This window comes from Bacillus sp. iso_77 (assembly GCF_056173625.1).
Genome location: NZ_CM149683.1, coordinates 346029 through 461371, shown reverse-complemented (window position 1 = coordinate 461371; position 115343 = coordinate 346029). Strand labels below are relative to the sequence as shown.

The window sequence follows — 115343 nt, the reverse complement described above, 5'->3', positions numbered from 1 at the left end:
CACGCTCCATTATCATGCAGCGACACAGAGACATCATTTTAAGCACATATGGTGAATCTGTTGCGCCTTATGTGTGGGATCTTGTGATTGTCCTCAACGGTTTAATGAGAGAATTCATCTTGATGTTGGCGATCGAGCACAAGAACATCCAATTAGAAAATGCCGCCGAAATGATCATCGGTGTGATGGATCGTGTATCAATAAAGCCTTGCTCCATTGAGCCTGTGCTAACAGATCAGCTGATGGACTCTTATTTGCTTTCCACACAGGAAGAATATGATGAAGAAAAGCTTGTCATCTCGTACTTAACAAAAATAAAACAAGAGCTTCACACACTATCAAACGGAGAAGAAAAGGACGATCTCCTCTCTGCGTTTGAGCTGCTGAGTCAAGAACTGTCAAAGGACCAACCGAGAACCTTTTTAATCAGCTCATTGCTTGATTATTTAGGCAAACACAGCGTTTTATCTCAAAACGTGTCACAGCTGAAAAGCATTATTTTATAGATAAAGAAGGGATAATATGAACCAATCAACAACATCGTATAACCGGTCTGTGATTGTTGGGATTTTCCTCGTTGGGGCGTTCGTTGCGATCTTAAACCAAACGCTTCTCATTCCAGCGATCCCGCATATCATGGAAGAGTTCAATATTGATGTCAGTAAAGGCCAATGGCTGACCACAGCCTTTATGCTGACAAACGGGATTCTCATCCCAATTACGGCCTTTTTAATTGAGAAATTTTCAAGCCGTTCCTTAGTCTTAACGGCTCTTAGCATTTTTACAGCAGGTACCATTCTTGCTTCGTTCGCCACGAATTTCCCGGTGCTACTTGCAGCACGTATCGTCCAGGCAGCTGGCGCAGGGATTTTGATGCCGCTCATGCAAACGATCTTTTTAACCATTTTCCCAAAAGAAAAACGCGGGCAAGCCATGGGTATGGTCGGACTAGTGATTTCATTCGCACCGGCGCTTGGACCAACACTTGGCGGCTGGATTGTCGATTCCTTTAGCTGGAAGTTCTTATTCTATATTGTTCTTCCAATCGGTATTATTGATCTCATTCTTGCTTTCTTCTTAATGAAAAATGTCACACAGCAAAGAGACACTCGTATCGATGTCTTATCGGTGATCCTGTCTTCCTTCGGATTTGGCGGACTGCTGTACGGATTTTCAAGTGTCGGAACGTATGGTTGGACGAGTGCGACCGTTCTGATTTCACTCATTGTCGGTGCTGTGAGCTTGTTCTTCTTTATCCTGCGTCAGTCGAATTTGAAAAGACCGATGCTTGAGTTTGGCGTCTTTAAGTTTGCGATCTTTAGCTTAACGACCTTCCTCGGTATGCTCGTCTTTGCCTTACTGATTGGAACAGAGACGATTCTGCCGCTCTATACGCAGAATGTCAGAGGGTTATCTGCCCTTGATACAGGGCTGATCTTATTGCCAGGGGCTCTCTTTATGGGATTCCTATCACCGATTATCGGACGAATTTTTGACAAAGTAGGCGGTAAAGGGCTGGCTCTAGGCGGGTTTACGATATTAGCTGTCACTTCCCTGCCATTTATGATGCTGAACCTTGATTCATCGATTGCCCTCATTACAGTGGCCTACACACTTCGCTTAATCGGGGTTGGGATGATCATGATGCCGCTGACAACAGCCGGTATTAACTCGTTACCACCGCATTTGATTCCGCACGGGACAGCAATGAATAATACGATGAGACAAATGGGCGGCTCTATCGGGACGGCTGTGCTTGTCTCCATTATGAGCAGCACTGCTGCCAATGCAGCATTATCCGATCCAATGAAGTCAGCCGTTCATGGCATGAATACGTCATTTATCGTGTCTGGTGCTATTGCGGTCATTGGACTCGTTCTCTCGTTCTTCTTAAAAGAAAAACGTGAAAACAAAGTGATGAAGCAGGAGCTATCTTCTTCGTCCTCTTCTTCATAAAGACAAAGAGCTCGGCATATCGCCGGCTCTTTTTTCATCTATTCACACATAACGTCCTCCCCAAAAATACATTTGTTCATATAGAGAAGAAAAACCTTGATAATTTGAAGAAAAGAGTTGATAATAGAAACTATTCAATTTGTGAGAAAATTTTTACTATAGGAGATGTATGCATTGAAGGTCGTTAAATTTGGTGGCAGTTCTCTTGCTTCTGGCAAGCAGCTGCAAAAGGTATTTGACATTGTCACAGCAGATCCAGCTCGAAAAGCAGTCGTTGTTTCCGCACCAGGAAAACGGCATTCAACGGATACGAAGGTCACCGATCTATTAATTAGTTGCGGTGAACAATATTTACGTTTAGGTGAAGCACACGATTTACAAGAAGCTGTCATCGAGCGATATGCCTCGATTGCGGATGAGCTGGGGTTAGGTCAAGACATTATTGACACCATCCGGCAAGATGTAAACACGTTATTACAGGCTGATTCTTCTCATCCTGAGCGTTATCTTGATGCGATTAAAGCAAGCGGTGAAGATAATAACGCAAAGCTGATTGCAGCCTACTTTCAGCATCAAGGCGTCGAAGCGCACTATGTGAATCCAAAAGAAGCCGGTCTATTTGTCAGCGACGAGCCTGGTCAAGCGCAAGTCCTTCCAGAATCGTATGATCATTTGTACAAATTAAGAGAACGCTCTGGCATTATTGTGTTCCCTGGCTTTTTCGGTTTTAGTCTAGCGGGTGATATCGTCACTTTTTCCCGTAGTGGATCAGACATTACCGGTTCCATTTTGGCAAATGGACTGAAGGCAGATGTGTATGAAAACTTTACGGATGTGGATGCAGTCTACGCCGTCAATCCAACGATCGTTCATGAACCAAAGGAAATCACAGAGCTGACTTATCGTGAAATGCGTGAATTGTCCTATGCGGGTTTTTCTGTATTTCATGATGAGGCACTTATTCCAGCCTTTCGGGCAGGCATTCCTGTTCAGATTAAGAACACCAATAATCCAACGGCCAAAGGCACAAAAATTGTAAATCAACGGGATCATACGAATGGCCCTGTTGTGGGAATCGCGTCAGACAATGGATTTTGCAGTATTTATATCTCTAAGTATTTGATGAACCGAGAAGTGGGCTTTGGACGTAAGGTGTTGCAAACGTTAGAGGAATATGGACTTACGTATGAACACGTGCCTTCTGGCATTGATGATATGACCATTATTTTAAGGCAGGATCAGCTGGAGGAGCAGCAGATTGAACAAGAGCTTTTAGACCGATTAAAGCTTGTGCTTGATGCAGATGAAGTGGTTTTAGAGCGGAACCTCTCGCTTATTATGGTCGTAGGAGAAGCGATGCGTCATAATGTTGGTACAACAGCAAGAGCGGCAAAAGCACTGTCAAAAGCCAAAGTGAATATTGAAATGATCAACCAAGGCTCTTCAGAGGTGAGCATGATGTTTGGCGTCAAAGCAGCTCAAGAAAAAGAAGCCGTTCAAGCCTTATATGAGGAATTTTTCTCTATGTCCACGTTGCCTGTCACCATTTAATCAGCAGACTGTCAGATCTCCGGATCGGCAGTCTTTTTGATCTCACACGATTTGCGCATTAAAGTATATCTATTTCTCGTTTGATTTTGTATGATAGAGACAAATCAACTATTGTTCCGGCCATTGATCGGAGCTACAAGGAGTCCTAATCCATGCCTCGTCAACAACTATTAAAACAGTTTCGCAATTTTCATGATGCTTCTACAAGTATTTTAAACATGATGAGTCAATTCATTCATATGAATACACTGTTTATTGCTAAAAATGATCAAAACACCAATCAGATTGTGAAGGTGCTAAATCATGACGAGCAGCTTCTTGAAGAAGGGGAAGAAAATCCTTACGAGAAGACATTTTGCAAGCTGGCGGTCGATCATCGCGATACGCTGTTGATCCCTGATATCCGCTTGGACGAGCGTTCAAAAAACTTAGACGTCACGAAACAGCTGCAAGGCGGCTCATTTATTGGGGTTCCCATCGATTTTACTGATGGTACGAACTATGGAACAATTTGTGGACTTGATCTAAGGCCGCAGCAATTTACAGAAGAGCATGTTCATATGTTTGAAACGATGGCATCTTTGTTGAGTTACGTCTTAGAACTCGACCAGGCCAATCGGCAGATTCAGCAATTATCTGTACCGATCGTACCTGTTGTTGACGGTGTCGCCGTGCTCCCTCTTCTTGGTGATATCGAAGAGACACGTGCGCAGCATATTTTAGAAACCATTTTACAGGAAAGCTACAGGCTGTCGCTCTCTCATTTGGTCATTGATGTTTCAGGGACAAAACGACTCAATGAACAAAGCATTCAATACTTGGTCAGCTATGCGCAAACGTTAAGACTGTTAGGCATTTCAGCTGTTTTAACAGGAATTAAGCAAGACCTTGCGCTGAGTGCGATTCAATCGAATATTTCATTTAAAGACATCACCATTCGTAAGGATTTACCGCAGGCACTTGCTCATATCGGCCTAACGTTCTCCAAAACAGAATAAGTGATGATACACCAAAAAGGGCTAAACCGAGTTTAGCCCTTTTTCTCCTTTTCAGCGTGATAGAAAACCTTTGCAGTCTAGGAAAGACGAGTACCGGCGCGGAGCGAATTTCACATTCGTGAGCACCGGCACGCAGGACTGACACCGAATGCGAGGGTTTGTCTACACGCTGAGGCTAAACGGAGTTTAGCCCTTTTCTTGTGGTAGCGGCAATCGAATGATAAATGTTGTTCCCTTATGTTTTTCGCTTTTTAAATCGATATGTCCGTCGTGCAAGTCTACAAGCTGCTTGACAATCGACAGGCCAAGTCCGTATTCTCCATATGGTGTATTCGTTCTCGAAATATCCGCTTTATAAAAACGTTCCCAAATGTGTTTGACTTCTTCGGGTGCAATGCCGATTCCCGTGTCTTCTACTTCAATGATCGTTTCCCCATTCTCTTCTTTCCCTCTCAAAGAAATACGGCCGCCTTCTGTAAATTGGATGGCGTTCTTTGTGATGTTGACGAGGATTTGAATGAGCCGGTCATAATCTGCGTATACCTTTTGTTCAGGGTGAACCTCTACCATGAGCTGATTGTTTTTCTCTTCAGCCATTCGGCTCAGCTGCTCCTTAATCACTTCAAACGTATCAATGAGTGGATAGTGAAATTTTTGAAGGGTGATTTGATTCGACCTGATTTTCTCATAATCCATATTTTCATTGACGAGACGCAGCATTCGTTTTGTTTCATCAGTGATGAGCGCATAGCATTTCTCTTTCTCTTCTGCCGGCACATCCGCAGTATTCAGCCATTCGACCAATCCTCGAATGGTCGTCAGCGGTGTTTTCAATTCGTGAGACACATCCGCAATGAATTGGCGTCTTCGTTTTTCGAGCCGGTCAATTTCCTCTCTTGACCGTTGAAGACGATTGGCCATCATATTAAAATCCTCACCTAGTGTGCCAATTTCATCAAGGTGTTTGTTTTCAAGATGAATGTTGTAGTCACCATGCGCAATTTTCTCAGTTGCCTCTCTCAATTTTTTGATACGATTCACATGGAACTTCGACAGAAACAGACTGAGAATAAAGGTAATCGTCAATGCCACAAACACGATGATATATAAATACCGGTTCATTTGAGCAATCAGCTCTTCTGCTCCTTGAATAGGAGCTATGAGCACCACCCCGCCCTTCAGCTTTCCGTCTTCCATGACAGGAAGTGCCACAAGTGATGCTTCTTGATCAAGCCGGCGCGAATCACTTCGCTTGACAATGATTTCTTCTCCTTTTGCAAGCTTGGTCCACAAATCTTTTGTGAGTAACGCTTCATGCGGTGGCATCTCTTGCTGCTGAGACAACACAGTCCCTTTTTCATCAAAGACGAAAAAACGGATTTGTCTTGTCGAAAGAATGTCTTCAAATGGACGCAAACGGAAGTTCATCTCGGCTTTAGACAGTTGTTTAAAATTCTCCAAAATTTCATTCCCATACGAACTCATTTCGTCTACCCTATTTTGATAGGCAATATCTTTTACAAAATGAGACATGAGGGTGCTGATAATAATGATGGCAATGAGCAATAACCCAAGGTGACTAATCAGCAACTGGTAAAAATATTTAATCTTCATCGAACTTATACCCTACGCCCCATACCGTATACAGAAAGGGCTTAGGTCCGTCTCCGATTTTTTGGCGCAATCGTTTAATATGAACATCAACTGTTCGTTCATCACCATAAAATTGGTATCCCCAAATTTGCTCAAGCAATTGTTCTCGTGAAAATACTTGCCGAGGATGCTGAATAAAAAAGCACAGCAGATCGTATTCCTTTGGCGTTAAATTTTCGATCCGTTTCCCCTCTAGAAACACTTCTCTCGTTTTTTTATCTAACTGAAAATGTTCGGTCTCTAGCCGTTCACCCTCTTTCGCTCCTTCTTGAGTAGATGTTGTTTGAGCAAAACGTCGTTTCACTGCTTTGATTCTTGCCATTAAGGTGAGCGGACTAAAGGGTTTTGTCACATAATCATCTGCCCCAAGATCGAAGCCCAGCACCTGATCAGATTCCGTTTCCTTTGCTGTCAGCATAATAATCGGAACATCACTGATCTGCCGTACTTTTTGACAAATGGTCAGACCATCCATTGAAGGAAGCATGACATCTAAGATGAGCAATCCCAGTCCTCCTCTTGCTTAAATCGATTCAATCCTTCTAATCCATCATGGACGAATTCCGCTTGAAATCCTTCTCGTTGAAAAAACATATCCGTCATTGTACAAACACTCTGGTTATCTTCAATCATTAATATTTTCATCATCAGCCTCCGCTGTTGCCTTTGTTTTTCTTTATGTAGCTTTATTTTACATGTTCCTTCTCAAATCTCAATTGGATTGATACGATTTCATGAACTTATCATGCTTTGGTCATCTTTTATTCATACTTTTTGATGGAGTTGACATTTTGGGGAATCACATTGTTCTTTTTTAATATCGTAGAATGGAAAAATGAAGGAATTGTAGAGGATAGTCTAAGATGAGGACAGTGTCATTTACGTTCTTTGAGAAGAAGAAGTCTCCCATGAAGTAAAAGAATGAAATGACACGCTTCCTGATCGTTATAAATGGTCTATATAAAACAGTTTGGAACTGGACATGCATATCGAGGGCGGGTGTGCCCTAAGAAGCTAATTGTGATTTTCTATAAGGCACCCCATTTCGATGCGAATTTCCTTTTTCTTTATATCTTCATTTGAATAAGAATTGACATTTAATCCAATCAGTTGAAAGCCATTTTTCAAATAAAACTGGATAGCTGGAAAATTGGATGATTGGGTTTCTAATACAATCATTCTAACTCCCAATTCACGAGCGCGTTTTTTTGCCATTTTAATGAAAGTGCTGCCAATACCTTTTCTTTTAAATTGTTTATCCACATATAAATCATGAATGAGTAATGTATTATTCCATTTCATGTGTTGAATGACTATAATTCCAGTTTCTTCACCATTCATCTCTGACACGTAAACCTCTGAACCCTCTTTATATGGATCGAAAATCTCCTCTTTTAGATTTTTTTTAACTGGCGCTTCAAATACTTCTTCTGTAAGGGAGATGTTCCAACCATTGTGACTGGTTTCCATATGAATTTCATAGTATTTTTCAGATGTATATTGATAATATACTTGTTTTCCTTTAGGATAATTTTTTTGATAGATACGACGAATCGTTAACATTTCATACTCCCTTCATATCAATGATTTAAATCTTTAAACGTACTACTAAATTCGTCGATTTGCGATTTGTTCCCTTAAAAAATACACCTAAAAGATAAAACTCGTTTTGCCTCTGTCATAGAATAGGGTCGTTTTTAAATGTGATTGTTGTAGATCAAGATCAATTGTTACCTGACGAAGAGAATATCTTCTTTGACGTCATAGAGTGTATTCACACTTATAAGAATAAAGACATTTAAAAAAGCTCATCTCCAAAGATGAGCTTTTTTCATATCACACGAGCAACTTCAGATAGGCAGCGTCATTTCCCTCTTCAACCGCTTGTAAAAGCTGCTTTGCCTGTGATGTGCTGGTGACGCTGCTTAACTTTTGTATGATGTCTTCTGTCGATAACGCACAGCCTGGTGCTCCCCGAGGGATATCAACACGTTTGCTGATGGTTGACCCGTCAGATAAGGTGAGCTTTACAATCGTAAAACGTCCTTTTGGCACTGCGTCTGGATGGGGTTCTATCGTTTGATCATATACTCTATTTACCCGCTTCATCCATGTCCGCAGCTCTGGTGAAATGGCTTTTTTCGTAAAAGCATCCAGTGATAAAGGTTGTCCAAACACCGCTAGTGCGATGACATACTCGACACTAAATCGTCCCTCTTCTCCCGTCAAAGGTGTCCGCTCCGTGAGTGCGGCATCTCCGCCAGGCGGAAACATGACGTCGACCTGTTCGATCTTCTCCTGTAAGGAAGAGTGTTCTTGTACTAATGATTCGATCGCATCGGCTGCATGATGCGCCGCTGAACAGAACGGATACACTTTAAACCATAGACCCGGCGACACGATACGCCACGCAGTGCCATAGTCCTCTAGCAGACGTCTTTCCGCTAGTTTCTGATCCCCATAGAGAGAAAAGAAGCCCAGCTCTCCATCCAGAAGCGATTCACTCCCGCCAAAACCTGAACAAGCTAAATCCATGGACCATACGGCGGTTTTAGCGGCGAGGCCAGCTTGTAATGGTTTCATATCAGCCCCAAACTGCTTTCGCATTCCAGCTGATTGCGCACCTGCAAAGCCGATCGCTTTCGCCAGCTCTTTCTGTGAAACTTGTTTCAAATAACCAATCGCACAGACTGCTGCAATGGCTCCGAGAGTTCCGGTATTATGCCAGCCCCGCTCATAATGCGCCTTGCCAATGGATTCCCCAAGCCTTGCCATCACTTCAACACCTGTGATGTAGGCACTTAAAAATCGATCACCATATGCCTCCCCGTCTGTTAGCTGGGAAAGCAAGGCCGGAATGATCACCGCACTTGGGTGTCCTCTCACATCAGAATGCACATCATCATAATCAAGGGCGTGAATCAGGTAGCCATTTAGCATGGCTGCGGATTGACGGCTGACCTTCTTCCCTTGTCCAATGACAGGAATTTGAGCCGCGCCGCCTTCTTGTTCCACCAGCGCCATGAGCTTCTGAATCCCTTCATCCTCTTTTGCAGCAAGCGCTGCTGCCGCAGCGTCTAACAAACCGTTTCGAGCCATTTGAACGGCCTGTTGATCTTGCAGCGGATCAGCAGATAGCACTGCCTCTGCGAGCTGTTTCGTTAGTTCCATGATCTTGACTCCAACGCCCGAACCGCAAGCTCGGCAAAGAAGGCAGCGGCAACAGGGAGTGCGTCTTCATTTAACGTAAAGGCAGGGTGATGCCATTCCTCGGTACCGCTTGTCCCCATCCAGACGAAAAATCCTGGAATGCGTTCTTGGTAAAGGGCAAAGTCTTCTCCGCCTGGTGACTGCTCTGCCTCTACTACTGCGAGATCAAGCGCTCCTGCCGTTTCTTCCACAACCTTTGTCAAACGCTCGTCATTCATCACAGAAGGCAAATACGGATGCCATTTCACTTCTGCCTTTGCGCCAAATCCTTCTGCGATACCGCTCACGATTTGTTTCATGAGATCTGGAATCATCGCTCTCACTTCAGGCTCAAACGTCCGAACGGTTCCTTCCATCTCGACGCGATCAGGTATCACATTCCATGATGTGCCGCCTTGAATACGTGTGATGCTGACAACCGCATGATGTAAAGAACTAATGCGGCGGCTGACAATTTGCTGTAGGGCGCTTGTGATCTGACCGCTGATGGCAATCGGATCAATTGTGTGATTTGGAATTCCAGCATGACCACCCGTTCCTTTAATGTCGATTTCAAACCGATCGACACTCGCCATTAACGCTTTTTCTCTTATCCCGATGGTGCCAACTGGCAGGTTAGGTTTATTGTGCATACCAAATATCGCATCGACTCCATTTAAGACGCCTGCCTCTATGACGTGTTTCGCTCCTTGCGCCACTTCCTCAGCCGGCTGGAACAAAATGCGGACTGTTCCCTTAAGCTCATGTTTCCGTTCGTTTAATAGGACAGCCGCACCAAAAATCGAAGCGGTATGGAAATCATGACCGCATGCATGCATTTTCCCCTGTATCTTTGAAGAAAATGGTTCGCCAGATGCTTCTTCGATCGGAAGTGCGTCAATATCGGCTCTCAGAGCAATCGTTGGTCCCTCTTGTTCTCCTTTGATTTCACAAACGACTCCTGTTTGAAGATCTGGGAAATCGAGCACTGTGATCCCTTCCTCTTGTAACCAGCCTCGTAGTTTTTTTGTCGTTTCATATTCTTCAAATGCTAGCTCTGGATGCTCATGAAGCGCTCGGCGCATGTTAATTAAACGTTTGTTTAAAGCTTCATTTCCTAATGATTTCACTGATACTCACCCCTCTAAAGAGTAAAAAGCAGCTTATGCTTCTTCAGCCGCTGCTTCTTTTTGGATAAATCGTTTTGTTCGTTCATTCTTCGTTTCGTCAAATAGTTCGGTTGGCGTTCCCTGCTCAATGATATGACCATCTGCCATAAAAATGACATGATCTGCTACTTCTCTTGCAAACGCCATTTCATGTGTCACGATGATCATCGTTGTTTCTTGAATGGCAATGGATTTAATGACTTGAAGCACACCTGAAACAAGTTCTGGGTCAAGTGCTGATGTTGGTTCATCTAGCAGAATCGCATGTGGATCAACCGCTAAGGCTCGGGCAATCCCGATTCGCTGCTGCTGGCCGCCGGATAGTGTGACCGGGTAGCTGTCAGCTTTTTGTTCTAGCCCTACTTGTTTCAATAGCTTCATACCGATTTCATTTGCCTGCTGTTTTGTCATTTTTTTCGTCACAAGCAGTGACTCTGTAATGTTTTGCAGGGCTGTTTTGTTTTTGAATAAATTATAGTTTTGAAACACCATGGCCGTTTGCTGACGCAGGTGATGGGCTTCTTTACGTGTATATTTAGACGCATTCAGCTTCGCATCGCCAATTTCAATCGTACCTTCATCTGGCGTTTCTAATAGATTTAGACAGCGCAGCAATGTTGATTTACCGGAGCCAGAAGGTCCGATAATGGCCACAACCTGCCCTTTTTGCACGTCAAGATTAATTCCGTCTAAGACGACAAGGTCGCCGAATGATTTTTTCAAATTGGTGAGCTTGATCATGTCCACACCTCCTTAATTCCGGTAAGGTTTGCTGATTTTTCGTTCAAATAGGTCTTGTAGGAAACTATAAATGATGGTGAGCACCCAATACACAATGCCAACCGCTAAATACGTTTCAAAGTACTTATAGTTGGCCGATGCAATCATTTTCCCTTGCGCAAACATTTCTGCCACCCCAATGGTAAAGGCAAGCGATGTTTCTTTTAAAAGTCCAATAAAGGTATTCCCCGTCGCTGGAATGGCATTTCTGACGGCCTGCGGGAAAATAATTCTGACGTAAGACTGCCATCTTGTCATGCCGACAGATAAACAGGCCTCAAGCTGCCCTTCATCCACTGAATTAAGAGCCGCTCTAAAAATTTCTGCTAAGTACGCTGAGTTTTTAATACTTAAACCGATAATGACCGCTGTTAAGGCATCCATTGAGGTCATCGCAGGGAATAGCTGCGGAAGACCAAAATAAATGAGAAAGAGCTGAACCAAAGTTGGAACCGCTCTGAAAAAAGAAATATACAGCTTGGCAAATTGGTATAAGACAGGTATCCGGTTTTTCGTTATAAGCGCGAATACCACACCAATGATAATGGCAAATACCATGGAGACAATCGCCATGAAGATCGTTATCGGCAAGTATTGAATCAAGGTTGGAAAAACCGTCACCATATACTGCCAATCAATGTGATTCATGTCTGCTTTTCACCGCCGCTGTTGTTATTTTTTAATTGGAACTGTGACATCATCTTTGAAATATTTCTCAGACAATTTCTTCAGTGTTCCGTCTTCTCTTAATTCTTTGATCGCTTTATTGAATTCTTCTCTTAGCTTGTCGTGCTTTTCATCTTTGGCAAATGGGTAGCCGACTTCTTCATATACGATTGGGTTGCCGACGATTTTGAGTGGAAGTCCTGTTTTTTCAATTTGAGCTAACAAGACACTGCGTCCGTTGACGTAAGCATCTACACGGCCATTTGCGACTTCATTTAAGACACCGTCTTGTGTTTCATATGTTTTGATGTTGATTTTCTTGTCTGGGTCTTTGCTCTCTAGGTTTTTGGCATGGTTTGAGCCAAGAACAGCCGCCACCGTTTTTCCTTTTAAGTCATCAAGTCCTTTAATGTCCTTGTTGTCCTTCTTGACAATGATTTGTGTTCCTGCGTATGCATACGTATCTGTAAAGTTGAACGTTTGTTTACGCTCATCTGTAATCGCAACTTGGTTTGATACAGTATCCAGCTTACCAGATGTCAGCTGGCCCATCAGTCCGCTGAATTCACTCAGCTGCCAGTCTAGTTTGTAGCCTAGCTTTTTCGCAATGGCTTCTGTGACCTCGACATCAAATCCTACTAGTTTGCCGTTTTCTTTATAAGCAAATGGATAGCTTTGGCCTGTAGCGCCCACTTTAAGCACTTTCTCGTCTTTGCCTTCACTCTGATTACCCCCGCCGCATGCTGCTAACACCGCAAGCATTGCCGCAAATAAAACAACTAGCCACTTTTTGTTTTTCATGTTCGTACACCCTTCTTTCCTCTTATGGTTGTGTAATATCTGATCGTAATTGTTTTTTAAAATAAATGGTGATATGGCCTTTGCCTAGATCCTTTTCACCTGCTCTGACATAGCCTTTACGCTCATACATGTCCATGAGCCACGGATGCTTATCAGCTGTCCCAAGAGAGACAAACGGTACCTTTAGTGTGTCCCTTAGCACTTCCGTTTCAACCCACTCAAGCAAGGCTGAGCCTGTGCCTTTTTTTGCCGCTGGTTCTGAAGCAAACCACCAAATATGCGGAACGCCGAATGGTCCTGGCTGTTCTCCCCACGGCATACGGAGTGATAAGGTGGAGAGAAGCTCTCCGTTTTCTTCCATTACATAGCAAAGGTTCTTTTGTACATTTTTCTGAACGAGGGCGATATCTGCATGTGCTGCTTGGAACTGGATGCCGAGCTCACGAATCGGTTCATAGGCTCTTGTTGTCAGTTCAAGCAGCGCTTCTATATCATCCTCAGTTGCCAGACGAAACGTATATCCCAACGTTAGTCACCTCACCTTTATGTCGTGTAGCGATTTTTTGGCTGTTTTAAGCCGAGATTTTCTCGTAAAGTTTGTCCTGTGTATTCTGTTTTGAACAGGCCTCTTTCCTGAAGGATCGGAACGACGCGGTCTACGAAGGCATCAAGTCCTTCTGGCAATAATGGCGGCATCACGTTAAAACCGTCGGCTGCTTCCTCAACGAGCCATGTCTCCATCACATCTGCTAGCTGCTCTGGTGTTCCAATGAAGATATGGTGCCCACGGGACCCTGCAACAGATTGGTAGAGCTGGCGAATGGTCAGGTTGTCCTTTCTCGCCATATTCATCACAAGGTCAAAGCGGCTTTTCACGGCATTTGACGCGCTTGGATCAATCTCTGGAAGTGGTCCGTCTAGTGGATACTGGGAAAGATCAATACCCCCTAAGTAGTTTTGTAAAATGCTAAGGCCGATTTCTGGAACAATCAGCTCTTGTAATTCTTCATACTTCGCTTTTGCTTCTTCGACAGTATCGGCAATGATTGGGAAGATGCCCGGCATGATGCTGACATCCTCTCTAGCTCGCCCAACAGCCTCTACTTTTCCCTTCAAGCTTTGGTAAAATTCCTTCGCTTTGTCGAGATCGTTTTGTGCCGTAAAAATAAGCTCAGCCGTTTTAGCCGCAAGCTTTTGACCATCTTCAGAAGATCCTGCTTGAATGATCACTGGCTGTCCTTGCGGGGTGCGTGATACGTTAAGCGGTCCCCGTACAGAGAAGAATTCACCTTTGTGCTGCAGCTCATGAAGCTTACTAGACTCAAAGAATTCTCCTGTTTCTTGGTTTCTGATAAGTGCGTCCTCTTCCCAAGAATCCCACAGACCTTTGACGACATCGACGAATTCTTCAGCTCGTTCGTATCGTTTGTGGTGCGCTAAATGCTCTTCTCCGCTAAAATTTTTCGCTGTTTCTTCAATAGAAGATGTGACCACATTCCATGCTGCTCGTCCGCCTGATAAATGATCGAGTGAGGCAAACTGTCTCGCAATATGGAATGGCTCACTATATGTAGTTGATGCTGTTGCTGCTAAACCAATTGTTGAGGTAGACTCTGCAATCGAAGAAAGCAGGGTGAGCGGTTCAAATCTTGTTAATACATTTGGATGAGATGTATGATTAATTGATAAGCTGTCGGCTAAAAAGAGCAAATCCAGCTTCCCTTCCTCGGCCTTTTTCGCTAATTGTTTAAAGTAATCAAGATTCATGGCTGCGTCTGGTACTGCTTTCGGATGTCTCCAAGAGGCGACATGATGTCCAGTTCCCGCGATGAATACGCCTAGCTTGAGCTTCCGTTTCGGCTGTGACACTTGTTCTTCATCCTTTCTATATCTTCCTTGTATCAAGTGATTATTTTACAAGATACATTTTTCTGATTGAATTAATCGGTTTTATCCATAAAAAAGGGCAAATGTTGTGAAAAATGAAAAATAATTATTACTATATGCCCTTTTTACATGATTGTCAACCGCCTTCTGAACCTCCAAAAAAAGGGATTTACAGGCGGTTACGGTGGATCAATTTCAATATTTCCGATGAGCCGGTCCGTGGAGTGCGTCATCAATTGACTGCGCTCTAGTACGTTATGGGCAATCACCGAATGAGTGGAAGATGTGGTGCGGACGGCAATCGCTTTTTGAGGAGAGAGATTAATGATGTTATTCCGCAGCACACGTGCTGAGACAACCTCATCAAGAAAAACGGCTGTCGGCTGTCCGATTGAACGATTTAAATAAAAGCGGTTATCACCAATTTGGGGTGAGCCATTTTTAATATACATCACCACATATAAGGACGTTTCTTCAAAGGAATTGTCTTTAATCTCTAAAGGAGCGGTCGTATTGCTATAGACTGCATAGTTTTGATAGTGCTTAAAACGATTCTGCCATATGAAAGCCTTTGCATTTCCTGTCACGCTGATTGTATACGAAGATGCGAGCTGTGAATGTCCTTCTTGAATAAAGTGATTGCCGTTGATCCCCGCTTCTCCCTCCTGCACCCATATCCCTCGGCTGAATTCCTTGAATTGATTATGCTGAATTAAGATATTCGTTCCTCTGACCATCGCCGCATCGATGACAGAGTAGACGGTATTGTTTGAAAAGACAATGCTGTCTGATTGATAAATACGCAGCGATGTACTTCTAAGCCGTGTGTTTGTCCCTGACTCAATATGGTTTCCTTCTATTAAAATACGATTGGCCATATAGACAGACACAGCCGCATCTTCAAAAAGACTGATTTTATTACCTGTGATGTGCACGCTGTCTCCCCTCACATCAATACCCTTTTCAAACCCTTCAATCATATTGCCAATAATGATCACATTGTTTTCCGATTGATCAAGCGGCACACCTAAGCTCGTAATCCCTGCTTTTGTCACGCCCCCTCTCACTGCACGAATCAAATTATTCGCAATGATCATTTCAGTGGCGAAGCCATAGGAGATACTGCTGTCCGTTTGATTGCCTTCAATGATCACACCATAGCCGTTGAAATTATAGATAGAGCTGGCTGCGCCGCCTCTGACTATGTTGTTTCGAATTTGAATATTCAGCGGTTCCTCCAAGTTGGTCGCATTTTCTCCGTATCCTTCAATATCAATGCCCATTTTTGGCTCGACCCCGTTTACCCCTGCCCTTTCAAGCAAACAGTCTTCCACAATGACACCATCACAGCCTGTAATAGAAATATTGTTTCGCCTTGAGTCAGTGATGGTGCAGCCAGAAATATGAATTGACGAAGCAGGCGAGTACGATTCGATATGGGTCAATAAACCGTGCGGACTGACAATGATGCCGTCTCCCGTACAATTGTTGATTTGAACACGATCGATATTCACATGGGAAGCACCTTCAATACACACCCCGAAGCCCCATTCATGTGTTTTTCTTTCTGGCGGGAGCGCCTTGTACACATGCTCATCACGGTCGCCTTCAATCCGCCCGCCCCGAATGGTCACATGCTCTACCTCTCCTATATAAAAGGCTGCATATCCCCACGAATCATTTGGTTTCACTTTGATGACGGCATCTGATGCCATCTCAATACAAATATGACTTGGCACTCGTATGCCGGCATGACGAAAAGGAAAAAATTGATCCCCCCTGTACACCGCATCTATTAGATACGTTCCACTCGGCAACCAGACGTGGGAGTAGCCCTGTGCTTTTGTCCATTCCAGGCATTCGTTCAGTTTCGCTGTACAGTCCGTTTTCCCGTCAGCAATCACGCCAAAGTCTAATACATTGACAATGGGTTTCTTCAGATCAGATTCATTTACATCCCCCAATGAAAACCCCTCCTTTTTACACATGTCCTCTTGTCATCCTATGCATGTGGGAAAGGTTTGCTTGTACGATATTTCAAATTTTATATAAATTCTTCTGGAATAACTTTCCGATGATTTTCACTTGAGCGAATTTTTCATCTTTTTGAGTCTTTACGCCTATTGAACTAACATTTTCCTGTTTTAGAATAGTTTTATATTGACACAAGAACTATACAAGAATATCATTTTTCTCATATCTCTTTTTTTTAAGAAAGGATCTATGCCATGTCTACAATTGACCACGATAAAATTGTTAAAAGTGTTCCTCAAAAAGGGTTTTTTGGACATCCTAAAGGACTTTACACACTGTTTTTCACTGAATTTTGGGAGCGTTTTTCTTATTATGGCATGCGTGCACTGCTTATTTATTATATGTACACAGAGGTGACAAAAGGCGGTCTTGGCTTCGACCAGACAACCGCTAATTCGATCATGTCTGTCTATGGTGCGCTTGTCTACATGTCAGGCATTATTGGCGGATGGCTTGCCGACCGGGTATTTGGTTCGTCCAGTACGGTCTTTTATGGCGGGGTATTCATTATGCTTGGTCATGTCATTTTGGCACTGCCTAGCGGAGCAACAGCGCTCTTTATTAGTATGGGGCTGATTATTATTGGAACAGGTCTCCTAAAGCCGAACGTATCAAACATAGTCGGTGACCTGTATACAAAAACAGACCCCCGCAGGGATTCTGGATTCAGTATTTTCTATATGGGGATCAACATGGGTGGTTTTATCGCCCCATTAATTGTCGGAACACTCGGTCAAAAAGTGAATTTCCACCTTGGTTTCTCACTCGCTGCCGTTGGTATGCTTGTTGGACTGATTACGTTTGTCATCACGAAAAAGCCGAATCTTGGACTTGCCGGCACTTATGTCACAAATCCACTATCAGCTGCTGAACGCAAGAACTTCAAAATTTTCGGTACATTGATCGTGATTGTACTTGCTGTTTTTGCTGTCATCGGTATTCAAACAGGAGCGCTCACGATTAATCTATTCACTTGGTTTGTCAGTGTCCTTGGTGTGCTGATTCCAATTGTTTATTTTATTGTGATGTATTTTAGTAAAAAAACGAGTGCAGTGGAGCAGTCGAGGGTACTCGCTTATATTCCATTGTTCCTAGCTGCGGTGATGTTCTGGGCCATTCAAGAACAAGGCTCAAATATTTTAGCCACATATGCAGATCAGCGAACAAACTTGAATTTCCTTGGCATGACATTAGCCTCTTCTTGGTTCCAATCATTGAACCCAATCTTTATTGTGCTCCTGTCACCAGTATTTGCTTGGTTATGGGTCAGACTCGGTAAGAAACAGCCGTCTACCCCGATTAAATTCTCACTTGGCCTTCTGTTCGCAGGATTATCCTTTATCATCATGATCATTCCTGCCTACATGTCTGGACCACATACACTTGTAAGCCCACTATGGCTCGTTCTAAGCTTCTTCCTTGTCGTCATCGGAGAGCTTTGCTTATCACCAGTTGGGCTGTCAGCCACAACAAAACTGGCACCTGCTGCCTTCTCAGCGCAAACGATGAGCCTTTGGTTCCTTTCAAATGCAATGGCACAGGCCATCAATGCGCAAGTGGTCAAGCTATTTGATAAAGTGCCAGAAACCGTCTATTTCGGGATCATCGGCATGCTCGCCATCATTTTATGTGGCGCTATGCTCCTGCTTACACCGGTGATTAAGAAAGCGATGAAAGGTGTGCATTAAATTGAAAAAGAAGCCTCCCAAATGGGAAGGCTTCTTTTTTTGAATTAAAACCGAATTTCATCATCTCCGTGGATTTGCAACTGGAGCGGTTCACTTTTCACCTGATGTTTTTTCACATAGCGGTGATAGACAACATATCCAATGATCATGAGCGGTACGCCGACATACAGCCCAATCCGCTGCTCCGCATCAAAGGCAAGACTGATTAGCACAATCGAGTTCAGCGTGATCGCAATAATCGGCAGTGCCGGATAAAGAGGGGTTTTAAATTTTAGGTTTTCCAGCTTTCCGCCTGCTTTCAAATATCTTCTGCGGAAAAGCAGCTGTGATAATGTAATCGTAATCCAGCCGGTTTGGGCACTCATGCCCGCAATAGACACGATCCAAGCAAAAACGGTTTTCTCTGCAAAGAATCCTGATAATAACGAAATACCTGTAAACAGGAAAGTGAGCAGTAAGGCATTCATCGGGATGCCCCGCTGATTGACTCGTCTAAACGCCTTCCCTGCCATTCCTTCCTTCGACAAAGAGTACAGCATTCTCGTAGAGGCATATAGGCCAGAGTTCGCCACAGATAATAAAGCAATGATAATGACAAAGTTCATGATATCTGCCGCATAAGGAATGCCCGTTCTCTCAAACACAGTGACAAATGGGCTTTGCAGCACACTCGCTTCTTTCCAAGGCACCATACCCGCTAAGACAAAAATAGATAAAACGAAAAAGACAAGGGTGCGCCAAACCGTCTGATGAATAGAGCGAGGTACGGTTTTCTCCGGATTTTCACTTTCTCCTGCCGCAATCCCGATCAGCTCCGTCCCTTGAAACGAAAAATTCACCGTGATCATCGTGACGACAACGGCCAGCAAGCCATTCGGAAACAGACCGTCACTCACAAAATGACTAAAGTAAGGAGCTGGTTCCCCGCTCGTCGTTTGAATAAAACCAAACATCGCCGCTCCGCCTACGCCAATAAATAGTAAGATGGCAACAATCTTAATGGTTGAAAAGAAAAACTCCGACTCCCCGAACGCTTTCGCTGACCTGGCATTTAATAAGAACAAACACAGCCCAAATATGAGACACCAAATCCACACATCCACTTGTGGAAGCCAGCGTCTCATCAGCTGCCCTGCTGATAAAAATTCCAGCGCCACGGTGGCTGCCCAGCCAAGCCAATAAATCCAGCCAACAGCAAAACCTGCTGCAGGACTCACAAATTTCGTCGCATACGTATGAAACGACCCCGACACAGGAAGCGCGACTGACAGCTCTCCCAAACACAGCATGGTTAAATACATAATCAATCCGCCCACTATATAGGAAAGAACAGCTCCAACTGGCCCTGCTTGTCCAATCGTATAGCCTGTTCCAAGGAAAAAGCCTGTCCCAATGACACCGCCAAGAGAAATCATAAATAAATGGCGGGAGGTCATCGCCCTTTTCAATTGTTCGGGCTGATTTTGTCCAACATCCACAATGATGCCCTCCTTCTTCTAAGATGTTCTGTTATCAAAACATGTCTCCATGTGATTATTCCATTTTCAAAACAACCTACTAATTATACATCTTTTATAATAAATATGCTTCCTTCTATCGTCACTGACACAAAGTCTTTATTTTAGTAATGTTCGCACAACTATACGGTGATTCTGATCATTTGATAGGATGCCTTCTATCCAAAAGAATTGCACGAAAAAACCAGCATGCAAACTTACATGACACACTGGTTTCATTTCCCTCTATTCGAGTCTCATTTCAAACAGTCATGAGTCATTTTTCTTTTGTAGACACTCTTTGATAAAACCATCTATATCTTGAAAGCAGCGATTTTTAGATTCAGCGTGAAAAGTCGTAGAATCTGGATTGGCGAACCCATGCTGCCCCTTTACTATTTTCACGCAAAGCTTTTCCTTTTTCTCCAAAACATTCGCAACCTCCCGAGGGTTAAAAGATGCTTCAACTTCCGGGAAAAATAACAGCGTATTGCAGGCAGGCGTCATATCGAGAAAATCTCTTATCCGTGAACCATAAAATCCAATCACTCCGGTAAACAACTGATCATATTGGCTGCATTGCCAAGCAATTGTTGCCCCCACACTAAAACCTATCAGACATATGTCTCTCTCTGCATTTTTCGTTTTTAACTCTTTTGCCACATTCAATACGATCTTTACCGATTCATCAAAACCAACTTTATTCATAAAGTAGTCATATGCCTCATTCTCACTGGCATAAGGGAAGTGTTTAGCCTGTCCTAATAAATGAGGACAATAAACCTCAAAACCAGCTTTGTCAAAATGATCGATCATACTCTTCATATGATCATTTATTCCGTATATTTCGTGTACTAAAATCATGACAGGTTTTTGTTTCAATGTATGCAAATGATCACACTTCCCTTTTATTCCGTTTGTTCACTGGAGGATCTTGTACTTTAGAAAGTCATTTAAGTCAACTGATCAACACCCACATAAACTTCTTTCGATGTGAAAATCATAGCATATTTTACCATTAAGTAGTCTATCTCACATTCTCATCAATCGAACTCTCTTCATCATCGTTTGAGAATGCGTTTGGTTTTATCCACCTTTTGTTTTGGGTATAGTTCTATCGTTTATCCGTTCAACCAGTTCAAGGCATAAAGTTGGTGAGATTCGCTCAAGCTAGTTTCAAATGCTTTACTTTTAGGTTGCTTCTCTGTAAGATCATATGTTGTAAATACCAACAAGAAAAGTGGGGAATAAAATGAAAAAAATGTTCTTTGCCATTATTTTAGGCGCTTGTGTTGCATTGATCACAGCATGTGGATCAGCTGCAAACGACAGCGCAAATAAACAATCTGGGTCTAAGGAATCAGGTGACCTTTGGAAGTCCATTCAGGATAAAGGCGTATTAACCATCGGTACAGAAGGTACATATGCTCCTTTCACCTTCCATGACAAAAAGACAGATAAATTAACTGGCTATGATGTCGAGGTCATCACAGAAGTCGCAAAACGTCTTGACTTAAAACCAGAATTCAAAGAAACACAATGGGACAGCATGTTTGCTGGTCTGAATTCAAAACGTTTTGATGTGGTAGCGAACCAAGTTGGTAAAACTGGACGTGAAAATCAATATGATTTCTCTGATAAATACACAACATCTCAAGCCATTGTTGTGACAAAATCAGATAACAATGACATCAAGAAACTTTCTGATGTGAAAGGCAAAAAAGCAGCACAATCATTAACAAGTAACTATAACAAATTAGCTACAGATGCTGGCGCTAAAATTGAAGGGGTTGAAGGTCTTGCACAATCCATTCAATTGATTCAGCAAGGGCGTGCTGATTTGACGTTCAATGACAAATTGGCTGTCTTGAATTACTTGAAAACAAGCGGTAACAAAAACCTAAAAGTTGCATTTGAAACAGGAGATCCACAAGAAACGTATTTTGCCTTCAGAAAAGGCAGCGGCGAAGTCGTTGACAAAGTGAATGGCGCACTAAAAGAAATGAAGAAAGATGGTACACTCGCTAAGATTTCTAAGAAATGGTTTGGTGAAGATGTTACAAAATAATATCCTCGGAGTCGTCATTCCGTGGGATCTTCTTCAGCAATCTTTTTGGCCAATGGTGATGCAGGGAATTTATTATACAATTCCCCTCGCCATCATTGCCTTTATCATTGGTCTTTTTATTGCGCTTGTGACAGCTCTTGCTAGAATGTCTAAAATCAAAGCGCTCAGATGGATTTTTTCTATCTATGTGTCGGCTGTTCGCGGAACGCCGCTTTTTGTGCAATTGTTTATTATTTTCTATTTCTTTCCGACATTTAATATCACACTTGATCCATATCCAAGTGCTATCATCGCTTTTTCTTTAAACGTAGGTGCGTATGCTTCGGAAATTATTCGTGCATCCGTCCTATCTGTTCCAAAAGGACAATGGGAAGCGGGGTATTCGATTGGGATGACCCATCGCAAAACGCTCGTCCGCGTGATTTTACCGCAGGCAGTGCGTGTATCGATTCCGCCGCTGTCTAATTCATTCATTAGTTTGGTGAAAGATACATCGCTTGCCTCCCAAATCCTCGTGGCAGAGATGTTCCGTAAATCACAAGAAATTGCTGCGGCGAACTTGGATCAAATTTTATTTATTTATATGGAAGCAGCCCTGATTTATTGGGTATTCTGCTTCATTCTATCGCTCGTTCAACACCAAATTGAAAAACGACTTGATCGATATGTCGCAAGGTAAGGAGGGAACGACATGCTAACAGTCAAAGGCTTAAACAAATCCTTTGGTGAAAATGAGATTTTAAAGTCGATTGATTTTACGATCAACAAAGGGCAGGTTGTGGCGATTCTTGGTCCATCAGGTTCAGGAAAAACAACGATGCTTCGCTGTTTAAATGCACTTGAAATTCCAAATGCCGGCTCCTTTACCTTCGATGATTTCTCGATTGATTTTTCTAAAAAAAATAAACAAGCTGATTTGCTCAAGCTTCGCCGGAAGTCAGGCATGGTGTTTCAAGATTATCATCTGTTCCCACATCGCACTGTTCTTGAGAATGTGATGGAAGGTCCAGTCCAAGTCCAGCGCCGTCCGAAAGAAGCGGTGCGAAAAGAAGCGATTCAGCTCCTGCAAAAGGTAGGACTTGAGGATAAAAAAGATTTGTATCCCTTCCAGCTGTCAGGCGGTCAAAAGCAGCGTGTCGGCATTGCCCGTGCACTTGCCATTCAGCCAGAGCTTATGCTTTTTGATGAACCAACCTCTGCGCTTGATCCTGAGCTTGTCGGAGAAGTCTTAAAGGTCATGAAAGATCTAGCGAAAGAAGGCTGGACGATGGCGGTTGTCACACATGAAATCAAGTTTGCCCAAGAAGTGGCGGACGAAGTGATTTTTATTGATGGCGGCGTCATCGTCGAACAAGGTCCTCCTGAAGAAATCTTCAAACGACCAAAGGAAGAACGAACAAAACAATTCTTAAATCGGATTTTGAATCCAGTATGATCAAAAAGGCTGTTCTCATCATGTGAGAACAGCCTTTTTTTATATCTCTTTTTGCAGCCGCAGCGCTAGTAAATCTTGCAGGAGCAGTCTCGCTCCCTCTGGGCTGACAACTACACCGCCTGACAGCGCCTTATTGGAACAGGTGACTTGCCCTGTAACGATACAAGGTTTATCCTGCCAATAAGGCTTTATCACAATGTGACTTTCTTCTTGATAGATTTCAATAAAATCTTGTGGATGAATTTTCAACCGCTTTCTTATATCTGTCGGCAGGACAATTCTCCCAACGTTATCTATATACTTTACATCTTCTTTATTTAACAAATTGACCCCCCCTGCATCTCTAGATATGATATAGAAGATTCCCTGTTTATCAAGGGATTAAGCGCTCTAATCGGTTAATGAAAGAATGAGCTGCAGGCTGATCCAGTGGCTAAACACGCTTCCCATATATAATATATCTGTTTGGCGCAGGACCAATGAAAGAAAAAGGATAACATGTGGTGAGGACAAGTTCTTCCTTTTCCTGTTGTAGTGTAATAATACTTTGATCATCTTTTTTCACAATCTTTGTTTTCTCAATTTCATAGGTAAACCGACCGTATGAAAGCTCTATGACAAGTTGATCCCCTTTCACAAGTTCTCCTGTTCGTCTAAACACAGTATCACGATGCCCAGATAAAACGATTTGTCCCTGTTCGTTAGGAAAATAGCTCTCGTGATAATGACCAACTCCCTTTGCCAAATCCTCCGCCGCTGTTCCTTCTACAATTGGTAACTCAGCGTTTAACTTTGGAATGTGCAAGAGCCCAATGGTTTCACCAGCCTCCGGCACAAAAGAGGAATCCATTTTCCCCTTTTGCTGGATGGCTGCTTGCGCTGACTGGAATGATTGATCTACTTGTCTTTGTCCATCAACGATTTTCATATATCCTACAATCACAAGACAAATACCTGCTGTAATCAATAGAGCTGAGATGATTTTTTGAAACATGGACGATTATCCGTTTCTTTTTCTTCTTTTCCATACAATAAGGGATGCACCTATTAGTACAAGTGCAAATCCTGCTAGTAAAAGGTTGTACATCTCTGTTGCAGTGTTCGGAAGATGATGACCAGGTGTATCCGGTTCTGAATGAGAAGGCTGCTCTGGATTTGCTGGCACCTCTGGCACATGCGGCGGTACTACCGTTGTTGAGTTTTCAGGTTTGTCTGGTTCGTCAACATTCTCGCCCTTCACAACTGCGATATTTTGAATGGTTTTACCTTCAGTTCCTTTCGCGACCTTCGCTTCAAAAGTCACCGTATGCCAGTCCGTGTCTTTGATATCACCAAATTCTCCGGTCACTGTGCCTTTTGTGTAGTCTCCGTTGTCGTCATCTTTTGCATCTGTAACGGCTTGTCCATCTACTTTTAATGACCCTTCGACATATTCAAGACCTTTTGGTAGTTGATCTGCGATGACTAAATCTTTGATGACACTGTCTTCTACACTATTTTTTGTTTTGATGGTGTAAAGGAGAGTGTCGCCTACTTGTACTTCTTTTTCATTTGTATTGCCTTCTGCTTTTTGAGCAATCTCAGATGTTTTTTCTGATTCAAGCTTTGGATCTCTTGGATCAATATTTGTTTCGGTTGTCGGCTCATCTGGCGGCGTGTTTTCGCCTGTTACTTTTGCTGTGTTTTGAATGGTTTTATCCGCTTGGCCTTTTGCGACCTTTGCTTCAAACGTCACTGTATGCCAGTCCGTATCTTTGATATCGCCAAATTGACCGGTCACTGTGCCTTTTGTGTAGTCTCCGTTGTCGTCATCTTTTGCATCTGTAACGGCTTGTCCATCTACTTTTAATGACCCTTCGACATATTCAAGACCTTTTGGTAGTTGATCTGCGATGACTAAATCTTTGATGACACTGTCTTCTACACTATTTTTTGTTTTGATGGTGTAAAGAAGGGTGTCGCCTACCTGAACTTGTTTTTCATTTGTATTGCCTTCTGCTTTTTGAGCAATCTCAGATGTTTTTTCTGATTCAAGCTTTGGATCTCTTGGATCAATGTTTGTTTCGGTTGTCGGCTCATCTGGCGGCGTGTTTTCGCCTGTTACTTTTGCTGTATTTTGAATGGTCTTACCTGCTTGTCCTTTGGCTACTTTCGCCTCAAACGTCACAGTATGCCAGTCCGTGTCTTTGATATCACCAAATTGTCCGGTGACTGTGCCTTTTGTGTAATCTCCGTTATCGTCATCTTTTGCATCTGTGACGGCTTGGTCATCTACTTTTAATGACCCTTCGACGTATTCAAGACCTTCTGGCAGTTGATCTGAAATCACGAGATTTTCGACGATGCTGTCCTCTTCAAGATTCTTTGTTTTGATCGTATAAAGAAGGGTATCGCCTACCTGTGGTGTTTTTTCATCTGTGTTCCCTTCTGCTTTTTTCTGAATGCTCGCTGTCTTTTCTGATGCTAGTTTTGGTTCACGAGGATAAATTTCTGTTTTCGTTGTTGGATCATCTGGCGGTGTGTTTTCACCTGTTACTTCGGCAGTGTTTTGAATGTCTTGACCAGCCTGTCCCTTTTCAACTGTCACTTCAAACGTCACGGTATGCCAGTCCGTGTCCTTCACATCACCAAAATAACCTGTGACCTTTCCATCTGTGTAGTCTCCGCTATCGTCGTCTTTCACATCTGTGACAGATTCTCCATCAATTTCAAGAGACCCAGCGACATACGTCAGCCCTTTTGGTAATTGATCTGAGATCACTAGATTTTCCACAAGGCTGTCTTCTATCGTGTTCTTTGTTTTAATTGTATAAAGCAGGGTATCTCCTACTTCTGGATGCTTCTCATCTTTGTTACCTTCAGCTTTTTTCTGCAAGACCGCTGATTTTTCTGATTCCAGCTTTGGATCACGAGGATAGATTTCTGTTTTTGTTGTCGGATCGTCTGGTGGTGTGTTTTCACCTGTGACACTCGCTGTATTTTGAATGTCTTTGCCAGATTGTCCTTTTTCAACCGTCACTTCAAATGTCACGGTATGCCAATCTGTATCTTGAATGTCACCAAATTGTCCTGAAATGGTACCATCTGTGAAGTCTCCGTTATCGTCATCCTTTGCGTCAGTGACTGCCTCTCCATCCACTTGAAGTGAATCCGGCACATACGCTAATCCTTCCGGCAGTTCGTCTGAGATCACTAAATTTTCAACGAGACTGTCTTCTATCGTATTCTTTGTTTTAATCGTATAAAGAAGTGTATCACCGACCTCTGGATGCTTCTCATCTGTATTGCCATCTGCTTTTTTCTGCAAGACCGCTGATTTTTCAGAAGTCAGCTTTGGGTCACGAGGATAGATCTCTACATTCGTTGTCGGCTCGTCTGGCGGTGTGTTGCCGGTTGTGACACTCGCTGTATTTTGAATATCTTTGCCTGCCTGGCCTTTTTCAACTGTGACTTCAAACGTCACGGTATGCCATTTCGTATCATTCACTTCACCGAACGTTCCAGTGACAGTTCCGTCTGTCATATCACCGTTGTCGTCATCTTTTACATCTGTGACTGGATTTCCATCTACCTGAAGTGAATTTGGTACATAAGATAATCCTTGAGGTAACTTGTCAGAAATCACAAGGTCTTCTATTACACTATCTTCAACAGCGTTACGGGCTTGAATGGTATACAGCAATGTGTCCCCTACTTCTGGGTGCTTCTCATCTGTATTCCCATCTGCTTTTTTCTGTAAGACCGCTGATTTTTCTGATTCAAGCTTCGGATCACGAGGATAAATTTCTATGTTTGTTGTTGGATTGTCTGGCGGTGTGTTTTCCCCTTTGACATTCGCTGTATTTTGAATATCCTTGCCAGCTTGCCCTTTTGCTACTTTCGCTTCAAATGTCACAGTGTGCCAATCGGTGTCTTTCACATCACCTATTTGACCTGTCACAGTACCGTTTGTAAAATCACCTTTGTCTTGATCCTTTGCATCTGTTACGCTTGTGCCATCTACCTTAAGAGATCCAGAAACATAGGTTAAGCTGCTCGGAAGATTATCTGATATGATCAGATTTTTAAGAATGCCGAATTGCACCGTATTTTTTGCTCTAATTGTATAAAGCAAAGTGTCGCCTACTTCTGGATGCTTTTCATCTGTGTTGCCTTCTGCTTTTTTCTGTAAAGCAACAGATTTTTCTGATTCAAGGTTAGGAGGATATGGATCGAATTCAGGCTTCACCCTTGAAGCTAAGTCGTAAGATAATGAATCACCTACAGTGCCCATATATGTTGTACTTAATGTTTTCGCATCAAGTGTAAAAAGAGTAGAATGACCAATAGAATCATCTTTTCCTGATTGTAATAGCATTTGTCCATTTGGCAAAAAGCTAATTCCTCGTACTCCTCCCTCAATCGGTTTACCATCTGCATTTGTGATTGGAATCACTCGAATGACTTCAGCTGTTTCAGGATTCATTTGCGCAATGGACCCACTGGTATTAGATGCGAACCAAAGATAGCCATCCTTATCGACAACAAGGTCTCCGCCAATGTCTCCGCCAATGCCAGGGCCAACGTCATAACCGACAATTTTCTTGGCCGTTTTTTGACCAGTTGCTAAGTCGTACGTTGCAAGGTAGGGTTCTCCATCAACCGCATACGAATGAATATATTTACCGTTATAAACAACGGCATTAGGCGCTCTTCCGCCTAAAACACCTACACGCTCTGCTTGTCCAGTGGTCGCATTTATTTTATAAAGAACTGGCTCTCCACTTGCTGTCGTAGTTGCATACACAGTGTTTTCTTGATCATTCACAGCAACACCGTTCACTACAGTCGAATTAATTCCCTTCACCTGTACACTAGCCTTTACGTTTGTTGGATTTTGCCCATCAAGCTGATAAAGAACTAACTTCCCATTTCCAATCATGTAGGAATCTGCGTTATTGACAACCACTGTCCCAGCGGCTTTCGTAACAGGTGGCGAAACTGTTAATAAATTCCCAGCAATCAGCACCAATATTAGAAATAATTGACTCGTTCTTTTTAATATGTTCATTTTTTGACATCCCCTTTTCCCTGCTCTAAATCATAATGGTATGTACCAGTTCACCTCCCACACTTTGGTAAAGAATATCAGTAACATTTCAGAACCCTCAACATGACTAAAAGACTATTTTCGACAAAAATAGCCCTTTTGTCATATACAGCTTTCGACATCTGCTCCATCTATGTTTTTTCCAATAAAACAAGTTTTTTTATTGTGTATCAAATATTTTATCTATCAATAAAAACAGGCCTAACGGCGCAATTTACATACAATCTATTCTATTTTATCTTGATTATTCTTTAATTGGATAAAGGTTGGTTTTTTGTCATTTTATATTGAATTTTTTTCTTGTTTTCATAAAAATTGTTAATTATTGGTTCGCTTTGTTAAAAAAAACAATTCAAAAGTCTTGCTCCAACATTTGATGTTTTCTGCTCTTTTTATGGAAAAAATTCTTTTTATCGAGTAAGCGATTACAATTGAGCAAAGCCATTTAAAGGGGCGTGCGAGTATGTTACGATTGAAATCGAGTGTTTAAGAAAGAAGGGAAAGCTTTTGAAGCGGGAACATCTTTTACGTTGGTTTTTTTATTTTGTTGGATTGATTGTACTTGCTTTTGGACTATCGCTGACAGTGAAAGGAAAGATCCTTGGCATTGGTCCGTGGGACGCTTTTCATTATGGACTGTTTCAGCATTTTGGTTTAACCATTGGACAATGGTCGATCATTATTGGTGCACTCATTGTGACACTGACATCTGTTTTCACGAAATCTTTTCCAAAGATCGGTGCCCTGCTCAATATGGTGCTGATCGGCGTGTTTATTGATTTCTTTAATGCAGTATTACCTGCACCACATGGGTATTTACCTGCTTTATATGTATTTATTACGGGCGTGATTGTGTCTGGGTATGGCGTTGGCATTTATGTCTCAGCTAATCTTGGCGCTGGGCCAAGAGATTCATTAATGCTGCTCATCTCAGCAAAAACAGGGCTGAACGTACAGTGGGTTCGAAATGGTATTGAGTTAACCGTGCTTCTATTTGCATGGATGCTCGGCGGCCCGATTGGCATTGGAACGATTCTGACGGCCATCTTTACTGGACTCGTCCTTCGCTTTTCATTGCCACAATCGACACGGCTCTTGCAGCTGCTCATTACAAAAACAGCGGAGAAACCTGTTCAAACCCTTACCCGATAAGAACAAGCCATTCTACTAAAAGAATGGCTTGTTTTGTGCTAAACTAAATAGACGCAATATTCTTAAAACAGGAGATGATCCTCTGATGCAGCTTTTCCATTATCATTATTGGACACCATTTGTTGAGGAGACGGAGCAGGCGTACACCTCATTAGGCTTTGAAGTAAAGGGACGTTTCGCAAAGGAAGGTTCCTTTCCCCCTCCGCTGACATGGGAGGATTTTAGAGAGAAGAAGCCCTCTTTCCGAATCATTGAGATGAGAAAGGGACAGATCAATATCACATTTGGTTATAGTAAAAAAGTCCTTTTTGATCACATCGGCTTTCTAGTGACTGATGATGAATATGATCAGTTGCTGGTACAAGCGCAAAAGAGAAACTGGGCAATCCAGACCGGGGAGCGAAGAACGTTTCTTTCTACACCGATGCGCTTAAGACTTGAATTGCAGCGGCGGACAGATGTGATTGAAACTGGTGAAGAAGCAATTGCCGAGATGACGATCGCAGTACCTGATTTGACTCATACACCTGCGGTCGATCAGTTGCTGGACGGTTTGACACAACCTATTCATTGGAAAAAGGGAGAACGTCTCTCTTTACTTGAAGTGAAGATGATGGATTCTCATGGGATGAATACGACCGATCCAAACGGTGTTCATGTCCTCAAACAAGGATAAAAAGCAGCGAGATACGCTGCCTTTTTTATGATTGTTTACGGATTGGAATCCAAATCAATGTCACATGATCTGGAGAATGTATCTCTCCATCTAAAGGATACGTTTCCATCTCCATTCCCCCAGCATGCTCATATCCTGAGGCAGGAAACCATTCTGTGAAAATACGTGTCCATGTTGAATGCACAGCGGTTTCGACAGGCCCCTTTGCCTGAAATACAGCCCACGTACTGGCCGGAATCTGCTCGACTGTCATGGTCGAATCTGGTTCTTCCTCACCTTGCTCAATCCCAATGATATAGTCAAATGTTTCAAGCGTTTCATCAAAATGCGCACATACACCGATATATCCGAGTTCTCCAGCTGCATGAGCCAGTGAATCCGTCCATCCTTCTTGATTGACACGCTTCCAAAAGGCGGGAATATCCTGTTTGTTTTGGCTATTCTTTGTTGTTGTCTTTAGTCTTCTGCCCATGATTGAAAATGAATCCTTTTCCACAATTCGATAATGCATCGGTTCGACTCCTTTTATTTGAAGTTCGAAGGAGAGACGGGGATAGGCTTTCACTGTATACTTGCCTGTTTTCACTGCTGCCGGTGTATATCCGTGATGCCGCTTGAAGGCTTTCGCAAACGACTCTGGGGTTTCATAGCCATACTTCACCGCCGCATCAATGACTTTCACTTGCTTGGTCATGAATTCTTCTGCCGCAAGGGTTAATCGTCTTTTGCGAATATATTCTGCTACTGCAATTCCCGTCAGCATATGGAATAGCCGCTGATAATGAAATTTAGACATACAGGCGGCCTCTGCCACTTCTTCGATCTGCAAAGGCTGATCCAGCCTCTCTTCCATATAATTGATACTATCCATGATCAAGTGAATCATTTTTCCCTCTCCTTCCTTTTCCACTATATCGAGAACTGCCCGCACCTTCCTGTCATTTTGTGCTTTCATTGAACAGGATGTCTGTTTCTCTTTTGCAGAGGTTCATCCAATGGTACAATAAATGTAAAAAATTGAGGTCCTTTATGAAGATTTTCGCTATTCAATTACAACCTTTAGATGATAGAAATGCACGAAAACAAATAGAACAGCTGAAGCCTTTTGTATCACTTGAAAAACGCGCCGCCGCTGAGCGCTTTCGTTTTTTGATCGATGCAAGAAGAACGCTTTTAGGTGAGGTACTGATTCGTCACATCATTCATGAGATGTACACACTGCCTATGGAACAGATCATTTTTGAAACAGAAGGGAATGGAAAGCCTGTTGTCCGGCAAATTCCTTCTTTTCATTTTAATCTTTCTCACTCTGGTGATTGGGTCGTGGGCGCAGTAGATGATGCGCCTGTTGGCATTGATATTGAAGAGATTAAACCGATTGATTTAGCCATTGCCAAACGATTTTTTTCAGCTGACGAATATCAAGATTTACTCTCACAGCCGGCAGAACGGCAGGAAGCCTATTTCTTTCATTTATGGTCCATGAAGGAGGCTTTTATCAAGCTGACAGGGAAGGGAATATCCTATGGTCTTTCATCCTTTACCGCTCGCTTGTCAGAGGATGGACAGGCTACTTTGAGATTACCTGATCACGAAGCCCCTTGCGTTGTCCAAACATATTCGCTTGATCCTGCCTACCAAATGGCGGTTTGTACAAGAAAACCTGCTGCGGCTGAGCACGTCGATATACTCACTTGTGAGAACATGCTATCTCGTCTTAATAACGTGTGATTTGTTGAAGTGATGACTTTAGCAAATCGACGCCTCGTGCGATTTCCTCTTCTTTTACATGCCAAATGTTCAGCTGAAGTATAGGCTCCTTTTGATAAGTTGAAATGAAATGGCGGTCGATCGGCTGAACCATCACAGAAGCCTTTTTTAGCTGCTGAATGAGCTGATTCATTGGAATGGACCGGTCGACACGAACGTGGGTGTGGGTAGCTGGCTCCTCTTCTCCCAGCGCATAAGCACCTTGATCATTTTTCAAACAGGCCACAAGTTGTTTGGATCGAGCTCTATAGGTCGCCTGCATCCTTTCTCTATGACGCTCAAACATCCCGCTTTTCAAATAAATTTCTAAAGCAGCCTGCGAGAGCATCGAGCTGTCGATATCAATAAGCCGTTTATGTTCACTAAAGGGGCCAATCAGCTCGTTTGGTAAGACGACAGCACCTGTTCTAAGCCCCGGAAAAATGATTTTTGAGAAGCTTTTTAAATAAATGACCTTCCCCGCCTGATCATATGAATAGATCGGGTCTCTTTTTGTATCGAATTCTAAATCAGCCAAATAATCGTCTTCAACGATGTAGACATCATATGCTTCGGCAAGGGCTGCAATCGCTATTTTTTCTTGTTTCGACAGACTCGTTCCAAGCGGGTTTTGAAACCTTGGCATCGTATAGAAAAAGCGAATATCCTCCTCTCGGAAGATACGCTCCAATTCCTGAAGATCGAGTCCGTTTTCCGTCCGCTGGATCCCCCGGACAGGCAGCTGGTTTTTCTCTAAGTATTGGAGGAATAGGTGATAGCCTGGCTGTTCGACCAATATGGTCTGTTTTCCATTTGGAAACGGGATGGTGCTTAAAATCGATAAAGCCAGCTGAATACCAGAAGTCATGACGATCTGTTCTGGAGAGGCAAACACTTGATAATCCGTTAAACGCTTTGAAATGATTGGCAGTAAAGATGGTAATCCATTGGTGGTGCCATAGATAAATAAATCATTTTGATACAGATCAATCGCTTGATTGATGCAGTGCTGAAAATCGACATATGGAAATACAATGGGATCAGGCGCAGAGGAAGCAAAATCAATCCATGTGCTGCCCTTCTTAACGGCTGACTGATTGGTTTTCACGACAAAATAGCCACTTCTTTCTACAGAGTACAGCAAGTGTTCACGCTCTAATGTGTCTAGTGCTTTTATGACAGTGCTTTTGCTCACAGCATATTGAGCCGCTAAGTGACGAATGGATGGAATTTTCATTCCAGCATTGTATTCACCGCTCTCGATTTTGTTTTTTATATTCAACACAAGCTGATCATATTTCCTCACAGTACTACCCTCCTTGTACCGGTACAGATATCAATAACTCTTATTGTACACTTTACTTGATCCGTTTACGATAAAAAGACAGAACCGGTCAATTCAACTGAAGCATGCATGCTCTTGTAAGGAGAATTCTGATGGATATGTCAAAACAAAAAGCGTATGCTGCTTCGATCGCATACGCCTGCATTATTGGTTTTTCATTCTTGTTTGTCAAAGTAGCCTTAGCATCAGCGAATCCGATTGATGTATTGGCACACCGATTTACTGTTTCTTTCGCAGCGGCTCTTTTGCTATTTCCATTTTTACGAAAAAAGTACCGTTTTTCCATTCAATGGCGTGATCTCATTTACATTGTCCCATTTTCCTTGCTTTATCCTGTGTTGTTTTTTGCATTTCAAGTGTGGGGGCTGATGTTCACCTCTTCATCAGAGGCCGGCATTATTCAGGCGACCATCCCTATTTTGACAATGGTGCTTGCAGCATGGTGTTTAAAGGAACGCCCTACCTCGATTCAAGTGCTGTTTACCATTCTTTCTGTGTCCGGGGTGATGCTCCTCTTTGTGGTGAAGGGAATTGATGTGAAACATTCTCATCTCATTGGTTATGTGCTGATCTTACTTTCAGCCTTATCATCCAGTGCCTATAGCGTATTTGCCAGGGTGATGACACGGCGATTCCATGTCATTGAACTGACTTTCGTGATGACATTCTTTGGATTTGTCTTCTTTAATGCTGCTGCTCTCATTCGGCACTCGGTAAATGCTACACTACCGCAGTTTTTTAGTCCGTTTACGCAGCCATCCTTTGTATGGTCTATGCTCTTTTTAGGCATTCTCTCATCACTGCTCACAGCGTATTTATCAAACTATGCTCTTTCCCATCTTGAAGCAGCAAAGGTGAGTATCTTTAACAATCTTTCTGCTTTCATTACCATTGCCGCTGGCGTCCTTATTTTACATGAAACGATTGATATGGTTCACCTCATCGGAGCTGTGCTCGTCATTGGCGGAGTGATTGGCGGGAATGTGGTGAGGAAGGGGAATTCAACACAGAAGAACTAGACAAAACTAACAACAAAACCATTTATTGTATTGTATTTTTTTGTATAATAAGGAGAGAGAACCTTTCCTTATTATACAAACTAAAATGGACGTGTTATGAGTGCATATATTTATAGTATTTACAAAGATATTGATCCTCAACGAGTTAAGAGGCTATCAACGTAACAGACCTTATTTATATGTGTTATTTGCGATGAACTACATACTAGCACCACTCTTCCTAGGTGGACTGCTTGCGTTTTTTATCAAAAACGTATCAATCATCTACATCTCATTTTTCATTTTTTTAACAACGATTCACCTTGATAAAAGTCTTATGCGAATCTTATTTTCTTCAGATAAAAAACAAATGGCCATCCTGAAATTGAATATGGATCAATATATTTTTGGGAAAGATATGAGTAAATTTTTCGGTGTCATGATTGGTTTTATATGCTTTTTTTTAGGTTCTTTCTGCATGATTTTAAACACACATGCTTTGTATCATTCTTTTATTCTTGGAGCCTTAGGCATTAGCTCGTTATTATTCGGATATTTACTTAGATTGAACTTATTATTACTTCTTACTAGACCTAGATTCTTTTCAATCACACCCATGATTCAATACATCACCACTGGGATCATTGCTTCTTGGATGTTTTTTGTTTTTAAATTCGAATTATTTTCTATTCCTTTTTCTAACCAATTGGTGCTTACGCTTGCTGCTTTGATCTTTCTTACTTGTCTTATTTTGTTAATCAATTGGAAAAAGAACCTTAGATATACGCCTATCTTCCATTCAGATGAGAAGGATAGAAATCATCAAAACACAACATCAAGATCTTTCGATCATATTTTATTTTTTGAAATCACCCTTCTTTTGAGAAACCCTCCAATACAATGGTCGGTTTTACTATTTATATTAACAATATCTGGTGGTCTATTTACTCTCATTCTGTATGGTGTTCATACAAACCAAATCGAAACACTGAATATAGAAAATGATTTTTTGTTTATCTTTAGTGTGATATTCCCTATGATTTTTATTTCTAACGCCCTTCAATCTTATGTCTCTTTTGATGTTGATGGTCCCATTATTCCTTTAAAACATAGGTTACCTCACTTTATAAAGAACAAAATAAACTCTAAGTTGATATTATCCGTTTTATTACATATGTTTTTTTGTATTGTATATGCTATCTTTTCTACTTTTACAATAAATGTAGATCACCCCTTTTATGTGATATTTACTTTGTTAGTTAGTAGCGTTTTAATAGGCGTATGCACAGTTGGTTCTACTGTTCTATTTCCTTATTTTAAATGGGAGTATGTGTATCAAGTTCCTAGCACACTGAGCAAATTAACATTAAACCTTTGCTTCAGTTTCATTTTAGGCTTATCCGTTATGTCCTCATATAACCTAGCCTCTTTTATTGCGGCAAATACGATCATGATTGTTTGTACAGTGATCATCATCGTCATCATGTTTTTATTTTGGGATAAAACGATTAACAAAAACTGCAAATCAGTTAAAACATTATTCGAGTGAGGGATTGTATGCTTTCAATTCATGATCTAATCAAGGAATATACAGAGTCCAACTTCAAAATATCAATTCATGAATTACATTTTCATAAAGGCTCAATTGTTGGATTATTAGGCAAAAATGGTGCTGGAAAAACAACCATTCTTGAAATAATCGCGGGGTTGATCACACCAGATAAAGGTGAATTGATCATACAAAAGGATATAGCAAATGGTTTTTCAACTGTCGGTTACATGGAAGATGATCCAACACTTTTTGAAAACTTAACATGCTTCGAATTGATTAAATATCAATCCATGTTAGTTGAACAACCGTTAAATAAAAAACAGATTCAACATTTATTAGAAAAATATGGGCTTGAAAAACAAGCCCATATTCGCTCTTCTTCTCTATCCCGAGGGATGAGGCAGAGAATTTCTTTTATATTAACCACCTTACACAATCCATCTATTATCTTATTAGATGAACCATTTACCGGTCTAGACCCAGCAAATATGACACTTATGAAAAGACATCTAAGAGAATTTAAGGCTCAAAATAAAACGATCATTCTTTCTACACACATCCTGCAATTTGCCGCTAACTTATGTGACGAGATCCTTTTTATAAATGAAGGACAAATCGTTCATTCAGAAAAAAAAACTTCCGAAGAAATATTTGATGAAGGTCAGCTTGAAAAAAGATTCTTTGAAACGTTATCCTAAATAGCAGTTTCTCTGCGTTTAAAATGATATTCAGCTATAGAAAACAACGGCCCTCGTTTGACGGGGCCGTTGTTTTCTTTTATTGGCTGATGAATTGCCTTTTTGTTGTCTGCTCAATGACATGCCTCATATGTTCTGCGAACTGCTCGAGGTGTGTGTTGATATACATGTGGCCTCCTTCGAAATCAGTGCGTTCGATGGCGTTTGCCCATGTTAGCCAGCCGTCTGCGTCTTCAATACATTTCTTATCTTGCTTTCCGTTCAATAAATAAACGGGTGATTCAATGATTGTTTTGTCTGTGTGCTGGAAGGATTCTAATGCTTGATAGTCGGCACGTAAGGATGGTGTAAAGTAATCCATCATTGGCTTGTTCTCTAACAATTCTTTTGGAATCCCGCCCATTTCAGCAATATGCTGAACAAATGCTTCATTCGATAAATGGGTCAATATTTGTCTTTTTGTTTGCGGCGGCTGAATGGCAGAAATGACAACTGCTGCCGGATCGATGCCTTCCCTTTCTAGCAACTGAGTCAGCCTGTACACCACAAGTCCGCCCATGGAATGTCCGAACAAAATAAATGGACGGTTTAATTTGCCTGTCAGTCCTTCTTTATACAATTCAGCCAGCCGGTCAATGCTTGTTTCAAGCGGCATGAGGTTCGTTCCATGACCCGGAGGTTCTGCTGCTGTCACTTCGGCCGTGTCCTTCAGCTGTTCAAAGAGCGGACGGTAAGAGGCGGAATATCCGCCTGCAAAAGGAAAACAAATAAGCTGAATGAGATCTGATTTTTTTTCAAAGGTTTTAAATAATTGGTTCAATACGTCCTTACCCCTTTACGATCGTTTCAAGAATCTGCGCAAGTTGATCTGCCTGCGGTCTTTTCATCATGGTCACATGGTCGCCTTTTATTTGATAATACGAGCACGTTTCTCTCGTGTAAGCTTCCCAATCGGCAAATTTCTTCTGGAAATCTGTGGCGTGATCGCTGCTTTGTATAATATAAAACGGCACAGAGAATGGGTCTTTTTCTAATTCAATGGCTTGTGACATGATGGTATTATGAGTCTGCATTTGCAAGTATTTATCTAAATAGTGATCATTCATAAATTGATGAACGACTTCATCCTTTTCTGCTTCTTTGAGGATTTTCTGCTTCACTTCTTGGAAGCTGAGCCCTTGTAATGCTTCTGGTTTGATGCCGACGAGGTTCCCCATACCTAGGACGAGGGCCAGCATTTTCACTTCTTCTTCGTTCATATCGGCATGAAGCGCTTGATCTGCCTCATCTCTTAATACCGGAACCGTATCTAAAATGATCAATCCTTTTGGCGCTTTTCCTGCATGACAGAGTCTCTGATTCATTCCGTAAGCAAGATGTCCGCCCATGGAATGCCCTGCCAAATAATCAATGCCTGGTCGATAGAATGTCTCAATGGCTTCAATAAAAATGGTGACAAGCTCTGTATAATGAAGGAATTGTGGTTCTTCATCCTCATACAAGCCTGGAGACTGCAAGGCGTAAACAGCTCCTTCATGTGTCATGAGCTTGGCCACATCGATATAACCCATCACCGTTCCACCAGCAGGCGGTGCAAAGAAAATTCTCGGTTCAGCCGGATCCCCTTTTTTCAACTCGATCACATAGTCTTTCGGCGCTCTTTCGACAGACTCGCCTGTTTCTGGCACTGTGTCCAAATATGCCGCTAACTGCGCTGGCGCTGGGTGCATGAAAATCCATTTCGGATCAACACGGACACCTTTTTCTTTTAATTTGGCAACGGCTTGAATACTCATAATGGAATCTCCACCTAAATCAAAGAATGAATCATGAATTCCTACTCGTTTGACACCAAGCACTTCACTGAAAGCTGTCACAATCAGCTGCTGTGTTTCTGTTGCCGGTTGATCGTCTTCATGTGAGGAAGAGACTGCGTCTGTCGGCTCCGGCAATGCTTTTTGATCGACCTTCCCATTTGTTGTGACAGGAATTGCGTCAAGTACGATAAAGTAACTTGGAATCATATAGCCTGGCAGGCTTTCCTGTAAAAATGCTTTCCATCCAGGAACAGGCTCTCCCCCATCTGTGACAAGGTAGGCTGCCAGCCGTTTTGAGCTGCCGTACGTTTTAGCAATGACGGTACATTCTTTTACTTGTGGGTGTTTGAGCAGGGCTGTCTCAATTTCTCCACATTCAATTCGGTAGCCTCTAATTTTCACCAAGTTGTCTTTTCGGCCAAGGTATTCAATACTGCCATCAGACCGCCATTTCCCTAGGTCACCGGAACGATACAGTTTGTCCCCTTTTAATGCCGGGAATGGATTGTCAATAAACCGCTCCTGCGTACGCTCTGGGTCATGCAGATATCCTTTTGCCAGCCCTGTTCCGCCGATATAGATTTCTCCTTTGACGCCTGTAGGTACTGGATTGAGATGATCATCTAGTATGACAACCGTTGAGTTGGCGACTGGCACACCGATTGGCACTGATCTTGCATCCTCGGGTACGTGTGTGACTTGATAAGTGGTCGCTAATGTTGTGTTTTCTGTTGGACCGTAAGCATTGATCAGCACACCCTTCATATGTGGCAATGCCTTTCGTGCATGCTCACTAGACATGGCTTCTCCGCCAACGAGTAATGTACGGTATCCAGCCACACTTTTTGGATCATGCTCAATCAGCCGGTTGAATAATGCAGTTGGCAAACAGTTGGCTGTGACTTGATGCATTTTGATTAAACGAGTTAATTCGTCCATATTCAGAGCAGCATATTTCGGGATCAGAACCAGCTGACCGCCATTGAGCAGCATTCCCCATAATTCAAAGGTAAAGGCATCAAATGCATAATTAGACAGCTGAAGCATTTTATCTTCTGAACCAAGCTCAATATAGTTTGTTTCTTTCACTAAGCGGACCACTCCTGCATGAGGAAGCATCACGCCTTTTGGTGTGCCTGTTGAGCCTGAAGTGTAGTTAACATAGGCAAGCTGGTCTTCTCCTACAATCGATTTTTCCCTTTGATACACTGCGCCTGTTTCTGGTAACGGCTTGTCCATTTCAATCTTTGTGCCGCTCAGATCGTCTAAACGATTGATCAGATGCGACTGGGTTAAGATGATATCGCTTTGTGTATCGCGAACGATCAGACCGATACGGGCATCTGGATACTCAGGTGACATCGGTACATAAGCAGCACCCGACTTGACGATCCCTAGAACTGAGACCATCATGTCAAACGAACGATCAAACAGCATCGGGACAAGTGAACCGGGTCCAACGCCTTTTGACTGTAAATAGGCAGCCAGTTTTGTCGCCCTCTCGTCTAAATCTTGATACGTCATATGCTCTTCCATATAAGATACAGCAATCCGGTGCGGGTCACGCTGCACTTGTTCTTCAAATAATTCTTGCAGCGTACGCTTTGGATAAGGCGTGTCAGTTTGATTTTTCCCTATGATCATGGCATCCTGTTCTGTTTTGTCCATGACGCAAAAGTCAGCAAATGTCCGTTCAGGCTGAGCCGTCATGCCATCTAACAGATTGAGATAATAATTCATCATACGGTGGATCGTTTCTTGCTCAAATAAATCCGTATTATATTCCACATGGATAGACAGCTTGTCCTCCTGCTCAAATACATGCAAGGTGAGATCAAATTTAGAGACGGTATGATGGACCATCACTTGTTCCGATGTCAGTCCTTTTAGGTTGATATCCAGCGAATCAGTGACATACCCCATGGCGACTTGGAAGATCGGTGAACGACTTAGGTCTCTATCCATTGAAAGGTCATCCACAAGCTTGTCGAATGGATAATGCTGATGCTCAAAGGCTTTTAACGTCATTTCTTTCACCTTTGCCAGTAAATCGGCAAAGGTATCGGCTTTTGAAACGTCCTGTCTCAGCGCCAACGTATTGACAAACATGCCGACGAGCTTCTCTGATTGTTCGACATCACGGCCAGCGATCGGCGATCCAACAATGACATCTGTTTGTCCAGACAACTTGTGAAGCAGGACATAATAGGCTGACAACATCGTCATAAATAGTGTTGTCCCCTGCTGCCTCGACAAGGCATGTAAACGACGAACAAGCGGTTCATCTATCACGATTTGCTCTGTAGCCCCATTAAATGTTTGAACCGGCGGACGAGGACGGTCAAACGGGAGCTCTAATACCGGCAACTCTCCTTGTAACGTTTCTAGCCAATAGCTCTGAGCCTCATGGTGGTTCTTTAATTGCTCATTCTCCCAATGAACATAGTCGGTCCATTCAATCTCAAGTGCAGGTAGCTCAGGCGTTTTCTCTGATAATAGCGCACCATACACGACTTCTAATTCTTGAATAAGCAGGCTGAGCGACCATGCATCGGAAATGATATGATGCTGCGCACAAAGCAAGTAATATTCCTCTTTCCCCATATCAACAATTGTCCATTGTGCAAGCGGTCCCCGTTCTAAGTCATAGATGCGGTTCGCCTCTTGCTGAATCAGCTGTTCCAATCTTCTCGCTCTTGTTTTTTCATTAAATAATGAGAAATTCGCAACGGTTACTGATGGCGGAAGATCTTCACGGATGACTTGAACAGGCTTGCCGCCAATGGTTTGAAATGTTGCGCGCAGTGCTTCATGACGTTTTGTTAAGAGACCGATCGCCTTTGTTAACGTTTGGATGTGTAATTGGCCCATCAGCTTCCAAGCACCTAATATATTGTAATGATGGCTCTTTTCTAATGTAGATAAGAACCAAATTCGCTTTTGAGCGTGTGACAGCTCATAGCTTGTTCGTTTTTCCAGCTTTGGAATGCCGACTTCCTGAATGGCTGGTGCTCCATTGATGTCATCGACCATTTGTGCCAAGTGTGCCAGATTCTTGCTCTCAAATAATATTTTTAGCGGTGCCTTTATTGAAAACTCATGATTAATACGAGAAATCGTTTGAGTGGCCTTTAATGAATGTCCACCAAGTTCAAAGAATTGATCCTCTTTGTACACACGATCGACTTCTAAAATATCCTCCCATATGGCCGCAAGCACCTGCTCTGTCTTCGTTTCTGGCAATTGCTTTTCAAACGGCTGTGCATGTTTGTGATGGAACTGTTTGAGGGCTTCATGATCAATAGAGCCATCTTGTTTTTTCGGTATATCTTCCACTTGCCTGATGTCCCATTTCCCCTCTATGATGTCTGTGATCTTGTCAGCATCCACTTCTTTGCCTGATTGCACCGTATAGTACAGTTTCTTTTCAAAATGTGGTATTGGTGCTGGTTGAAGATGTTCAGCGATTTCTTGATTCGCCCCATCTAGGCCAATAAATAGATGCGCTTCATTCAGCCGAACACCTAGACATAATGAATGGAGTCCTTGTTTTTTTCCAATCAATTGAAAGCCCTTGCGAACGGTTAGCGCAGCCCCAGTATGTCCCTTAGACAAACCAAGATTATCCCACATGCTGAAATTCAACGAAATCGCTCTTCTTCCCTCATGATAGGTAAGGGCATGTGCGAGTCCATCTAAAAAGCTGTTCGCCGCAGAATATGCGCCAAATGTGGTGCCGCCAAAAAAGCCATTTACTGATCCAAAAAAGACGAGTGGAACTGACGGATCATGCTTGAAAGCTTCCTGCAGCACCCAAGCACCATCTGCCTTCCCTGAAAGTTCTTTGACGAAATCTTCTTCTGTTGTATGAGCCAGTGTGTACGTATCCACATGCTGAAAGTGCTCAGATACATTGCCAGCACCGGCTAAATGAAGCGCTCCTCGGATCGACTGTCCGAAATGCTTTTCTGCTTCATAAATCGCCCGCTCGACGTCACATAAATTCGTCACATCGGCTTGTACATAAAGGACGTCTCCCTGATCTTTCAGTTGTGAGAATGACGCCTCTTTTTCTCTGTCTTCTTCAAGGGATGTCCGTCCAATTAACACGAGCTTCAAGCCAAATTGGAGCATTTGCTTAGACAGTTCAAATCCAATACCGCCAAGCCCGCCAGTCAGCAAATACAAGCCTTCATATTCTAAAAACCCTTCTGTCTGAGGTGCCGTCATCATATTCACTTTTTCCAGCTTTGGTACGAGGCGCTGGCCATGCCGGTAAGACACTTCTGCTTTCAAATGAATCGCACCTAGTTCGTCCGCAATATGTTTGGCATCCTGTTCCACATTCTCCGCTTCAATATCAAGGTGAGACACTTCTGCCCCTTCCCATTCTTGCGGGATGGTTTTTAATAATCCGGCAAGAGACGTTTTCTCCACATGAAGCTCATCTTGCGGTTTTACAAATTGACCACCTTTTGTGACAACAACGAGACGCATCGGCTCTTTATTTGCTTGTCTCAATGCTTGATACAAATACAAAATGGATTGGCTAGTGCTTGCATTCAGTTCTTTGAACTGCGCAGGGCTGGCAATCATCTCCTTGTCTGATACATTCCACAAGTGGAGCATACGGTCAATTTTTAATTCATCGGCTTCAAGCGCCGCCACAAGCCTGACGTAATCCCCCTTGATTCGAGGGTTCATCTGATACATCCCTTTTGACAGGCGTAAAAATTCATAACCCTTTTTCACAGAAACATAAGGCAGGTTCATTTGTTCAAATTGTGTATAAAGCGATGGATAAAGCCCTTTTTCATCCTCAAATACGAGTACATGATCAGTGGATACTGGCTGAGATGGACCGATATTCTCTTTTACCCAAATACGTTTAAAGAACCAATCTGGGAGGGTTTGTTCATTTTCCGAAGCAAGATCAAGTGCACGTTCAATGTCATGAAATACCCCATCTTTCAGTGCCGCACCTAGTTGGGCACGTTGGATTTTTCCGCTTTCTGTTTTCGGAAATTGGTCTTTTTTCACCGGAATGATATGGTCAGGTTCGATTCCCATTTTGCGAATGATGCTCTCTCTAATCTGCTGAATCATTGTGATTTGATCCTCTATCGAATCCTTCTGCGTGACAAAAAAGACGGCGAGTGTGTCATTACTTGATTCGGGATTGTAAATGCCGTACGCAGCGGCAAAGGTGACTTCAACCCCCTCAACTTCTTCCACAACGGCTTCAATTTCGTAATTCAAATAGTTCGCTCCGTTGATGACGATGATATCCTTTTCTCGTCCTGTGAGGACAAGGCGCCCTTCATGAATAAATCCTAAATCTCCTGTATGAAACCAGCCGTTTTCCGCAAATACTTCTTCATTGGCTTCCTCATTTTGATAGTAGCCCATCATAATCGTTGGACTCTTCACCTGCAAGCGGCCGACTTGATCTTCTGGCAACACTTGGTGATGCTCGTCTACAATCCGAATCCATACAGAAGGGATGGGTGCACCGACTTCTGTAAAAGTTATCTTGTGCGGATGATCGTGCGTCACATATTGAATCTCACTTGTTAATGAGGTCTGATCAATGGTCAGTTGTCCACCCTGATCATCATGACGCATGAATTCTTTTGACTGGACAATGGCTGATGATGTTTCTGACATGCCATAAGCCGGCACCATCGCATGGCGGCTTAATCCGTGCTCACCCATGATGTGCATGAAACGCTGCGTCACTTTAGGAACAACTGCTTCGGCGGCGTTCATGATATAGGTCAAGGTGGAGAGATCCCAGCTCCCTTTGCGAATGTCGTCTTCATATTCATTCATCATCGCAAAGGCAAAGTTTGGCGCCCACGTCCTTGTGACACCGTATCTTTCTACCCAATCCAGCCACACCATCGGCCGTTCGATAAATTGATCAATGGATGGACTAATTTGCTGGCAGCCGAGGTAGACATCATGGACATGAAACATGACAATGCCCCCTACATGATCAAGCGGCATCCAGTTCATTGATACATCCTCATGCGTGAAACCATTTGCCTGCTCAAAGGAAATGATTCTAGATAAAATGCTTTGATGGTTGTGCCGGATACACTTTGGCACACCCGTACTTCCTGAGGACAGCAGCTGAAGCACAGGCTCATCCGGCTCTGGTTCATAATGCTGTTCATCTGGGTCACAGGCAAGTAATGTTTCGATTGTTAAAATCGGAATCGCTTTTGCTTCAAACGTTTCTCGCAGCCCTGCAATGTCCTCAGCACTCGCTTCATTTGTAATAATGAATGGTTCATTTTGAAGCTGAAACACGCCCTTGAGCTTGTTCACACCTTGATTCATTTCATCATACACAGGCGGTACAGAGACTGGGGTTGGAATGATTCCACCGAGAATACAGCCCCAGAATACCGTGATAAAATCTTGATGATCCTTCAATTGAAGCAGCACTTGATCGCCGTTTGAAAGTCCGGCTGCCCTTAATCCAGATAGGACACGTTCCGCTCCTGTGAGTAATTCCGGGTAAGTCTGGATCACCTCATGACCGCCTTCTTTGAGATACGTGACTCCGCGATTTGGTGACATAAAGGCGGCTCGGATCAGTACCTCTGTCAATGTGACTGGTGTACCTGGTTTTCTGATCACATCACCTCCATAAACAAGAGCTGGTGGTTTTTCTTGTACGGAGGATTGTATGGTTTGGCTGACTTCATCTTTTGAAAACGATTCGTTTCCATTTGTACGCTGTCTATCTGGGACGAGGTCATCTAAATGATAGGGTGTTTGTTTTTCTGTCTGACTCTCTATCAAAACGGCTGCTTCCTCTACTCCATCTATGGCTTTCGTGCGCTCTTCTATCTTTCTCCGTTCCTCTTCATCTAGTACATCAATGGCAAGCAGCGCCTCGGTATCGACCGCTCCGTTTTCTTTTCGCGGCAAGGAAGGGACGAGGACGAGTGCGGCTGGCACTTCATCAGGATGAAGCGGGCCTCTCATCAAATCCTCTCTTGTCAACGAAGGGTCCTTCGCCTGTGCAAACAGCACAAGCGATAGGCCTCCTTCTTGATTTTTCTTCGGGATGAGCGCACATTCCTTTAGTGGAAAGTGAAGCATGAAGACTTTCTCTAATGCTTTGAGATCGATTCGTTTTCCATTGATCCTGACAATATGATTTGCTGCATTTCCTTTTCGTCTACTAACTAGCATTCTTCTTCTCCTCCTACATCCAATCCAAAATCTGAATCTTGCTTTCTTCCGTCCAAACGCCGACATCCCCTGTCGGATAAAGATATTCGCCTGTTTGATGTTTGAATGGATGCGGAATTTTATGCGCCTCCATCCAATCGGCTAGCTCTCCAAAAAGTGCTTTGATCTCTTTGGCGCCGATAAAAATATCTCCAGGAAATCCAATTGGCATGAGCTGATGTTCTTCATTCAGGACATATATTTCCGTTTCATAGGCAGGATCATGTACGCCTGCATAAACTTCTTCTTGGTCTGGGTATAGCACGCTGACATGTGCGTTTTTCGCCCAATCACTGATCATCCGTTCTTTTTCCTCATTTGTCACAATGGTGAAGGAAGATAGCGGCGTATCCACTTGTTCTGTCATGGCTTCAAGTGTGTGAATCAGCTGCTGCATCAGCGTTTGTATTTGCTTTTCTGTATATTGATTTAAGTTGTATGTGATCCGAAGCTCCAGCGTATCTCCCGGTACTGCGACAAGGGTTAAGTCATAATTTGTTTCTTCATGACTGGCGATGTCTAAAATGCGTACGCCATACGGCTCAATGGACTCAATCGGATAGTTTTCAAACACGACAATGCTGTGAAACAATGCCTCTCCATTTGGAATTTCCGTCATCTGCTGAATATCTGGCAATACGGTATACTCGTATTCTCTCATCTGAAAAACGGTTTCCTGTGTATGGGCGAGCAAACGCGCAATCGTCCAGTCCGAATGGATCGGTAGACGAAGCGGCAATGTGTTAATAAAGAGCCCTGTCATGCTTTCCACTTCTGGTAAGTCGGCTGGCCGGCCAGATACGGTCACCCCAAATATGACATCCTCTGCGCCCGAATGAAGGTGCAAGAGCAGTCCCCACGCTGATTGAATCAGTGTGCTCATCGTGACCTTCTGCTTGCCAGTCATCTTCTCCAGTCTCTGCTGCATCTCTGGCGTCAGTTTGACGCTGGACTGCGCCATGCTTGCTTCTTGGTCTGAAGCATGTTCTTCGCCGTCTCCTGGAAGCGGTGTCGCTTCCTCTACGCCTGACATATAACGCTGCCAGAATTCTTGCGCCTTCTCTTGATCCTGCTTCTTCAGCCATTCGATAAAATCTTTATATGGACGGACTGTAGAAAGACTGATCTCTCGTTCGTCCACAAGAGAGCAATACATCGCAAAAGATTCCTGAATAAAACTGAACAAACTCCAGCCATCGATTAAAATGTGATGAAAACTAAAGACAAACGTGCATCTTTCCTCATCACAACGGAATAAAGCAACCCGAATCAGCGGTTCATCTATATGGTCTAAATTGAAATCCTTTGAACGATCAGATACTAAAAACTGTTCGATTGTCTCTTCTTGCTCCGCATCACTCAGGTGGCGCACATCGTGCTGAGTGAGGTGGATGCTTCCTTCTGATTGAATGAACTGAACAGGCTCCTTCAACCCTTCCCAAGCGAATTTTGTTCTCAAAATCGAATGACGTTCTACAAGAAGGTTCCAAGCTTGTTCATAGGCATCACCGTTTGTTAAGCCTTGGAGCGTCATATGCACCTGACCAAAATAAGCTTGTGAGGCTTGATCTAGCAGTGCATGAAACAGCATTCCTTGCTGCATTGGAGACAGCGGATACACATCGACTACATTGTCTGGAAGTTCATCTATTTGCTTTTGCGTGAGCTGAACCATTGGAAAATCAGATGGTGTAAAGCCGCCGCTCGTTTCAACACAATGCGTCAAGATGATCTCCATTTTTTCTTTAAAACGTTCAGGTAACAACCGCACCTCTTGATCTTGCAGCAGTTCCCGATTGATCATAAAGTTCATCTGCAACTGACCATCTGTCACATATCCATACACATCGATCAAATGCTGTCTTTCTGCTTTCGGATCGTGAACATGTCCATTTCTTTCGTCTGCTATATAAAGCTTGGCTTCGCCATCTGCCTGATCTAACTGACCGAGGTAATTAAAGCTCATCTGCGGCGCTACCGTTTTGAGTAAACGAGGTTCTGTCATGTATTGAAGCAAACCATAGCCGATTCCCTTTTGCGGCACAGCTCGTAAGGTTTCTTTGACGTCTTTGATTTGTCTTGCAACATCGGTTTGTATAAAAGGAATAAAAATAGGATAAGAGCTTGTAAACCAGCCGACTGTCCGTGACAAATCCATCTGTTCAAATAAATCCTCGCGTCCATGCCCTTCTAACGTGATGAGCATTGGCTTTCCAATGGCTTGCGTGAGTCCTGATAACAGTAAATCGTTAATCTCTGTTCGGTATGCTTGTGAGGCCTGTCTAAGTAACATATCTGTTTGTTCCTTTGTGAGCTGAACCGACAGGATCTCTGCATGTTCTTCTATATTAGAAAGCGCAGGCAGTTGGAAAGGAGAACCTTCTTCCTCTTGATCCTTGATTTTTTGCCAAAAAGAGGCCTGCGCTTGTAATTGATCTGTTTGTGCATATTCATATAAGGCATCTGCCCACTGCTTATAGGAGGCGGTTTTTTTCGCAAATATGATGTCCTGCCCCGTAGCAAGCTGTTTCAATCCATTTAGTACATCTTCTTGTATCATGCGCCATGATATGCCATCCATGACGAGATGGTGTGCAGCAATAAAGAGCTCAGACGTGTCTTCACCTGTATGAAAAAGAATCGCTTTGATCACTTCTCCTCGCTCTAATGACAATGTTCCTTGACAGGCACTTGTCTCCAAGCGGATTTGTTCCCGTGCTTCCTCCTGAGATACATCCGTCACATCAAAGAATGTGACACATGGTGTGACACCAGGCTCACGAATGGTTTGAATCCATGTGCCATCTGCCTCTTTTGTATAGATAGCTCTCAGCATATCGTGATGATCGACCAGTTTTGAAAGAACCTGTGTTAACTGTTCATGCGGAACAGATCGCTTCATTTCAATATGCGCCGATAGATTCCAATAATCTTGATTGGTCATCGATTGCTCAAAGAACCAAGATTGAATCGGGAGAAGACGAACCTCTCCTGTCACAGGTGATTGATCATAGACCGTAGAGACCTCTGCCTTTCTCATCGCTTGTGCGAGTTGTGAGATGGTCTGTTTTTCAAATACATCTCTCGGCTGGATGACGTAGCCTTCCTGTGCTAAGCGTGCCACCATTTGTATGACAATAATGGAATCTCCGCCAAGCTCAAAGTAGTTATCATGGACGCCAATAGAAGGAACGCCTAGCAGCTGAGACCACACTTTTTCTAACACACGTTCTTCCTCAGTAGCTGCTTTGTCAATGGCTGTTTCTACTTCTTCTTGTCTCCACTCTGGCGGCGGAAGACGCTTTTGGTCTACCTTGCCATTTGGCGTGAGCGGTAATTCATCCAGCTCTATTAATAGGCTTGGTACCATATAATCTGGCAGAATGTCTTTTAAGTTATGGCGAATGTCTTGCGTGGTCATGCCGCCTTTTTGGACAAAATAACCGATCAATCGCTTATGACCACTCTCGTGCTGATGCGGGATAACGGCACATTCTTTGATGTCATCAAATGTCAGCATAGCGGCTTCAATTTCTCCACATTCCACGCGGTGTCCACGAATTTTCACTTGATGATCGATTCTTCCAAGACAGTCAATGATGCCATTTGACAGCCAACGGCCCATATCGCCTGTTTTATATAAACGCGCTCCTTCTTGGAAAGGATGCGGGATAAATGATGATGCTGTTTTTTCTTCATCTCCAAGGTAACCAAGTGCTAGCCCTGTGCCGCCAACATAAATTTCGCCGATGACGCCTTGCGGAACTGGCTGCATTTGGTCATCTAATACATAAGCTTGTGAATAAGCAATAGGCTGTCCAATCGGGACCGTCGCCTGATCTTCTTCCAGTGCCCGAATATGATGCACACAGGAGAATGTTGTATTCTCTGTTGGTCCATAACCATTTAAAAGCCCTTCAGGTAAATACGGCAGTGCTTTTCTGATATGAGCGGCTGATAAGGCATCTCCGCCGACCAATAATGCATGAAGTCCAGATAAAGCTTCTGGATGTTCTTCTGTTAAACGGTTGAACAGCGGCACAGTCAAGAACCCTGTTGTAATCTGATGAGTTTTTAGTGCTTCCGCTAATGTATCCATTGATAAAATGGTATTTCGATCCGTCAGTATGAGCCTTCCCCCGTTTAAAAGGGCTCCCCATATTTCATACGTAAAAGCATCAAAAGAGAAGCTGGCGATTTGTAAAATGCGCGTTTGTTCATTAAGGGTGACATAGTCTGTTTCACACACAAGCCGGACGACCGCTTGATGAGGGATCAGTACTCCTTTTGGCTGTCCAGTTGACCCCGATGTGTAATTGATATAAGCAAGTCCATCAGGTCTTAGTGCAGCGGGCATGACCTCTGCTTCTGGTAAAAATTCTTCATACCCTTGATCAAGACAAATGAGTTCCGTTTGATGGATGGATACTTTTTTCAGCCATTCATTTTTTGTCAGTAAAAGCTGAATCCCTGTATCTCTCAGCATATAGTCAATGCGGGCATCTGGATATTCAGGATCAATTGGTACATAAGCTCCGCCTGCTTTCACAATGGCCAGCACCCCAAGAATCATTTCAGGCGATCTGTCGATGAGCAGTCCAACTGGTTCATGCGGTGTCACGCCTCGCTGCTGCAAATAGGCTGCTAGACGATCGACTTTCTCATGTAACTCTTGGTACGTCCACTCATCTCCCTGGAACTCGAGCGCCACTGCATGAGGTGTCTTTTTCACTTGCGCTTCAAATCGTTCCGTCATGAGTAGCGGACCTTTTGGTTGATCAGTCTTTCCGCTCCATTCATAGAGCAATTGATGCTTTTCTTTCTCTGGCAGGAAATTCACTTGTCTGATCGGCTGCGCTGGATTTTCACAAATGCTTTCAAGCAGATGCTCGTAGTATGCGAGGAATCGCTCCATCGTGTCATCAGAAAATAAATCCGCTTGATACTCCAGTTTTAACTGAAGGCCTTCAGCTCCTTCAAACACAAACAGGGAGAGATCAAATTTCGCTGTATCATTATCTTCAATGGTTAAAACCGACGTCGCCTCCCCCATTGGAGATGCTTCAAGCGGTAAGTTTTGCAGAACAAACATGACCTGAAACAGCGGCTGCTTACTGGCATCACGCACAATATTCAATTCATCGACCACCATCTCAAACGGCACATCCTGATGTGCATAAGCACCGACGGTTGTCTCCTTCACTCGCTCTAATAATTCCGTAAAGGCTGGATTCCCGCTATGGTCGATCCGAAGCGCCAATGTATTCACGAAAAATCCGATTAAATGCTCCATTTCCGTTCGATTTCTCCCAGCAATGACCGAGCCAATGACAAACTCATCCTGTGAAGACAATCGATGTAAAAGGGTAGAGAAAGCCGACAGCAAGGTCATATACAGTGTGCTGTCTGTTTTCTTGGATAGCGCCGCAATCTTTTTAGATAGTGACTTCGACAGGTGATATGTTTTCGTCTTCCCTTTGTAGGATTGAACAGCCGGCCGCGGATGATCATACGGCAATACCAAATCTTCAACAGGTGCCGCAAATTGCTCCTTCCAATAGGCAAGCTGCTTACGCAATGGTTCTCCTGTCAAATACTCCTTCTGCCACAGTGCGTAATCCGCATATTGAATAGGCAATGCCGGCAAGTGAGGCTCCCGCCCTTCGATCGCCGCTGTATACCACTCAGATAATTCTCTTGCAACAATGCCGATCGACCAACCATCTGACACGATGTGGTGAATGGACATAAGTAAGATATGCTCTGCGGGTGAAAGTCGAATCAGCTTCACTCGAAAGAGCGCTTCATGTTCTAATTGAAAAGGTGTGGATGCCTCTTCTTTCGCCCATTCAGCCGCTTTTTGTTCTTTCTCTTCCTCTGACGCTATGCCCGAAAGGTCCATCACCTCAAGCTCTGGCAGGGCCATCTGTTCATGAATGACCTGTACCGGTTCATCCCCGCTCATCGTAAAGGACGTTCTGAGCGATTCATGCCTTTTCACCATATGATGCAGACTTTCCTGAAGCACCTTGATATCTAAAGGCCCATTCATCCGAAACGAAATCGTATTATTGTAAAATGGCAGATCCGGCTCTAATTGATAGAGGAACCACTGTCTTTGCTGGGCATAAGACATCGGAATGTCCTGACCCTTCTCCATTTTTCTCATCGGAATCACTTCATCTGCTTTGGCATTTGAATCGATCCAGTCTGCTAATTCTCCGAGTCTCGTATGTTCAAACAACACAGCAAGCGGCACGTCAAACCCTGTTTTTTGCCTAACCTCAGACAGCATTTGCGTCGCCTTCAGCGAATGACCTCCTAGTAGAAAGAAATGATCGCCGCAGTTGACATCTGAGACACCGAGCAGCTCTGACCAAATGTGTGCGAGCAGTTTCTCCGTTTCTGTGTGAGGTGCTCTGTTGTCTGAATCCATTCCGCTTTCCTCTATTAATTCATGAAAATATGCCTCGTCTGGCGATCCATCTTCTGTTTCTTTCCAATATTCCTCAGGAAACAAATGTACGGCATATTCACCAGATAGACGGGACTGTAAACATGTATGAATCGATTGATATAGCCGCTCTTCCACCGCCTTTGATTGATCCGTTTTGAAAAAGACGTAAAAGATCTGCTCTGTTTGCATCTCCGCATCCGCATGGATCATCTCGTGAATCTCTTTCTTCGATCGATCCAATCCCGCATAAATGAGCGGAGCATCTGTCATCAGACATGCGAGCATCGTTTGGAAGCCTGCCTGCTTTGAAATTGGAAGATAACCTCTTTCTTTTAAAATGCCTTTTATCATGGAGCCTTCACTCATGCCAATCTCGTCCCACATGCTGAAACTAAAGCAATATGGCTTCACTGTAGATGTCAGCTTCTGATAATGAGCAAATTGTTCCACGAACTCATTGGCAGCGCAATAGGCGCCGACAGTCATACCGCCCTTTAGCGTTCGGGCTGACGAGCTGGAAAGAAATAAAACATTCCTGCGTTTGGAGGCAGCTTCATGAAGCGCAATCGTTCCATATACCTTCGCTTCGTACATGTCATTCAGAGACACAGATGTCATATCAGCAAGTAGTTCTTCTTGAATGATACCTGCGAAATGAATGATGCCATCCATCCTTTGATTTCCAGCGACCTCATGTCTAGAGATAATCGCTTCCACCTCTTTTTCAGCCGTGATGTCTGCTTTCTCATAAAGAACCTTGCCGCCATGCACTTTTGCCTGCTTTTCTAGCAAAGACAATGTCTCTTGCTGGTCACTAGAAAGTGCCTCTCTCTCTTTTCTTCCAAACAACACAAGATGTGCTTGATAAGATGTCAGTAGGTGTTCACTGACTAAACGTCCAATTCCGCCTAGCCCGCCTGTTATGACATAAAGCCCAGATGATTCAAATGGCGGCTCTTTCCTTTTCTGTTCCTTTTCCAAATGAAGAGGTGCTAAAAAGGGAATATAACGAACACCTTGACGATAAGCAGCGACATGACGGTCTTGGTCATGTGTGAGTTCTGCCATAATCGCCATTGCATGGGAATGACTAGATACCGATTCTGCTAGAGAAAAATCAAGACATTGCACCTTGATAAACGGCCATTCATGCTGAACTGCTGTCATCAGTCCGGCTGTCGTTGCTTTTTCTACATCGTGGATGTGATCCTCCGGCACATTCATCGCATGGGTTGAGACAAAAGTGATGGCCACCTGCTCCTCATAGACGGAAATGGCTTTTGTTAAAAATAATGCACTCATGCTGCCCGTTTTCTGCGCTTGTTTCGCCTTGGCCACATAAAGCTTGTCTTCTTGGTTTGTATAGTTCCAAAGGTGAATGATGTGTTTCACCGAAACGCCATACGAACGGAGCGTCTCAAAGAGTTGTTCGTAGTCAGACGGCCGATTCGGGTGGATGATGAAGTGAGTGTGTGTGAGTTGTTTGAACGCTTGACCCGGTTCAACCGTAATGTATGTTTGTTCACTGTTTGCAAAAGATTTCAATTGATCTGCCAGTCCTAATGGATCTGCGAAGATCACAACGTCCCCTACGATCTGCTTGTCAGCTGCATCAAGTGGAGCTGGTATCCACTTCTTTTGATAACTCCAATCAGGCAAGGTATGTTCATTTTCAAGTCTCATGTCCATTTCCATGATCATTTCATCAAATTCGCCTTCTTGCCATCTTGTCTTGAGCTGTGCCCTTTCTATTTTTCCAGAGCTTGTTTTGGGAAATGCATGCTTCTGGACAGGAATGATGCGAGATGCAGACAAGCCCATTTTTGTTGCAATATGGGATTTAATGTGCTGACTTGCCCTCATAATATAAGCCGGCTCATACAGCTTCGGTGTAAAAAAGAGAATCAGTTCATCGGATGCAGAAGCCTCCATTCGGACGGAACAAGCAGCCACAAAGCTCGTTTCTACTCCCGGTACTTCCTCTGCTATGGCTTCAATTTCATAGTTGTGATAGTTTTTCCCGTTGATGATAATCATGTCTTTTTCTCTACCGGTTAGTGTCAGCCTTCCTTCGTGCAGGAAACCTAAATCACCCGTGTGAAACCAGCCATCCGCTTGAAATACTTCTTGATTCGCTTCGTCATTCCGGTAATAGCCCTTCATGGTGGTTGGACCTTTTATTTGCACACGGCCAATATGATCTTCTGGAAGAAGCTCATGCTGATGATTGACGATGCGTATCGTGATACCTGGAATCGGTTTGCCCAACTCTGTAAAGCTGACGGTTCCTGTCTCACGTGCTTCTGCTGGTCTTAGCTGCTCTGTCAGCGACGTTTCCTCAAAGGTCAGAACCCCGCTGTTTTCATCTCCACGCTCAATCGCAAAGGAAAACACAACCGCTGATGAGATTTCAGACATGCCGAAAGCCGGTCTAATCACATCTCCCTTTAAGCCGTGCGGAGCAAGCAGGTGTAGAAATCGGTGGATGGTTTTTGGAACGACCGCCTCTGCCCCATTGATCATGCAGGTCATCGCCGACAGATCCCAAGACCCTGATGAAATCTCTTTCTCATAATCGTTGATCATCGCAAATGCAAAGTTAGGTGCCCACGTCTTCGTTGCACGGTAGCGGTCCATCCAGTCAAGCCACCGCAGCGGCTGAGCGATAAAGTCATCTGTTCTTGCCCGAATCTGCTCGCAGCCTGTGTACACATTGACAAGGTGGAACATCACGATGCCACCAATATGATCTAAAGGCATCCAGTCTAACGAGACATCCTCTTGTGTAAATTGATTCGCTGCTACTGTTCCTTTGACGTTCGCCAGCACACTTCTATGGGAATGCTCTACACACTTTGGCATCCCTGTACTTCCAGACGTTAAGATAAAGAAGACGGAATCATCCGGCGCGGCAGGGTGAGCGGCTGTATCTCTTTCTAATGTCAGCATCGGCTCAACTGCTGCGACACGTAATTGGTCTGTATGCCATAGTAAGGCTAACCCTTGCACCTCCTCGATCAGTGAGTCATCTGTTAGGATGAGTGGATGCTCGAGGAGCTTCCAAGCATGATGAAGCTTCTTCACTGCAGCATTCATCTCCCGATAGGTTGGGGCAGCTGACACAAGCGTTGGAACAAATCCGCCTAATACACATGCCCAAAAGGCAGTGACCATGGCATGATTCGATGAGAATTGAAAGAAAACAGGATCGCCTGCCTTAAGCCCCAGTGCCCTTAAACCAGTCAGAACCCTCTCGGCGTCTCCTTGTAACTGTGCATAAGATTGTGTGAGTTCGTTCTTGCTATTCACGATATACGTAAGCCCATTTGTCGTTTTTGCAGCCTCTGTTAAGACTTCCTGTAAAGTCTGTGCGCCTTGTGTGACGTCGAGATCCCCTCCATAGGAAAGTGCGGGCGGCATGTCGGCCAAAGCAGGTACAGCCGTTTGCGTCTGTATCGCTTCCGCTGCGGCCTCCTGCTCAATGTGCTTGTCGAGAAATAAATGAGAGAGGTGATACGGCCGCGGTCGAATGGTTTTTTCACGTGAAAAAACAGCGAAGCGTTCGATTTCGTTGGTTTGTAAAATGGTTGTCTTTACATCTTGTAAAATCGCATCCATTGATTCATGTCTACTCGTTTGGTTAATGGTTGATGGTTTCATATGAGTTCCTTTCCTTTTTTGTTAGGCAGGACTGCAAGGCTGCATCCTGCCTAATCTAAAGTTTACAAGACTCGTTCTCTATTTGTTTGATTGACAATATGTTTGATCAGCTTTGCATTTTGAGCTGCACATTCTTTATGTTTGAACATATCAGCATGCCGGCCATAGCCTTGGTATTGGGTAAAAGATCCGGCCGTTGCCTGTGTCCACTCTTCCATCCAGTCCGGGATCGCTATTTGTTCTTCAGATTGGATGAACGTAATATCTGCCTGTATTTTGCCTTGATTCACCCCCTTAACAAACGTTTCATAGTAGGCGCGCGTCTTTTGGGCAAGCGCTTCTTGAACGATCTCCCCTTGAGCAAGTTCGCTTTGTTTCGTTTGATGAACAATCGCTTCAATATCATCATCAATGGATCGCCCTTCTAAATCACTTTCTCCAATTTTCTTATAGGAATCGATCATGATGACTTTCTCGACTGTCCGTCCTCCTTGTTCAAGCGCTTGAACAAGCTCAAAGGCGAGGTAACATCCGCCTGAGTACCCCATCAACGTCAGCGGCCCTTTTGGCTGAAGGTGCTGAATATGCTGAACGTACTGTGCCATTCGGTTATTCGTTTCAATAAAATCAAAGGCGATCAACCGGACATCATCAAGCGTTTTTGCTGCTTCCTGATAGATAAAGCCGTAGCCTGGTAACGGCGGAAGAGCAAAGACTGTTGATGTTTGAGATTCATTGAATACAAGATAGCCAGCGGTTTCCCCGTCCTGATGCTGAATATAATGACTAAGCGCTTCAATCGTCGGGGTCTCAAACAACAAATGGATCGGCACCTGAACCTCAAACTCTTTTGATACTTTGGACAAAAGAGACATCGCTTTTAAAGAATGTCCGCCAAGCTCAAAGAAATGGTCATCTGTGCTAATATCCTCTCGTTCAAGTACTTCCCGCCACATCACCAACAGCTTTTGTTCCACTTCATTTGCGGGCAGTTTCACACGACGGTTTCCTTGCGGCGCCTCTGGTTTTGGTAGCTGGCGTTTATCAACCTTCCCGTTTGGCGTAAGTGGGAGGTTCTCCAGTTCAATCAGCTCATGAGGCAGCATATAAGCTGGAAGACGCTCTTTCAGCCTTGATTTGATATCATCGAGTTTGCCTTTCCATGCATCATCACACGTGATGTAGGCAAGCAGCCTTGTATGATTGGTTTCATCATGATCCGCTAGGAGTACAGCTTGTTTTACACCTGGGTGCATGAGAAGGTTGGCTTCAATTTCTGTCAGTTCAATACGGTGTCCTCGAATTTTTACCTGATCATCAACTCTGCCTGCATACTCAATCAGACCGTCTTCTCGAAAGTAAGCTAAATCCCCTGTACGATACAGGCGCTCACCCGAAGCGAAAGGATGAGGAATAAACACTTGTTTTGTCAGATCAGGACGATTCAAATATCCTTTTGCCAGTCCTTTGCCGCTCAGACAAAGCTCTCCAACCATTCCAATCGGCTGAAGCTGCCTGTGCTCACTCAATATATAAGCGCCCGTCTGGTTGAGCGGCTTCCCAATTGGAATAGAATGTGACTCTAAAGGGATCGCTTCATCTATCGGATAATACGTGGCAAAAACCGTTGATTCGGTCGGGCCGTATACATTCAACAATCTGCCTTTTCCCATCACATCAAAGGCTTTTCTCACATGCTGAACCGATGCCCTCTCTCCCCCAAACAGCACCTTACGCACACCGCGCATCCAATCTGTTCCTTCATCAACGAGAAGATGGAATAAAGCGGTTGGAACAAACATGACAGAAATATGCTCACCTTTTATCAGCTCAGTGAGCTTCTCCATATCTAAAATGGTTTCTTTTTGCGGCAGGACAAGCTTTGCTCCGTTTAAAAGCGCACCATATACATCAAATGTAAAGCCATCAAATACACTATTTGATAACGACAGCAATGTATCTGTTTCTAAAATAGTTAAGTAATTCGTATTTTTGACCACCCGGGCAATATTGGAATGGGTCGTCATGATGCCTTTTGGCTGTCCGGTTGTTCCTGATGTATACATGATGTATGCCGTATCATCTAAACCAGCTTCAAGTGGCAGATTCTCTGAGCTCATCAGTAAAATTTCTTGGTCATCTGCAAAAAGATACGTGCCATCAAATGCGAGTGACCTCGTCTGACTGATAAAGGATGAATGAGTCAGAAGATGCGTCGCTCCGCTGTCTTTCAGCATATATTGGATACGGCTTTCTGGATAATCTGGATCAATCGACACATAGGTGGCACCTGCTTTTAAGACAGCGAGTAAGCTGACAATGAGTTCAGGTGTCCGCTCTGCTAAAATGGCGGTCACCGTTTGATGATTGACCCCATTTTTTTGCAAATGCCTTGCCAGTCGATTGGCTTGTTCGTTCAGCTCCGCATATGTCATCGTGTGATCACCTGCTGATAATGCCACTGCATTCGGCTGTTTTCGGACATTATGTTCAAACCACTTTGTCAAATAAAGCTGATCATGCTCCAGCTCAGGTGCATTCCATTCCTCTAACATTCGCTGCTTTTCCTGCTTAGTCACAAGTGTCAGTGTATGAACTGACTGATCTGGATGTTTGATGGTCCCTTTGATCAAAAGGGTCAGCTGATCCTTTAATTTATGGACAAATGCAGGATCAAATGCACGCTGATTAAAGGCCAGCTTCAGCTGCAATCGTTCCCCAGGTGATGCAAGTAAATTGAGATCATAGTTCGATTTTTCATAGACATTCATGTCTTCTACTGTAAAGCCAAGCAGTGACTCCTGCTCGTCTTTCTTTGCAGCAGGGACATTCTCAAACACCACAATATGATCAATGAGCTGCTGCTGACCTGCTTTAGCCTGAATATCATAAATCGGGATATATTGGTGCGGTTCAGCCGCTAAAGACTGCTGCTGCGTTTCTGATAATAGAGAACGGAACGTCATTTGGTCTGTCAGCTGAATTCGTCTTGGAATGACATTGATGAACAATCCCACCATCCGGTCCACACCAGCCAAATCTGCCGGACGTCCTGACACAACCGTTCCAAACAACACATCGTTTGAGCGCTGATACCTGCTTAGTAAGATAGACCAAACCGATTGAAGCGCACTGCTTAACGTGGCATTCTGCTGCAAGGCTAACTCTGATAAAGCAGCTGTTTCTTCTTTACTCATGGCCCATTCGATTTCGCCTAATTCATGCTCATTTGTTTGCTTTCGTTGTTCTTTAAAAGTCGATTGCCCCTCAAAGCCCGCCAAAGATTGCGTCCAATATTCAAGTGAGGCTTGTTTATCTTGTTTTTCCAGCCATTGAATATATTCTTTATATGGCTTGACTGGCTCCAGCCTGTAAGGGATGTCATGCAAAAGTGCATGATAAATCGCAAACAATTCCTGTACAACTAGGCCAAAACACCAGCCATCTAGAAGGATATGGTGATAGCTCCATATCCAGCGATAGCTTGAAGGACCCGTTTGAAAAACAGAGGCCCGCATGAGCAGATCCTTCGAGAGATCAAATCCTCTTAGCTGATCCTTTTGTTTAAAACGATCGATACGTTCAAGCTGTTCACTTTCAGAAAGATCCTGTATGTCCACAATATCAAGCTGGAAAGGTCGATTCTTTAATACAACTTGGACAGGACGCTTCACTTTTTCGTGGAGGAACACGGTACGAAAAATATCGTACCGTTCCACGATGATATTCATGCTTTTCTCAAGAAGATCAGACCGAAGTGTCCCCTTCACGTTCATATCCATTTGTTCTACATAAAAGCCTTTTTCTTGATGATGGAGGGTATGAAACAGCATTCCTTCTTGCATCGGTGACAGATAGTACATATCTTGAACTTGATCCCTTTTAAATTGACTCATCTATTTCATTCCTCCTTTCCTTCTTCATGACTGATCTAGTGGTGTTAGGTCAATTTCTCCTCTAGCATGTCAAAGATATCGTCCATTTCATCCATTTCAAGGTCTGCAGCCGAGAAGTCACTTGGCGTAAATTCTCGCTCTTGATGCGCTAAGCAATGGGTGATGATGGATCTGATTTTCTCCTTCAACAATGCGATGAACTGCTGTATCGTTTGTTCTTCATATTCACTTGCACAATATGAGCACGACAGAATGAATTGATTGTGCTGAACAAGACCGCTGAGGTTCAGCTTATAAACAGCTTCTGATTCAGGGCTTGCTTGACGGCCCATATCATAGGTTGAAGGTCCAAAGAGTTCTGTCGTCACTTCCTGATCTATCTGCCCGAGATAGTTCAAGCTGATTTCAGGCTGCACGTGTTTGACTGACGGTTCGGATGGTGTCATGTATCTTAAAATACCGTAACCAATCCCTTTATTCGGTACACGCCGTAGCATCTCTTTCGTTCCTTTGATAGCGTCTGCAATGGTCTGATTCGGTTTCGCTTCAAGAACGACTGGATACATGCTCGTAAACCAGCCAACTGTGCGGGATATATCTAATCCTGATAAAATATCCTCTCTTCCATGACCTTCAAGCTGTACATGTACATGAGATTGTCCTGTCCATTCCTGAACGGCCAGCCCGAGCGCACATAGAAGAATATCATTCATTTCTGTTGTGTACGGAAGATGGATATTCGTTAACAGATGCTCGGTTTCTGCTTCTGTCAGCTGCATTTTGACCGCTTTCGTATCCGCGACTTTTCTTTCTTTTACTTCATGGTCAACAGGTAAAGTCGTAAACGGTCTATTTTCAATCGCCGCCCAATACTCCTTCTGGTTTTTTAGCAGCTGCGACTGCGCGTATCGTTCAACCGCTTCTGCCCATTCTTTGAAAGAGTGCGTTTTTGGCGGCAGAACCATCGTTTCTCCTTTTTCTGCCTGATGATAAAGAGACATAAAGTCTTCTAGTAAAATCCGGCAAGAAACGCCGTCAATCACAAGATGATGGGTGATGATGAGTAAGTGATCACCGTTTTCTGTATGGAAACAAATCACTTTCATCAATGGACCTTTTTCAAGATTCAGTTGACGCTGATACTCATTGGCGTATGTTGAAATCGCCTGTTTCACATCTTGCGCTTTTGAAACATCACAAGAAATAATTGAAAATGGTTCTGATAGCTCCCGCTGATTGTATTGCAGAATGTCATCATGCTCCTGTCTGAACACCATGCGCAGTGCATCATGATGTGAGAGTAGTCTTTGCAGAACTTGTTCTGTGACAGCCAAGTCAAACCCTTTTGGCGCATGAAGCATCATTGATAGATTCCAGTGGTGCTGGTGATCAAAGTTACGCTCAAAGAACCAGCGCTGAATCGGTGTTAAAATGACTTCCCCTTCCACAGGTGATTGATCAGCTGTGAGAATATCCGCTTCTTCGATATATGGGCGAAGCTCCGCAATCGTTGGGTATTGGAAAAGCAGTTTCATATCGAGCTTCCAGCCTTCTTGCGTGAGTCTGCTTGCCATTTGGATGCCTTTAATCGAATCTCCGCCAAGGAAGAAGAAATGGTCGTGAATACCAACTTGGCTGACGCCAAGCACATCTTCCCAAATGCCGCAAAGCAGTGCTTCCACTTCATCTCTTGGCGCTTCGTATGCTGTTTGATTCGCTTCCATATCAGGTGCTGGCAGTGCTTTGAGATCCACTTTGCCATTTGCCGTCATCGGCAGTTGGTCTAGCTTGATGATCCATGATGGCACCATATAGTCAGGCAAGGTGCGCTTTAAGCTTCCTTTCAGCGTATCCGTTTCTTTATCTGTGATGATGTAAGCGACAAGAGCGTCTTGATCACTTGCGTCTTTGACCGTTGTCACGACGGCTTCTTTCACTTCATTTAGCGCAAGGAGCTGGGCTTCAATTTCTGATAGCTCAATCCGGAATCCGCGGATGTTCACTTGATGGTCTTTTCTACCGAGATAGATCAGCTCGCCATCCTCTGTCCATTTCACCAAGTCGCCTGTACGGTACATGCGCTCTCCAGGATAAAACGGATCCGGGACAAACCGTTTGTCCGTTTCCTCTGGGAGATTCCAGTAGCCTCTTGCCAGTCCTTTCCCCGCAATTACGAGCTCACCCGGTACGCCTTGCGGCGAGAGGTCATATAACGAACCCATAATGTAAAAACGAGTATTGGCAATCGCTGTTCCGATAGGAAGCGTGCCTTGATCTGGATCAATGATCCCACTTGTCGCCACGACCGTATTTTCTGTTGGGCCGTAGTTATTGACGAGTTTGTATGGAACGGGCTTCACCTGCTTTAACTTGTCCCCGCCTGTCAGTAAGTAACGGAGAGAATGATTGTCCATCGACATAAACTGCTCACATAGCTGTGTTGGCAGGAACGCAATGGTGATGCCTTCGTCATTGAAATACGTATTGAGCTTGATCATATCGAGGCGAATCGCTTCGTCGATGATATGGAGCTCTGCGCCCGCCATCCACGTCGGGAACATCTCCCAAATGGAGGCATCAAAGCCAAAGCCGGCATATTTGGCGGTTCGGTCTTGTTTCGTCACCTGGAAAGCATCATTGTGCCAAAAAGCAAGATTGACAAGAGACTGATGCTCGACCATGACACCCTTCGGCTGTCCAGTCGTTCCAGATGTGTAAATCATATAAGCGAGATCCATTGGTTTGATAGGAACATGAATCTCGTGTGCTTCTCCTTCTACTGCCTCTTCTATGAAGAGGGTATGACCTGTGAATAAAGGTGGTGCAGTGAGCCCATTCTGAATCAGAAGGACCTCTGCCCCGCAATCTTCCAGCATATAAGCAATGCGCTGCGCTGGATAATCGGCATCAATCGGCACAAATGCCGCACCTGCCTTGAGAACTCCGAGAACAGCGGCTGTCATCTCAAGCGATGGACGTGTGAGAATGCCGATGCGGTCTCCCGGTTTTGTGCCGCTGGAAATGAGTCTTGCGGCGACTGTATTCGCCCGGTTGTTCAGTTCTTCATACGTCCAGCTTGTGCCGCAGAAGGCGGCGGCTTTTTGATGAGGTACTTCCTGTGACTTCGCCTCAATCAATGCATGAACCGTTTGATCTGTCGGGACATTTAGGACAGGTCCTGACCAATCATCAAGCAGATGTCGCTCTTCTTCTTTTGTTAAGATGGAGATGGTCGAGATCGACTGATTCAATTTCGCAAGCATTTCGTCTATGATTCGCTCAAAATATTGACTCCATCGCTGAATGGTACTCTTTTTAAATAATGCCGCTGCATATTCAAAGCGCAAGCCCACTTGATCTTGTTCCTCAAAGACACCGAGCGTTAAATCAAATTTTGCCTGAACGGCTTCTTGCTGTTTGTGCGAAAGCGTAAGTCCATTCAATTCCGGTAACGTCAGATCACGCTCATCCGTTGTCATCATGACACTAAACAACGGGTTGCGGCTCGTGTCTTTCGGAAGGTCTAACTGCGCGACCAAATCCTCAAATGGGAATCCTTGATGTTCATAAGCTGATAGATTGTGATCTCTTATTTTTTCTAGCAGATGCTCTGCAGTTTCTTCTAACTGAACGTCATGTCGAAGGGCCAGTGTATTCACAAACATGCCCGGAATCCGTTCGATTGACGCATGTGTACGTCCAGCCGTTACAGCCCCTATGACGATGTCATGCTGTCCAGTCAATTTATGAAGGAGAATGGCAAAGGCCGTTTGCATCACCATGTTCAAACTCACATTTTTTTCAGCCATGAGCGCTTTGATATGCTGCGCCTTTTCAGCAGACAGCCATCTATCAACCCGGTCTCCTGCAAATGACTGCACGCTAGGCCGCGGGAAATCAAGCGGAAGTGCTAAGTCTTCTGGCGGCTGTGCATATTGCTCCAGCCAATACTGCCGCTGTTTTTCAAGTGCTGCTTGCTGCTCTTCCTCTTGCTGCCATACCGCATAATCCTTGTAGTGCAACTGAACTGGCGGTAACGTCTTATGCTCATACAACTCCGCTAATTCTTGAATAAGCAGACTGCGTGTCACTCCGTCTGCGATGATATGGTGCATATCCATCATGAACACATATTTGTCATCAGACAGCTTTGCCACTTTAGCTCTCATTAGAGGTGCTTGATGTAATGAGAATGGTGTCATGAAGTTGTCTACGACGGATTGTACCTGATCGCTTTCTACTTCAACCATCTGTAACGTAAACGGCACACGGCGATAGATTTTTTGGACGGGACTGCCATCAATTTCAACAAAGGCTGTCCGCAATGACTCATGTCTATCAATTAAAGCTTGAATCGCTCCTTCTAGCTGCTTCAGATCAAGGTTTCCTTCCATCATGAAAACGGCTGGCATATGGTAGGTGACGGATTCTGGATGCAGCTGCTGTAATACGTACATTCGCTTTTGTGCGGAAGAGACTGGATAGAAATCTTGCTTTTCCGCTGGCTGAATGGATGTGACGAGCGAAGCATCAGCTTCTTCCAAATAGGCAGCTATCGCCCGTATCGTTGGCTTTTCAAAAAGAACCTTGAGTGGAACATGCTGATTCAGTTTGGCTTGCATTTTCGAAATGAGCACCATGCCTTTCAAAGAATGCCCGCCTAATTCAAAGAAATGGTCATCAATGCCGACTTTTTCAATCTCAAGAACATCTGACCACATATCACAAAGCGTCTGCTCAAGCTCCGTTTCTGGTGCTGCATGTGCTGTGCGGTTCATATGTGCCTCATGAGGAAGCGGCAGAGATTTTGCATCTACTTTTCCGTTTTGTGTCAGCGGCATATGATCCACTTTGACAAAATAAGTAGGAATCATGTAATCCGGTAGTGTCTCTGAAAGCTTTTCTCTAAATGTCAGCGTTCCAATGTGATCAGGTGCTGTATAATATAACGCCAGCTCCGGTAAACGAGACGTGTTGATCACCTTGACATACACTTTTTGAATGGTTGGAAGGGCACGTGCGGCATGCTCAATTTCTTGTTTCTCAATTCGATAACCGCGAATTTTCACTTGATCGTCTACTCTTCCAAGGAATTCAATCTCCCCATTAGCATGCTGTCTAACCAAATCTCCCGTTCGATACATCCGTTCTTGAGGGAAATAAGGATTTTCAAGAAAACGCTCCGCTGTTAATTCAGGCTGATTCAAATAACCTTTTGAAACACCATCACCTGAAATGTAGAGCTCACCCGGTGCGCCATAAGGAACAAGACGCTGCTCGCGATTGCATACGAGCGCTCTTGTATGAGCAATAGGCTTTCCGATGATAGAACGCTCCTTTAAAGCGTCCAGCTCATGCGGTGTCATTAGCTTGCTCACTGTACCAATCGTTGTTTCTGTCGGACCGTAATGGTTCATCACTGCCACGCATGGATGCTGCTTCATAAATGTCTCAACATCTTCAGAGACAATCGGTTCTCCTCCTAATACCACAAGCCGTAAAGCGTCAAATGTATGACCCTTCGAATCTGCCATCATATGAAATAAGGATGGTGTCATTTTGATATAAGTCAGCTCTTGTTCATCAATAAAACGCATGAGACGTACAGGGTCTGTATACACGTCTTCACGAGGAATATAGAGTGTCCCGCCTGCTTTTAGAACCGGGAAAATGCTTGTGTAACCAAGGTCGTATGCATAAGAAGACAGGAGTGCCGTTCGATCGCATTCTTGTAAAGTCACTTCATGTGTCAACCAATTGACGTAGTGTGATAGATTACGATGCGTGAGCTGTACACCCTTAGGCTTCCCTGTTGTTCCAGATGTGTAAATCACATAAGCCAGTTGATCAACCGATACGTCTGGCAGGTCTAGAGAATCGTTTCGTTGGACGGCTTTCTCCACATGTACGACCTGAATCGACTTGAGATGCTGATACGAATCGCCAAGAGACTCATTTGCCACGATGACTTTTGCCCCTGAATCTTTTAATGTGTAACGAATACGTTCCGCAGGAAAAGCTGGATCAATTGGTACAAATGCACCGCCTGCTTTCATTACACCTAGCATGGAGACAATGACATAGACAGAGCGATCAAGAATAAGTGCGACTGTGCTTTCTTTCTCTACGCCTTGCATCTTCAGCTCACTGCAAAGAGCATTGGACATGTGATCTAGTTCACGGTAGGTCAGCTTCCTTTCACCATCCATCACCGCAATGGTATCAGGCGTTTCCATGGCTTGACGTGAAAATTGCACATGGTACGGCTCATGTTGACCTGTTTGTTCTCCATCCCTTTTCTCCAGCCGCTCCATTTGCTCATGCTGATCCAAGAGGTTGAACAAGCCAATTTGTTCATTCGGATGCTGGACCGCCTCACGAATAATCGCAAGAAGATGTGTTCCGAACCGGCGGATGGTTTCCTCTTTAAATAATGCCGTTGCATAGTCTAGGCTTAGTTTTATTTCTCCCTCACGTTCAAATGCTTCTAGAGACAGATCAAATTTGACGGATCGGTGCTGCATTGCATAAGGCGAAATGTTCAGATCGCCGAGCTTTAGTGCAGGAACATCCATGTTCTGCATATTAAACGAAACACTAAAGAGTGGGCTTCGGGTTGTATCACGATCAAGCGGTAGACGCGCGATTAACTCTTCGAGCGGATAGCTTTGATGTGCAAAAGCATCTACACTCGTTTCTTTTATTTCTTCAAGCAGCTGTAAAAATGACTTTGTTTGTTCCGGTTTCCCGCGCATCGCAATGGTATTGATGAACATCCCCGGCATGTCCTGAATATCTGGATGTGTTCGCCCCGCAACAGGAGATCCGACAATGATATCTTCCTGTCCGCTGTAGGATGCGAGCAGCACTTGAAATGCAGATAACAAGAACATGTACAGTGTCGTATCTGTTTTCTTGAGCAGCTCATGAATACGCTGAGTTGTCGCTTGATCACAGCCAAACATCACCCGTTCTCCAGAAAAATCACGTTCCACTGGACGCGGGTAGTCTGTCGGCAAATCTAAAACCGGTACATCTCCTTCGAATTGCTTCAGCCAATACGCTTCATGCACACGCTGTTTCTCTGATTCTTCTTCACTTAACTGCCAGACAGCGTAATCTTTATAATGAATGGCTCTTTCTGCAAGTACCTCTCCATCATAGGCTTTCGCCAAATCCTGAATGAACGTCTTCATGGAGCTGCCATCGGTAATCAGGTGATGTGCTTCCAGAACTAAAAGATGACGGTCGTCACTCACTTTGAGCAGCTGTGCCCGCAGGAGGGGAGCGGATGTCAAATCAAATGGCGCCTGACGTTCAGCAAGAAATGCCTCGGCCTCTTCTTCCTTTACATCATGGATGGGGAGGTCAAATGCCGCTCGTTCATGTACCCTTTGGACGATGTTCTCGCCTTTCATATGAAAACTCGTTCTTAAGATTTCATGCGTTTGAATCAATTCATCAAATGCTGAGGTGAGCCTCTGATGATCGAGCGTACCTTCAAGCGTTAAGACGATCGGAATATGATAGTTCGTACTCTTAGGTTCAAGTGTTTGTAAAATGTATAAGCGCCGCTGAGCTGGTGACACTGGGTAGTCTTCCGCCTTCACTGCGGGTAAGATCGGATGTCCTTGTTCTTCTTGACCGTCCTGGTCAATGTATGACGCAAGTGATCGAACCGTTGGCTTTTCGAATATCACTTGAATCGGAACTTCCTTTTGGAACACTTCTTGGATTTTGGCTGACATCATCATTGCTTTGAGTGAATGTCCGCCAGTCATGAAGAAATGCTCATCTATTCCCACCGCTTTCCCAAGCAGTTCCTCCCAAATTTGAGCAAGCGCCTTTTCCGTCTCGGTTTCAGGTGGAATGATCCTGATTTTTTCACGATCAGCTTCGTCAGGTGTTGGTAAAGCTTTTCGATCGACCTTTCCGTTTGCGGTAAGCGGAAAAGCATCTAGCTTCATGACGTGATGAGGTACCATATATGCTGGCAGTGCTTGATTAAATAGAGCCCGCACTTCTTCTTCCGTGATCGTTCCCGTATAGTAAGCAGTCATTTCTTTTTCATCTGAAGGAGACTCATGGATGAGCACAACCGCATCATCGATCCCCGTCTCTTGTTGAAGAATCGTTTCAATTTCACCGAGCTCAATACGGAAACCACGAATTTTCACTTGATCATCTGTCCGTCCGAGGAATTCGATTTGACCATTTGAACCGTACCTAGCCAAATCTCCTGTTCGATACAAACGCCCTTCTGCCTTGAAAGGATCAGCGATAAATGCTTGCTTTGTTAATTCTGGACGATGGAGATATCCTCTTGAGACACCGTCTCCGCCAACATACAGCTCTCCTGGCGCGCCAATTGGCTGAAGTCTTTGATTGTCATCTAAAATGTAAGCGGACGAATGATTGATCGGCTGACCAATTGGAATCGTGCCCGTTTCATCCCCTCTCACCTCATAAATGGTCGAGATGGTGGTGTTTTCTGTGGGACCATACGCATTCAGTAAAACAAGTGATGGATGTTTTTTCTTCACAAGCTCTGCACTTTTCACATTGATCACATCACCGCCTGTGATCAATTTGGACAGTCCTTTAAACATATGCGGCCGCTGCTGAGCGAGTTGATTAAACAAACCAGTTGTTAAAAAGAGCGCCGAGATTTGATTCGTTTGGATAAAGCGTTCAAACCGGTTGATGTCCAATAACGTGTCACGGTCAACAGGATAAAGCGTTGCACCGTTCAGCAGTGTGGTGAAAATTTCAAAAGTAATGGCATCAAAGCTGACTGCTCCTGTATGTGCCATACGATCCGACTTGTTCAAGCCCAGTGTCTCCTGAGAACATGCCAATCTGACAATATGCTGATGCTCAATTTGAACACCTTTTGGCTGGCCGGTTGATCCCGACGTGTACATGATATACGCCAATTGCGAAGGAGAGGTCTCGACTTCGAATGGTCCGTTGGAATGATTCGATATGTCCGACACACGAACGGCTTGGATACTTTCATGAACTGGCGGCTGGCTGTCCGCATAGAGCAAAACGGATGCGCCGCTGTCTTCAAGCATAAAGCGGATTCTCTCCTCTGGCTGGGCTGGATCAATTGGTACATAAGCAGCCCCTGCTTGAAGAATCGCTAAAATGGCGATCACTGCTTCAGCAGATCGATTCATATACACTGCGACAGCATCTTCTTGTTTCACTCCGCTATCAATCAAATATCCCGCAACACGATGGATTTCTTGGCCGAGTTCTTCATAGGTGAATGCCCGCTCTCCTTCGACTAACGCCAGATGGTCTGGCTGCGTTTGAATGCATTCTTTAAGAAGCTCAGGAATAGACAGATGCTTTGGATAATCTCGTTCTGTCTTGTTCCATGCTTCAATCTGCTGTTTTTCTTCTTCGGTGATACACGTCACGTCATGAAGGCGAACTTCCGGATTCTCGATGATCTGCTTCATGAGGTTGGTCAGGTGTTTCGATATTTTTTCAATGACCTCTTCTTCAAAAGCCACCGCATTGTATTTGATTTTCAATGTCCATGTTTCACCTGGATATACGAGGACATTTAAATCGAAATTCGTTTGTTCAAATCCGTCTTTTACATCAATGGAAAACCCTAGACGTTCCGACATGGTGTCACCAGATAGCTCTTGATCTAAAGGATAGTTCTCAAACCCGACCAAGTGATCGAAGAGTTGTCCTCCTGCAGCTGTCTGTTGCTGAATATCATAAAGCGGCATAAAATCATAGTTTTCCGCTTCCAGCGCATGCTGCTGAACTTTTTGAAACAGCTGTTTGAAAGTGTCTTCCTGATTCATTTCTACCCTGACCGGTATTGTATTGATAAAAAGCCCTGCCATCTGTTCTATCCCAGCCACACTTGGCGGCCTGCCAGATACGACTGTTCCGAAAGTGACATCATGTGCCGCATGGTAAGTGCCTAAAAGAACCGACCAAACAGCCTGGAATAGATTCGGTGCTGTCACTTGGCAATTCCTTGCGATCTCTTGAATGGTGCTGACCATTTCAGCATCCCATGTGAACGTCCATTCCTGATGGTCATATTGTCCGTTCGCTTCTTTTTGCTGCAAAAGCCCTTGATGCTGAATCGCACCATCTAAGCGATCCTTCCAATAGCCTTCCGCTGCTTGTTGATTTTGCTTGCCAAGCCACTGAATATAATCTGCATAAGGTTTTCCTTGTGAGCGATCCGGCGTTTTGCCGTTCCGATAAGATTCGTAGTAATGAAACAATTTTTTCATCAAAACTCCCATGGACCAACCATCCATGATGATGTGATGGTTGCTCCAAATGAGATGCCAGTTTGTTTCATTCAGTTGAAAAACAGCGACCTTCAATAACAAATCATTCGTTAAATGGAAGCCTTGCTTTCTCACTTGCTTTTTATATTGATCTAGTACCTTTTGCTGTTCCTGATGGTTCAGGTGAGATAGATTCTCTCTATACACATCTAGATTGCGCTCTGCCAGTACAACCTGACGCGGCTTCTGTAATTGCTGATAGACAAAGGCTGTACGGAGAATGTCATATGTGCCGATGAGCTCATTGAGACTTTTTTCAAAAAGATCGAGATCAAACTCCCCTCTTATTCCAAGCTCCAGCTGTGTGAAATAAGAGGACGAATTAGGGTCTAGCATGGCATGATATAACATGCCTTCTTGCATTGGTGTTAAAGGATATACCTTTTGAATCTTCTGTTTGCTCATAGTCCACCTCTTCGTTTGCTTAAAATATATCCATTAGCTTTTCAAGTTCATCCATGGTCAGGTCATCGTCTCCTACATCACTAGGCGTAATTTGCGCTTCATCTTGTGATACACAATGTGAGATGAGTGCCTTCACGTTCTTTTCTAAAAGGTCCTTGAACTGTTCCATCGTTTGCTCTTCAAATTCAAGCTGGTGATAGGATATCGTCATATGGAACATGCCCTGTTCTACGAAACCAACAATATCTAATGCATGAGGTTTCTCTGATTCTGGACTTAATGATTGACCTGCCTGCCAAGTGGATCGACTTAGTTCACCCCCGCCAATCTGTTCATCAAACTGACCAAGATAGTTAAAGCTGATATCTGGAGTGACATCAAATGCGAGACCGTCCTTCATTTTGTCAGGCGTTAAGTATTTTAAAACGCCATAGCCGATTCCCTTGTTCGGAATGTGTCTGAGCTCTTCTTTCAAAAGCTTGATTTGATATGAAAGATCCTCCGCATGCGACAAATCAAGCAGCACAGGATACATGCTCGTAAACCAGCCGATGGTCCGCGACACATTGACCGCCGGAAGGATGTCTTCCCTTCCATGTCCTTCAAGGTGAATAAAGTGTCTGTCTTCTCCTGTCCACTCTTTCAGGGTCAATCCTAAAGCGGTTAGCAAAATGTCGTTGATTTCCGTGTGGTACGCCTCATGTACTTCTGTCAGTAGGCTGCGTGTTTCTTCCTCAGACAGCGTAAAGCGAATGGTTTTTGTATGCAGCATTCTTTGATCCTCTGTGACATGATCCTTTTGCAGAGGTGCAGTTAAATGCCCAAGTACCTTTTTCCAATAGTCCCTTTCTGCCAGCAGCTCATCTGACACTGCGTATTCCGTCAACTTCTGGGCATACGCTTGGAATGAATGTGTTTTTTCAGGAAGTGTCAGCTCCTCCCCGCGCTTCGCCTGCTCATAAAGAGCCATGAAGTCTTCAAGGAAAATACGCCATGACACACCATCAATGACAAGGTGATGTACAACGAGCAATAAGTGATCTCCATGATCCGTACGGAAAATCGCAGGTTTTACTAATGGTCCCTCTGTTAAAGAAATACTCGCCTGCACTTCATTTGCTAGCTTTTCTACCTGCTGGATTTGCTGTGATCGTTCTCCTTGTACTTCTATCACGTCCACCGCTACATCATTTTCATCTACTCCACGATGACGCTGGATGATGCGTCCTTCTTCTATCGGATAAACCAATCGCAAAGCATCATGATGGGTCATCATCTGCTCGAGCACTTGTTTGACAAGCGCTTCATCCAAACCATTTGCGGCATGGAGCATAACGGACTGATTCCAATGATGTTGGCTGCTGAAGTTCCGTTCAAAGAACCAGCGCTGTATCGGTGTTAAAATAACCTCTCCTTCGACAGCTGACTGATCGGCTGTGAGAAGGTCCGCTTCTTCGATATATGGGCGAAGCTCCGCAATCGTTGGATATTGGAAAAGCAGTTTCATATCGAGCTTCCAGCCTTCTTGCGTGAGTCTGCTTGCCATTTGGATGCCTTTAATCGAATCTCCGCCAAGGAAGAAGAAATGGTCGTGAATACCAACTTGGCTGACGCCAAGCACATCTTCCCAAATGCCGCAAAGCAGTGCTTCCACTTCATCTCTTGGCGCTTCGTATGCTGTTTGATTCGCTTCCATATCAGGTGCTGGCAGTGCTTTGAGATCCACTTTGCCATTTGCCGTCATCGGCAGTTGGTCTAGCTTGATGATCCATGATGGCACCATATAGTCAGGCAAGGTGCGCTTTAAGCTTCCTTTCAGCGTATCCGTTTCTTTATCTGTGATGATGTAAGCGACAAGAGCGTCTTGATCACTTGCGTCTTTGACCGTTGTCACGACGGCTTCTTTCACTTCATTTAGCGCAAGGAGCTGGGCTTCAATTTCTGATAGCTCAATCCGGAATCCGCGGATGTTCACTTGATGGTCTTTTCTACCGAGGTAGATCAGCTCGCCATCCTCTGTCCATTTCACCAAGTCGCCTGTACGGTACATGCGCTCTCCAGGATAAAACGGATCTGGGACAAACCGTTTGTCCGTTTCCTCTGGGAGATTCCAGTAACCTCTTGCCAGTCCTTTCCCCGCAATCACGAGCTCACCCGGTACGCCTTGCGGCGAGAGGTCATATAACGAACCCAAAATGTAAAAACGAGTATTGGCAATCGCTGTTCCGATAGGAAGCGTGCCTTGATCTGGATCAATGATCCCGCTTGTCGCCACGACCGTATTTTCTGTTGGGCCGTAGTTATTGACAAGTGTATATGGAACAGGCTTCACCTGTTTTAGCTTGTCCCCACCTGTCAGTAAGTAACGGAGAGAATGATTGTCCATCGACATAAACTGCTCACACAGCTGTGTTGGCAGGAACGCAATGGTAATGCCTTCGTCATTAAAATACGTATTGAGCTTGATCATATCGAGGCGAATCGCTTCGTCGATGATATGGAGCTCTGCGCCGGCCATCCACGTCGGGAACATCTCCCAAATGGAGGCATCAAAGCCAAAGCCGGCATATTTAGCGGTTCGGTCTTGTTTCGTCACCTGGAAAGCATCATTGTGCCAAAAAGCAAGATTGACAAGAGACTGATGCTCGACCATGACACCCTTCGGCTGTCCAGTCGTTCCAGATGTGTAAATCATATAAGCGAGATCCGTTGGTTTGATAGGAACCTGAATCTCGTGTGCTTCTCCTTCTACTGCCTCTTCTATGAAGAGGGTATGACCTGTGAAAGAAGGTGGTGCAGTGAGCTCTTTCTGAATCAGAAGGACCTCTGCCCCGCTATCTTCCAGCATGTAGGCAATGCGCTGCGCTGGATAATCGGCATCAATCGGCACAAATGCCGCACCTGCCTTGAGAACTCCGAGAACAACGGCTGTCATCTCGAGCGATGGACGTGTGAGAATGCCGATGCGGTCTCCCGGTTTTGTGCCGCTGGACATAAGTCTTGCGGCGACTGTATTCGCCCGGTTGTTCAGTTCTTCATACGTCCAGCTTGTGCCGCAGAAAGTTGCGGCTTTTTGATCAGGTACTTCCTGTGACTTCGCCTCAATCAATGCATGAACCGTTTGATCTGTCGGGACATTTAGATAAGGGCCCGACCAATCATCAAGCAGTTTTTGCTGCTGCGCTGGTGATAATAATTGCATCTGATCTAATAATTGATCTGGTGCTGACACCATTTGTTCGATCAAGTAAAGGAAATACTCCTTCCACTTCTCAATCGACGACCGTTCAAAGATAGAAGAATTAAAATCAAACACAAGCTCGATTTGCTCGTCAGATTCGTTTCCAGTTAAGGTTAAGTCAAATTTCGCTATGTTCTCATTGAACGGCTGAGGAATGATATCAAGTCCATCCATCGACAGGTCACGAATATCTGCATTTTCCATCGAGAACACCACATCAAAGATTGGATGGCGGCTTGTGTCGCGAACCGTTTGTACTTGGTCCACCAATTCTTCAAATGGGTAAAGCTGGTGTTCATTTGCCGCTAACACAAGCTCATGAACTGTTGACGCAAATTGAGAAAATGTCTGATGTCCTTCTGGTTTTGTTCTGAGTGCCAGCGTATTCACAAACATGCCGATGACTGATTGAATATCAGGATGGGTTCTGCCCACCACTGGAGAACCGATCATGATGTCTTCTTGTCTCGAAAGCTTACTTAAAAGCGTACTGTAGCAAGCAAGCAGCACTGTATAAGTTGTACTGTTGAGTGTTCTAACCAACTCATCCAATTGCGCTTTAAGCGCACCGTCTATAGAGAATTCGACGCGGCCCCCTTCAAACGTCTGAACCTTTGGTCTCGGGAGATCCTCAGGCAGCGCCAAAACAGGCAGTTCTCCTTGTAATTGTTCCAACCAAAACGCCGCTTCAGCCTCTTTTTGTGCAAGAAATTTTTCACTTGTTGACCAAACCGCATAATCCTTATATTGAATAGGCAATTCATCAAGTTCGTCTCCTCGATACAAGACCGAAAGCTCATCAATTAAAATACCGACAGACGCACCATCTGAAATGATGTGGTGCATATCAATCAACAAATAATGAACACTCTCCGATTCAGACACAAGCCCCACTCTGAGCAGCGGCGCTTTTCCTAAATCAAATGGACGGATAAAATCATTCATTAATTGCTGAATGTCTCGGCCATCCCCTTCGATGTTTTCAATGTTCACAGAAACATTCGTTTCAATTCGCTGAACAGGTTCACCCTGAACGAAGTCAAAGCTCGTACGGAATGCTTCATGACGATGAACAAGCTGGTCAATGGCTTTTTTAAATCGTTTCTCATCAAATACACCTTCAAGCTTTAAAGCAGCTGGCATATGATAGCTCTGCTCGGCATCTGTCATTTTTTGCAGAACAAACAATCTTTTCTGAGCAGATGTCACAGGATAAAAAACCGCTTCTTCCGCTTTTTCCACTCGTCTGATTTCAGTTCGATCTGTTTGATCCACCGCATGCGCAAACGCCTCTAAAGTGGGTGATTCAAATAATGTTTTCAAAGGACATTCCACATGCATCTCTTCATAGAGCCTGTTCAGCATTTTCATGCCGCGCAGTGAATGACCACCGCATTCAAAGAAATGATCATGTCTGCCGATTTTCGGCACTTCAAGAACTTCCTCCCAAATGTGTGCCAATATACGCTCTGTATCTGATTGAGGAGGGACGTATTCATTTGCCGCCTGCTCACTTACATCAGGTACAGGTAATGCCCGTCTGTCTACCTTGCCATTCCCCGTTAGTGGTAGCTCGTCTAATTGCATGAAGAAAGCTGGCATCATATAAACAGGGAGTTCTCGTCCTGCTTGCTCACGTAAATCCGACAGCGGAACAGCACCTTCTGCTGTGAAATATGCACACAATGTATCATTTGATATCGCAATGACAACGGCTTCCTTCACTTGCGGATGCTGCAATAGCTGGTGTTCAATTTCGCCAAGCTCGATACGCTGACCTCGAATCTTGACTTGGTGATCGATTCGCCCAATGAATTCAATATCTCCATTTGACAGCCATCGTGCGAGATCGCCCGTTTTGTACATGACTTCACCAGATCGGAAAGGATTTTCAACAAACTTTTCGCTCGTTAGTTCTGGCTGTTGATAATACCCCTTGACCAGTCCGTCACCTGCAACACAAAGCTCTCCAGCTACTCCCGGCGGCTGCACATGTCCAAACTCATCGACAATATAAACAGCCGTTTGACTCACCGGCTTTCCGATCGGAATCGATAGTGCTTGTTCTTCAATGTGATTCACCGGATAATACGTTGTGAAAATCGTGCTTTCAGAAGGTCCATACATATGAATGAGTTTGTCTTCTCCAACCGTTTCAAGGGCTGCCACAACATGCGGCACAGAAGCACGTTCCCCGCCAAACAGCACTTTTCTGACGTTTTTCAGGCTGCCTTTTTTCATATCAATCAATAAGTGAAATAGAGCGGTCGTGATCATTAAAATACTGACTTTTTCCTTCTCAATCGCGCCAGAAAGCTCATTCATATTTAAAATCTGATCCTTTGGCAAAACAATGAGTTTCGCTCCGTTCAATAAAGCACCAAACACATCAAACATAAATGCATCGAATACATAGTTTGAAAGGCTCATCACCGTGTCTTCATGATGAATGGTGAGATAATTCGACTGCTTCACTGTTCTCAAAATGTTCCGGTGCGTCACCATGTTCCCTTTAGGTTTGCCTGTCGTACCAGATGTGTAGGTCAAATTTGCCAAGTCCAAAGGCGAAACACATACAACTGGATTGCTCTCTGACTGCTGATCAACGGCTTGATCTTCTGTTTCTATGATTTTCCCTTCAAACGCAGTAAGCACAGAACGATGACGCAGCACCTGATGGGTCAGGACAAACTGTGCACCACTATCTGTCAAAAAGTGCTTGATGCGCTCATCAGGGAAGTCAGGATCAATTGGCACATAGACACCGCCAGCCTTTAGCACAGCTAAAACCGACAGCGCCATCTCATTGGAACGTTCAAAGAATAAAGCCGCTTTCATCCCTTTTTCAAAACCATGTTCGTGTAAATAATGAGCTAGCTGGTTCACTCTGCGATTCAGCTCTTGATAAGAAAGAACCTCATCTTTATATTGCAAAGCAGGCTGGTGACCATGCTGCTGTACTTGTGATTCAAATTGCGTCACAATGGTTTCTTCCGCAGGATAAGGCGTAGGTAACGGGTTCCACATCTTCAATTGAGCCGCTGCCTCTTGTTCAGACAGTAAGCGGTATGATTGAATCGCTTGCTCCGGCACTTCGACCATCTGCTCCAGAAGATAAACATAATGCTTGAGCATCTGCTCGGCAGTACTTCGTTTAAATAACGCCGTACTGTAATCGAGAACAAAGGAAAGACCATGACTTGACTCCGTCGCTTGAAGTGTGAGATCAAACTTCGCAATATGGAAATTGGTTTCCTCGACTTCGACTTTCATCTCTCCAATATGCTGGGTTGTTGAATGATCTGGCGTCAGAGTAAAGACCGTATCAAACAATGGATGGCGGCTAAAATCTCTTTGCACATTTAGCTTTTCAAGCAGCCGCTCGAATGGATATTGCTGATGCTCAAACGCCCTCATCGTCTTTTCCTTTACTTGCTCAATCAACTGTGTCATTGAACCGTTCGGATCTACCTCTGAACGTAAAGCAAGTGTTTGGACAAACATGCCGATCATGTCATTCAAATCTGCATGCACCCGGCCTGCTGTTGGCGTCCCCACCACAAACTCCTTTTGACCTGTGTATTTCGCAAGCAATGTATAGTAAGCAGAAAGCAACACGGTATACAGCGTCGTATGATGATTCGCTGCAAGTTCCTGCAAACGGCCTGTTAACGTCTCATCGATGTTTCTGAGAACGCGATCTCCAGCGAAAGACTGGACAGCCGGACGCTGATAATCCGTTAGCAGCTGCAAAGCAGGGATATCTCCTGAAAATTCTTTCAGCCAGAATGCTTCATCTATTTGACCGCCTTGCTCTGCCTGTTGTTCTTGCCAAACAGCATAATCTTGATATTGAAGCTTCAATGGCGCTTTCACTAATCCCTCATATGCGTCAGACAACTCACGCAGCATCAAATCAATTGAAAGACCATCTGAAATCAGATGATGCATATCGAAATAGAGAAGATGCTCCTGATCATGTAAAGACTGTAGCCCAACACGCAAAAGCGGAGCCTGCTCAAGATAAAAAGGTCGGACAAATTGACGCATGTTCTCTTCCATCGTGCTGCCTGTCACCTGTTCTATTTGAAATGGAACGGATGAAGCTACCCGCTGACGAGGGACTCCTTTGACTGTATGAAAAGAAGTGCGCAGCATATCATGACGTGCGATCAGTTTTTCAAAAGCTCCCTCCAATTTCTCCCGTTGCAGCGTTCCTCTTAATTTCACAACGGCAGGCATATGATAGGCGATGCTCTGCTCCAGCTGAGTCACCATATAAACACGCTGCTGCGCTGGTGACAGTGGATAATCGGCGGCAGTCGGTGCTTTCGGTATGACCACTTGTGAAGACTTTTCCGCTTGTTCAATATAAACAGCAAGTGCTGCAATTGTTTGCTGTTCAAATAAAACCGATAAAGGGACCTCCACTTGAAAAGCCCGCTGAACGAGTGTAAGAACTTTCATCGCTTTGAGTGAATGCCCGCCTAGGTCAAAGAATGAGTCGTACACACCTATGTTCTCTTGATGAAGAACGTCTTCCCACAAACGAACAAGCTTCGTTTCTACATCGTTTCTAGGCGCTACATAAACAGCACTGACAGCCTTGTCCCCTTTTAATGCAGCAAGCGCACGCCGGTCGACTTTCCCGCTAACTGTCAGTGGAAATGCCTCAAGCTGCTTGAAATAAAGCGGCATCATATAAGCTGGCAGCTGATGTTTGATAGCGGCTTGCAGGGTGTCCACGGAAAGAAATTCTTGTCGTGCTTGATAGTAAGCACTTAAAGCCTTTCCACCGTCCGGTTCATCCACGACAAGCACGACAGCCCGATCGACTCCGTCTACCTGCTCCATGACTGCCTCAATTTCACCTGTTTCGATGCGGTAACCTCTTATTTTTACTTGGTCATCTATTCTTCCAAGGTAATCAATTGTGCCGTCTGGAAGCCATCTCACTACATCACCTGTGCGATACATCCGGTCTTCAGGAAAAAATGGATCTGGTCTGAATGCCTTCTCCGTCAATTCAGGCTGATTCACATAGCCCCGTCCCACTCCTATTCCCGCAATGCATAGTTCTCCCACAGCTCCCTGCACCTGTAGTTGTTCATGTTCATTTAAAATATAAATCCGATGATGACCCAGTGGCTTTCCAATTGACACATAGCGCTGTTCTGGTGACTTCTGCAGCTCACTGAGATCTAGACGGTGAACCGCCGCATCCACACACGTTTCTGTCGGACCATACACATTCCACAAGGCAAAATCGGGCTGGCTGACACGCACAGCTTCAATCAGCGCCTGCGCTGCTTTCGCAGGGAGTGCTTCTCCCCCAATCAGCATGTGAGTCAGTGCAAGCCCATCCAAATCCGCTGCAAGTAAAAGCTGCACATGTGCTGGCGTTCCATCTGTTGCTTCAATTTGTTGTTCTTTGTAATAAGCCGCTAGCTGTACACCGTTTCGTGTCATTTCTCTTGGCACAATATGAAGCGTATGTCCAAATAAAAGAGCAACAAAGATTTGTTTAACAGATGCATCGAAATGGAATGGTGCAAGAAGCGCCACTTGAAGCTGATTTGCCCCCTCATACACTTCGTGATGCAGGGCATGAACCAAATGATGCAGCTGAAGATGCTCGATCATCACTCCCTTCGGCTTTCCAGTCGTACCCGATGTATAAATGAGATAAGCCAAATCCTGTGATGTCGTCTGATCGATCAGCTCAGGCAGCGGACGATCTTCTAATTCCATATGCTGCTGGACAACCATTTTTTCGGCAATGGATGAATATTGCTGAACAAACGATTCTTCTGTTAAAACGATAGAAGCACCAGAATCTTCTACAATAAATTGAATGCGTTCCTCAGGTAATGCCGGATCGATCGGTACATATGCACCGCCAGCTTTTAATATCCCAAAAATGGCAACCATCGCATCTGCCGTCCGTTCCATTAAAACGGCAACTGGTACATCACGCGAGACACCTTTCATCTGTAAAAATCGTGCCAGTTTGTCCGCTTTTTGATACAGCTCTCCATAAGTGAACGTTCCATTTTCCGCTACCACAGCTGCCCGTTCTGAATACTTTTTAGCTACCTCATCAAATAAGTGGTGAACTGGTTTCGCTCCTGGTAAATCAAATGCTTCTCCCTTAGATAATTGAAGCAGCTGCTTTTGTTCATCTGCTGGCAGTAAAGAGAGAGCCCCAATCAGCTGATCTGGCTGAGAGACTGCCGCCTCCAGCAAAATCATCAATCGATCAAACAGCTTACTCATATCGTCTTCACTAAATAGATCTGTACGGTAATCCAAATCAATGGTCAATGTATCTGTATCCCAGCGGTCTTTCACATGAATCGATATATCATTCATTCCGCTTCCACTAAAAATCGGCTCCGTAATGAACGAAAGATTCTCTTTTTTCTGCCACTGCATGACCTGATACTCTAAAGAAATATCAAACAGGCGTCCTGTAAATCCATCTCTTTCCCTTAAATCATTCATGAGCACATTGTAAGGATATTTTTGATGACGCAAGATCTTCATCTGATCCGCCATGACCTGCTTCACGAAATCAAGAAACGTGAGGGATCCTTGCACAGATGCGCGCATCGGAATGGTCGACACAAACATCCCAATCATCTTTTTTTCCTTTGCATTTGTCCGATTGCCCATAAAGGTTCCAAGGACCACATCCTCCATGCCGCTAAATCGGTGCAAGTAAATATAGACAGCGGACATAAACATAGAAAGCATACTGACTTTCTCTTTTTCACAAAAAACGCGAAGCTTCTCCTTTAAAGCATCTGGAATATCCCCTGAAAATCTCTCCGCATGTAAACTCATCTCGTAACCTTTATGCGGTGTTAAAGAAGCGAAATCTGGAATATTGGCAAATTGCTCGTTCCAAAAAGCTTGGTCTTTCTGAAAACGTTTAGAAGATTCATACGTTTGCTCACTCATGATGTGATCAACGAAGGAAATGTCTTCAATTGGGGAGATGTCTGTCCCCTGCAGCATGTCATGGTATAGATCAATGATTCGGTTTCCCATCAAGATAATTGAAATACCATCAGCCACAATATGATGTGCTTTACAGAACAGCCAGCACTCTTGATCACTGATTTGAAAGACCGTAAATTCGATTAAGGAACGGTCAATCAGTTCCATCGGCTCACGAATCTCCTCGTTCGCCCACGCCCTGACTTCCTTTTCACTCCATCCTTTCACCAAACGAATCGGCTGTTTTTCATATGGCTTGATATATTGAACGGGCTCCTCCTGCTCATGTTGATACACCAGCCTTAAACGAAGAGAATCAGTTTCACGAATGTACGCTTGAAGCACATCAACGATCAAAGAAGGATTTAGACCTGATACCGATCTTAACTTGGCAAACCCACCCAAATTAGAAATACTTGTGCCTGGATAAAATCTTTCCGTGTAGAATACTCGCTTTTGCGCATGTGTTAAGGGGTAATAAACTGTACTCATTCTTATCCTCCGCTCTTCTATGTTTTCTCCACCAAATGTGATACCCTGCACCCTCTATATCAAAAGAACCAAGTCTATTTCATTAAAATAGACGAATAACAGAAAAGGAGCCCACCCCGAATAAAACGGAGGGACTCCCATTTTGATTCGGTAACCTGCCGACCATAGTAAAAAAAGAAACTTTTACCTTAGGACATGGCTTTGCGTCTCTATGTTTCCATAGATTTGCCTTTTTCTTCTTTTCTTTTAGATATTTTCTATTTACGTCCACTTTATATGAAATTATTGTTTTTTTCACCGAAAAATGGGTGTAAAGATTCATGCGTTATGCCGAAGGGATCACATCATAATTTACGATATTTACCGAAAATAACTAATAATAGTTGCGTTCCACCGAAAATAAATGACCAATTACCGCAAAAATTTCATGTTTTTCCTTAAATTTTGCAAATATGACCGAAAATGTAGGAGAGAGGTCTCCTATCACGCTTCGCATTTTCTTAAATCTTAAGAACTATATTCCCTAAAACTTTGAATATTTTTACCATAAAAAACAATACAAAAAGAGCTGTCATTTCAAATGACAGCTCCTTGTTTCTTCATTATATTTACATCACCTTAGACAGACCAATCGTTTTCTCAATAATGAGCAACGCAATGATAGAAATGATAATAAATATGACAGATATCGCATTGACACTCGGATCAAAAGTTTGCTCAATGTAATTAAACGTCCTCACGGGAATCGTAATGGTTTGAGGTGAAGAAACGAACAAACTAATCGAGATTTCACCAAATGATGTCACAGCAGAAAACACTCCACCTGCGATAATGCCCGGCTTGATCAAGGGCAGTGTCACACGAAAGAAAGTACGTATGGGCCCTGCACCAAGATTCATGGAAGCTAGCTCAAGACGTGGATCAAGATTTGAAACACTGACACCCACGGTTCGTACCACATAAGGAAAACCAATGATGACATGCCCAATGACTAATGCCCACAAAGACCCTGTAAAACCCATAGCCGTAAACAAATACAGCATCGCAATCCCTAATACCACCTGAGGAATCATAAGAGGTGACAAAATAAAGGCTTGAACAGCTTCCTTTCCCTTAAAGGAAAGCCTTGCTAAAGCATAAGAAGCCATCGTTCCTAAAAGAACAGTAAGCGGCGTCACAATCAATAACAGAATCACGCTGATACGCAAAGATTCCATCCATTCTGGATTCGACACGACCTCATGAAACCAACGAACGGAAAATGAAGTCGGCGGGAATTCAGGAAAGGCATTCGGGCTAAAAGCAGAAAGAACAATGACAAGAACAGGTACGGTTAAAAAGAGATAAACGAGTGAGCCTGCGGTCCATATCAGAACCGAAAGCAAACGGTCACTTATTGATTTTTTACGCATGCATCCTCGCCTCCCATCGCTTCAATAGATAGCTTAATAGACTGACGACCGCTAGCACACAAATCAATAAAGTAAAGGACATCGCAGCGGCAAGAGGCAAATTATACACCTGCATGACCTGCTGATAAATGGACAGTGGCAAGAGCGGCTGCATCCGTCCGCCGACTAGCAGAGGAGTAATATAACTTCCTGCTGCAAGTGAGAAGACAATAATTGCTCCGGTGATCATGCCTGGAATCGTAAGCGGCAAGGTCACATGAAAAAATGTCCGTATACGCCCAGCACCAAGACTCATAGAAGCCGGTCTTAAGTGACGGTCCATATCAGTTAAGCTCGTTGCAATAGGCAGCACTGCAAAAGGGAGCATCACTTGAACATAAGCAATAATGACCGCATTCATATTCCACAGCATCGATAGCGGTTTCTCAATCAGATGTAAATCGATCAGCATGCCATTGATCAAGCCATTTTGCGAAAGAAGAACGATCCATGCAAATGTCCGAATGACGACACTCGTCAAAAGCGGCGATACAAGTAAGATATAGAAAAAAGCCCGCAATCTTGGATGACGTGCTTTCACTAGCACATAAGCTGCAGGATATGCCATCAATAAACAAATCACCGTTGTCTGTAAGGCCACCCACACAGTACTTCCAATTGCTTTCACATATGCATCTGTCGTAAATACATGTAAATATTGAGACAAACTATAGGATTGTAACGTATTCATCATCGAATCCACATCACGAAAACTGAGGACAAACATCATCACAAGCGGAGCAAGAAGGAATACAACTAGAAACAAACAAGCTGGCAGCAGCATAAACCAATGAAAGCGCTGATTCTTTTTTTTGATTCGCATCACACATGCACCTTCGAATCTAAGAAAACAATATCTTCAGGCTGCCAATGAATCTGCACAGTTTCTCCAACTCGAGGCAGCTCGGGAAATGCTGCGTCTGATGCATGGACAATGATTTCACCTTGATCAAGCCCAACGACCAAACGTAAAGAGTGCCCAATATAACTGACATCTGCCAACATTCCTGTGACATGATTTGGCTGAACTTCCTCCCCGCCAGAAGATAACTTGATTCTCTCGGGACGCAGCATGAGTAAATGCTTCTCGCTCTTCTCTTTAAATGCGGCAGCTTTTAGCTGAACTTGCTTCCCGTTTGATTGAGTGAAATGTGGAACAGTGTATGTGGAAGTAACTTCATCATACTCCACTTCAAATAGATTGACCTGTCCGATAAATTCAGCAACAAAACGATTATTTGGCTGACGATATACTTCTAAAGGTGTCCCAATCTGCTGAATTTTCCCCTCACCTAATATCCCAATTCGGTCGGAAAGGCTTAAGGCTTCCTCCTGATCATGCGTCACAAGAATAGTCGTAATTCCGACATTCCGTTGAATATTTCGCAGCTCCGTCTGCATATTTTTTCTTAGCTTTGCATCTAGATTACTGAGTGGTTCATCAAGAAGGAGAACAGCCGGCTGGATAGCAAGTGCCCGTGCAATTGCGACCCGTTGCTGCTGACCACCACTTAATTGGTGCGGCATACGTTTGGCAAATGACTCTAATTGCACAAGAGACAAGCTCTCCATCACCTTTTGCTTGATTTCCGCCTTCTTTTTCTTTTGAACCTTCAACCCATATGCAACATTATCAAATACGGTGAGATGTGGGAAAAGTGCATAACTTTGAAAGACCATCCCCGTTTTCCTTTGATAAGGAGGTAAAGTCGTCACATCCTGATCACCAATATAGACGACTCCTTTTGTTGGTTCTAAAAAACCACCAATGATATTGAGTAAAGTTGATTTTCCGCAGCCACTAGGGCCAAGAAGGGAGAAAAATTCCCCCTCTTTTACCGTAAGACTGACATCATCAAGAGCAATCTGCTCGCCAAAATGCTGGCTGATATGTTCCAAATTGATTCCACTCATGCGATCACCTATTTTCCTCCGCCTAGTACTTCATTCCATCGATTTGTCCATTGACCGAGCTCTGAAGTCGCTGTTTCGTAATCTACCCAAGTCAGCTTGCTATAATAATTTTCGCCAACTTTCACTTTCCCTTTAATTTTGTCTCCGTATTTCACATCAGAATTCGACATGCCATAGTAAGATTTTTCTGAGAAGGCTTCTTGAGCTTCTTTCCCGCTAAGGTAGTTTAATAGCTTATAAGCCGCTTCCTCATGCTGACTTCCCTTTGTTAACGCCCAGCTCGCAACTGCTGCCACAGCGCCTTCTTTCGGATATGAGAATCCAATATCCATCCCTTCTTCTTCAAGTGCAAATGATCGGCCATCCCAATATGGAACTGCCGTCACGTCACCACGTTCTAACAGCGTTTGAATAGACCCTGGGTTATCAGGAAAAGCAGCTACACGCCCTTTTAATTGTGCGAGGCTTTTAAATGCTTTATCAATATCCTTAGGATTTGATTCTGTCCCTCCTTGAGCATGGACAAGTGCAGAGAAAAATTGTAAGCCCGCTGAATAAGTTGGGGAAGAAATCGCCACTTTCCCTTTCAGTTGATCGCTCCATAAATCTGTCCAGCTGTTTGGCTCCTGTTTGACAAGATCTTTTCTATAAGCAATTCCAAGCTGTCCCATACTAAAGCCTGCTGCATATTGTTTTCCATCAACAGTGAGTTTCTTTTGAACAGAACGATAAAGCTTTTTCACATTTGGCGCTTGATCTTCATCAATAGGCGCAAGAACGTTTGCCGCAATACCTCTTTGAATCGTATCAGGCTGTAAAATAAGCAAATCATACGGTGGATTTTTACCATTAGATGCTTTTAATTTTGTAAACCATTCAGAATCTGCCCCAGAGACCGTTTGTACCTTAATGCCTGTATCCTTTTCAAACTTTTCGAGGATTGGCTTAATATTCTTTTCCCAATCTCCTCCGTAGACACCAACGATCACAGTCTGCTGCTGTTTACTTTGGTCCTGCCCATTTCCACCGCATGCAGACAGCAGTAACATGACGGATAGGACACCTGCAAATATGGCGATTACTCTTCTTTTCATGATTCATTTCCCCCTTTTTGTTGATTCAACTGACGAAGTGCTTGAATAATATCCATCTTTGTTAACGGTTCCTGTCTATGACTAAAATGAGAATGAACCGCATGTTTATAGTGCGTACGCTCATTTGCTGGGTATGAACGAAGCTGCACAGCAAGCTCACTGCTGGCTTCGTCCGTCCACACTTTCTCATAAGCTGCTCTTTGCTCTCCAAAATCCCAAGCGACAGCATCAGCATCATTCATCTTTTCACGAAGCCTGCTCGTCTGTTCGTCATCAATTTTCCATTCATTATGGTCTCGATAGACTTTGACGCCATATTGCTGAAGTGCTCTTTCTTCACTTAATAGCCCTGCTTCCACTTCATGAAGGACTTTTTCTTTCGTTCTAGCAAATGGATTCCCCCATCCTCCTCCACTTGGTGAAATCAATTGAACAATATCGCCTTTTTCAAGACGCATGACATCAATTTTCGGCTGGTTTTGTGTATCCCCATTTGGTTTGGTCAATTTCACCTCACCAATTGCTCCTGCTCGGCCGCCCATTAACCCCCAAGGTTGAAACTTCATTCGTTCCATTCCTCGTGCCGTCACCATCGATTCTGGCTTGATCATTTCAAATTCTAAACCAATCGCATGTCCCCCTCTATGTTCCCCTGCTCCACCTGTGTTCGGCAACAGTTCATATCGGTGTACATGAATATCAATATGCTGTTCCAAGCTCTCGATAGGTGTATTTTTTAAAAAGCCTGACGAATGATCAATTCCATCGACTCCATCAGTCCCTTTTTGAGCACCCCCGCCTCCGCCTAACGGTTCGACCACAGACATTTTTCTGCCTCCTGTTTGATCATCAGGAACAGAGAGAACGACGATAGCGGATTGACCTGCACCTGCCGCCGGCACTGCTTCAGGCAACAGCTTACCAATAGCACCTAGCACGACATTATACAGTCTCATTGTAATGGAATGCCGAATACCGACAGAAGCCGGATATTCTGGATGGACAAGCGTTCCTTTAGGTGAAATCACGTCTATCGGATACGTAATCCCACCATTAATCGGAATAAAAGGATCTTTACTAATGATGTAATTAATCAATCCTTGATATAAGAAGGAGTGCTTTTGACCATTGGTGACAAGATTAAAAGCTGTCTTAACTTGCGGGTCACACTCAGAGAAGTCCAGTGTCAGCTGTTTCCCTTTGACCGTCAGCTTGATCTTTAATCGGATCGGCACATCCGAAATCATATCATCATCCAAGTAATCAGCGAATTCACTCGTTCCATCAGGGATGGCTTCAATTACTTTTCCGGCGCGATCCTCTGCTTGCTTCAGCAGATCAATCATTCCTTGCTTCACTTCGTTTTTTCCAAATTTCTCGATCATTTCTTTTAGTCTGATTTCTGCTGTATTAACAGCGGCAATCATCGCATTAATATCGCCATCATTTAAATGACTCGCCCGGCTATTAGCTCTTAAAAAGGTACGAACAACCTGATTTTCTTTTCCACCTTCATAGATTTTCACTGGCGGAATTCTTAATCCTTCCTGATGAACATCTGTTGCAGTTGGAGAAATGCTTGAAGGGACAAGACCTCCCACATCACTTACATGAACAAAAGACCAGGCATAGCTGACAATTTCATCTGCTATAAAAATGGGTTTGATGATATGAACATCTGGCAAATGAGTCGCTAAACCGTCTGTCGTATAAGGATCATTTGTGATGATAATGTCACCCGGCTGCATCGGTCCGCTTTCTTCAATCGCTTTTTTGAGACTCAGCCCTAAAAAGATCGTGACACCGACTGTTTTTGGGTAAACAAAGAAATCTCCAGAAGGCGTGGCTAATGCTGTGGCAAAATCCGCCGATTCTTTTACGAATGTTGTAAAGGATGTCCGCTCAATGACATGTCCCATGCCTGATGCAATCGCATTAAAATAACTCCTCATCATCTCAAGCTTTGCTGGATCAGTTCCCATGTAAAGCCGCCTCCCTTGAAATCACCAAGTTTCCTGAATGGTCTATGCTGCCTGCCCAGTTTGGCAAAATCAATGTTGTCGTATCATCTTGCTCAATGACGGCAGGTCCATTCACAACAGCACCTAATGACAAAGTACTCCGATTGTAAACAGATGCTTCGTACTCTTTTTCTTCTATAAAGATTCGTCTGTATGATTGTGGTATTAAAGGCTGTCCGCTGCTTTCATCAACAGAAGAGATAGGCAGTGGAGGCGTTTCACCTATAACCCGAACTCGCAAATGAGTAAATTCAATGTTCGCCTGATCATCTCTATGGCCATATTGACGCTCATGCAGGCTGTGGAAAGCTTCAATCAGATGATAGACGTCTTGTTCCTGCTTTAGCCAATCCACAGATAATGGCAATTCAATCTCAAATGCCTGTCCTTGATAGCGGGCATCTGCTAATAACAAAATGGACGTTTGTTTGATATGTTGAATGTTTTGCTGGCTGAACCAATCCGTTGCTTTGCGAGAAAGCATTTCATAATCTTGTTTTAATTCGTCCATCGTATAGTCTTGTAAGCATATTTTCTTAGACAACACAGCATCATGGATAAAATCGGCTGTAAGTGCACCTAGCGCACATAATGTCCCTGGACTTGGAGGGACGACCACATTTTTCGCATGAATTTCTCTCGCAAGGAAATTCGCGACAACAGGCCCTGCCCCGCCAAATGCTAGCAAACTAAAATCTCTAGGATCAAACCCTTGCTGCTCCATGACATTGCTTAGTTCTGTGTACATATTGGCAACAGCCACTTGAATCAACTGGTCAGCCGCCTGTTCGACCGTTTTATGAAGCTGATCAGCAATTGGCTGAAAGGCTATTTCCGCTGCAGACCGCTGCAATTGTAAATGTCCTCCGGCAAACCGATCTTGATTGAGGTAACCGCATATGAGAAATGCATCGGTTAAAGCAGCTTTTTTTCCCTTTCCATACGAAGCCGGTCCAGGCTGCGAGCCAACTGATTCCGGTCCTGCTTTAAGAAGCCCGCCTTGATCAAGCCATGCGACAGAACCTCCGCCAGCCCCTATCGAATACATCGCAACAGATGGAAGAATGATCGGAAATCCTGAAAGCTGATTCGACTGAGCCATTGTAGGCTGCCCATTTTGAATGATCGAGATATCTGCACTTGTGCCACCAACATCAAACGTAATTAAATTGGGTTCATTTGCAGATGTTGCAATTCTTGCCGCACCAATTACACCAGCTGCCGGGCCAGAAAAAAGTGTTTTAACGGGTGAAGTGGCTGCGCTTTCTGCATCCATTAAACCACCATTTGATTGGGTAATGTATGGAGAAATTGGTACACCTTCTTCTTTCAAGCGGTTTTTCAACGTTTGTAAATATTGTTTCACCTTTGGTTGAATGTACAAATTGACAACAGACATCACTGTCCGCTCATATTCTCTCATTTGTGGCCATAATTCTGATGATGTCAGGACTTCTAACTGTGGGTAATGATGATGAATATAGGCTTTTGCCTGTAATTCATGAACTGGATTTTGATAGCTATGTAAAAAAGAAATGACAATGCCTGCTAGTTTTTTAGAGATGACCTGCTGGACAGCATCATCTAGTTGCTGCAGTTGGAGAGGTTTTTTGATCGAACCATCGTGTATGAGCCTTTCAGAGATTGGATATACATGTTTTCGTGGTATCAATGGTTCTGGCAATTGAGAATTGAAGTCATAAGGAATGGGTAGACGTAAACGCTGTAATGACAAAATGTCTTGAAAACCTTCCGTTACAAAAAGGGCTAAATCTGCTCCCTTTCTCTGCAATAATGTATTAAGACCGATTGTCATGCCGTGTACGAGATATTGGATTTTGGATAAATCGACACCTCTTTCTTTTAGAAGTTTTAGCCCATTGATAATTCCTTGAGCTGGGTCATCTGTCACTGTAGGTGTCTTGAGTTCAGTCAGCTCCCCTGTTGCTTCATTCATCAGCGATAAATCAGTAAATGTTCCACCTATGTCTATTCCGAGCCGATAAGAGACATCCGCCATTTGTACTTCCCTCCTGTCATGTAAATGGAATCATATTTTGATAAATTACGACATTTTTTGATATTTGACTCCATATTATTAAAGCATATCGGTCTAGTCAATTTTATTTTTTTGAAATTTCTGTGTGTTAAAATCTTGAAATTAGCCTAAAAACCTGTGATAAAGCCATTTTACATAAGCAGAATTGTAATATGAGCAGCAAAATTAAAATTTTTGTGATTTTTGTTCAAATAGGAAAAGAGCATAAACAGGTAAAAAACGTTTTTCGAACTTTAAAAGACGTTTTTTCAAAACGAGGAGAAATTGGTAAGTAATTCTGCTATACTTCTGTTTACAAAATACGCTAAAGAGAAAGAGAGCTAGCATCTATGAAACTTCTTAAAACCATTCTCTTGCTTTTATTGATTGTCATTGGTGTAGCAACAGGCTATGTCCAACTAGAGCAACATAAACAAGAGACGACAAACTCTTCTTATGACAAAACCATTCACTTTCCATCAGATCGATATCCAGAAACCGCAAAACACATAGAAGAAGCTATTGACGAAGGTCATTCTTCCATTTGCACCATTGATCGAAAAAATAGTGATGAGCAAAGAGACAAATCACTTCATGGCATTCCAACAAAGCGTGGTTATGATCGTGATGAATGGCCAATGGCGATGTGTAAAGAAGGTGGAGCAGGGGCTTCTGTCAAATATGTACGTCCTTCAGATAATAGGGGTGCAGGCTCTTGGGTAAGTCATCAATTATCAGATGATCCTGATGGCACAAGAATCCAATTTATTATCGAGTAGCACGATCTTTCCTTTTTTCACAACAAAAATTTCTGTGTAAGTGCATTCACGTATATCAAACATTTTTTTCATGCCGATAATCTTTAAGGAGGGATACCCTACCTTATACCTAAAGGAGTAAAAAGCATGAAGAAAAAAGGAAAACTGAGGCTTGGCGCCAAAATAATGCTGATCTTTTTAAGTGTCCTCATCGTATTTTCAGCAGTGGTTGGTTATGTAGTGAACCGCGAAATGACAGAGAACATTAAGCAAATGGCCACCGAAAAAGCAAAAGGCGATCTAAAGCTAGGATACGCTTACCTAACTGAAAAGGTTGCTGGCTCGTGGCAGATAAAAGATGGCAAGCTTTACAAAGGAAAGACTCAAATCAATAACCATGACACATTGGTTGATCAATTAGCCGAATATACTGGTGATACAATCACGATCTTCCAAGGAAATACCCGTGTTGCCACAAATGTCATGTTAAACGGGAAACGAGCTGTAGGAACCGAAGTCTCACCTGAAGTAAAGGCCGCTGTTTTGGATAAAGGCGAGAATTATTACGGAACAGCCAATGTTGCCGGGAAAGACTACCAAACGGCTTATATGCCCATCAAAAATGATACAGGGGAAACGATTGGTATTTTCTATACCGGTGCAAATCAAAGCATGATTTCACAAATGCTTCAGTCTTTCTTTATTCAATTTGTCACGGTCCTACTGTTAAGTTTAATTGTTTCTGTTATCATTATTTCTATTTTCACAAAGCGGATTCAGACACGTCTCAAACATATGGCATCTGCTATTAAGAGTGCGGGCGAAGGAAATTTAACCATCAACGTGACAGATCACACAGGCGATGAACTTTCTGAGCTGGCAGGTCACTTTAATAAGATGCGTGAGAAATTAAATCAAACCATTTTAAATGTGATCAAAACATCTGAATTAGTAGCCACCTCTTCTGAGGAGCTGTCAGCTAGCGCAGAAGAAACGAGTGCAGCATCAGAAAAAATTACCCATACCATTCAAGAAGTCGCTCAATCGTCTGAACAGCAATCGTCCCAAATGACAGCTAGTGAGCACACGATGAGACAAGTATCTAACGAGCTGGTAAACATCACTGAAAATGCGGGACAAATGGCAACAAGAAGCCAGTCCGCACAAGAAATGGCCCAAAAAGGTGTACAAAATATCGGTGAAGTCAATTCACAAATGACATCTATTGCAAAATCAATTGAAGAGAACGGCACAGCAATTCAAGCGCTAGAAACACGTTCAGCCGAGATTGATCAAATTTCCAAAGTGATTACAGATATCGCTAACCAAACAAATCTACTTGCTCTTAATGCGGCCATTGAGGCAGCACGCGCAGGTGAACATGGAAAAGGTTTTGCCGTTGTGGCAGACGAAGTGAGGAAGCTCGCAGAAGAATCGCAAACATCATCCAACATGATTTCACATCTCATTTCCGAAATACAAAAAGAGATGAATCATTCGACGAGTGCCATTAAACGAGTACGAGAGGAAGCGGCTCAAGGGGCTGTTCTTATTTCTCATACAGAGGATTCATTTATTGACATTCAGCAGTCAATGAAGGAAATGGCAGAAGGCATTAAACATTTATCAGATGCATCCCAAAAAATCGCAGCTTATACAAATGATGCGAAGCAAACCTTTGCCTCTATCACAGAAGGCGTTAAACTGACGAGTGAACATTCACAACAAGTAGCAGGTTTAACAGAAGAACAATTTGCAGCAATGGAAGAAGTAACAGCTTCATCAGAGGCTCTCGCCCATTTAGCAGGAGACCTAAAAGAAATGGTTTCGCAATTTCACATCTAGATCCCTCATACAGTAGCGCAAGACGGCGACAATCGTCTTGCTGCCTAACATTCTCTTCAATTATCTTACTTTCAAACATTCACTTTTCAACATGATCGCCAGCTGGACAAATCTTATGAATAAAGGAGTTATCTATATGAATGATTTAAATCAAACGTATCCCCTATCTATCTCCTATCACCAAATCACCGTATACACTGGAAGCACGACGCCACCTGTGATTGATTGGACAGATGACGATATTCTTCAAGGATTCGCAACTGGGGATCGAGGTATTTCTTTTGAAGGCATCAATAACGGAAAGGCTTCTATTATCGTGACATTAAACAGCCATGAGCCTCCATCATCCGTTGATAGAGTCATCACAGTGCCATTTACTCATTCAAGTGATCATGTTTATCTGACAAGCGTCATGGCACAGATACTGTCTTTCTCCATTCCAAAAGGAGACTATCAGCTCACCTGCTATATATCTGAGCACCCTGATCAAGATCTCTATTATTTTGATTTTCAGACTGCTTAGATCACGCCTGGTCGTACTGTTCAAGCCATTTTTCCGCAAAATCGACCGATTCTCTCATCGGCAATAAATACGAATTGGCTAGCCCGATTTGACTGTGGTTATAACTACATCCTGATTGTAAGAAATCACGACCAATCTGTTCAAATAATTCTTCTCTTGTGATGATATCTTGATACTCTTTCCACACCCTCCAACCATTCTCTAAAATGGGGGCCCCTCGTGTCATGAGGTCTTGCTGTGAGATTCGATATTCAGCTAAGTGAAAAGCTGTCACACTCTCGAATGACGTGCCAATTAGCAGCACTTTTGCATCAAGATCGTACATACGTCCAAGAGGTGAATTTTCTCCTAAACCATAAGGAAGCGCATGGTGTTTCAACACTTCATCTTTCCTTTTCCCCCAGGCGGTGAATGAGAAATGAGGATGATTGCTTCTTTCTACGCCTGGGTATTTCCAAAAGGTCTCCGCTACCTTTCCCATTGCTGTTGGAGCTGTGTAAGCCGGATCAAATGCAGGCATCGTGTCTTTGATCGGTTTCCACCAAGAATAAGGAACAGGCGGATTGATCCAATCAGCAGGATCCGACAGCTCTAATGTTTGTGCCGGCATAATCAGTGTTCCTTCATCTGTTAAAATATCCATCATAGCTTGTATAACGGCTATAGCTCCTCCATTCACCCAGCCAATAGATGACAAGGATGAGTGGACACATAAGATCATGCCCTTCCTTACACCAAGTTGAACCAAATCCGCTTTGATTCTTTCCTTTGTGATCGGTTCAGCCTGATGTTCAATTAATCTTTTCATCGGTTATTTCCTCCTGCGTCTCATCTATTCTTGATGAGTGAGACGTTTCACAGCGATAGACAATTTATAATTTGCATGCTTTGTTAGCTCCGTTAAAAATTGATCAAGCTCATCATGACTGGAGAAATGTCCTTCAGCCATATAACAGCCCTCTCCACTTATTTTAAACAGGTTTTTGATTTCTTCCTTTTGATGGAGAAACGATAAAAGCGGTTCATGATCATGACTTCGGGTAAAGAGCTGTAAAAATGTTTGGATGTTCTGCTGTGTCCGCCAGTTAATTGAAATGGTATAGGCTTCAATAACCCCCTCTTCTTCAAGCTTTAAAACTCTATTTTTAGCAGCTTGACCGGTTAAATGGACTTTTTCACCAAGTGCTTTCATCGTCAATCGGCTATTCTTTGAGAGTTCTTTTAATATATCCATATCTGTTTTGTCTAGCATTGGCTCACCTCTTTCAAAAATCAAGTCGTTCCGCTGAAAGACTTTCATGATCCTCTGTCACATGAAGCTCTTTTAATATACTGTAAACTTAATGAGAAAAAAAGGAGGCCTTCTAATGAAAATAACACTCATTCGTAATGCTACTTTATACCTTCAATATGGTCCGTCAACATTTTTAATCGATCCCTTTTTAGCAGCAAAAGGAACCTATCCACCGTTCCCACATACTTCCAATCAACATGTAAACAATCCAATTGTGGATCTGCCTGCAAACATTGATTTGGACAAGATATTACAGCCGGATGCTGTCCTGCTCACTCATTTACATGTAGATCACTTTGACGACGAGGCAAAAAAGAGGTTAGCGCAAACTTTGCCGATCTATACTCAATCAGAGAAAGATCGCACGATAGTGAAAAAAGCTGGATTTCAGCATGTTACATGCATTGAAGATGAAATGGATGTTTGCGGTGTTCATATGAAACGAACTGGCGGGCAGCACGGGACAGGAGAAACCGCTAAACGGATGGGACAAGTGAGCGGTTTTGTTTTCTCTCATCCTGATGAGCCTACTCTTTATATTGCAGGAGATACCATTTGGTGTGATGAGCCGAAAGAGGTTGTGAATACATGCCAGCCAGATATTATTGTGGTCAATAGTGGGGCTGCCCAATTTTTAGAGGGAGACCCAATTACGATGACAAAGGAAGAGATTGTAGACATTCACCATACTCAACCACAAGCTCAAATCATCGCCTGTCACCTTGAAGCCGTGAATCATTGTTTATTAACAAGAGCCGCATTAACATCTTACATTCAAGAGAATCATGCAGATCAGGCCATTTTTGTCCCTCAAGATGGTGAGACGCTGACCTTTTAACACATAAACAATAAAAACCGGCCCCTTGCTGCCGGTTTTCTTAAACTTATGGTCGATGGTGCTGTGGTTTTTTTAGTAATGGAACAAACCCGTTATTTTTTAAATGATTGTAATGTTCATCCATTCGTTTTGTGATGTGCGTGCCTTGTTCCTTCGTTAACACACCATACTGAACGTATTTTTCAATCACTTCTTTTCGTTTAGATAAAATTTGCTGTTCAAGTACTTCAATTTGTTTTTGTTGCTCTGTCGTTAATTTTACTTGATGCGTGACGGGGCGCTTTTCCATTTGGGGTGTTTCTCCATAAGCCGTATTCACCTGAAAACCAAATAATAGCACCATCGTTAGTAAGATCAAACCACTTGTTTTTTTCATCACTGTCGTTCCCTCCTTTATTCGATTTTAATTTGCACACTCTTTCCTTTTTTATACATTATTCACAGCATCAAATTGCACATAATATTCTTACTTTTTCGCTTTTCATCTGAAAACGTTGTCCTAACTGAAAAAGCGTGCTATGTTTTGTTTTGTATAAAAAATAGAGGAGGATTCTTAAATGAGTCGTTTTTATCATAGAAAACCTATATGGGTTCTGCTTGTTGTGTCTGCTCTCATGCTTGTCATGTCTGCTTGCAATCAATCAGGCTCATCTCAGTCCGGAGAATCAAAGTGGGATCAGATTCAAAAGAAAGGGAAAATCGTGGTCGCTACTTCAGGCACCTTGTATCCTACGTCTTACCATGATACATCGAACGGCAAGGATCAATTGACTGGCTATGAAGTGGAAGTCGTCAAAGAAGCATTTAAGCGCCTTGACGTCAAAGTAGAATTTAAAGAAATGGGTTATGACGGTATGCTCAGTGCCATTAATTCAGGTCAGGTGGATGCCGCTGCAAACGATATCGACATCACAGATGACAGGAAAGATAAGTTCGCCTTTTCAACACCTTATAAATACTCCTATGGAACCGCTATCGTTAGAAAAGATGATCTGTCAGGTATTAAAACGCTAAAGGATTTAAAAGGCAAGAAAGCAGCAGGTGCTGCAACGACCATCTATATGGATGTTGCCCGTAAGTATGGTGCAAAAGAAGTCATTTATGATAATGCCACAAACGAGCAATATTTAAAGGATGTCGCAAACGGCCGTACAGATGTCATTTTAAATGACTACTACTTGCAAACACTGGCGCTTGCTGCATTCCCTAAGCTAAATATTACGATCCATCCAGACTTAAAATACATGCCGAATGAACAAGGGTTTGTGATGAAAAAAGACAATACAGAGCTTCAAAAAGAATTAAATCGTGTATTAAAAGAGATGAAAAAAGACGGAACCATGAAAAAGATTTCGGAGAAATTCTTTAATCATGCTGACGTCTCAAAGAAAATTGATGTTGATGTCGAAGATGTCGACATTTCTAAATAAGGAGCCGCAGACGTGGGAGATATTCATTTAGAATATATCTTTAATCCTGCACTGGCAAAAGCGTCATTCCCATTTGTCATGAAAGGCATCTGGCTGACGCTGCTCATTTCCTTTGTGAGCATGTTTTTTGGTACGATTCTAGGCTTTTTTATTGCCCTTGCTCGAATGGCAAATACGTGGTTCCTTCGGCTGCCTGCACGGCTGTATATTTCATTCATGCGAGGGGTTCCCATTCTGGTCATTTTGTTTATCCTTTATTTCGGATTCCCTTACATCGGCATTGAATTTACAGCTGTCACTGCTGCTATTATTGGATTCAGCTTCAATAGTGCTGCATACATTGCCGAAATTAACCGGGCGGCTCTCTCCTCTGTTCCAAGTGGTCAAGTGGAAGCCGCCAAATCACTTGGTCTCAGTTATTGGCAAACGATGCGCGGAGTCATTTTGCCTCAATCCGTGCGCATTGCACTGCCGCCCCTGACCAACGTCATGCTTGATTTAATCAAAGCTTCCTCACTAGCGGCAATGATTACTGTGCCCGAACTCTTCCAGCAAGCAAAAATTGTGGGTGGACGAGAATTCGATTATATGACCATGTATATATTGGTTGCCTTGATTTACTGGGGCATATGCAGTGTGGTCTCATTGCTCCAAGACTTTTTGGAAAAACGCTATGCAAAATATCTATAACAACAAAAAGCAGATCCATTGGATCTGCTTAGATTGTTGACAAAGGGCTAAAATGAACTTGATTTTAGCCCTTTTTCTTCTTTTCAGCGTGATAGAAAACCTTTGCAGTCTAGGAAAGACGAGTACTGGCGCGGAGCGAATTTGACATTCGAGAGCACCAGCACGCAGGACTGACAAAGAATGCGAGGGTTTGCCTACGCGCTAAGATCCATTGGATCTGCTTTTTAATGTATCAGCCATAACCACACATACAACCCCAATAACGTGATGATCAGCGTTGGTATGGTTAGAATGATTCCAGCTTTCATGTATGCTCCCCAAGAAATATGCACACCTTTTTTCTTCAAGACATGAAGCCACAGCAATGTCGCCAATGAACCGATTGGGGTCATTTTCGGACCAAGGTTTGAGCCGATGACGTTGGCATAAATCAGTGCATCTCTCATCACACCTGCTGTATCTGTGTGACCGATGGCAATCGCATCAATTAAAACGGTTGGGAGGTTGTTCATGACAGAAGATAGCACTGCTGCCAGAACCCCCATAAACATCGTTCCCGCAAGTAAACCGTGTGACGCCCCCTGTTCAATCCACGCCGCTAAAATTTCTGTCAGGCCGACATTTTTCAGCCCATACACCACGACATACATGCCGATAGAGAAAAACACAATCGACCACGGTGCTTCTTTGACGACTCGTTTTGTCGCTACTTGTGGACTCCGTTTTGCCAGCCATAAGAAAGCAATGGCAATGCCTCCTACAATGATTGACACCGGAATGCCTGCCAATTCCCCAGCAAAATATCCAACAAGCAAGCACCCTAACACATACCAAGATAACCGGAACATGCGCAGATCACGAATGGCCGAAGCTGGTTCCTTCGCCTGCGAAACATCGTACGTTTTCGGGATGAGTTTCCGATAAAACACATACAGCACAAGCATACTAGCGCCAAGCGATACAAGGTTTGGGACGAACATGTTTGCTGTATATTCAAGAAAGCCAATATGAAAATAATCGGCTGATACGATATTGACCAAGTTACTAATGACAAATGGCAAAGACGTCGTATCTGCAATAAAGCCGCTTGCCATGACAAATGGCAGGATCATACGCTCATCCAACTTCAGCGCTCTGACCACAGATAAAACGATCGGGGTTAAGATAAGTGCTGCTCCATCGTTGGCAAAAAAAGCTGCTACCACAGCGCCGAGCAATGTTAAATAAATAAACATGCGGACCCCGTTCCCTCTTGCGGCTTTTGCCATATGAAGTGCCGCCCATTCAAAAAAACCAATCTCATCTAAAATCAATGAAATGATGATAATTCCAATAAATGCAAAGGTGGCGTTCCAGACAATTTGGGTAACTTCCCATACATCGCCCAAATGAACGACCCCAAAAGCAAGAGCAAGAATCGCTCCCCCGCACGCTGACCATCCAATGGTTAAACGTCCTGGCTGCCAAATGACAAGGACGAGGGTCATGATGAAAATTAAAATGGCCAAGGTGACTGATCCCAAAGGTGGCCCTCCTTTCACTTTCCTCATAAAATCTTTATCTATCATACAACGAAATAAGGCAATTGTATGCCATTTTATGATCTCGCATAAAAATCCGCAGGTCATCCTTTGCACCTGCGGAGTCCACGTCTATTGATCTTTTTTCATCAGCATCAATTCAATAAATAACTCACATCGCTGGCTAAAATGACTTAAATCAATAGACGTCATTTCAAAAATTTGTTTCATTCGATAGTTTAATGTATTTTGATGAATAAACAACTGCTCTGCAGCTGGTTTTAGCTTGCAATTATTCAATAAGTAGACCTCTAAGGTTTTTAAAAATGATGTTTGGCTGTCACGGTCTTTTTCCTTTAGGCGCAACAAATCTGGATTAAAGTCGTTTTTCTTTTTTTGGTGACTGTAAATCGAGTCTAAGAACCGGAAGACCCCCAAATGCTCGTAATCGTATGGAATCAATTCCTGTCCGCCGACAATCTTCACTGCTTTCACGACTTCTATCGCTTCAAATCGACTTGTGCTCATTTTCATGACATCTCGATATTCTCTTCCCATCCCAATATATAAAGGAGATGGGTGTGTATGCGTTTTCGATTGAAGATGGGCGACGACATCCGCAGCGGTCGCTTTTGGTGAGTGGCGATCTGACAAACTGCCTAATATCACGACGATGTCTGCTTGCACAGAGTAGACGTGATTGACCTTGTCTTCTAGCTGTAAATAGGTTCTAATCATATCCTTCACATCTTCTGCCGTCTCACTTTTGTTATCGGCGGCATGAACAACCATCACAGTAAAGACAGCTGGCAGTGGAATGCTTAAATTCTCAGCTTCCCATTTCAGCTCTTCTTCTGTATAAAAATGATCATCCATGACCTTTTTGAAGAACTCTTCAATCTTGCCTTCCTTTTTCTCCAACTGTTTCTTATTTTTATAAATAACTTTTCCAACCTGAAACGATGCCTCGTGTAAAAATTGCAGCTCCTCTTGAGAGAGAGAATCTTCAATGTCCTGCACCCAAATAAAGCCGACAACCTCTTGTTTGTGCTTGGCGCTCACAGCCACTCGTCGATTAAACCCGAGCTCCTCATGACCATTCACATAAAAAGGATTTGAATCTGTATATAGCTGCTCAATGACCCCTGTTTTTTTTAACCAATCCACCACAGCTCCCGGACATTCCTTTGAGAAAATGGTTTGCTGATTGACTGGGTCGAACTGCTGGATGCTGTAAGAATTATAAGCAAGCAGCTGACATTCAGTACTTTCTAAAATGACTGGTTTTTTTAAATACCCACTAATAAATGCAATTAATTTATCGACATCAAAAAATGTATGAAGCTTTTCTAATATCTCTTCCATCCCGATTGCTCCCTGAATAAGTGATACATTTATCATACTTCTTTCCAGTCATATTTGTATAGAAACAAGTCGTAGACAGGTAAAAAAAGCATGAACTCGCCTGCACGAGTTCATGCTTTTCCATATTAAAACATTTCGCTGATCGTTTTGGCCTGCATGTGCAGAGCAAGATAATCTGGTCCGCCTGCTTTTGAATCAGTTCCTGACATTTTAAAGCCGCCAAATGGGTGGTATCCCACAATCGCTCCCGTACAGTTACGGTTAAAGTAAAGGTTCCCGACATGGAACTCCTGCTTCGCACGGTTGATGTGATCACGATTATTTGTAATGACCGCACCGGTTAACCCGTATTCTGTGTTGTTGGCTACTTCAAGCGCCTCATCAAAGCTTGAGACTTTTGAGAAAGCTAGGACAGGTCCAAAGATTTCTTCTTGCATTAAACGAGATGTTGGCTCTAGATCTGCAAACACGGTTGGATGAATGAAGTACCCTTCTGAATCATCACTTGTTCCGCCAGTGACTAGACGACCTTCTTGCTTGCCAATCTCGATATATTCCGTGATCTTGTCAAAGGAAGCTTGATCAATGACAGGTCCCATGTACACATCAGCTGATAACGGATTCGCTGTTGTTTTCGTTTCTGTGATTTCCTTCACTCGCTCAACGACTTGGTCATACAACTTCTCGTGGACGACAGCACGAGATCCAGCTGAACATTTTTGACCTGAGAACCCGAAGGCTGATGTGAAAATGGCATTAGCGGCTAATTCGACATCTGCATCCTCATCTACAACGACTGTATCCTTACCGCCCATTTCAGCAATAACACGCTTTAAATGCTGTTGTCCTGGCTGTACTTTTGCCGCACGTTCAAAAATACGTGTGCCTACTTCTCTTGATCCAGTGAATGTAATGAGGCTTGTTTTTGGATGATCTACTAAGTAATCTCCAACTTCTGCTCCGCTACCTGGCACGAAGTTGACAACACCTTTCGGAAGACCTGCTTGCTCCAGTTCTTCTACAAAGCGGGCAGCAATGACAGGCGTCGCACTTGCTGGCTTTAATACAACTGTATTCCCTGTGACGATTGGTGCAACCGTTGTTCCTGCCATGATTGCAAACAAGAAGTTCCATGGTGGAATGACAAGCGTCACGCCAGTTGGTGTGTACACATATTGATTGCGTTCCCCTTCGCGGCTGTTCACCGGTTTGCCTTTCGCAAGCTCTAGCATTTGACGGGCATAATACTCTAGGAAGTCAATGGCTTCTGCTGTATCTGCATCCGCTTCATTCCAAGGCTTCCCTGCTTCTTTTACGAGAAGGGCTGAATACTCATGCTTTTTACGGCGAATGCTTGCCGCAGCGCGGAATAAGACGCCGGCTCTTTCTTCTGGAGACGTGTAGCGCCATGTTTCAAACGCTTTTGCCGCAGCTTGAATCGCTTGCTCTGCCTCTTCTTTCCCAGCTTTTGATACGGTACCCACGACTTCTTCCTTCTTCGCCGGATTGATCGAGACAATCTTGTCTGTTGTTTCGATTCTTTCTCCATTAATCACAAGCGGATAGGTTTGCCCAAGTGAATCTGTTACTTTGGCTAATGCTTGTTCAAACGCTTGGCGATTTTCTTCCTGGCTAAAATCCGTGAATGGTTCATGCTTGTAAGGTGTTGTCATCTTTGTCACGCTCCCGTTTCAAATTATTTTCTCGTCATCCCTTTTAAAGCAAATGCAATGTTTGCTGGTCGTTCTGCAAGACGTCTCATGTAGTAGCCATACCACTCTCGTCCATACGGGGTGTAGACCCTCATTTGATAGCCTTCCTTCACGAGTGCTTGCTGCGTTTCTGATCTCATGCCATACAGCATTTGAAATTCGAACTGACTTGTCTGTATATTGTGTTTTTTCACAATATGTTTCGTAAATTCGATCATTTGATCGTCATGTGTCGCAATGGCTGTATAGTTCCCTGAGAGTAATTGCTTTTCGATCAGCTTCTTGTAATTCTGATCGACGTCTTTTTTGTTTGGATACGCCACTTCGGCGGATTCCTTATAGGCACCCTTTACAAGTCTTAAAAATGGCTGCAACTCATTTAGGTCATCAAGATCTTGTTCTGTTCTGTACAAATACGCCTGCAAAACCGTACTGACATACTCATATTGAGATTTCATTTCTTTAAAAATGTCCAGCGTTTTTTGACAGCGCTGTTCATCCTCCATATCAATTGTCACCATAATACGGTGTTTCTCTGCCGTATCTAAAATGCTTTTCATATTGCGATACACAAGGTCATCGTCAATATCTAAGCCAAGCGATGTCATTTTAAGTGACACGTGGGAATTGAGTCCCGCCTCTGCAATTCGCTGAATGGTTTGAATACACTCATTCGTCCGCTCATTTGCAATCTCTGCCTTTGTGACAAACTCACCGAGATGATCAACCGTTACGGCCATACCTTGATCGTTTAATCGTTTGATGACAGGGATAGCGCTCTCAAAATCCTTCCCACCGATGATTTTCTTTGATGCAACAGCACTTCCCCAATTACGAGCAATATGGTTCAAGAGACTGCTCTTTGACAAAAACAAGAAGAAATTTCTTGTGACCGACTCCATAAAGGGCACCTCCCACTCTTTGTAAGCTATGTCTTTATTGTAAGGCTCATGAGCTGTCCGCTACAATATTTGAAGATGACAAAAATTCTGACTTTTTTTGTGGTTTTATCACAATAAGAGATAAAAAAAGAGTCTGCCGCTATCCGGCTGACTCTCCCCTCCTACGCCCACACCTCATCAAGGGTAGACTGCAAAAGCTCATTTAATTCTTGCATTAGATTGTCTTTCGGCTGATTGTAGCTTTTCACCAATTCATCAAAACGCGCCAGCTCTTGATCAATAAATGGATGGACATGAGCGAGACGATTCTCTACATCCATTTCTTCTCCGTCCATTTTACGTTTGAGCAGTTCGTGAATTTCTGCTAACAGCGGGCCTTCCTCCACTAGCTCCTTGAGTAATTCATGAAAGTCCATTGGTGGAACTGTTCGGTAACGTTCAATCCACTGGCAGGCAAGCAGCGGACGAAGCACATAGAAATACTTCTTGATTCGCACCTGCTCTCCTCGTAAATGCCGGCTTTCATTCCGATTAGCCATATTGAGGTAATGATACATCAAAGCCGCAGGGTAAAACGCTCGATCCTTTAATTCTCTTAGCTCCTTTGCCAAAGAGAAAGATTCAGCATAGATGATATCAGAAGACAGCCATTCCATAATGGACGGATTTGATTTATTGAATAGGCGCAGTGCCTTTCTAAGCTCCCAGCCGCTGATATCAAGCATGTCATCAATCGGTCGTTCTATGACATCACGATGCTCTTCCATCGCCCAATACCATTCTTTCCGGGGAACATATAAAAAGCGAACATCATAATCACTATCGGTCGAGGGAAAACCCCATGCCCTGCTGCCTGATTCGACGGCAAGACAAATCTTGACGTCATACGTTTCTTCGATGATTTTCAGCTCTTTCTTAATTCTCTCTCTCAAGTGTCCATCAACTCTTTCTATAGAATTCTGCATGACTTCTTCACCTTTTGGGAAAATACGAATAAGACATATATGAAAAAGGAGTTGGATCTGATGTCTATATCTCGCATTATGAAATGGATCACTGGGATTTTTGAAGCTTGCCTTGCTATCCCTGTGATCGGAGGTCTATTCGTTATCAGCAATGGCTATTCACCGCTCATGGTCATGCTTATTCTGCATATTATCACACTCGTCTTATCGAAGCGAGACCAGGGACCAATGATTGGAAGTATCATTGGAATTGTCACATCCTGCCTTGCATGGATTCCGATTCTCGGATTCATCCTTCACATCATCACAGCCCTTGCCCTGATCGTTACAGCATTAGTGCCTGATGAAAAAACAAGACAGAACACCAGTTATTAAGCTGATCGCTCCAATAGCTGAAAAAGACAAAGAGCTAAAATGAATGTCATTTTAGCTCTTTGTCATGCTCTTATGTTGATAGAAGCAAATGCTTTTGTAAAAAGGACAGCTTCTCTGTTTGAAAAGCAGGGATAAACTCGTGTCCAAAATAGCGATATACTTTCAGGTCTTTATCTGTTTCTAAATGGTTGTATGCCGCAAACACAGTAGATGGTGGGGTTATTTTGTCAATCAGACCGATCGCCATCAATGTTGGCTGTTTCACCCATCCAGCTAAATTGATTAAATCAAAATAGCTTAATGTCTCAAATGCCTTTTCCTCCACTTTCGGATCACTGTTTCTGCGAAAGTATGAATTGATTTCTAAATAAGGCTGCTCCAAGGCAACGTCCACTGCACGCTCGAAGTTTGATAAATAAGGGTAATCTGCCACGACGACTTTCGGAATGTCTGATAGGGCTGCAGCTGCAACCGCTAATGCGCCTCCCTGGCTCCCACCAATTACGCCGATCCGGTGTTCATCTACTTCGGGGAAAGACTGAATGACTTCAAGTGCACGAACAGCATCTAGATAAACGCCTCGATAATAGTACGTATCCTTCGATAAAATGCCTTTTGTCATCCATCCTAATGCATGCCCGCCTGGCGTCACTGATGTGTCTTCACTGCCACCTTGACCGCGGACGAGCATACCAAATGTTGCATAGCCGTGCAGCGCCCAGTTGACGATGTCATGAATGCCGTCGTCATAGCTGGCATTATAGCCATGAAAACGAACGAGCGCTGGATGCGGACCAGTTTGATCAGGCACAGCATAAAAGCCTTCAATTTTAGAATGTCCAAAGCTTTGATACGTCAGGCGGTACACCTTGACGCCTTTCACTGGATAGTCATAAGATTCAAGTGTTGGCTCTGCCTCCACTTGGCGCAGTTCTTCGAGCGATTTCTTCCAAAAGTCTGAGAAATCAGGACGTGCTGTTTTCTTTGGTTTATATTTTTTTAGCTCTTCTAGTGATAAATCGAACAATTGCATATCATACTATTCCCCTTTGTTTTATTAGTTATGAGTATCATACCACTCATTTCTTGATTGAGAAAGTCATTTAACAAAACCTTCTGACATTTCTATTGGCAAAGATGGCGGAAAGCTTTATGATAAAGAAACTGGCTTGAAGACTAGATGTTTCAGGCAATATCACCCGAACCATTCATTGCATGAAACGAATAAAGGAGGAAGACCGACATGAACATCGCCCTGATTCAAATGGACGTACAAATAGGAGAACCTGATGTGAACTTTCAGAAAGCAGAAGCGTTTTTAGAAGAAGCCATCCGCCAACAGCCTGATTTGATTATTCTACCTGAAATGTGGAATACCGGCTATGCGTTAGAACAAGCGGATGAGCTTGCCGATGCAGATGGCGAGCGAACAAAACAACTCTTCTCTTCCTTTGCCCGCAAGCACCAAGTGTATCTCATCGCAGGCAGTGTTTTAAATAAGAGGACAGAAGATGAAAACATCACCAATACAATGTATGTCTTTAACCGCCAAGGTGAGCTTTTGTTAGATTATGATAAAATTCATTTATTCCGCTTAATGGATGAACACAACTATTTAACCGCCGGTCATCAGCTTGGTTTATTTAACTATGATGAAGATGTCAAGATTGGCACCATGATCTGCTATGACCTCCGCTTCCCTCAGCTTTCTAGGACGCTCGTGAACAAAGGGGCGAAGGTGCTTGTTAATACCGCTCAATGGCCGTCAGCAAGAGTGGACCATTGGCGCAGTCTGCTCATCGCAAGAGCCATTGAGAATCAGTCATTTGTGATTGCGGTGAACCGGACGGGCACAAGCAGAGACACTGAATTCCCTGGTCACTCCATGGTGATTGACCCGCTCGGACGCATTCTACTTGAGACAAATGATGAAGAAGACATTTATTATGCAAACATTGATCTTCAGCTCGTAGATGAAGTGAGACAACAAATCCCCGTTATGACAGATCAGCGGCTGGATTTATATTAGAAAGCAGGGGCCCCCTGCTTTCAGCGTGTAGACAAACCCTCGCATTCGGTGTCAGTCCTGCGTGCCGGTGCTCACGAATGTCAAATTCGCTCCGCGTCGGTACTCGTCCTTCCTAGGGCTGCAAAGGTTTTCTATCACGCTGAAAAAAGGTAAAAGCAGGGGACTCCCCTGCTTTTTACGTTTAATTAAACGTTTGTTTAAGCTTTTCCTTGATTCTGTTGAAGGTCCATGAAGGCTTGAGCGGCTTTCGTTAAATATCTTTCTTCCACATATGCAAACACAAGAGTACGGGTTGGGCATGAATCAATGTGTAAATAAGTGACTGCTTTCCTTTCCTCTTGTGCCACCATTTTCGGCACCACCGTCACACCTAGCTCATTTTCAACCAATGCCTGAGCTGTTTGAATATGACTTGTTTCAAATGCAATCCTCGGCCGAAAGCCATGATGACGGCACAGTTCCGTGACCACTTGCCGAAAGCCATATCCCTCTTTCAGCATAATAAATGGGGCATCTTCCAGAAGATGAAACGGGATAGACCCTTCTTGATCCGCTTGATTGATGATTTGATTGAGTTCATCCGTCAACCACGGTTGAGCCGTTTGCGGAATGGCGAGGAGAAGCGGCTCTGTCAGCATTTGTTTTGTTTTCAATGATTCATGCTCGACAGGCAGAGAAAGAATCGCCAGATCCAGTTTCCCAGCGAGTAAACGTCTTTCTAGCTCACGAGGCGATTCTTCTATCAAATGAACGTGAACGTGCGGATACGTTTGACAATAGGTTTTTAATAAACTTGGCAGGACATATCCCCCTGTGACAGCTGGCGCACCGATCATCAGTTCTTTCCCTACCTCATAAGCAGCTTCCCCCATCTCACGCAATAAATCATCTCGTTCCTTCAAAATGGTCTCTGCTCTTTTGATCAATCGGTTTCCTTGAGGTGTAGGAGTGACTTGTCCATACTTCCGAATAAACAGAGGAGTATCTAATTCCTCCTCAAGTTTTTTAATTTGCTGACTTAACGAGGGCTGTGCAATGTGAAGTTTTTCCGCTGCTTTTGTAAAGCTTTGCTGCCGGTACACTTCCATGACATATTCCATCATTCGTATATCCACTTCTCTCACCTCATAGGTTTTAACTATTCATATCATATCTTTTATGTCTTAGACAAATCACGGGAAGAACCCTACGATAAAGAAACAACAAAAAGGGGGTAAAGGAATGAATCCATATTCAAAAGCCGAGAAACAATTCTCACAAAATGCAGAGAACTACCGAGATTCACCCATCTTTGCAGCTGGAAAAGAACTTGAATGGATGAAAACGGCGGCGAAGGCAAAGGGCGATGAGCATCTACTTGATATCGGCTGTGCTGCAGGTCATACCGTTTTTTCCTTTTCAGACGTCATCTCTAAAGGAATCGGGATTGATGTCACACACAAAATGATCGAGGTTGCTACAGCACTTGCGGAAGAGCGACAGCTGAACCACATTACGTTTGAGCAGGCATCCGCAGACGCATTGCCCTTTTCTGATGCATCATTTGATCTCGTCACATGCCGATTTGCTGCTCATCACTTCCCACATCTCCCGGCAGCCATGTCTGAAATCAGCCGAGTCTTAAAGAAAGGCGGCAAATTTCTACTTGTCGATCATTATGCACCTGAAAACCAAGCACAGGATGACTTTATTAATCATTTAAATAGACTGAGAGATCCCTCCCATGTGCGAGAAAGCTCGTTATCAGAATGGAAAGAGCTTTTCGCTGACAACCATCTGACGAAAGAAGATATCCATTACTGGGATCTGCATATTGATTATCAGGACTGGATCATACGAGGACGTACACCAGAGAATGTTCAAAAGGAAATCGTTGCCCACCTTCATGCTGCAGACGATGAAACGAAACAGCTGTTTCAACTGCAATTCGACGAACATCGTCAGCCAATATCCTTTTGCCTAAAAGCCGCACTGCTTCAAGGGATCAAACATTAAACTGATCGAAAAAGTCTACCCTGGCCGGTAGACTTTTATATTTTGATTCTACATTTACACTATCTGATAGATATTACTTTTCATGTTCGTGACAAGGAGTGCTGCATGATGTTTCTATTATAAGATAATTGAACTGAGGTAGGTTAGGCTTTTTCAAAAGTGTACGTAAATCCTCTGAATAAAAAAAGAACCTACCCTCTTTAGAATAAGTTCTTCACTGCATGCATCACTTACGGTGCAATATCCTCTAATACTTTCTCTCTCGTTTCGATCATTTTAAAAGCAAGAATTGCTCCCACTACAGTCACACTTGCAAAAAGAATAAAAATAGTTGAAACACCGCTCACCTCTAAAATAAAACCTATCATAATAGGAGCGATCGCTGAGGCCAGCCTAAGCCACGCTGTAGCAAATGCCGTACCAATTACCCTCATACGGGTTGGATAGATTTCAGGTGTATATAAATAGAGAAGAACTGTAATTGTCCCCATCATTCCGTAGGCAGCGGACCCTAAATAAATAACGCTTTCTGGAGAATTTGCTCCGCTGATCCATAAAGCCGTTAATAAAGCACCTGTTACGATAAATGCAATGGTTGCCCAGCGCTTCCGTCCTACTTTATCGATTAAAAATGCACAAGCGAATACCCCTATGGTCTGTAAAATATTTGTGAGAGAGGCTGCCCTTAATGAATCTCCAACTGGCAAATTGTAAACCGTATTATAAAGACTCGGTAACCAGTTATTTAATCCATTCGATACAAAGTAGGCAGAAAACCATAGTCCCCATACGATCAATGTTCTTTTACGATAAAAAGTAGAAAAGAGCTCTTTCCAGTCGCCTTTTTCAGTGCTGCTGGACACTTGCTTTGCAACAGGCATTCGTTTATCCGTACTAGCTTCAATCTCTTCAATGATTCCTTCGGCTTCATCTAACCTGCCTTTTGAAATAAGCCATCTTGGAGATTCACGCAACATGAAAAAGAAGACAAAGACGATTAAACCGCCAATTCCACCAATCAAGAACATCCATTTCCACCCAAAGCTAGGGACAACAAATGCACCAATTTGAGCTGAGATCATTAATCCTAATGGAAAAATCATCTCATAGAGCATAAAAAATCTCCCTCTGCCTTGGGCCCGGGACAACTCATTGATATATGAGGCCGCTACTGGCACTTCTCCTCCTACTCCAATCCCCTGTATAAAACGAAAAATAAAAAGGGCCATAAAGTTACCTGAAAATACACATGCGATACTCATAATAGACATGAGAAATACAGTCCACTTTGCACTAAATACACGGCCACGTCTTTCTGCTAACCATCCAAAGAAAATAGCACCAATCGCTTGTCCGATATAACCAGACCCAATAAGAAGACCAATTTGAGCAGGTGATAAATTCCACATGCCGATGAGAACTGGGAGAACAAACGCTAAAGATAGTGCATCAAAAGCATCAAAAAAGGTAGCAGATCCCATAATGATACGAGGTTTTAAATGCCATCTCGAAAAAGGTACACTTTCCATCCTAGTCAATAGTTGTGAAGCTCTATCAACAACTTGCTCATCATGAGAATTTGAATTTCCGCTGAGTTCTAACGTCATGATATCTCCTCCTTAATAGAGGAAATGATGCAAAAGTACATGCTGATGAGCACAAAAGAAATCGCTTACATTTTAAATGAAGAGACATTCTAAAGCGATCATATGAGTTTTCAGCATCTATCATTTCTTTTTTGGCGTTCCCGTGGTGCCACGATCTACATAGTACATCGGGAAGATATGTTCCATTTTCTCTAACTGTTCTCCTTCTACTAACTGCGTTAGTAAAGAAACCGCTTTTCTTCCCATTCCAACTAAATCAACATGAACAGAAGATAAAGAAGGGGTTAGAAAACTTGCAATGGGCACATCATCAGCACCAACGACAGACAAATCATGAGGTATTGACACATTTGCGATATCTGCCGCTTTCATGACCCCTATCGCCAAAAAATCTGAAGAGCAAACAACTCCAGTCATGTGCTGGTTTCCTTGGAGAAATTGAGAAACCACTTCTACTACTTTTCCCCCATCAAATTCATCTAACTCAAACACAAGCTCTTTGTTCATTGTTAATCCTAAACTTTTCAGTGTACGCTCATACCCCTTGTAATACCTCACACTATGCATCGAACTCATTGGACCATTGACCAGTCCAATGGTTCGATGACCTTTATCAAATAAGGCCGTGACAGATTGACACACACCTTCCTCATCATCTGGCCTGACACATGGAAATGGAGAATCCTCTAAGTAACTTCCGACAACGATAATGGGAATAGCCAAACTTTTTAACCAATCCATGCTCAATTCTTCATTTCTTGGAGAAAATAAAATGGCACCATCTACAGCCTGCGTTTCAAGTAATCGCTGCTGCTGTACAGATGTAAATGACATCAACATATTAAATTCAGTCTCATCTAATTCCTTCGCTATCCCATCTAAAATCGTCGAAAAAAATGGATTATTCAAAATATATGAACCACGAGGAACCACGACAGCAATATTGCCAGTCTTTCTTTTAACGAGCCCTCTAGCTCCTAAATTAGGACGATAGCCTAATTCATCAATCACTTGTTTAATTCTTTCAGCCGTTTGAGCACCTACTCCTGGTTTGCCACTTAATACTCGGGAAACAGAGGCGATAGATACTCCAGCTTTCAATGCGACATCTTTAATACTTACTGACACATTTCATACCTCCGGGAGTCTGTTGTTTTATACTCTATTATAACCTGACTCACCTTCATCATGAAATCAATGGTCTGTTATTTACTAACGTTTTCCTTAAGTAAACCAACACTTTGAAGGCCCTGACGAATCTCTTCTTTTTCCTTTTGAGTTAAAGGTAATACTGGCTTCCTCGCAAGCGAACTGCTGATCAAACCTCGCTGGAACATCGCTTCCTTCATTCGCAGATGAGAGGTAGAAGAAGGTTCATCCATTTTATACACAGCATGCTTTAATTCAAAGATTCTATCGTACACTTTATTAGCCGCTACAAGGTCTTGTTCTTCCACACATTTCACAAGCTCAGCAATCAAATCTGGGACAAAACAGCCGAAACCTACAAGCGCCCCATCAATTCCTTGAACTAATGTTGGCAATAAATATTCATCGTGACATGTGAGCAACGATACATCTGGTGCATGCTTTTTCAGTGCGCGCACATCCACTTCATATTGCGCCATGTCTCTTTGACCGATTTTAAATGAGACAACGTTTGGAATCTCCGACATTTCTAATAATTGACTGGTTGTATAAGAGGTTTTTGTCCATGTTGGATATTGATGGACGATGATTGAAATATCAATTGCTTCTGCAACATCTTTAAAGAATTGGACAGGTGACTCAGGCTGCATACCGAATCTCAGCCATGAATGTGGCGGCATAAGAAGAATACCTTCTCCACCAGCTTCCTCCACTGCTTTTGCATGCTGGATCGCTTCAATTGTCCCTTCAGCAGAAACCCCAGAAATGACAGGAATTTCTCCCTTTAATTCGTCGGCTGCAATACGCACAGCTTCAGCTCGTTCATGTGGCAGCAAAGTCATAATCTCGCCAGTATGTCCATTGACAACGATCCCATTAATCCCTTCGTGCCCCGCCACCCAGCGAACAAGCTTACGAAAAGCAGGTTCATCAATTGAATAGTCATCTTTAAAAGGAATTAAGACTGCCGGGAATACACCGCTCCATTTTTCTTTATTTTTCATCAACAAATTCCTCCCCATCCGTTATAGTAAACGTTTACGGTAAGCGTTTACGTTAATAATCATAGAATGATCTAACCGAAGGTGTCAACAATATTTTTAAAAATTATAATAATTCAAAAAACGATTATTAGAATTTAGATACTATTTTATTTTTTCAAAAAAAGAAAATGAGAGATATATTTCGTTTCCCACATCAATCAAAAAACCTCATCATCTTGACCTAGTTGTAGTCTAATCACCACTTTTTTCAAACGGCTAGTCACACCACATAGAGGATGCATACATTTTGATATAATGACGAAGGAAAAAACATCTTTTCTTCTTTTTTTCATCCATCATCCAACTTAGACTGTGATTTCTTTGACTACTCCTGATCTAATAGAAAAAGTCTACCCCCTTAGGATAGACTTTTTTATTTCGAATATAGATCCCAGCCAAGCTTGAGTGTGTCGACAATATAATTGGCGACTTCTTCAGCTTCTAGATGATCTGTTTCCACTCTTGAGTTATGAAGGGAATAAATTTCCCGGCGCTCTTCAAACAGCTCTTTCATCTCGTCAAGCGTGCGGTTATGAAGAACAGGACGGTTTTCAATTAAAATATCCAGCCGCTGTTTCCAATTCTCCCAAGATAGGTCAAGGAAAAGAACCGTACAATGCTTTAAGCAAGATCGTTTGATTTCTTCCTGTTTAAACGCACCGCCTCCAAGAGACACGATCTTTAGCTGAGTATGTTCACATAAATCGACGATATAGTCCTTTTCAGCCTGTCTGAAGAAATCTTCTCCTTTTTGCTGAAACATTTCTGGAATCGTCATGTTGTACTTTTTCTCAATCTCCTGATCAACATCAATAAAATCTCTATATAACTTTTTGGCAACCAGCTGCCCAATGGTTGTTTTCCCAACGCCCATAAAGCCAATGAGGACAATATTTCGCTGTCTCACAGGAATCTCTCTATTGTTTTTCATGTTCGTGACACGTCCTCCTTACGACAAGGAATGCTACATAATGTTTCTATTATATGATAAATGGACTGAGAAAAGATAGGCATTCTTAAAAATTGTGTTTGACGACGTAACCGAGCTGTTCGGAGAGCTTCTCGGCATGCTCTTTCACTTTTTGCTGCAGCTGAGGGATGACATCTTCAGTAAATCGTTGGGTCGGTCCAGAGATGGATAAACATGCCTGCACTTCCCCATGAATGTTAAAGATCGGTGCCGCCACTGCCGCCGATCCGACTTCCCGTTCATCAATACTGCAAGCGGTATGCGTTTCAAGAATATGACGACATTCTTTTTGCCATTCCTCCATCGTCATGTGATCAGCCTCAGACGCGAAAACTTGCTGTTGAAACTCTTCGCTTTGGAAAGCAAGCAGCACCTTTCCACCAGCACCAGCGTATAACGGCAGCTTCTCACCGATTTTCACAAGATGCCGAATCGATTGCAGCCCTTCGGCTTGTTCAATACATACCCTGCTTTGGTGATCGAGCACATACAGGTTGACGGTTTCCTTTGTTTCATCACGAAGTGTGTACATGAGCGGTTTTGCCAGTTCCCTCAATTTGATGGACTTCCCAGCAATATAACCGAGAAGATAAAGTCTTTGACCGAGCCGGTACTTCATCGTCTCTTGGTTCTTTTCCACAAAATGATTCATTTCAAGTGCCTTGAGCAGTCTCGTTGTGGTAGACATTGCTAAGTTCATCTCTTTTGAAATGTCCGTTAGCGTCAACTCTTGACGTTCTTCGCTAAAGCAAGAAAGAATATCCAAAGCGCGCTGAACGGTACGCAATCCTGATTCTTCTTTTGACTTTTTATCAGCCATGTTCACTTTCTCCTTTTCCCCTTTGATTTCTTATCGACATGATTAACCAATTTTGCTATAATCCATTTTAAATGTTCCATTAAAAGAAAACAAATTCCACTGTACGGAATAAAACCGATAGATGTTTTGATGGAGGAGATATCATGATCTACCTGCTCATTTTCACACTTCTTATTAGCTTATACATCGTTCATCAACTATTCCCTGCTCCCATTCTCTCCTATTTGGTTGGTCTGCTGGCGGCTGCTTCGCTCACCATTTCCTTTAAGAAGGCCAATGGGCTTTATTTGAAAACGGGTGCTATGTTTCTCTTGATTGGATTGGTGTTATTTTTCTGGTCAGAACAGCCTTTGCATACGCTTTTTCTTCATTTTCATTCCATGCTAGGCTTGCTTTCTTTATTTTTCATGTTGCCATTTATTCATTCTCTCATACATGTTGGACATTTCGATACTCAATTAAATAAACTGCTTACCTTACATACAACGAGTACAAATCAGCTTTATCGCAAGAGTTCTTTTGTCACTCATGTTCTTGGCATGTTTTTAAATATCGCAACGATTCCCTTATTATATACATCCTTGAAGCCGTCGCTGAACGCCCTTCAGGAACAAGTCAAACAGCACCTTTATACGCGCAATCTTTTAAGGTCATATGCGCTATGTCTTAGCTGGAGTCCTGTCGAAGTACTGGTGAGTGTCACCATTGATGCAACCAAATTGAAATATTATCAGATTGCACCCGTTACCTTTTGTTTAATGGTGCTTGTGCTGTTGACGGATTGGTTGCTGTTTTCTCGTCAAAGCAAACGATTGCCGCATATCATCCAGCCGGCAGAAGCTCACCCCAACCCTCATCGCATCAAGAGAAAAACCATTCAGCTTGCTTTCATGCTGCTCAGTTTTATGACAGTCGTTTCGCTTGTTGACGCCTGGATTGGGAAAGGTTATCTGTTCACTGTTGTGCTGACGATTATTCCTTTCGCTCTATTATTCTCGTCTATCATCAAAAAACGAAAACAATATGTAGCCGTCTCTATTCCCCATTGGAAAGAACGAACCCGCCAGCTCTCCAATTATATGTGTCTATTTTTAAGCGCGGGCTTCTTTGTCGATATGCTGCTTGTCACAAACAGCTTGCAGCCGATTCAAGCATTTATCGTCAGTATATCAGATCATGCCATTTGGGTTTATGGGGTCATCGGGCTGTATTTTCTCATCACCGCTCTTTGCGGTTTCCACCCGCTCGTTTCGCTTGCTCTCTTAGTGAGCTTGATGGCACCTGTCATTCATGAACTGCCTGCCCTTCCCATCGCAATCATGCTCATTATCGCTGGAACCTCAACGGTCATGTTTAGCCCATATAATGTATCTGTCTCCCTATTAGCCGATTTGATGAAGGTCAACCCTTACCGAATCACTCGATGGAATATCTGGTTTGCTGGTTTTTATATCAGCATGGGTATCGCATGTGCAACGATCATCACCGTCATCTTTTATTCATAGAAAAAGAGAACCCAATGAGTTCTCTTTCAAGTTTGTTGACAAGGGGCTAAAATGAATTTGATTTTAGCCCTTTGTCTTTTTTTCAGTGTGATAGAAAACCTTTGCAGCCCTAGGAAGGACGAGTACCGGCGCGGAGCGAATTTGACATTCGTGAGCACCGGCACGCAGGACTGACACCGAATGCGAGGGTTTGTCTACACGCTGAAAGAGAACCCAATGAGTTCTCTTTTTCTTACTCTCTATTATTTTAATTGAATCCGTTCAATCTTACCTACAATAAAGATATACGACAACGCTCCGCCTAATGC

71 protein-coding genes and 1 riboswitch (2 of these 72 cut by a window edge) are annotated in these 115343 nt (G+C 43.4%); of the genes, 24 read left to right on the top strand and 47 right to left on the bottom strand.

The window, feature by feature from the left end; genetic code table 11:
- The 4 genes from AC0VYC_RS02190 to AC0VYC_RS02175 all read left to right on the top strand — a co-directional run.
- Positions 1 to 506, top strand: partial view of a TetR/AcrR family transcriptional regulator gene (locus AC0VYC_RS02190; protein ID WP_008347242.1) — the 3' portion only. It extends 361 nt beyond the left edge of the window; 506 of the gene's 867 nt are visible here — the last part of the coding sequence; its start codon lies beyond the left edge, outside the window; its stop codon occupies positions 504 to 506.
- A gap of 16 nt (positions 507 to 522) precedes the next feature.
- Positions 523 to 1956, top strand: coding sequence for an MDR family MFS transporter (locus AC0VYC_RS02185; RefSeq protein WP_475389320.1), 1434 nt, complete (start codon positions 523 to 525; stop codon positions 1954 to 1956).
- Positions 1957 to 2130: 174 nt separating this feature from the next.
- The gene (locus AC0VYC_RS02180) at positions 2131 to 3507 is read left to right on the top strand and encodes an aspartate kinase (RefSeq protein ID WP_178896828.1); all 1377 of its coding nucleotides are present in this window, start codon (positions 2131 to 2133) and stop codon (positions 3505 to 3507) included.
- 152 nt (positions 3508 to 3659) lie between these two features.
- Positions 3660 to 4505 (top strand): GAF domain-containing protein, encoded by an 846-nt coding sequence (locus tag AC0VYC_RS02175; RefSeq protein WP_024720194.1) that lies wholly within the window; start codon positions 3660 to 3662, stop codon positions 4503 to 4505.
- A 186-nt stretch (positions 4506 to 4691) separates the two neighbouring features.
- Here AC0VYC_RS02175 and AC0VYC_RS02170 read toward each other — a convergent pair whose 3' ends face one another.
- The 12 genes from AC0VYC_RS02170 to AC0VYC_RS02115 all read right to left on the bottom strand — a co-directional run bounded on the left by AC0VYC_RS02170 (position 4692) and on the right by AC0VYC_RS02115 (position 16614).
- On the bottom strand, positions 4692 to 6119 hold the full coding sequence (locus AC0VYC_RS02170; RefSeq protein ID WP_144679614.1) for a sensor histidine kinase: 1428 nt from the start codon (positions 6117 to 6119) through the stop codon (positions 4692 to 4694).
- Positions 6109 to 6633 (bottom strand): winged helix-turn-helix domain-containing protein, encoded by a 525-nt coding sequence (locus tag AC0VYC_RS02165; RefSeq protein ID WP_475390004.1) that lies wholly within the window; start codon positions 6631 to 6633, stop codon positions 6109 to 6111. Before AC0VYC_RS02165 ends, AC0VYC_RS02170 begins: the two co-directional genes overlap by 11 nt.
- Before the next feature lie 17 nt (positions 6634 to 6650).
- Positions 6651 to 6806: a hypothetical protein gene (locus tag AC0VYC_RS02160; RefSeq protein ID WP_475389317.1), complete on the bottom strand. Its 156-nt coding sequence runs from the start codon at positions 6804 to 6806 to the stop codon at positions 6651 to 6653.
- Between the two features lie 366 nt (positions 6807 to 7172).
- Positions 7173 to 7721, bottom strand: coding sequence for a GNAT family N-acetyltransferase (locus tag AC0VYC_RS02155; RefSeq protein ID WP_144679616.1), 549 nt, complete (start codon positions 7719 to 7721; stop codon positions 7173 to 7175).
- Positions 7722 to 7994: 273 nt separating this feature from the next.
- The gene (locus AC0VYC_RS02150) at positions 7995 to 9329 is read right to left on the bottom strand and encodes an MmgE/PrpD family protein (protein WP_475389315.1); all 1335 of its coding nucleotides are present in this window, start codon (positions 9327 to 9329) and stop codon (positions 7995 to 7997) included.
- Complete coding sequence (locus AC0VYC_RS02145) at positions 9320 to 10477, bottom strand: amidohydrolase (RefSeq protein ID WP_284724818.1); 1158 nt, start codon at positions 10475 to 10477, stop codon at positions 9320 to 9322. Before AC0VYC_RS02145 ends, AC0VYC_RS02150 begins: the two co-directional genes overlap by 10 nt.
- A 33-nt stretch (positions 10478 to 10510) precedes the next feature.
- Positions 10511 to 11257: an amino acid ABC transporter ATP-binding protein gene (locus AC0VYC_RS02140; RefSeq protein ID WP_007498162.1), complete on the bottom strand. Its 747-nt coding sequence runs from the start codon at positions 11255 to 11257 to the stop codon at positions 10511 to 10513.
- Between the two features lie 12 nt (positions 11258 to 11269).
- A complete protein-coding gene (locus AC0VYC_RS02135) occupies positions 11270 to 11944 on the bottom strand; it encodes an amino acid ABC transporter permease (protein WP_007498163.1) in 675 nt (224 codons plus the stop codon).
- A 24-nt stretch (positions 11945 to 11968) separates the two neighbouring features.
- Positions 11969 to 12763: an amino acid ABC transporter substrate-binding protein gene (locus AC0VYC_RS02130; protein ID WP_008347268.1), complete on the bottom strand. Its 795-nt coding sequence runs from the start codon at positions 12761 to 12763 to the stop codon at positions 11969 to 11971.
- Positions 12764 to 12785: 22 nt separating this feature from the next.
- Entirely contained in the window at positions 12786 to 13289 is a 504-nt protein-coding gene (locus tag AC0VYC_RS02125) for a GNAT family N-acetyltransferase (protein ID WP_025206740.1), read from the bottom strand.
- A gap of 17 nt (positions 13290 to 13306) precedes the next feature.
- Positions 13307 to 14632 (bottom strand): LLM class flavin-dependent oxidoreductase, encoded by a 1326-nt coding sequence (locus AC0VYC_RS02120; RefSeq protein ID WP_047946171.1) that lies wholly within the window; start codon positions 14630 to 14632, stop codon positions 13307 to 13309.
- A gap of 197 nt (positions 14633 to 14829) precedes the next feature.
- Positions 14830 to 16614: a right-handed parallel beta-helix repeat-containing protein gene (locus AC0VYC_RS02115; RefSeq protein ID WP_039166244.1), complete on the bottom strand. Its 1785-nt coding sequence runs from the start codon at positions 16612 to 16614 to the stop codon at positions 14830 to 14832.
- A 264-nt stretch (positions 16615 to 16878) separates the two neighbouring features.
- On the opposite strand from AC0VYC_RS02115, the gene AC0VYC_RS02110 reads away from it, so the two are divergent.
- The gene (locus tag AC0VYC_RS02110; protein WP_136944919.1) at positions 16879 to 18372 is read left to right on the top strand and encodes a peptide MFS transporter; all 1494 of its coding nucleotides are present in this window, start codon (positions 16879 to 16881) and stop codon (positions 18370 to 18372) included.
- A 44-nt stretch (positions 18373 to 18416) separates the two neighbouring features.
- On the opposite strand, the gene AC0VYC_RS02105 is transcribed toward AC0VYC_RS02110, so the two are convergent.
- Together AC0VYC_RS02105 and AC0VYC_RS02100 are read right to left on the bottom strand one after the other, a co-directional pair.
- On the bottom strand, positions 18417 to 19850 hold the full coding sequence (locus AC0VYC_RS02105) for an amino acid permease (RefSeq protein ID WP_041091095.1): 1434 nt from the start codon (positions 19848 to 19850) through the stop codon (positions 18417 to 18419).
- Between the two features lie 288 nt (positions 19851 to 20138).
- Positions 20139 to 20759 carry a dienelactone hydrolase family protein gene (locus AC0VYC_RS02100; RefSeq protein WP_061417899.1) on the bottom strand — a complete coding sequence of 207 codons (621 nt, stop codon included), beginning with the start codon at positions 20757 to 20759 and terminating at the stop codon, positions 20139 to 20141.
- A 361-nt stretch (positions 20760 to 21120) separates the two neighbouring features.
- Here AC0VYC_RS02100 and tcyA point away from each other — a divergent pair, with 361 nt between their 5' ends.
- From tcyA to AC0VYC_RS02085, 3 genes are read left to right on the top strand one after another with little or no spacing between them, the layout of a single operon-like run.
- Positions 21121 to 21936 carry a cystine ABC transporter substrate-binding lipoprotein TcyA gene (tcyA, locus tag AC0VYC_RS02095; protein WP_007498178.1) on the top strand — a complete coding sequence of 272 codons (816 nt, stop codon included), beginning with the start codon at positions 21121 to 21123 and terminating at the stop codon, positions 21934 to 21936.
- Positions 21923 to 22615 carry an amino acid ABC transporter permease gene (locus AC0VYC_RS02090; RefSeq protein WP_008347286.1) on the top strand — a complete coding sequence of 231 codons (693 nt, stop codon included), beginning with the start codon at positions 21923 to 21925 and terminating at the stop codon, positions 22613 to 22615. Before tcyA ends, AC0VYC_RS02090 begins: the two co-directional genes overlap by 14 nt.
- 12 nt (positions 22616 to 22627) lie before the next feature.
- Positions 22628 to 23371: an amino acid ABC transporter ATP-binding protein gene (locus AC0VYC_RS02085; RefSeq protein ID WP_007498183.1), complete on the top strand. Its 744-nt coding sequence runs from the start codon at positions 22628 to 22630 to the stop codon at positions 23369 to 23371.
- A gap of 39 nt (positions 23372 to 23410) precedes the next feature.
- On the opposite strand, the gene AC0VYC_RS02080 is transcribed toward AC0VYC_RS02085, so the two are convergent.
- From AC0VYC_RS02080 to AC0VYC_RS02070, 3 genes are all read right to left on the bottom strand, one after another.
- On the bottom strand, positions 23411 to 23695 hold the full coding sequence (locus AC0VYC_RS02080) for an AbrB/MazE/SpoVT family DNA-binding domain-containing protein (RefSeq protein WP_041508244.1): 285 nt from the start codon (positions 23693 to 23695) through the stop codon (positions 23411 to 23413).
- A 109-nt stretch (positions 23696 to 23804) separates the two neighbouring features.
- Complete coding sequence (locus AC0VYC_RS02075; protein WP_039166256.1) at positions 23805 to 24365, bottom strand: class D sortase; 561 nt, start codon at positions 24363 to 24365, stop codon at positions 23805 to 23807.
- Positions 24366 to 24371: 6 nt separating this feature from the next.
- Positions 24372 to 28421 (bottom strand): isopeptide-forming domain-containing fimbrial protein, encoded by a 4050-nt coding sequence (locus AC0VYC_RS02070; protein ID WP_475389310.1) that lies wholly within the window; start codon positions 28419 to 28421, stop codon positions 24372 to 24374.
- A gap of 546 nt (positions 28422 to 28967) precedes the next feature.
- Between AC0VYC_RS02070 and AC0VYC_RS02065 the strand changes: the two genes are divergently transcribed.
- Together AC0VYC_RS02065 and AC0VYC_RS02060 are read left to right on the top strand one after the other, a co-directional pair.
- Complete coding sequence (locus AC0VYC_RS02065) at positions 28968 to 29612, top strand: YczE/YyaS/YitT family protein (protein WP_007498187.1); 645 nt, start codon at positions 28968 to 28970, stop codon at positions 29610 to 29612.
- Between the two features lie 85 nt (positions 29613 to 29697).
- Positions 29698 to 30288, top strand: a complete 591-nt coding sequence (locus tag AC0VYC_RS02060; protein WP_160758157.1) for a hypothetical protein — start codon at positions 29698 to 29700, stop codon at positions 30286 to 30288.
- 25 nt (positions 30289 to 30313) lie between these two features.
- On the opposite strand, the gene AC0VYC_RS02055 is transcribed toward AC0VYC_RS02060, so the two are convergent.
- Complete coding sequence (locus tag AC0VYC_RS02055) at positions 30314 to 31174, bottom strand: effector binding domain-containing protein (RefSeq protein WP_041091088.1); 861 nt, start codon at positions 31172 to 31174, stop codon at positions 30314 to 30316.
- A gap of 143 nt (positions 31175 to 31317) precedes the next feature.
- On the opposite strand from AC0VYC_RS02055, the gene AC0VYC_RS02050 reads away from it, so the two are divergent.
- On the top strand, positions 31318 to 32019 hold the full coding sequence (locus tag AC0VYC_RS02050; protein WP_426960787.1) for a 4'-phosphopantetheinyl transferase family protein: 702 nt from the start codon (positions 31318 to 31320) through the stop codon (positions 32017 to 32019).
- Here the strand turns inward: AC0VYC_RS02050 and AC0VYC_RS02045 are convergent.
- Positions 32006 to 33343, bottom strand: coding sequence for an aminotransferase-like domain-containing protein (locus AC0VYC_RS02045; RefSeq protein ID WP_475389306.1), 1338 nt, complete (start codon positions 33341 to 33343; stop codon positions 32006 to 32008). The two genes, AC0VYC_RS02050 and AC0VYC_RS02045, sit on opposite strands and share 14 nt — an antisense overlap.
- Positions 33344 to 33474: 131 nt before the next feature.
- Here AC0VYC_RS02045 and AC0VYC_RS02040 point away from each other — a divergent pair, with 131 nt between their 5' ends.
- The 3 genes from AC0VYC_RS02040 to AC0VYC_RS02030 all read left to right on the top strand — a co-directional run bounded on the left by AC0VYC_RS02040 (position 33475) and on the right by AC0VYC_RS02030 (position 36630).
- On the top strand, positions 33475 to 34401 hold the full coding sequence (locus AC0VYC_RS02040) for a DMT family transporter (RefSeq protein ID WP_060811887.1): 927 nt from the start codon (positions 33475 to 33477) through the stop codon (positions 34399 to 34401).
- Between the two features lie 193 nt (positions 34402 to 34594).
- Positions 34595 to 35929 (top strand): hypothetical protein, encoded by a 1335-nt coding sequence (locus AC0VYC_RS02035; RefSeq protein WP_249855975.1) that lies wholly within the window; start codon positions 34595 to 34597, stop codon positions 35927 to 35929.
- An 8-nt stretch (positions 35930 to 35937) separates the two neighbouring features.
- Positions 35938 to 36630, top strand: coding sequence for an ABC transporter ATP-binding protein (locus AC0VYC_RS02030; protein WP_251211026.1), 693 nt, complete (start codon positions 35938 to 35940; stop codon positions 36628 to 36630).
- A gap of 79 nt (positions 36631 to 36709) precedes the next feature.
- On the opposite strand, the gene AC0VYC_RS02025 is transcribed toward AC0VYC_RS02030, so the two are convergent.
- The 12 genes from AC0VYC_RS02025 to AC0VYC_RS01970 form a co-directional block, all read right to left on the bottom strand.
- Positions 36710 to 37450 (bottom strand): thioesterase II family protein, encoded by a 741-nt coding sequence (locus tag AC0VYC_RS02025; RefSeq protein ID WP_160758155.1) that lies wholly within the window; start codon positions 37448 to 37450, stop codon positions 36710 to 36712.
- A 7-nt stretch (positions 37451 to 37457) separates the two neighbouring features.
- Positions 37458 to 45656 (bottom strand): amino acid adenylation domain-containing protein, encoded by an 8199-nt coding sequence (locus AC0VYC_RS02020; RefSeq protein WP_475389303.1) that lies wholly within the window; start codon positions 45654 to 45656, stop codon positions 37458 to 37460.
- Positions 45657 to 45669: 13 nt separating this feature from the next.
- Positions 45670 to 55812: a non-ribosomal peptide synthetase gene (locus AC0VYC_RS02015; protein ID WP_475389301.1), complete on the bottom strand. Its 10143-nt coding sequence runs from the start codon at positions 55810 to 55812 to the stop codon at positions 45670 to 45672.
- Between the two features lie 62 nt (positions 55813 to 55874).
- Positions 55875 to 59708, bottom strand: coding sequence for a non-ribosomal peptide synthetase (locus AC0VYC_RS02010; RefSeq protein ID WP_475389299.1), 3834 nt, complete (start codon positions 59706 to 59708; stop codon positions 55875 to 55877).
- Positions 59709 to 59752: 44 nt separating this feature from the next.
- Positions 59753 to 70447, bottom strand: coding sequence for a non-ribosomal peptide synthetase (locus AC0VYC_RS02005; protein WP_475389297.1), 10695 nt, complete (start codon positions 70445 to 70447; stop codon positions 59753 to 59755).
- A gap of 19 nt (positions 70448 to 70466) precedes the next feature.
- Entirely contained in the window at positions 70467 to 81182 is a 10716-nt protein-coding gene (locus AC0VYC_RS02000; RefSeq protein WP_475389295.1) for a non-ribosomal peptide synthetase, read from the bottom strand.
- Positions 81183 to 81328: 146 nt separating this feature from the next.
- Positions 81329 to 81422, bottom strand: a riboswitch (cyclic di-GMP riboswitch).
- A 368-nt stretch (positions 81423 to 81790) separates the two neighbouring features.
- Complete coding sequence (locus AC0VYC_RS01995) at positions 81791 to 82594, bottom strand: ABC transporter permease (protein ID WP_008347828.1); 804 nt, start codon at positions 82592 to 82594, stop codon at positions 81791 to 81793.
- Positions 82587 to 83456, bottom strand: coding sequence for an ABC transporter permease (locus AC0VYC_RS01990; RefSeq protein ID WP_475389292.1), 870 nt, complete (start codon positions 83454 to 83456; stop codon positions 82587 to 82589). Before AC0VYC_RS01990 ends, AC0VYC_RS01995 begins: the two co-directional genes overlap by 8 nt.
- Positions 83456 to 84547 (bottom strand): ABC transporter ATP-binding protein, encoded by a 1092-nt coding sequence (locus AC0VYC_RS01985; RefSeq protein WP_335364709.1) that lies wholly within the window; start codon positions 84545 to 84547, stop codon positions 83456 to 83458. Before AC0VYC_RS01985 ends, AC0VYC_RS01990 begins: the two co-directional genes overlap by 1 nt.
- Positions 84548 to 84555: 8 nt before the next feature.
- A complete protein-coding gene (locus AC0VYC_RS01980) occupies positions 84556 to 85641 on the bottom strand; it encodes an ABC transporter substrate-binding protein (protein ID WP_045034596.1) in 1086 nt (361 codons plus the stop codon).
- Positions 85638 to 87623 carry a hydantoinase B/oxoprolinase family protein gene (locus AC0VYC_RS01975; RefSeq protein ID WP_475389289.1) on the bottom strand — a complete coding sequence of 662 codons (1986 nt, stop codon included), beginning with the start codon at positions 87621 to 87623 and terminating at the stop codon, positions 85638 to 85640. Before AC0VYC_RS01975 ends, AC0VYC_RS01980 begins: the two co-directional genes overlap by 4 nt.
- On the bottom strand, positions 87613 to 89682 hold the full coding sequence (locus AC0VYC_RS01970) for a hydantoinase/oxoprolinase family protein (protein ID WP_072367498.1): 2070 nt from the start codon (positions 89680 to 89682) through the stop codon (positions 87613 to 87615). The genes AC0VYC_RS01975 and AC0VYC_RS01970 overlap by 11 nt, the downstream gene beginning before the upstream one ends.
- A 368-nt stretch (positions 89683 to 90050) precedes the next feature.
- Here AC0VYC_RS01970 and AC0VYC_RS01965 point away from each other — a divergent pair, with 368 nt between their 5' ends.
- The 3 genes from AC0VYC_RS01965 (at position 90051) to comJ (ending at position 92826) form a co-directional block, all read left to right on the top strand.
- A complete protein-coding gene (locus AC0VYC_RS01965; protein ID WP_047945874.1) occupies positions 90051 to 90479 on the top strand; it encodes a NucA/NucB deoxyribonuclease domain-containing protein in 429 nt (142 codons plus the stop codon).
- A gap of 126 nt (positions 90480 to 90605) precedes the next feature.
- Positions 90606 to 92303 (top strand): methyl-accepting chemotaxis protein, encoded by a 1698-nt coding sequence (locus tag AC0VYC_RS01960; RefSeq protein ID WP_268432022.1) that lies wholly within the window; start codon positions 90606 to 90608, stop codon positions 92301 to 92303.
- Positions 92304 to 92439: 136 nt separating this feature from the next.
- Positions 92440 to 92826 carry a competence protein ComJ gene (gene comJ / locus AC0VYC_RS01955; RefSeq protein ID WP_035703161.1) on the top strand — a complete coding sequence of 129 codons (387 nt, stop codon included), beginning with the start codon at positions 92440 to 92442 and terminating at the stop codon, positions 92824 to 92826.
- A gap of 1 nt (position 92827) precedes the next feature.
- Here the strand turns inward: comJ and AC0VYC_RS01950 are convergent, their stop codons facing one another.
- Positions 92828 to 93634 (bottom strand): AAC(3) family N-acetyltransferase, encoded by an 807-nt coding sequence (locus tag AC0VYC_RS01950; RefSeq protein WP_024718957.1) that lies wholly within the window; start codon positions 93632 to 93634, stop codon positions 92828 to 92830.
- A 24-nt stretch (positions 93635 to 93658) separates the two neighbouring features.
- Positions 93659 to 94078, bottom strand: coding sequence for an Lrp/AsnC family transcriptional regulator (locus AC0VYC_RS01945; RefSeq protein ID WP_024718958.1), 420 nt, complete (start codon positions 94076 to 94078; stop codon positions 93659 to 93661).
- 115 nt (positions 94079 to 94193) lie between these two features.
- On the opposite strand from AC0VYC_RS01945, the gene AC0VYC_RS01940 reads away from it, so the two are divergent.
- Positions 94194 to 94958, top strand: coding sequence for an MBL fold metallo-hydrolase (locus AC0VYC_RS01940; RefSeq protein WP_475389285.1), 765 nt, complete (start codon positions 94194 to 94196; stop codon positions 94956 to 94958).
- A 46-nt stretch (positions 94959 to 95004) separates the two neighbouring features.
- Here the strand turns inward: AC0VYC_RS01940 and AC0VYC_RS01935 are convergent, their stop codons facing one another.
- Positions 95005 to 95334 carry a YckD family protein gene (locus AC0VYC_RS01935; RefSeq protein ID WP_256688990.1) on the bottom strand — a complete coding sequence of 110 codons (330 nt, stop codon included), beginning with the start codon at positions 95332 to 95334 and terminating at the stop codon, positions 95005 to 95007.
- Between the two features lie 238 nt (positions 95335 to 95572).
- Between AC0VYC_RS01935 and AC0VYC_RS01930 the strand changes: the two genes are divergently transcribed.
- Both AC0VYC_RS01930 and AC0VYC_RS01925 read left to right on the top strand, forming a co-directional pair.
- Positions 95573 to 96388: a transporter substrate-binding domain-containing protein gene (locus tag AC0VYC_RS01930; RefSeq protein ID WP_370529221.1), complete on the top strand. Its 816-nt coding sequence runs from the start codon at positions 95573 to 95575 to the stop codon at positions 96386 to 96388.
- A 12-nt stretch (positions 96389 to 96400) separates the two neighbouring features.
- Positions 96401 to 97078, top strand: coding sequence for an amino acid ABC transporter permease (locus tag AC0VYC_RS01925; protein WP_008347854.1), 678 nt, complete (start codon positions 96401 to 96403; stop codon positions 97076 to 97078).
- A 224-nt stretch (positions 97079 to 97302) separates the two neighbouring features.
- Here AC0VYC_RS01925 and AC0VYC_RS01920 read toward each other — a convergent pair whose 3' ends face one another.
- From AC0VYC_RS01920 to AC0VYC_RS01900, 5 genes are all read right to left on the bottom strand, one after another.
- Entirely contained in the window at positions 97303 to 98601 is a 1299-nt protein-coding gene (locus AC0VYC_RS01920; protein WP_008342056.1) for an arsenic transporter, read from the bottom strand.
- A 129-nt stretch (positions 98602 to 98730) separates the two neighbouring features.
- The gene (locus AC0VYC_RS01915; protein WP_008342058.1) at positions 98731 to 99963 is read right to left on the bottom strand and encodes a PucR family transcriptional regulator; all 1233 of its coding nucleotides are present in this window, start codon (positions 99961 to 99963) and stop codon (positions 98731 to 98733) included.
- A 125-nt stretch (positions 99964 to 100088) separates the two neighbouring features.
- Positions 100089 to 101636, bottom strand: a complete 1548-nt coding sequence (gene pruA / locus AC0VYC_RS01910; protein WP_217967572.1) for an L-glutamate gamma-semialdehyde dehydrogenase — start codon at positions 101634 to 101636, stop codon at positions 100089 to 100091.
- 23 nt (positions 101637 to 101659) lie between these two features.
- Complete coding sequence (locus AC0VYC_RS01905; RefSeq protein ID WP_024718963.1) at positions 101660 to 102577, bottom strand: proline dehydrogenase family protein; 918 nt, start codon at positions 102575 to 102577, stop codon at positions 101660 to 101662.
- A 161-nt stretch (positions 102578 to 102738) separates the two neighbouring features.
- Positions 102739 to 103542, bottom strand: a complete 804-nt coding sequence (locus AC0VYC_RS01900) for a nucleotidyltransferase domain-containing protein (protein ID WP_274660765.1) — start codon at positions 103540 to 103542, stop codon at positions 102739 to 102741.
- 60 nt (positions 103543 to 103602) lie between these two features.
- On the opposite strand from AC0VYC_RS01900, the gene AC0VYC_RS01895 reads away from it, so the two are divergent.
- The gene (locus AC0VYC_RS01895; protein WP_008342068.1) at positions 103603 to 103917 is read left to right on the top strand and encodes a hypothetical protein; all 315 of its coding nucleotides are present in this window, start codon (positions 103603 to 103605) and stop codon (positions 103915 to 103917) included.
- A 70-nt stretch (positions 103918 to 103987) separates the two neighbouring features.
- Here the strand turns inward: AC0VYC_RS01895 and AC0VYC_RS01890 are convergent, their stop codons facing one another.
- Positions 103988 to 104950: an acetylxylan esterase gene (locus AC0VYC_RS01890; RefSeq protein ID WP_274660764.1), complete on the bottom strand. Its 963-nt coding sequence runs from the start codon at positions 104948 to 104950 to the stop codon at positions 103988 to 103990.
- A 210-nt stretch (positions 104951 to 105160) separates the two neighbouring features.
- Here AC0VYC_RS01890 and AC0VYC_RS01885 point away from each other — a divergent pair, with 210 nt between their 5' ends.
- The gene (locus AC0VYC_RS01885; RefSeq protein WP_058336341.1) at positions 105161 to 105946 is read left to right on the top strand and encodes a carbon-nitrogen family hydrolase; all 786 of its coding nucleotides are present in this window, start codon (positions 105161 to 105163) and stop codon (positions 105944 to 105946) included.
- 197 nt (positions 105947 to 106143) lie between these two features.
- Here AC0VYC_RS01885 and AC0VYC_RS01880 read toward each other — a convergent pair whose 3' ends face one another.
- Entirely contained in the window at positions 106144 to 107049 is a 906-nt protein-coding gene (locus AC0VYC_RS01880) for a LysR family transcriptional regulator (RefSeq protein ID WP_138279258.1), read from the bottom strand.
- Between the two features lie 118 nt (positions 107050 to 107167).
- Here AC0VYC_RS01880 and AC0VYC_RS01875 point away from each other — a divergent pair, with 118 nt between their 5' ends.
- Entirely contained in the window at positions 107168 to 107941 is a 774-nt protein-coding gene (locus AC0VYC_RS01875; protein ID WP_475389280.1) for a class I SAM-dependent methyltransferase, read from the top strand.
- 230 nt (positions 107942 to 108171) lie between these two features.
- Here the strand turns inward: AC0VYC_RS01875 and AC0VYC_RS01870 are convergent, their stop codons facing one another.
- The 5 genes from AC0VYC_RS01870 to AC0VYC_RS01850 form a co-directional block, all read right to left on the bottom strand.
- Positions 108172 to 109548, bottom strand: coding sequence for an MFS transporter (locus tag AC0VYC_RS01870; RefSeq protein WP_058336338.1), 1377 nt, complete (start codon positions 109546 to 109548; stop codon positions 108172 to 108174).
- A 120-nt stretch (positions 109549 to 109668) separates the two neighbouring features.
- A complete protein-coding gene (locus tag AC0VYC_RS01865) occupies positions 109669 to 110676 on the bottom strand; it encodes a LacI family DNA-binding transcriptional regulator (RefSeq protein ID WP_017358562.1) in 1008 nt (335 codons plus the stop codon).
- Positions 110677 to 110753: 77 nt separating this feature from the next.
- Entirely contained in the window at positions 110754 to 111701 is a 948-nt protein-coding gene (locus AC0VYC_RS01860; RefSeq protein ID WP_060832059.1) for a dihydrodipicolinate synthase family protein, read from the bottom strand.
- A gap of 412 nt (positions 111702 to 112113) precedes the next feature.
- Positions 112114 to 112671 (bottom strand): shikimate kinase, encoded by a 558-nt coding sequence (locus tag AC0VYC_RS01855; protein WP_025206715.1) that lies wholly within the window; start codon positions 112669 to 112671, stop codon positions 112114 to 112116.
- A gap of 85 nt (positions 112672 to 112756) precedes the next feature.
- Positions 112757 to 113530: an IclR family transcriptional regulator gene (locus AC0VYC_RS01850; RefSeq protein WP_144668218.1), complete on the bottom strand. Its 774-nt coding sequence runs from the start codon at positions 113528 to 113530 to the stop codon at positions 112757 to 112759.
- Between the two features lie 143 nt (positions 113531 to 113673).
- Between AC0VYC_RS01850 and AC0VYC_RS01845 the strand changes: the two genes are divergently transcribed.
- Positions 113674 to 115035 (top strand): hypothetical protein, encoded by a 1362-nt coding sequence (locus tag AC0VYC_RS01845; protein WP_475389276.1) that lies wholly within the window; start codon positions 113674 to 113676, stop codon positions 115033 to 115035.
- Positions 115036 to 115277: 242 nt separating this feature from the next.
- Here the strand turns inward: AC0VYC_RS01845 and AC0VYC_RS01840 are convergent, their stop codons facing one another.
- On the bottom strand, positions 115278 to 115343 hold the final stretch of the coding sequence (locus AC0VYC_RS01840; RefSeq protein ID WP_268438513.1) for an MFS transporter. The gene runs 1245 nt beyond the window's last position; the window shows 66 of its 1311 coding nt (coding positions 1246–1311); its start codon lies beyond the right edge, outside the window; it ends in the stop codon at positions 115278 to 115280.

What these genes read in the sequence shown, in the direction of transcription:
- AC0VYC_RS02185 (WP_475389320.1), top strand. Translation starts at nt 523, where the DNA reads ATGAACCAATCAACAACATCGTATAACCGGTCTGTGATTGTTGGGATT.
- AC0VYC_RS02175 (WP_024720194.1), top strand. Translation starts at nt 3,660, where the DNA reads ATGCCTCGTCAACAACTATTAAAACAGTTTCGCAATTTTCATGATGCT.
- AC0VYC_RS02170 (WP_144679614.1), bottom strand. Translation starts at nt 6,119, where the DNA reads ATGAAGATTAAATATTTTTACCAGTTGCTGATTAGTCACCTTGGGTTA.
- AC0VYC_RS02165 (WP_475390004.1), bottom strand. Translation starts at nt 6,633, where the DNA reads ATGGATGGTCTGACCATTTGTCAAAAAGTACGGCAGATCAGTGATGTT.
- AC0VYC_RS02160 (WP_475389317.1), bottom strand. Translation starts at nt 6,806, where the DNA reads ATGATGAAAATATTAATGATTGAAGATAACCAGAGTGTTTGTACAATG.
- AC0VYC_RS02155 (WP_144679616.1), bottom strand. Translation starts at nt 7,721, where the DNA reads ATGTTAACGATTCGTCGTATCTATCAAAAAAATTATCCTAAAGGAAAA.
- AC0VYC_RS02150 (WP_475389315.1), bottom strand. Translation starts at nt 9,329, where the DNA reads ATGGAACTAACGAAACAGCTCGCAGAGGCAGTGCTATCTGCTGATCCG.
- AC0VYC_RS02140 (WP_007498162.1), bottom strand. Translation starts at nt 11,257, where the DNA reads ATGATCAAGCTCACCAATTTGAAAAAATCATTCGGCGACCTTGTCGTC.
- AC0VYC_RS02135 (WP_007498163.1), bottom strand. Translation starts at nt 11,944, where the DNA reads ATGAATCACATTGATTGGCAGTATATGGTGACGGTTTTTCCAACCTTG.
- AC0VYC_RS02130 (WP_008347268.1), bottom strand. Translation starts at nt 12,763, where the DNA reads ATGAAAAACAAAAAGTGGCTAGTTGTTTTATTTGCGGCAATGCTTGCG.
- AC0VYC_RS02110 (WP_136944919.1), top strand. Translation starts at nt 16,879, where the DNA reads ATGTCTACAATTGACCACGATAAAATTGTTAAAAGTGTTCCTCAAAAA.
- tcyA (WP_007498178.1), top strand. Translation starts at nt 21,121, where the DNA reads ATGAAAAAAATGTTCTTTGCCATTATTTTAGGCGCTTGTGTTGCATTG.
- AC0VYC_RS02090 (WP_008347286.1), top strand. Translation starts at nt 21,923, where the DNA reads ATGTTACAAAATAATATCCTCGGAGTCGTCATTCCGTGGGATCTTCTT.
- AC0VYC_RS02085 (WP_007498183.1), top strand. Translation starts at nt 22,628, where the DNA reads ATGCTAACAGTCAAAGGCTTAAACAAATCCTTTGGTGAAAATGAGATT.
- AC0VYC_RS02075 (WP_039166256.1), bottom strand. Translation starts at nt 24,365, where the DNA reads ATGTTTCAAAAAATCATCTCAGCTCTATTGATTACAGCAGGTATTTGT.
- AC0VYC_RS02070 (WP_475389310.1), bottom strand. Translation starts at nt 28,421, where the DNA reads ATGAACATATTAAAAAGAACGAGTCAATTATTTCTAATATTGGTGCTG.
- AC0VYC_RS02060 (WP_160758157.1), top strand. Translation starts at nt 29,698, where the DNA reads ATGCAGCTTTTCCATTATCATTATTGGACACCATTTGTTGAGGAGACG.
- AC0VYC_RS02055 (WP_041091088.1), bottom strand. Translation starts at nt 31,174, where the DNA reads ATGATTCACTTGATCATGGATAGTATCAATTATATGGAAGAGAGGCTG.
- AC0VYC_RS02050 (WP_426960787.1), top strand. Translation starts at nt 31,318, where the DNA reads ATGAAGATTTTCGCTATTCAATTACAACCTTTAGATGATAGAAATGCA.
- AC0VYC_RS02040 (WP_060811887.1), top strand. Translation starts at nt 33,475, where the DNA reads ATGGATATGTCAAAACAAAAAGCGTATGCTGCTTCGATCGCATACGCC.
- AC0VYC_RS02035 (WP_249855975.1), top strand. Translation starts at nt 34,595, where the DNA reads ATGAACTACATACTAGCACCACTCTTCCTAGGTGGACTGCTTGCGTTT.
- AC0VYC_RS02030 (WP_251211026.1), top strand. Translation starts at nt 35,938, where the DNA reads ATGCTTTCAATTCATGATCTAATCAAGGAATATACAGAGTCCAACTTC.
- AC0VYC_RS02020 (WP_475389303.1), bottom strand. Translation starts at nt 45,656, where the DNA reads ATGCTAGTTAGTAGACGAAAAGGAAATGCAGCAAATCATATTGTCAGG.
- AC0VYC_RS02015 (WP_475389301.1), bottom strand. Translation starts at nt 55,812, where the DNA reads ATGAAACCATCAACCATTAACCAAACGAGTAGACATGAATCAATGGAT.
- AC0VYC_RS02010 (WP_475389299.1), bottom strand. Translation starts at nt 59,708, where the DNA reads ATGAGTCAATTTAAAAGGGATCAAGTTCAAGATATGTACTATCTGTCA.
- AC0VYC_RS02005 (WP_475389297.1), bottom strand. Translation starts at nt 70,447, where the DNA reads ATGAGCAAACAGAAGATTCAAAAGGTATATCCTTTAACACCAATGCAA.
- AC0VYC_RS02000 (WP_475389295.1), bottom strand. Translation starts at nt 81,182, where the DNA reads ATGAGTACAGTTTATTACCCCTTAACACATGCGCAAAAGCGAGTATTC.
- AC0VYC_RS01995 (WP_008347828.1), bottom strand. Translation starts at nt 82,594, where the DNA reads ATGCGTAAAAAATCAATAAGTGACCGTTTGCTTTCGGTTCTGATATGG.
- AC0VYC_RS01990 (WP_475389292.1), bottom strand. Translation starts at nt 83,456, where the DNA reads ATGCGAATCAAAAAAAAGAATCAGCGCTTTCATTGGTTTATGCTGCTG.
- AC0VYC_RS01985 (WP_335364709.1), bottom strand. Translation starts at nt 84,547, where the DNA reads ATGAGTGGAATCAATTTGGAACATATCAGCCAGCATTTTGGCGAGCAG.
- AC0VYC_RS01980 (WP_045034596.1), bottom strand. Translation starts at nt 85,641, where the DNA reads ATGAAAAGAAGAGTAATCGCCATATTTGCAGGTGTCCTATCCGTCATG.
- AC0VYC_RS01975 (WP_475389289.1), bottom strand. Translation starts at nt 87,623, where the DNA reads ATGGGAACTGATCCAGCAAAGCTTGAGATGATGAGGAGTTATTTTAAT.
- AC0VYC_RS01970 (WP_072367498.1), bottom strand. Translation starts at nt 89,682, where the DNA reads ATGGCGGATGTCTCTTATCGGCTCGGAATAGACATAGGTGGAACATTT.
- AC0VYC_RS01965 (WP_047945874.1), top strand. Translation starts at nt 90,051, where the DNA reads ATGAAACTTCTTAAAACCATTCTCTTGCTTTTATTGATTGTCATTGGT.
- AC0VYC_RS01960 (WP_268432022.1), top strand. Translation starts at nt 90,606, where the DNA reads ATGAAGAAAAAAGGAAAACTGAGGCTTGGCGCCAAAATAATGCTGATC.
- comJ (WP_035703161.1), top strand. Translation starts at nt 92,440, where the DNA reads ATGAATGATTTAAATCAAACGTATCCCCTATCTATCTCCTATCACCAA.
- AC0VYC_RS01950 (WP_024718957.1), bottom strand. Translation starts at nt 93,634, where the DNA reads ATGAAAAGATTAATTGAACATCAGGCTGAACCGATCACAAAGGAAAGA.
- AC0VYC_RS01945 (WP_024718958.1), bottom strand. Translation starts at nt 94,078, where the DNA reads ATGCTAGACAAAACAGATATGGATATATTAAAAGAACTCTCAAAGAAT.
- AC0VYC_RS01940 (WP_475389285.1), top strand. Translation starts at nt 94,194, where the DNA reads ATGAAAATAACACTCATTCGTAATGCTACTTTATACCTTCAATATGGT.
- AC0VYC_RS01935 (WP_256688990.1), bottom strand. Translation starts at nt 95,334, where the DNA reads ATGAAAAAAACAAGTGGTTTGATCTTACTAACGATGGTGCTATTATTT.
- AC0VYC_RS01930 (WP_370529221.1), top strand. Translation starts at nt 95,573, where the DNA reads ATGCTTGTCATGTCTGCTTGCAATCAATCAGGCTCATCTCAGTCCGGA.
- AC0VYC_RS01915 (WP_008342058.1), bottom strand. Translation starts at nt 99,963, where the DNA reads ATGGAAGAGATATTAGAAAAGCTTCATACATTTTTTGATGTCGATAAA.
- pruA (WP_217967572.1), bottom strand. Translation starts at nt 101,636, where the DNA reads ATGACAACACCTTACAAGCATGAACCATTCACGGATTTTAGCCAGGAA.
- AC0VYC_RS01905 (WP_024718963.1), bottom strand. Translation starts at nt 102,577, where the DNA reads ATGGAGTCGGTCACAAGAAATTTCTTCTTGTTTTTGTCAAAGAGCAGT.
- AC0VYC_RS01900 (WP_274660765.1), bottom strand. Translation starts at nt 103,542, where the DNA reads ATGCAGAATTCTATAGAAAGAGTTGATGGACACTTGAGAGAGAGAATT.
- AC0VYC_RS01895 (WP_008342068.1), top strand. Translation starts at nt 103,603, where the DNA reads ATGTCTATATCTCGCATTATGAAATGGATCACTGGGATTTTTGAAGCT.
- AC0VYC_RS01890 (WP_274660764.1), bottom strand. Translation starts at nt 104,950, where the DNA reads ATGCAATTGTTCGATTTATCACTAGAAGAGCTAAAAAAATATAAACCA.
- AC0VYC_RS01885 (WP_058336341.1), top strand. Translation starts at nt 105,161, where the DNA reads ATGAACATCGCCCTGATTCAAATGGACGTACAAATAGGAGAACCTGAT.
- AC0VYC_RS01880 (WP_138279258.1), bottom strand. Translation starts at nt 107,049, where the DNA reads ATGATGGAATATGTCATGGAAGTGTACCGGCAGCAAAGCTTTACAAAA.
- AC0VYC_RS01875 (WP_475389280.1), top strand. Translation starts at nt 107,168, where the DNA reads ATGAATCCATATTCAAAAGCCGAGAAACAATTCTCACAAAATGCAGAG.
- AC0VYC_RS01870 (WP_058336338.1), bottom strand. Translation starts at nt 109,548, where the DNA reads ATGACGTTAGAACTCAGCGGAAATTCAAATTCTCATGATGAGCAAGTT.
- AC0VYC_RS01860 (WP_060832059.1), bottom strand. Translation starts at nt 111,701, where the DNA reads ATGAAAAATAAAGAAAAATGGAGCGGTGTATTCCCGGCAGTCTTAATT.
- AC0VYC_RS01855 (WP_025206715.1), bottom strand. Translation starts at nt 112,671, where the DNA reads ATGAAAAACAATAGAGAGATTCCTGTGAGACAGCGAAATATTGTCCTC.
- AC0VYC_RS01850 (WP_144668218.1), bottom strand. Translation starts at nt 113,530, where the DNA reads ATGGCTGATAAAAAGTCAAAAGAAGAATCAGGATTGCGTACCGTTCAG.
- AC0VYC_RS01845 (WP_475389276.1), top strand. Translation starts at nt 113,674, where the DNA reads ATGATCTACCTGCTCATTTTCACACTTCTTATTAGCTTATACATCGTT.